The organism is Pseudomonas sp. PS01300, from assembly GCF_029960155.1.
Lineage (GTDB): Bacteria > Pseudomonadota > Gammaproteobacteria > Pseudomonadales > Pseudomonadaceae > Aquipseudomonas > Aquipseudomonas palmensis.
The window spans coordinates 1-113,399 of record NZ_JASCPN010000002.1 but is presented as its reverse complement, the minus strand read 5'-3'; the positions used below and the strand labels follow the sequence as shown (position 1 = coordinate 113,399).

Here is a 113,399-nt window from a genome sequence, read left to right as displayed (position 1 = left end):
GCACTGCACACAGGTCGCGTATCGCACCTGGCGGCTGTGCCTGCGTGCGCGGCACTGTCTGCCAGCGGCTTTTATTTTGGGTATTGGTTTAGCCACAGGCGCCGCTGATACCCACACCGGCGCCCACTCCCAGGGCCGCCGAACACGAGAATACTCAACCCCCGGTCGGCCCTGCCCACCGGGGGTTTTGTTTTGGGCGCCGTACACCACCGACATCGATGAGGATTGCAGCATGAACCACAGCACCTATTACCGTTACCAAAGCCTTGCCTGGCGATTTAGCCACTGCCGTTCGGGCCAGCCAGCCGCCTCCGACCGGTCCAGTACAGGTGGCACGCAAACACCGACACGAAATCGAACATCTCGCTAGGGCCGAAGGCGCGGGACCGAACCCGCCTTCCGCCCAAGGAAACCCGACCATGCAAGCGTCCACCCAAGCCCTGAACCTGTCCCAACCCCAGGCTGTCGCAGCCAACAGTAGCCTCAACCTGCGCCTGCCCAGCCCGTTTCAGCTCAAGCAGCAACTGCCCTTGTCCAGCGCCCTTGGCGGCCAGGTCGAGCGCCATCGCCAGGCGGTGAAGGCGATTCTCGACGGCGAGGATGATCGCCTGCTGGTGATTGTCGGCCCCTGCTCGCTGCACGACCCCCACGCCGCCCTTGAATACGCCGAACGCCTGGCTGCCCTCTCCCGCCAGGTTGATGACCAGTTGTTGCTGGTGATGCGTGCCTATGTCGAAAAGCCCCGCACCACGGTGGGCTGGAAAGGCCTGGCATACGACCCGCACCTGGATGGCAGCGATGACATGCAGGGTGGCCTTGCACTGTCTCGCCAGCTGATGCTGGGCATGCTCGAACGGGGCCTGCCGGTGGCTACCGAACTGCTGCAGCCGATGGCAGCAGGCTACTTCGATGACCTGCTGAGCTGGGCGGCCATCGGGGCACGCACCACCGAATCGCAGATTCACCGCGAGATGGTCAGCGGCCTGGGGCTCCCGGTCGGATTCAAGAATGGCACCGACGGCGGCGTGGGCATCGCCTGCGACGCCATCCGCAGTGCCGCGCATGCCCACCGCCACTTCGGGCTGGATGCCCAGGGGCATCCGGCGATCGTCGAGACCCTCGGCAATCCCGACACCCACCTGGTGCTGCGCGGCGGCCACCAGGGCCCCAACTACGATGCCGCCAGCCTGGAGCAGGCGCGCCAGGGCCTGCACAAGGCCGGCATCCGCCCACGTCTGATGGTGGACTGCAGCCATGCCAACAGCGGCAAGGACCCACTGCGCCAACCTCAAGTGTTCAATCAGGTGCTGCAGCAACGCTTGCAGGGTGACCGCTCGATCATCGGCATGATGCTCGAAAGCCATTTGTTCGAGGGTTGCCAGGCACTGGGCAAGGCCCCCCTGCGCTACGGTGTATCGATCACCGATGGCTGCCTGGGCTGGGGGGCCACAGAAGCCTTGTTGAGCGAAGCGGCCACTAGCCAACGCGGGTAGACACCTGTCGCCCCGACGAGGGCGCCTCGGCGCCCCTCACATAGGCAGAATGTTAAGGGGCAGGCAGGTCAGACGTTCTGGTCCTGCCGTTCCAGCTTGCCCAGGGGCAGTGGGTTGGCCGCTGTCGCGTCGATTACCGAAGGGCCTGATCGTTCGGGTCGTAGATGAATAGGCGTCCATCTGTGGGCATCGGGCGCAACTGAAGCAACGGCAAGGTACGGCCCGTATCGGCGAAGTAGTCGGTCTGGAACCGCTTGCCACCTGCCAGGCCATCGCCCGCAAAGTAACTGGCCCTGCTGTAGAGCAGCGCCTCAAGCGGCAATCCAAGCGGCGCACCGGCGGGCCAGGCCGCTACAACCATTTCATTCCAGCCAAGGCCATCGTTGAGCTGTTGGCGGATCTCGTTGGCCACCCGAAATTGTTGCGCCGCCGGGGAGAACCAACAACCTGAGTATGGGCTGCCACGGAAGCGCGCCAACCATGCCGCTGCCGAATCGATCCCCGCTGAGGCGCAAGAAAGCCGGAAGTCGCACATATCGGCCCGCCCGCCAGTGCTACCATCGAAGGGGTACACGCACCGTAGAGACAAGGGTCTGGTCGCCGGTGCCGCTTCTTCACGTATCACCAGCCCCTGCGCCTTGTAGGTACGCAGCACCTTGCTGTCGGCGCGAAAATAACTGAAGGACACGCCATTGCCGCGTACCGAATTGGAGCTCGGGTTCCACGCACGGAAGTTGCCGACATCGGTCGTGCGCAGCAGTACACCACGGCAGTAGAAGGCGCCCCGATTGCCCCGGCAGGTGTCGTCGCCATTGCCGGTGTCGAGGTAGCGTGTGTTGAGCCGTGCCGCCACCCGGTAGCCATTGTCCAGTTGGTCTTGCTGACTGAAACCGAAGACCTGCCCCTGCGGTTCGCCAAGCTGCAAGCGCAGTAGCGGCAGCCATGTACCGGTGGCCTGGAAGTAATCGCGCTGGCTGCTCTGGGCGCGCAACAGACTGCCGGCTTGCCCGGGGTCATAGAACACGCCCTGGATCGCGAGTTGCCCCGGCGCCTGCGCATTCCAGCCGTTCACCACCACCTCGCCCAGGTTGGCCGCTGGCTGGGTGGCCTGGTACGGCTTGCCGTGGGCCAGCGCCGTAAAGCGATCAAACAGCAAGAACCCCGCGCCCGAGCCCAATGTCGTCGGCACATGGTCTTTGCCCACAAAGATGAAGCGCATGTCGGTGCCTTCGGCGGCGTCAGGCACCCAGAACTTCTCGGCCTGGTTGGGCATCAGCGTGCGCAGCACGATGCCGCTGCAGGCAAAGGCAGGTGCGCGCCCCACGCACTGGGACGCGGTACTGGCGTAGCGCGCATTCAGCAGCGCGGCGGTTTGTGCACCCCCAAGGGCGTACGCTGCACTCTGTACAAGGCACAAGGTGCAGCCCAGGCACAGTGAACGCATCAGGTTCCTCATCGTCGACTCCTTGGCAGCGTGGCTGCGATCAGTGGATACCGGCTTGGATAGCCTGGTTCGTACTCGCCCGCCCCGAGAAGGCAGTGCCAGCAGAGGGTTTCAGGTACGATTGCTCACCTTCACTCCGTAGCTCACCGTGCTGCGGCGCTTGTCGGTCGCAGTGAAGCCCCCTGGTTACCTCCATGCCCTATGCCTTGCGTTGTCACAGGTTCTGGTCCAGGGGGTCGAAGGTGAACACCTGGCCGTTGGCCGCCGTCAGATCGACCCGTAGCACAGGAATGACCTTGCCGGCCTGTTGGTAGTAATCGCGCTGGATGTACCGGGCACCGTTCAGCCCGCCACTGCCACGGATAAGGAATGCAGCCTCGAGTGTGAGCTGCGGGCCGATGTTCTGCGGCCAGGACGCGATGATGATTTCGTTCCAGGCGCCGCCATGGGCACGCACTTCGATACTCAACTCGAAGGCCGCAGCACTGGGGTCGAAGGCGCAACTGCTGAAGGGGTTGGCGCCATAGCGGCTGCGCCAGGCGCTGACACTGTTGATGTTCTGCGAGGCGCAGCTGGCCCGGCAGCTGTTGGGGATGACACTGCTACTGGCATTGGCCGGGTAGGCACAGCGCATTACCAGTGTATGGCGTGCGGGTGCTGCAAGCTCGCGGTAGATGAGCCCTTCGGTACCGGCCAGGCGCTGCGTACCGACATCGCTACGTATGTAGGAGAACGACACGCCGTTGCGTGTCACGGAGTTGCTGCTGGGGTTCCATGCGTGAAAACCGGAGGCGCCATTCACTGCACGGATCAGCACCCCGCGACAGTAGGCGGCTGCCTGCCCGTCGCGGCATCCGCCCAATGCATCCCGATAGCGGTGCTCAAGGCGCTCGGCCACGCGCCTGCCATTGTAGAGCTGCTCTTGCTGCGCGAAGCCGAACACCTGTGCCTGCGGATCGCCAGGCGCAATCCGCAGGATCGGCAGCCAGAGGCCGGTGGCCTGGTAATAGGCCAACTGATTGCGCTGAGCGCAGCGCAGGCCCCCGGCCTGCGCGCTGTCATGGAACAGTGCCTGGATGGCAAGCTGCGCCGGCGCCTGTGCCTGCCAGCCAGACACCAGGACCGCCCCGGGCGATACCGGGTCTTGCACAGCCTGAAAAGCCTTGCCAAGCGCTGCTGCGCTCAGACCATCGAACAGCAGGTAGCCGCACCCGAGCGCCAGGCCCGCCATGCTGCGGTCGTTGCGCAGGAAGACAAAGCGCAGGTCGCTGCCGGCAACGTCCTTGAGCGCCCAGAAATCTGCGTTCGCACTCTGCGGTACGCTGCGCACCAGTACGCCGCTGCAGGCGAAGGCAGGACTTCTGCCCACGCACTGTTCGGGCGTGCTGGTGAAGCGTGCATTGAGCCACTGCGCCGTGCGGGTGCCTTCCTGCGCGTGCACCGGCGCAAGGCAGGCGCACAGTGCCAGCACACCGCACAGTCTCAAGATGCCCATGTGTGCGCGCCTCATTTGAGCTGCTGCACAGCGGGGTCATAGGTGAAGGGCTGCCGATTGGCGGCCTGCACGTCCAGTTTGACCAGCGGTAGCCAGCGGCTGGTCTCCTTGAAGTAGTCCTGCTGGAACGACTGCCCCCCGGCCAGGCCGTTGGTACCCCCCACCTGCCCCAGGTAATGCGCAGTGGCGCTGAAGAAGAACGCTTCGATCGGCAATTGCGCTGCAATGTCCTGCGGCCAGGTAGGGACCATGATTTCATTCCAACCGGTTAGCCCCGGGACTTTCTGGCGAATCTCGACCATCAGTTGCAAGGCCGTGGCGTCGGCGCGGAACGCACAGCTTCTGAACCGATTCCCAGCAGTGGAGGCGGACCAGGTGGCGACGCTGTTCACCGGCGGTTGTTTTTCGTCGCACCAGCCACGAAAGGTGCAGGTGTTGGTTGATACCGCATCGTGCGTGGCGCCGTCGGCGACGTACAGGCATGCGGCAGGCAGAGTGTGTACTACAGGGGCGGCGGTTTCGCGAATCAGATAGCCTTGCGGCCACACCACCACCTTGATGGCCATGTCACTGCGCAGGTAGCTGAAGGACACGCCGCCGTTCTTCAGCGCACGGGGGGCCGGATTCCAGGCCTTGAAGTTGCCCGTGCCTGTCGAGCGCAACAGCACCCCGTTGCAATCGAACCCGGAGCGGCCGCTGATACAGCCAGGCCGGGTGTCGGCGTAACGCTGGTTGAGGCGCCGGGTGACCCTGTAGCCATTGTCCAGTTGGTCCTGCTGGCTGAAACCGAACACCAGACCATTGCCATCGCCCAGGTGCAGGCGCACCACAGGCAACCACTGGGCCGTGGCGTCGAAGTAGGCGCGCTGGCTGCGTTGGGCTGCCGCCAGGGCACCGGCCCGGGTGACGTCGTAGAAGATGGCCTGGATGGGCAATTGCGCGGGCACCTGGGCATTCCAGGTACTGACCACCACGCCACCGGCACTGCTGTCGGCCTGATACGGCTTGCCCAGGCCCACGGCCGTCAGCCGGTCGAACAGCACGAACCCCGAAGGTGCTGCCAGCCCGTCAAGGGCGCGGTCCTTGCGCAGAAAAACCAGTTGCGCGGCATCGTCTTTCTTCCAGAACGTTTCGACGTCACTGGCTGGCACTGCGCGCAGCAACACGCCGCTGCAGGCAAAGGCCGGTGCGCGTCCTACGCACTGTGCCGGTGTGCTGCTGTAGCGCGCATTCAACTGCATCGCTACCTGCGGGCTCCCGACGGCATGGGCGCTGCCCAGCAAAACGCACAATGCGATGCCACAAATCAGTTTGCTCGCAACGTTCATCCAGGTCGCCTCCCATGGCGCGCCGCTGTTCAACGAATGCCGGCCGGGTAGCCCAGCTCATACTCTGTCGTGACTTCGGAACTGACCAGGTTGTCGTAGAGGTCCAGGTACACGGCCGTCTGTGCGCCCAACCCTTTGCCCCACACCCGGTACGGAGCCAGGTTCAGTGCCTCGGCGAGGCTGTTGGCCGGCGATGGGTAGAGCCGTGCCAGCGCCTCGAAATCCTCGTCGCTCGGCAAGGTGTAGCCCTCGTCGCGGGCCTTGGCCTGCGCCTGTGCCCAGGTGGATCGATATGCCGAGCTGAGCAGGCGCAGCTCACGCACGCCGCGCACACTGAGCACGTAGCTGGAACTGGCCCCTGCCGCGTTCTGCGCAGTGACGGTGATGTCGCCATTGCCCCATACCGAGACCTGTCCATCGGGATCGACCCTGGCAATGCCCGTGTTGTCCACGCGATAGGCGGTGGCCCCTGGCTGTGCACGGGTGTAGCGGGCATAGTCGGGGATGGTCGGTGGCGTCCTGGCCAGGTTGTGCTCGTCGAAGAACACGACATAGCGTCGGCTGGCCAGGTTGAGTGCCTGTGCAGCAGTGAAGCCTTCCTTGATCAGCAGGGTGACCACGCCCGATCTGCGCGGCGCCGAGCGCGGCGCCTGCGCGGTGTAGTAGACCTGCAGGGTCTTGCCGACATTGGCCTCGACATAGCGCTTTTCGATCGGCAAGGTGACGGGTTTGCCGGCATTGCGCGCCGAGATCGGCCAACTGATCGTGGTGATCGCCTGGCCTTGCGCATCGGCAAGGTAGATCGTCAAGGTGGTCTGGAACGCCAGTACTACCGCGTTATCGTTATCAACCCCCTGGACGGTGATGTTCAGCCCCGTGGCCGGTACCTTTTCAGGGTCCAGCTCGGCGCCCTGCAAGGCTGCCACTTCGGGCAGGCGAAGGGTTGGGTCCGAAGGTTGGGTAGTGTCTGCATGCGCATTGAACATGCTCGCGCAAACGCATAACACCAGTGCCGCATAGGTACGTCTGATTGCGTCCATCAACGGTTGCTCCTGCCATGGAGTCAGTGGGGCTGGCTGATGCCTATCGCGTAGCCTTTCTGGCTTGGGCTGGCGCTGCTTACCTGCAGCGTTGCCAGGTCCAGGTAGGTGGGCGAGCCGCTCGTATCAGTAACAACACCCAGAAAGCCTTTTTCCGTCATGTCCGGCAGGCCCAGGTTCTGCGCGTTCAGATAGCCCGCGAGGTCGTCTTTTGCCGCCGCGTACACAGCGCTGAAGCGACTGAAGTCGTCGGCTGTCGGCACGTCCAGGCCATAGCTGGTGGCGGCTAGTGCGGCGCCTGGGGCCTGCAGCTCGTGGTCGTAGCTCAACAGGTACAACCCCCTGACCCCTCGGACCGTCAGTGTGTAGCTGCCGACCGAGGCACCGGCAGCGTCCAGTGCGGTAATGGTGACCGGCGGATCCTCTGCATTGCCCAGCAGGCTGACCTTGCCGCTGCTGTCGACACGGGCAACCTTGGTGTCGCTGCTTTCGTAGTTGACGGCCTGTGCGGTGGTGCGGGTGAACTGTGCGTAGTCGGGCACTTCTGGCGGCGGGCTGGGCTCCTCGGCGGCGGTGCGGAACACGATGTAGTTGCGGCCGCTGAGGTCGACTGTCAGGGGCGCAGCGAAGTTCGCCTTGATGGTGAATGTCAGTACCTGCGACTTCACCCCGTCGACCTCGTAATACACGCGCAGTTGTTGGCCCTCACGGCCAAGCAATATGCTTTTCGCAATATTTTCCCACACCGCCAGTCGGTCGTTGTTCGGGGTGGGCCTTACCTCGTCGTAGAGCACCTTGTTCTGCTCGTCGAGCACAAACAGCTTCAGCACTTTGTTGTGCCAGCTGGCACTTCTTTGTACCTCTGCACGGGTGAATTCACCCACTGTACCGAGGTCGAGTGCCCCTTCGCTGACGTCGTTCATCTTTGGCACGGTGTAGTCGGTCATGTCGTCAAACTCCCGCAGGTAGGCAACCGGCGCCAGGCAGCGCCGATTGCAGGGTCATATCGCTCAAAGGCCTCAGGCGCCTGGCGCGCCAGCCCATTCGCCGTCGGCCTCGGCATTGACATCTACCCGGTGGCCGGTGGTCACCTTGTTGCGCAGCGCCGCCTGCACCGCCGCACTGTCGCCACCGCCCTGCGGTTGGCCCCACGTCACCACGCGCCCGTCTGACGTCAATGCGGCGAAGCCGTTGGAGTTGGCGTACACCGCACGCACATGTTTCAGTTGGTCGGACACCCGGCTGATATCGCCGCCGGCTTCAGAACGCCCCCAGACCGCCACGGTGCCGTCGCTGCACAGGGCGGCGAACGCCCATGCGCTGCCGGTGACCTGAATGACATTGCGCAGGTTGGCCACAGGCTGTGGCACGTTGCCGCCGTTGTTCGCGTTGCCCCAGGCCACCACCGAACCGTTCCTGCGCCGGGCACAGAAGGCATGCCAGGTGCTGGTGACCTCCACGATGTCAGTCAGACCTGCAATTTCTTGCGGCACCGAGCCGCCATGGCTGCCAGCCCCCCAGGCCACTACCTGGCCGGTGGCACGCAAGGCGCTGAATGCCTGGGCCGTAGCCCCCTCAAGGGTGACGATATCGGTCAACTGGGCGATTGCATCCGGTACCGTGCCGCCATATCCGGCATTGCCCCAGGCAACGACACGATTGTTGGTGCGCCGTGCGGCAAAGGCGGCAAAGTTGCCCTTGACGTAGTAGATGTCCTTGAGGTCGGCGATATCGTTGGGCAAGCTGCCGCCGTTGGCGGCACTGCCCCAGGCTACCAGCGAACCGTCGGCACGCTGCGCTGCAAAAGCGCTGCCGGCACCGTAGACAGCGGTGAAATCCGTCAGGTTGAGGATCCCCGGCGGAATGGTCGCGCCCTCGGGCCCCACACCCCAGGCAATGAGGCGGCCGTCGGCTTTGCGTCCGACAAACGCCCTGGCATTGCTGCGCACTTCGACGAAATTTCCGGTTTCACCTTTAGGCATGGAACCGCCCTCGCCCGCCTGGCCCCAGCACTGCACAGTGCCATTGGTCATGCGTGCGGCATACGCGCTGCGCGTGCAACTGACTTCAGCGATGTCGTCGCGGGTCTGCAATGTCGGCGGAATAGCTGCCCCGTAGGCAATACTGCCCCAGCCGACGATATCGCGCTCCCCCCCTGAGCGTTCGTTGCGCAGGGCGACAAACGCTGCACTGCCATTGACCGCGGCGTCGATTCCGTTGCCGATGATGTTGGCCGGGTTGAGCTGCACCTCATCGGTTTGCGTGCGCACGCGCAGCGCCTTCCAGGGCTGCTTGTCCATCCAGGTAGTGCCTGCGGTCCAGGTGGGCTCGTCCAGGTAACGCCATTCGGCGAGGATCGGCTGCAGGCTTTGCGCATTGAATGCGCTCAGAATTCGCGAGGTACTGGAGGCGCGGTAGGTGCTCGCGCCGTAGCGGGCGCCGAAAATACGCAGGTTGCCGCTGCCTATCACACGGTTTACGAAATAGCTGTTGGACGGCGAGCGTTCCTCCGGGCCGCCGCTGCTACGCTGCAGCGTGTATTCGAGCTTGATCGTGGTGCGATTGCTGGCGTTGATCGTGGCATAGGGTACCGACACGTCGAGGGCCTTGCCCTCGTCGCCCGCCGTTACCACGATCGTGCGGTTGAAGTTGCCTGCCGGCAGCTCGCTGTACACCCGTACGGTCACCCTGTCACCGCGCAGCAATCTGGCCACGGTGTCGATCCGATACGTTGCACCATTGCGTACATCGTCCGGGTTCAGCTGGTTGTTGGCGGTCGCCTGCACGAATATCGGCAGCGGCAGCGCCGCACGCTGTACCCGCAGCGTGACGGTGCCGGACGTCTGCTCGCGGCCATCGAAGCGGTACACCACGTACTTGACCCGTACATTGGCATCGATGTTGGCCAGTACGAACCGTGCATCGATAGACTGCTTAAGCTCACGTGTCTGATCTTCCAGTATGTACAGGGTGACGCTCGTCGAGCCTTGGGGGGCATCGCCATCCCAGAGCAGTTCCACTTCATCGCCAAGTTTGAGCTGGGCCTCGGCTGGGATCGTGACCACTGCATCGCCCACAGGGCGCAGCGTGCCATTGACCGCGCCCTCCACCACCGGGTCGGGCAGCAGTAACTGGCGCTCTTTGCGACGCAACGAAAGCATGGCAGACACGCGAGTCGGCTGGCGGTCTTCGATGACCTGGTAGTACACATCGGCTGCCACTGTCAGGTAGTTGCTCCATTTGGCGTGCTCGAAGGTGAACGTCACTTGCTTGTCGAGATTGTTCTTGGTCACCTTCATCAGATCGTCGAAGAAGGTACCGCCCGCGTCGGACCACACCACCCTGATGGTCTGGTCGAGTTTCATTCCGGTGTACGGCTCGATGATCACATCGACGCTGGCGAGGACATCAGGATCCAGTTCACCGTCTTGTGCCTGCGGGCAACGGGGTGCCGGCAGTTCCAACTGCGCCACGCCCACTTGCAGCGTGAGAGCCTGTGATTCCAGAGGGCGCCCCAGGCCCTGCCGGCTTACGGTGTAGCTGACTTCGAGCGAACCGCCGCTGAGCGGCTGAATGTTCTGCGGCCCGTTCACGGCAAACGAGATGTCTTTTCCTGCGCTGGCGCTGGTGACCGTTTTGGCGTCCTTGTAGAGCAACGTGCTGCCATCGGAACCGGTGCCTCGCCAGGTGATCTCGATGAAGTCGTCCTTCTCCAGCTGGGCCGCTGCCGGTACCACCACGGTCGCCGTTGCCAGTGTGGCCTCCAGCACGCCGTCGACCGCTTCGGTCACTTGCGGGCTTGGCAGCTTGACGGCAGCGCCGATAAAGTTTGCGCCCACACGCCGGGAGGTCTGTACTACGTTGCTTTTATCAGGCTTTCTGGTGAACCAGGTTCTGCCAAAACCCCGCGCCAGCATCTGCACGTGGGCATAGGGAATCTTGAATACCAATATCCGGGGGCTGCTCAACTTTTGCGAGTAATTCAGGGCAATGATCTGGCCTTGCGCCGTGGTGCCTACCCAGTACAGGGTAATCTCATCCCTTGCCTTGAAGCCGAACACCGACAGCGCCGCCACTTGTACTTCCAGGCCATCTTGCGCCACCAGCGCCACATCGATCGGGTCGCCCTCCACGGCTTGCGAGTCTGGGTTGACGATGATGGGCGGCAACAGTTTGTTGGGGTCGATCGATACCTCGATGTAACCGCGCAATGACCAGTCGCTTGCGGGATTGAACACTTCGTCCCAGATCCAGTACACAAGCACCAGCTTTTCGCTGTCGCCGGCCTCGTAGATGAGCTCGGCATCCACCTCGATGACGAGGTCGTTGCCCACCTCGTCAGGTTGCACGATGTACTCGACGATCGAGCCGCCCCAACTCAGGCGAATGGTGTCGTACTCGCGCATGTTCGGGTACGCCGGTACGGTGACTTCCACGCCATACAGCTCGCCATCAAGGAAGTCCTTGATGTCTTCTTCACCCACCACGCCACCGATTGGAGGGCTGGTCAGAAACGGTGGCAGCAGCTTGTAGTGCCCGGCGCGATCGGGTTCAGGGTCGTTTCCGCCGGGGTACTTGAGGCGTGCCAGTACCTTGAGCACCAGCGAAGACTCCTTGTTGGTGGAGCCTGCACGCGTGATCACGTAGTAGAGGTCGTGCACGCCCTCCAGCACCTTTTTGGCCGGGATGTAGGTTTCGATGTTCTGGCCGAGCTGCTCCTCGCGGACACTGACCTTCACCGCCGCGATGTTGCTGGTGCCATAGAACACCTCGATCAGATCCCCCGCCAGCATGTTCGGATACGGCTGCACGAATACCTGCATTCCGCGCACCGAATTGACCATCCCCTTGTTCACGCCAACCTGGGCGCCTTCGGTGTATACCGGGGTGATGTAACCTGGAATGTAGATGCGTCGCAGGGCCAGGGTGCCGGCTGCAAATCCTCCGAATGCCGGCGGCCCTCCCACTATGGCATTGAACAGGTCGATCATCGTTTGCAAGCCCGATTGGGTCCCGGGGACAATCAAGTTGTTCGTCATGAAGTTTTCTCCAATCCAGGAAGCCCGAAAGGTTTGAACGGGGGAATGGGCTGGAAATGATTCAAAGGCAAAATGTACGAGGCGCACAACTGACACAAATACCAGGTGCCCGGCCAAGGCACGTGCACACCGGGGGAGGAAATCGCGCGCCGATTGCGCTAGGCTGCACCTTTACTCACCAGGAGCATTCTCCATGGCAAAAGCCACCGCCCGTCACATCCTTGTCGCCAGCGAAGACAAGTGCAACGAACTCAAGGCACAGATCGAAGCCGGCGCCGACTTCGCCGAAATCGCCAAGGCCAACTCCACCTGCCCCTCCAGCCGCCAGGGCGGTGACCTGGGCTCGTTCGGCCCCGGCCAGATGGTCAAGGAGTTCGACACCGTCGTGTTCAGCGCACCGGTGAACACTGTTCAAGGCCCGGTGAAGACCCAGTTCGGCTATCACCTGCTGGAAGTGACCAGCCGCCAGGACTGATCGGCCTTGGCCGCATCTGCCGGCCGTGTCGAGGGTCGGCCCGCTCCTGTGAGAGCGGGCTTGACCCGCATTGTGCTGTTCGCCCTTGCCCCGCTGCTGTTTCTGCTGCCTCCCTGGCAAACCCTGATCGCCGCCCCCAGCCACGCCCTCACCGTCTATGGTGAAGCCCCCCGCTACCGCGCCTCGTTCAGCCATTTCGACTACGTCAACCCGCAAGCCCCGAAAGGTGGAAGCCTGCGTCGCTCGGCGCTGGAAATCGGCGGCTTCGACCATGTGCTGCCCTACATCGACAAGGGCACCGGGGTCAGCGAGGTGGACGGCTGGCTGTATGCACCGCTGGCCATTCGGTCACTGGACGAGCCCTATACCGTGTACGGCCTGATCGCGCAAAAGCTCGAGCGCAGCGCCGATGGGCTGTGGCTGCGCTTCTACATCGACCCGCGTGCGCGTTTTGCCGATGGCCGGCCAGTGCGTGCCGAGGATGTGCGCTTCACCTACCAACTGCTGCTGCGTGAAGGCAATCTCAAGTACCGCACGCAGTTTGCCGACGTGGCTGCTGTGGTGGTCGAGACGCCCCTGCAGGTACGCTTCGACTTCAAGAACAATCAGAACCGTACCCTGGCCCTGGACCTGGCGTCGCTGCCGGTATTGCCCGAGCACGCGCTCGACCAGGATGCATTCACCAACGGCGGCGGCTTCCAGGCGCTGGTGGGTAGCGGCCCGTACCGCATCGCACGGGTCGACAACGGGCGCAGCATCACCTTCGAGCGCAACCGCGACTGGTGGGCACGGGACCTGCCGGTCAATCGTGGGCGCTACAACTTCGACCAGCTGAAGATCGAGTATTTCGGCGACACCGACGTGGCACGCCAGGTGCTGCGCGGTGGCGGTTACGATTACAACCGCGAGTTCTCCGCCACCGGCTATTCGATCGGCTACAACGGCCCGGCCCTGGACGACGGGCGCCTGCAACGTGCGCACCTGGCCCGAGGGGCGCCGCAGAATGCCCAGGGCTATGTGTTCAACCTGCAGCGCCCGGTGTTCCAGGACCGGCGCGTGCGCCAGGCACTGGGCCTGCTGTGGGATTTCGAATGGAGCAACCGGCAGATGATGCGCAACCTGTACATCCGCCAGCAGAGCTTTTTCGCCAACAGTGCGCTGGCCGCCCGCGCCCTGCCCGACCGCGCAGAGCTCGCCCTGCTCGAACCCCTGCGTGCCCAGGTGCCGGCCGAGGTATTCGACCGGGTGTTCGAGGCGCCGCGCAACGACGGCTCGGGGCTGATCCGTGACAAGCAGCTGCAAGCCCTCGCTCTGCTGCAGCAGGCCGGCTGGCGCCCGCAGGGCGATCAACTGGTCAATGCCCGGGGCGAACCGCTGAGCTTTACCTTCCTCAATGGCCAGTCGGGCCTGGAGCGCCTGCTGCTGCCGTGGAAACGCAACCTGGCGCAGATCGGCATCACCCTGGACATACGCCGCATCGACGCGGCCCAGTACGTCAACCGGCTGATGGCCCGTGACTACGACATGATCGTCACTGGCTACCCGGTGTCGCCCTCGCCGGGGCTGGAGCTTTACAGCTACTTCGGCTCGGCGGCGGCTACCGACCCTGGCTCGAGCAACTACATGGCCCTGCAGGACCCGGCGGTGGACAGCCTGATCGACGGCCTGGTCAAGGCCGCGAGCCCGGCCGACATGCTGCGCCATGCCCATGCGCTGGACCGGGTGCTGCAATGGAACTACTACTGGATCCCCAATTACTACCCGCCCGGCGCCTCCACGGTGTGGTGGAACCGCTTCGGCATCCCCAGGGTGCAAGCCAGCAATGACCCGGCGCTGGACACCTGGTGGGAGGTCAGCCCCACCCCGCTGACCACGGCGCAGATGGCCGAGCGGCTGGAGGCTGCGCCATGACTGCGTACATCCTGCGCCGGATGCTGCTGATACTGCCCACCCTGCTGATCATTCTGCTGGTGAACTTCGTGATCATCCAGGCGGCACCGGGCGGCCCGGTAGAACAGGCCGTGGCGCGCCTGCAGGGTATCGGCGGCGGTGCGCCGGGGGCCGGCAGCGACACGCTGCACAGCGACTCGCGGGCCAGCCGCGGGCTGGACCCCAAACTGCTGGAGACCATCAGACGCCAGTACGGCTTCGACAAGCCGGCCCACGAGCGGCTGTGGCTGATGCTCACTCGCTACGCCCAGCTGGATTTCGGCAGCAGCTTCTTTCGCGGTGCCAAGGTCACCGACCTGATCCTGGACAAGTTGCCGGTCACCCTCTCACTGGGCCTATGGGCCACCCTGATCACCTACCTGGTGTCGATCCCGCTGGGCATCCGCAAGGCCATCCGCCACGGCAGCGCTTTCGATGCCTGGAGCAGTGCGCTGATCGTGATCGGCTATGCGCTGCCAGCGTTTCTGTTCGCACTGTTGCTGATCGTGCTGTTTGCCGGTGGGACCTCGCTCAACTGGTTTCCGGTGCGCGGGCTGGTGTCGGAAAACTTTGCCGAGCTGAGCCTGGCCGGCAAGCTGGCCGACTATTTCTGGCACCTGGTGCTGCCGGTGGGCTCGCTGGTGATAGGCGGTTTCGCCACCCTCACCCTGCTGACCAAGAACGCCTTCCTCAACGAGATCACCCGCCAGTACGTGGTCACCGCGCGGGCCAAGGGCCTGAGCGAGCGTCGGGTGCTGTACGGGCATGTGTTTCGCAACGCGATGCTGCTGGTGGTGGCGGGCATTCCCCAGGCGCTGATCACGGTGTTCTTCGCAGGCTCGCTGCTGATCGAAGTGATCTTCTCGCTCGACGGCCTGGGCCGCATGAGCTACGAGGCGGCGGTGTCGCGGGATTACCCGGTGGTGTTCGGTTCGCTGTTCATCTTCACCCTGTTCGGCCTGTTGATCCGCCTGCTGGGCGACCTGTGCTACACCCTGGTCGACCCGCGTATCGACTTTGCCACGAGGCAGCACTGATGCGGCGCCTGTCGCCGTTGTCCAGGCGCCGGCTGGCGAATTTTCGGCGCAATCGCCGCGGCTGGTTCTCGCTGTGGGCGTTCGGGCTGCTGTTGCTGCTCAGCCTGGGGGCGGAGCTGGTGGCCAACGACAAGCCGCTGCTGCTGGGCTACCAGGGCAGCCTGTACTTCCCCGCCTTCAAGCGTTACACCGAACAGCAGTTCGGCGGCCAGTTGCCGTTCCAGCCCGACTACCGCAGCCAGTACGTGCGCCAGCTGATCGAGGGCCAGGGTGGCTGGATGCTGTTTGCCCCGATCCCCTTCAGCGCCGACACCCCCAACTACGACCTGCAGGTACCCACCCCCAGCCCACCCACCGCCACCAACTGGCTGGGCACCGACGACCAGGCGCGCGACGTGCTGGCGCGGGTGCTGTACGGCACCCGTGTGTCGATACTGTTCGCCCTGCTGCTGACCGCCATCAGCACCGTGATCGGCGTGGCCGCCGGCGCCCTGCAGGGCTACCACGGCGGCTGGGTGGACCTGATCGGCCAGCGCCTGCTGGAAGTGTGGTCGGGGCTGCCGGTGCTGTACCTGCTGATCATTCTCAGTGGTTTTGTGGAACCCGGCTTCTGGTGGCTGCTGGGAATCATGGCGCTGTTTTCATGGCTGGCGCTGGTGGACGTGGTGCGCGCGGAGTTCCTGCGCGGGCGCAACCTGGAATACGTGCAGGCCGCCAGGGCGCTGGGCCTGCCCGATCGGCTGGTGATCGTGCGGCACATTCTGCCCAATGCGATGAACGCCACCCTCACCTACCTTCCGTTCATTCTCACCGGGGCCATCTCGACCCTCACTGCACTGGATTTTCTCGGTTTCGGCATGCCCGCCGGCAGCGCCTCCCTGGGCGAGCTGGTGAACCAGGGCAAACAGAACCTGCAGGCGCCATGGCTGGGGTTTACCGCATTCTTCACCCTGGCGTTGATCCTTTCGCTGCTGGTGTTCATCGGCGACGCATTGCGCGAGGCGTTCGATCCACGGGCATAATCGCAGCCTCATTACGGCGGAGCGGCCCATGCAAGACAGTGACAGCCTCAAGGACTACCAGCGCGTGCGCCAACTGGCGATCCGCTCGCTGTTCGAGATCATCGAGCAATCCAGCGAGGGCACGATCATCGTCGATCGCGATGCACGAATCGTGTGGATGAACCAGCGCTACGCACGGCGCTTTGGCCTGGAGGACGCCAGTGCTGCGATTGGTCAGCCGTGTGAAAGCGTGATCCCCGGCAGCCAGATGCGCGACGTGATCACCCAGGGCCGGCCGATTCTGCTGGACATGCTCGACACGCCCAAGGAGCCGCTGGTGGTGATGCGCCTGCCGATCCACGATGCCGAGGGCGCGGTGATGGGCGCCATCGGCTTTGCCCTGTTCGATGAGTTGCACAGCCTTTCGCCGCTGCTCAAGCGCTATGCCAGCATGCAGCAGGAACTGGCCTCGACCCGCTCGCTGCTGCGTGCGCGCCAGGCCAAGTACAGCTTTGCGCAGTTCATCGGTACCAGCGCCGCAAGCCTTGAGGTCAAACGCCGCGCGCGGCGTGGGGCCAGCAGCGATTCGCCGGTGCTGCTACTGGGTGAGACCGGCACGGGCAAGGAGTTGCTCGCCCATGCCATCCACGCCGCCTCGCCCCGCGCCCACAAGCCGTTTGTCAGCATCAACAGCGCCGCTATCCCGCACGATCTGCTGGAGGCCGAATTCTTCGGCACCGCGCCGGGTGCGTTCACTGGCGCCGACCGCAAGGGCCGGCCGGGCAAGCTGCAGGTGGCCGAAGGCGGCACGCTGTTTCTCGATGAGATCGGCGACATGCCGCTGGCGCTGCAGAGCAAACTGCTGCGCGTGCTGCAGGAAAAGGAATACGAGCCGGTGGGTTCCAACCAGATGCTGCAGAGCGATGTGCGGGTGATTGCTGCCACTTCGCGCGACCTTTCGGCAGCGATGGCCCGCGGGGAGTTTCGCGCCGACCTGTATTACCGCCTGAACGTGCTACCGATCGAGGTGCCGCCATTGCGTGCCCGGCTCGATGACCTGCCGGCGTTGAGCGAGGCGATTCTGGAGGAGCTGGGCAGCCGCCATGAGCTGCAGGCACCGGCACAGGCGCTGCTGGCCCGACATGCCTGGCCGGGCAACATTCGTGAGCTGCGCAACGTGTTGGAGCGGGCCACGCTGATGGCCGACCAGCAGCAACTGACTGCCGCCCAGGTGCAATCGGCATTGGGACCGTTGACGCCCCTTACAGTCGACACCGACCCCGTAACCGACTACAGGCAGGCGTGCGAAGCATTCGAGCGCCAGTTGCTGGAAAACGCCCTTGCCCGCTGCGCCGGGAATGTGCCGCAAGCCGCGCGTGAGCTGGGGTTGGGGCGTTCGACGCTGTACAAGAAGCTGGCGGCTCTGGGGATCAAGTCTCAATAGAGAGACTGGCATCTCAACCTGGAGACGGCCTTGCTGATGAATCGGCACAACGCGGTCATAGACCTGTTTGCGCGGTGTACCAGGCAGATCGCATGTGCAGGTTTTGCTGGCGCTGCGCACCAGATCGCGGGCAAGGCCCGCTCCTACGGCCTGCCGGCCCGAGGCGTAGGAGCCGGCCTTGCCGGCGAACGAGCGCGAAGCGGTCGTAAACCCTGACTGCGCGATGTATCAGGCGGACCGCATGTGCAGGTTTTACTGGCGCTGCGCACCAGATCGCGGGGCAAGGCCCGCTCCTACGGCCTGCCGGCCCGAGGCGTAGGAGCCGGCCTTGCCGGCGAACGGGCGCGAAGCGGTCGTAGACCCTGACTGCGCGATGTATCAGGCGGACCGCATGTACAGGTTTTACTGGCGCTGCGCACCAGATCGCGGGGCAAGGCCCTCTCCTACGGCCTGCCGGCCAGAGGCGTAGGAGCCGGCCTTGCCGGCGAACGAGCGCGAAGCGGTCGCAAAACCAGAGTGCACGGTGTGTCAGGCATACCCCGTGTGCAGATCCTCCTGCGCTGCAAGCGCACGCACGGCACAGCCAGTCTCAAACCAGAGACAATCATTCGATAAATTCCACTGGAATTAGTATTTATCCATATAAATCAATAGCTTATTAACATGGCACGGTCTTCGCTAAGGGCTGCATCCCAACAAAAACAAGATGCACCCAAGGAGACACTCAATGAGTGTGATCATTGCCCTGGCAGCCCTGGCGCTGCTGATGCTGGCGGCCTACCGTGGCTACAGCGTGATTCTTTTTGCCCCCATCGCCGCCCTCGGCGCGGTGCTGCTTACCGACCCTTCCGCCGTCGCGCCCGCCTTCACCGGGGTGTTCATGGAAAAGATGGTCGGGTTCATCAAGCTCTATTTCCCGGTGTTCCTGCTCGGCGCCGTGTTCGGCAAGCTGATCGAACTCTCGGGTTTCTCGCGCTCGATCGTGGCTGCCGCCATTCGCCTGCTGGGCACACGCCAGGCCATGCTGGTGATCGTACTGGTGTGCGCGCTGCTCACCTATGGCGGCGTGTCGCTGTTCGTGGTGGTGTTCGCGGTGTACCCGTTCGCCGCCGAGATGTTTCGCCAGAGCGACATCCCCAAACGTCTGATACCAGCCACCATTGCCCTGGGTGCGTTCTCGTTCACCATGGACGCCCTGCCGGGCACCCCGCAGATCCAGAACATCATCCCCAGCACCTTCTTCAACACCACCGCCTGGGCCGCGCCTTGGCTTGGCGTGATCGGTACGCTGTTCGTGTTCTGCACCGGGATGCTGTACCTGCAGCGCCAGCGCAACAAGGCGCAGCGCGCCGGTGAAGGCTACGGCAGCGACTTGCGCAACGAGCCCGAAACCGCCGCCGACCTGACCCTGCCGCACCCGCTGCTGGCGTTGTCGCCACTGCTGCTGGTGGGGGTGATGAACCTGCTGTTCACCCACTGGATCCCGGCGTGGTACGGCAAGACCCACAGCCTGAGCCTGCCCGGCATGAGCGCCCCGGTACAGACCGAAATCGCCAAGCTGACGGCCATCTGGGCGGTCGAGGCCGCCCTGCTGCTGGGCATCCTGCTGGTGCTGGTCAGCGCCTTCGGCGCCATCCGCACGCGCCTGGCAGAGGGCAGCAAGAGCGCGGTCAATGGTGCCCTGCTGGCGGCGATGAACACGGCGTCGGAATACGGTTTCGGCGCGGTGATCGCGTCGCTGCCAGGCTTTCTGGTATTGGCCGATGCGCTGCGCAACATTCCCAACCCGCTGGTCAACGAAGCCATCACCGTGACCCTGCTGGCCGGCATCACCGGTTCGGCATCCGGCGGCATGAGCATTGCGCTGGCGGCCATGGCCGACAGCTTCATCAGTGCGGCGCACGCGGCGAACATTCCGCTGGAGGTGCTGCACCGAGTGGCCGCGATGGCCAGCGGCGGCATGGACACCCTGCCGCACAACGGCGCAGTGATCACCCTGCTGGCGGTGACCGGCCTGACCCACCGCGAAGCCTACAAGGACATCTTCGGCATCACCCTGATCAAGACCCTGGCAGTCTTCGTGGTGATCGCTACCTTCTACGCTACAGGCATTGTCTAAGGAGACTTCCATGAGCCTTGCAGGAAAAGTCGCACTGGTTACCGGTTCCACCAGTGGCATCGGCCTGGGTATCGCCCAGGCATTGGCCGGCGCTGGCGCCGATGTGATTCTCAACGGCTTCGGCGACGCCAGTGCAGCGCTTGCCGAGGTGGGCCGGCATGGCACCCGGGTGGGGCACCACGCGGCAGACCTTGGCAGCGTGGAACAGCTGAGCGACCTGTTTGCCTATGCCGAACGCGAGTTCGGCGGGGTCGATATCCTGGTCAACAACGCCGGCATCCAGCATGTCGCCCCGGTGGAGGCGTTCCCGGTGGAACGCTGGGACGCGATCATCGCGCTCAACCTTTCGGCGGTGTTTCACAGCACCCGCCTGGCACTGCCCGGCATGCGCCAGCGCAACTGGGGGCGGGTGATCAACATCGCCTCGGTGCACGGGCAGGTCGGCTCGGTAGGCAAGGCCGCCTATGTGGCGGCCAAGCACGGGGTGGTCGGGCTGACCAAGGTGGTGGGCCTGGAGACCGCCACCAGCAACGTGACCTGCAACGCCATCTGCCCCGGCTGGGTGCTCACCCCGCTGGTACAGAAGCAGATCGACGATCGCATCGCCAGCGGGGTCGACCCGCAGCAGGCCCAGCAGGACCTGCTGGCCGAAAAGCAGCCCTCGCACGCCTTCGTCACACCGCAACACCTGGGCGAGCTGGTATTGTTTCTATGTAGCGAAGCCGGCAGCCAGGTACGCGGCGCCGCCTGGAACATCGATGGCGGCTGGCTGGCCCAGTAGCCATCGGCCTGGGGCGCAGGTACCGCTGGCCGGCTACGACTGTCATTTTCAAACCGCAAGGAGCTTTTATGCGACCGCTTTCCCTGACCGCCCTGGTCATGCTGCCCCTGGCTTTCAGCGCCCCTGTTCTCGCAGCCAGCCTCAAGGATGTGGCCCCTTATCCCGAAGCCGAAAACGGTTTTGTGCGCCAGGTGATCCACCTGCCCGAGCAGAAAGACGAGTCGGCATTCAAGGTCGAGGTACTGGCCGGCAAGACCCTCAAGGTGGACTGCAACCTGCAGCGCCTGGGTGGCAACCTCGAAGAAAAGACCCTCGAAGGCTGGGGCTATAGTTACTACCGGCTGGACAAGGTGATGGGCCCTGTCTCTACCCTGATGGGCTGCCCCGACAACAAGAAGATCGACGCCTTCGTGCCGGTGGTCGGCGATGGTTTCCTGCTGCGCTACAACAGCAAGTTGCCGGTGGTGGTCTACACCCCCAAGGACGTGGAAGTGCGCTATCGCATCTGGTCGGCTTCCAGCGACGTGAAACGCGCCACGGTGGAGTAACCCGCCAAGGCGTGGGTTCGGGGCACGGCGCGCCAAGCCGCCCTGCCCCGAATCAGGCATAATCGCCGGTTTTACCCGTAACAGAGGCAACATGAAAGCACAGGCCCGTCACATCCTGGTCAAGACCGCCGAAGAGGCCGAACAGCTCAAGCAGCGCATCGCCAAGGGCGAAGCCTTCGATGTGCTGGCGAAAAAGTACTCCACCTGCCCGTCGGGCAAACGCGGCGGCGACCTGGGCGAAGTACGCCCGGGACAGATGGTGGGCGCCATCGACCAGGTGATTTTCAAGAAGCCGTTGCGGGTGGTACACGGCCCGATCAAGAGCAAATTCGGTTACCACCTGGTGCAGGTGTTCTACCGCGATTGAGCCCTCTGCCCTGATCGACAGGCGTGCCATCGGTCAGGCGTTTTTGCGCCAATGTGCACATTTCCGATGACCACCTATCATTTCTGCCAGTTGCGACCGCCGTCGCAGCCCTGTATCGCTTGGGCCGATCGCTAGCCCAAGGAGGACGAAATGAGCCCGCCCAGCCGCGTTGCCCTGGCGTGCCTGCCGTTGCTGGGCCCGTGGGCCCTGACAAGTCAGGCGGACTGCACCTTCGCCCCTACCGGCGGCAACGATCGTTATGTCTGCGACAGCGGCATTGGCACCTCCCTTGTCGACCCTGGCGGTGACAACACGCTGATACTGCCGGCCGGGGGCAGCGGCACCCTCGCCGGCAGCGTGACCTTCGGCCCCGGCGCCGACCGCGTCGAAATGGCGTCGGGTATCATCACCGGCGTGCTCGATCAGGGCGCGGGCATCGACACCTTCATCATGACCGGCGGGCAGTTGCAGGCCTTGCAGCAGGGCAACGGCCGCGACCTGTTCCAGATGAGCGGCGGACGCATCATCGGCGCCTTCGAAGATGGCGATGTGGCCTACATGAGCGGCGGGCGCATCGGGCGCGTCGACATGAAGCTGGACCGCAACCTGTTCGACATGTCCGGCGGCATCATCGACGCCAACCTGGTCACAGGCTTTGACCGCGACACGGTCATCGTCAGTGGCGGACGCATCGGCGGCAACATCAGCGTCAGCGGCGGCGACGACAGTGTGACCATCAGCGGTGGCGAGGTGGTGGGCAATGTACTGCTCAGCTTCGGCGACGACAGCTTCACCTGGCGCGACGACGGCATCGTGCGCGGTGCGGTGCTGATGGGCGACGGCAGCGACCAGGCGCTGCTGGCCAACCTCGACGAAAGCCGCCTGGGGCTGGTGCGCCAGGTGGACGGCGGCCTGGGCAGCGACAGCCTGGTACTGGACCATACCCGCAGCAGCCTGGGCGCGCGCTATACCGGTTGGGAGCGCATGGCCCTGACCAACGCCTCGGTCTTCAACCTGGATGACCACCTGGTTCTTGGAGACCAGGGCACGGGTACCGGCACCTTGCTGATCGATGCCACCAGCCAGCTGGTGGCGCGCACCGGCCAGGTGACGGCGTTTGCCGGCGGCACATCGGTGAGCGTGAACAACGCCGGGCTCATCGACCTCAGCAGCGGCGCCAATGCACTGGGCCGCCTGACCCTCGACGGCAACTACGCAGGCAGCAACGGCGTGCTCAAGGTCGACAGCGTGCTCGAAGGCGACGGCGCCGCCTCCGACCGGCTGGTGGTCAACCAGGGCTCGCTGGCCGGCAGCACTGCCCTTCAGGTGAACAACCTGGGCGGCAGCGGCGCGCTGACAGCGGCCGATGGCATCCAGGTGGTCGAGGCCGGCCCTGGCACCACCAGCACCAGCACGGCGTTCAGCCTTGGCCAGCCCTTGTCGGCCGGGGCCTACCAGTACTACCTGTTCAAGGGCGGGGTCAGCGCTGGCAGCGAGAACAGCTGGTACCTGCGCTCGAGCGTGGTCGCGCCCCCGGTATCGGCGCCGCCCCTGCCCGGCCAGCCACCGCCACCGGTGGTGCCGGCGCCCGTGGCCGCCCCGGGTACCCCGCCACTGCCCACCCCGGTCGCCGGGCAGGCCATCGTGCTGTACCGCGCCGAAGTGCCGGTGTACGCGGTGGCCAGCCGCGCCGCGGCCATCATCAGCCTGTCGACCCTGGGCACCTTCCACCAGCGCCAGGGCGAGCAACGCCTGCTCGACGAACAAGGCCCGGTGGCAGCCGGGTGGGCCCGCACCTTTGGCGAGCACCTGCGCCAGCAGTGGTCCGGCACGGTGTCGCCAAGCCTGGACGGCAACCTGAGCGGTTTCGAGGTGGGTCATGACCTGTATGCGATGCACACCGACGGCGGTTATCGCCAGCACGCCGGGGTGTATGTCAGCCATAGCCGGCTCGATGGCGATGTCAAAGGCTTCGCGCTGGGTTTCGAAGACAATGCGGTGGGCGATGTTCGCCTCGATGGCGACAGTGTCGGCGCCTACTGGACGCTGATCGGTCCCGGGCAGTGGTACGTGGACACGGTGCTGCAGTACACCGATCTGGACGGCCGCGCCCGTTCCGATCGCGGCGTGAAGCTCGATCTGGATGGGCATGCCCTGGCGGCCTCGGTGGAGGCCGGCTATCCGCTGGCATTGAGCGCGCGCTGGGTGGTCGAGCCCCAGGTGCAGGTGATCGCCCGCAAGGTCGACTTCGATACACGCAGCGATGGCATTTCAACGGTCACCCAGGACAGTCAGACCAACTGGACCGGTCGCGTTGGCGCACGAATCAAGGGCAGCTACCTGGCCGGCAGCGTGCCACTGGAGCCCTACCTGCGCAGCAATGTATGGCGCAGCAGTGGCGGGCGCGACACCCTGCGGTTCGACGGGGCGAGCCGATCAGGACTGATCAGGCCGCCACCTGGATGGACGTGGGCGCCGGCCTGAGCGCCCGGCTGAGCCCCGCCGTGGCGGTGTACGGCGCAATGATCTACAGCGCCAACCTTGACAGCCGCCAGCAGGAATCGATTGGCGGCACCCTGGGGCTGCGCATCCGCTGGTAGGGCTCAGGCCCGGCGTGCGGCGAGCAGGCCGAACCCCGCCAGGCCCAGCAACGATGCGCTGACCCGGTTGAACAGCCGACGCGGTGCAGGCTGGTTGAACCAGCGCTGCATGTACGCCCCCAGCCAGCCGTAGATGGCGATGGCCAGCCACTCCAGTACCAGGAACATCGCCCCCAGCACGGCGAACTGCTCGGCCACCGGCGTGGCGCTTGTCACACTGACGAACTGGGGCAGGAACGCGGTGAAGATCAGGATGGCCTTGGGGTTGCCGGCTGCCACCAGGAACTCCTGACGCGCCAGGCGCAGGGTACCCACGCCGCGTGCACCGACCTGCGCGGCCTCGCCGACCGGTGCGCGCCACAACTGCCAGGCGATGTAGAACAGGTAGCCGGCGCCCAGCACCTTGACCAGCAGGAACAGGTATTCACTGGTATGCAGCACCACCGCCAGGCCCATGGCGGCCAGTACGATCATCCCGGCAAACGCCAGCAGGCGGCCGGCGCCAGCCAGGCAGGCCGTGCGCAGGCCGTAGCGGCTGGCGTTGTTCAGCGACAGCAGGTTGTTGGGGCCAGGGGCCATGTTCAGGGCGAAACAGGCCGGGATGAATAACGCGAGGGTGGTCAGGTCCATGAGGGGCTCCGGTGGCTGGGGCAACGAGTTTCAAATGCCCTGCCGGCCAGCGTCAAGTCATGTATGATCGCGCGCTTCTCGAAATCTGCCAGGAGGCGACCATGCGCCCGAACAGGGTAGGCAGCGGCAATATGATGGTCTTGCTGATGGCTGGCTTCCTGTTGATTCTGGGTGCCCTGGCGATGGCCCTGCTGAACCTGCAAGACCTGCAGGCGGGCAGCGTGACCAGTATGGTCAGCAACCGTATCCGGCCAGTCCACCACGTGACCCATACGCTGCGTGACAACCCCGACGCGTTTCATGCCGCGATCCTGTTCAAGATGGTGTTCAGTGGCCTGATGCTGCTGGTTGGCATCGCGTTGTCATGGGTATCGATACGCCAGCTCAGGCGAACCCCCACCAAGCCCAACGGTGACCCGTGGTGGTTCATCTAGGCGTCTGCAGTAACTCAAGGCTGGCAAGATCAAGCAGGCTGAAGTGTCCGCTTGCCCAGCCGCCGGTATCGAGGTGCCAGACATTGCCCAGCACCTTCACCTCGCGCAGCGTGGTGTGCCCGACGATCAGCGCACGCAAGCCCTTAACCTCGCCAGTGTCGCCCTGCTGCAAGCGTCGCCGCGACCATTGGCACACTTCCTGAACATCGGCTGAAGGTTCGCCTGCCAGGTGCTCGCACAGTGTCTGCCAATGCGCGAACGGGCAGTCGGCGTGCAGCAGGCCAACCAGGCCTTCAGGGGTTTGCAGCTCCAGCGCCAGGGGCATCTGTTCGAAGGCGGCCACAAAGCGGGCCTGGGCCTGCGCATCCAGGTCGAGAAACCAGCCGCCACCACTGGCGCGGTACATCGCCTGGTCCAGCCAGTGGCCCCGCACGTGGGCAATGGCCAACGCTTCATGATTGCCTTGCACCGCGTGAAACCAGGGTTGATCGAGCCATGCCAGCGCCTGTTCGCTGTCGGGCCCACGGTCGACCAGGTCGCCCACGCTGAAAAGCCGATCGATGGCCGGATCGAACCCGACGGCATCCAGTGCCTGCTGCAGGCGCTGGAAGTGCCCATGGACATCGCCCACCGCGATATCGCGGCCACGACGGTTGGCCCGTACCTGCACCCTGGCGCTCATGCTGTGCCTCCCCTCTTCTGTTGCCGATGGTGTCGCCTGCTAGAATGCACCCATTTGAACGCAATCAGCCCATCCGAGGTATCCATGGGTATCAAGAAGTCCTCCGCAGAACTCAAACGTGACCTGAAGCTGGTCGCCACCGACCTTGAGCGTACCGCCGGTGAAATCAGCAAGCTGGCCGAGCGCATCAAGGACGTCGACGTGGTGGCGGTGCTGCACCTGATGAACCGCCTGTACCGGGACTCGGACAAGCTCAAGGCCTATGCCGACGAGGTCAAGGACGGGCGCATCGTGCGCGGCAAACCCGATTGAGGCTGGGGGGGCCAACTGCCGGCGCACTGCTACACTTAATTCGCCGAAGGGAGGAATGCGCCATGTCCGACAAAGAGATCACCACCCTGCTGACCCTGATCAACCACCGTCAGGACCGCCTGGCCGTGGCCTGCAAGGAGATCGCCGACTGGATCGACCGCCAGGGCGATGTACCGGTGGCGGGCAAGATCCGCGACACCCTCAAGGCCGTCGAAGCCGACGAGGTGCTGGTGAAGAAGACCCTGACCTCCCTCACCCTGGACCGACCGCTGCCGCGCTTTCGCTAGCCGCTGACAGGCAGGCGCATCGCCCGTTCCGATGGAATTGTTGTCGCAATATCAATATGATAGCGGCCTGTCGCACGCCGTTCGTGCGACAGTGGACAATGACTCGGGAAGGATTACTCGTGAAAGATTTTGTTATCAGCGTCAACAACGTGGTGCTGTACGTGGCACTGGCCGTCATCTGGATTTCCGGCCTGTTCATGTTCAGCCAGAGCTTCCTGGCTGGCCTGGGCACATTGATTGTCGGTACGCTGACCTGGTGCATCGTTTCCGGCTTCTGGTTCGTCCAGTCGGCCACCTACGAAGAACTGCGCAAGCTCAACAACAAGCCCTGACGCCCCGGCGTAGCGCTTGACCCACTGCCCCGCGGCGTTGCCCGGGGCAGTTCTGTTTCAGGGCCCTGCTGCCCGCCCCCGCCCCGCAACCTGCTGTAACGCAACCGGTCGCCCCCTCGCGACATCCGGTGGAATCCCTGCCGCCCTGGCCTGTCGGAAGCTGTGCAACGCCCTTCATACCCATGAACACTGCGAGGCAGGCAATGACCAATCAAACACTGCAAAACGAAGTACTCACCCGGCTGTACCACGCCCACCCGAACGGGTTGGGCAAGGAAGTGCTGGACAACTTCGAAGGCGAAAAGGCGGTGGCCGAGACGCTCAAGCAACTGCAGGACAAGGGGTTGATCCAGGACGGTGCGGTCACCGTTGGGGCCGACGATGAACCGTCAGTGCGTTACCCGATCAAGCTCAGTGCGGCGGGTGTGACCGCGGCCAAGGCAGCCGGCGGCTGATTGCACGGCTGATTGCAAAAAGGCCCGGCATTGCGCCGGGCCCTTGTTTGCGGCTACTCGCCAAGAAGCGGTGGCTTGCGTGGTTCTGGCCCGCCCTTGGGCGCCTTGGCCGGGCCTACCGGATCGACCTGCGGGTCATCCAGGTCTGGCGAATCGGGATCAAAGTCCAGCGTGTCCCGTTCAGAGGCGTGCTCGGATGAATGCGGTCCTTCTGGTTTGTGCTGATTACCGGTCATCAATACCTCCACGTCGTCGAATGGGGCCAGGCATCCGGGTGTCTGCCAGCGATCCCCCCAGCCCCCTGGCAGACGCCCCTGCGCTCAATCATTGGGCAGCGGCATGTCTTCGTCATCGGGCACGCCATCACCGCTGGCCGGGTCTTTCCAGTCCTCGGGACGATCTGGCGTGAACACCGGTGGGCGTGCCAGCGGATCGACGTCTTCGGGAGCCGTCGTCGGTTGGGTGGGGTCTTGGGCTTGGGCAGTCACTTGGTCAGTCATGGAACACCTCGCCAGCAAAGGCCCGGAACATCCGGGCCCTGTCAGTTGGAGGTCAGGCCGGGGCCAGGGTGCAGCACACGCGACGAATGGTGAAGCCGGCAGGGCTATGGGTCTTCCGGCTGGTCATCGTCATCGTCGAGCAGACCCCAGGCATCATCGTCCTCGTCATCCTCATCCATACCGCCCGCCTCTGGCTCGGGGGCAATGTATTGATCGTGAAATTCGTGGTCGAGCAGGTGGTCGTGCTCGGGTTCGTGGATATCGTCGTCATCGTGCATGGAACGGGCTCGCCGGCGGTTCTGGTAAGCGCGTATTTAACCAGACTTTGAAGGGGCGCCGCGCGCCCCTTCACAGCTGAGCCCGCTCTTGCAGAACGGTGCAGGAGACGGGCTGCAACGACTACTTGGTAGCCCAGGCGTTGAAGCGCTCCTCCAGTTCGTCACCATGATCGACCCAGAACTCGACATTCATCGACAGCGCCCCTTGAAGGTTCTGCGGCGAGGTCGGCACCCAGCTGGCCAGCGACGGGTCCAGCTTTGCCGCGGCCTGGGTGTTGGTCGGGCCGTAGGGAATCTGCTTTACATAGCGCACCTGCGCTGCCGGGTCGTTGGTGTAGGCGATCAGCCGCTTGGCCTGGTCGACATGTTTGGAGCCCTTGATGATGGCCCAGTAGTCCATGCCGTACAGGCTGCCGGGCCATACCACCGCCAACGGCGCACCGGCCTGCGCGGCACTGGCGATGCGCCCGCTGTAGGTGGAGGTCATCACCACGTCACCCGCCGTCAGCCACTGCGCCGGCTGCGCGCCAGCCTCCCACCACTGGATGTTGGGCTTGAGCTCGCTCAGCTTGGCAAAGGCGCGGTCCACGCCCTCGGGGGTGGCCAGTACCTTGTAGACGTCCTCGACCTTGACGCCGTCGGCCAGCAGTGCGAACTCCAGGTTGTACACCGCACGCTTCCTCAGGCCGCGCTTGCCCGGGTATTTGTTCACGTCCCAGAAGTCGGCCCAGGAGGTGGGCGCCTGGGCCAGTTTGTCTCGGTCATAGGCGATCGCCACGCTCCACACCAGCGCCGCCGAGCCGCACGCCTGGGCAGCGTCCGGGATCAGCTCGTCGGCATGCCCCAGCTGCTTCCAGTCGAGGGGTTCGTACATGCCTTCGTCGCACCCGCGCATCAAGTCGGGCCCTTCGATCTGCACCACATCCCAGTCCACATTGCCAGTGTCGACCATGACCTTGATGCGGGCCATTTCACCGTTGTACTCGCTCTGTATCAGCTTGCTCTTGTCATGGGCACTGAACGGCTGGAAGAACGCCACGTCCTGGGCCTTCTGCCCGGCACCGCCATAACCCACCACTACCATCTGCGGAGCTGCCTGGGCACTGCCCAGGCCCAGGGCAAGCAGCACTGCATACAGGCCTGGTTTACGCGGGAACGCTTTCATCGATGGATCCTCCTGCGGGTACCACTCGGCCTGGCGCCGGTGTGGTCCACTTTCTTGTTTTTGTGAGGTAAGCCCCTGCACTGGGGTGACTCGACGCTAATCAAACCCAAGTAAAAAAACAAGTTGATTTTTTACTGTCGGTACACTTTCATAGAAAAATAATAACAACGCCCCCGCTGGAGCCTGACCACCATGTCGACCGCCTTCGCGCACCTGTTCACCCCGTTGCAGATCCGTGGCAAGCGCCTCAAGAACCGCATCATGTCCAGCGGCCACGACACCTCGATGCCCACCGACAACCTGGTCAACGAACAGCTGATTGCCTATCACCAGGCCCGGGCCGAAGGTGGTGTGGGGCTGATCGTGCTGCAGGTGGCCGGCGTACACGACAGCGCCCGCTACACCTCCCACGTGCTGATGGCCACCGATGACGCCTGCATCGAGGGGTATCGCCGGCTGGCCGAGACCTGCCATGCCCACGGCACCGTGGTGCTGTCGCAGATCTTTCACCCGGGCCGCGAGATCATGGAGTCCAGCGACGGCTTGCTGGCGGTGGCCTACTCGGCCTCGGCGGTGCCCAACGAACGGTTCCGGGTGATGCCGCGCGAGCTTGACCAAGGCATGATCGACGAGATAGTGGCCGGCTATGCTGCGGCGGCGCGGCGCCTGCATCAGGCGGGCGTGGACGGCGTGGAGGTGGTGGCCAGCCACGGGTACCTGCCCGCCCAGTTCATCAACCCACGGGTCAACCGGCGTAGCGACGGCTACAACGGCGACCTTGAACATCGTTTGCGCTTTGTGCGCGAGGTCATCGCCGCGGTGCGTGCCAGCACCGACGAACACTTCATTATCGGCCTGCGCATCAGCGCCGATGAACGCGACGCCGAGGGCCTGAGCGAAGATGAATCGCTCGGCGCGGTGAAGGCCCTGCAAGGGCAACTGGACTATGTGCATATCGTGGCCGGCACCTCGGCGTCCCTGGGCGGCGCGGTGCATATCGTGCCGCCGATGGCCATCGAGGCCGCCTATCTGGCCCGCGAGGCGGGCACCTTCAAGGCCAGCCTGGACATTCCGCTGTTCGTTACCGGGCGCATCAACCAGCCCCAGGAGGCCGAGCTGATACTTGCCCGCGGCCAGGCCGACGTGTGTGGCATGACCCGCGCGCTGATCTGCGACCCGCAGATGCCGAACAAGACCGACAGCGGCCGGGCCGAAGACGTGCGTGCCTGCATCGCCTGCAACCAGGCCTGTATCGGGCACTTCCACAAGGGCCTGCCGATTTCGTGCATCCAGCATCCGGAGACCGGGCGCGAGCGGCAGTTCGGCCAACTGCAGCCTGCCACACTGCGCAAGAAGGTGATGGTGGTGGGCGGCGGCCCGGCCGGCATGAAGGCTGCCGCGGTAGCGGCGGCCCGTGGTCATCAGGTCACCCTGTATGAGGCGGCCGCCCAACTGGGTGGCCAGGTGCTGCTGGCGCAACTGCTGCCACGGCGCAGCGAATTCGGCGGTGCCAGCACCAACCTGCAACGCGAGATGCAGTTGGCCGGCGTGGAGGTGGTGCGCAATACCCGGGTCGACCGCGCGCTGGTCGAGCGCGAGCAGCCGGATGCCGTGATCGTTGCCACCGGTGCCGCGCCCTACTGGCCGGCTTTCGAGCGCGGCGGCGAGTTGCAGGTGGTCGACGCCTGGCAGGTGCTGCGCGAGCAGGTACAGGTCGGTCGCTCGGTGATGGTGATGGACTGGCGCTGCGACTGGATCGGGCCGGGCATCGCCGAACGCCTGACCCGCGCCGGGCATCAGGTGCAACTGGCGGTCAACGGTACCCACTGTGGCGAGAGCCTGCCGCTGTATGTGCGTGACCAGATGGCCGGCGAGCTGCACAAGCTGGGCATCCCGATCACGCCCTATGCGCGGCTGTATGGCTGCGACGACAGCAGCGTCTACTTGCAGCACACCGCCAGCGGCGAGGCGATGATCTTCGAAGGCATCGACACCCTGGTGCTGTGCCACGGCCATCACCCGGTCGACACCCTGGCCGGCGAGATCCAGGACCTGGCCCCAGTACACCGCATTGGCGATTGCCTGGCGGCGCGTACCGCCGAGGAAGCCATCTATGAGGGTCTTAAAGTCGCCGCGAGCCTGTGAGGCTGTTTATACTCCGGGCCTTTGCAGGGCTGATCGGATAACGCCATGAGCAACAACAGCAAGCTGCCGCCCACCGCCGAGGACGGCAGCGCCGCGCCGCACTTTCTGGGCACGCGCATTCGCGGGCTTCGCAAGCGTCGCGGCATGACCCTGACCGAGCTTGCGCAACAGAGCGAGCTGACCGCCGGCTATATCAGCCAGCTGGAACGCAACCTGTCGTACCCCTCGATACCGGCACTGTTCAATATCGCCCGCAGCCTGGGCGTGACCATCCAGTGGTTCTTCGCCAGCGAGGCGGTCACCGCCCCCGAGGACAGCGGCTACGTGGTGCGCCGGCAGAGCCGACTGAGCGTGCATTACGAAGACGGCATCGTCGACCAGTTGCTCACCCCGCAACCCAACCGCGAACTGGAGATGCTCCATTCGCGCTTTCCGCCAGGCACCTACAGCCAGCAGAGCTACAGCCATGAGGGCGAAGAAGCCGGGTACGTGCTGTCCGGCCGCTTCGAACTGTGGGTGGGGGATCGCCATTTCGAACTCGGTGAAGGCGACAGCTTCAGCTTCTCCAGCCAGGAGCCGCACAAGTACGGCAACCCGGGTGAAGTGGATGCGGTGGTGATCTGGGTGATCACCCCGCCCACCTTCTGAGCCCTGCGCCCCAAGCCTCGGCTGACTGGGGCGCACGTTCGCTCAAGCTAGTTGTTGGGGGGTTGCCGAGGCGCCGGCTCCGCAGGGGGCGTGTCGGGCTTTTGCATCTGCAGGGAAGACTTGCTGCGATCGGTATCCTTGTCGACATGCTCGGGCTCGTTGAAGCACCCTTGCAGCATCGACAGGCTGGCGACCAGCAACGCCAACGCGGTCAGTTTCATGACGTTAACCTCCAGGCACTGCCGGCATTGGCAACGCCCCTCAGTGGAAGATAAAGGCATTGGCTTCCTTCACCAGCTCGCGCCACTCGCGACTGCTGATGATGCCCGCCACCTCGAGTGCATCGGCGGCCATCAACGCCTTGTCGTAACGCTGCTCGGCGTCCAGTGACGCATGCTCGTGGACCAACGCCTGTCGCCAGTTCTGCAACGCCTGCCTTTTGTCCGTGTCGTTCATCGTCACCTCTCCTCTACGACTGGAACGGTGCGTACTGCATTGCCAATGGCCAGCGCCTGCGCACTGGCCAGCGGGCATTGACTCAGGGTTGGGCTGCATCACCGCCGTGTGCGCTGGCAAGTGCCCTGGCCTTGGTCAGATGCTCTTTCAGCGTGGGCAGGGTTTTCTCGGCGAACGCCTTGAGCTCGGCATCGGTGCCGTCCTTCACATAGTTCTCGAACAGCTCGATGGTGGCCTCGTGCGCCTTGACCTGGTTGTTGGCATAGGCCTGGTCGAACGACTTGGCGCTACGCAGCTCCAGAATCATCGCCTTGGCCTTGTCCATCAGCATGGCATCATCCGAGACTTCCAGCTTTTTGCTGGCAGCGATGGCCTTGAGCTTCTCGTTGGCTGCGGTGTGGTCCTTGACCATCATGTCGGCAAAGGCCTTCACGTCGCTGGCGCTGCCCTTCTCCTGGGCCAGCTTGCCGGCTTCCACTTCGGCAATGCCTTTGGCCGAGGCGTCTTCCACGAAATCGTCGGCGTCCTGGGCCGCGTGTACCGCGCCTGCCAGGGTAAACGCCAGCGCAAAAGCGCTGCTTCGCAACAGGGTATTCATCATGAAATCCTCGTTCTGTTTTTCGGGAACTGCGTTTGAGGTACCGCTGTTCATGTGAGCGCGTGGCGGCGTGGGTGGTTCATCTTTTTTGCCTGGCCTGTTTGCGGTCGTCGATACACGGGCAAAAAAATTGAATTAGCCCGACACCCGCCCGGTCCAGACCTATGAACGCAGTAAATCTGACGAGGTAACAGCAATGACTATCGAAGCAGAGACACTCGTACAACTGACCGACGCCCTGCGCAAACGCGGCCTGACCCGCGTCTCGGACATCACCTTCATGCGCGCGCCCTACCGGCACAATCACCGCTGGACCTGCACGGTGAAATAGCAATCATTCAGACCAATCCCGTAATTTTCACAAGCCTTTCACATTCGAAGGCTTATGGTTGACCCAGCTCCTAGTAGAAACCTTTAAGCCCGCTCCCCCCCATCGCGGGCTTTTCTTTGTCTGGGATTTAGGTTGCCACAGGCAGGCTGATGACCGAGCCGCCTTTTGTTCAACGCACACAAAAGCGCTCGACCTCATGATTGCCGAGGCGAGCGCTGTTGCGTCCTGAGTGTAAATGTCAGGGATCAAGTCGCTGGTGCAATTCAAATCCCCTCGAATTTGAACGGTGCGGACTCTTCGAAGCGGGCGGACACTTCGCCGGCATACACGTTTGCCTGGTTCGGCCCCAGGTCCAGCTTCTTCACCTTGCCGGTTTTCTGGCTGAGGTCCACCTTCTTCAGGTCAACCCAGAACGTATTGGGCGTGACTGCGGACTCGAAAAAATACTGCTTGTGTTTATGGTCCGCCACGGTGCGCCAGCGCGTGGATGAGATATTGGGCTGATCTGGCGTTGTAATGCCGTACGGCACCGAGACGTTGCGAATCACACTGAACACACTGGCCAGTGACAGCCGCGCATCCTCATGCTTGGGCACGGCATTTACGTAGAAGGACGCACGCGCAAAGCGATCAGGCGAGCGGTTGGTGCCAGGCAACATCTGTGTTCCGTCAATGCCTTGCCAATAAGCATACATTTCCAACTGCTCGTCGAACTTCGGCGAGTTCGTCATCACTTGATATTTTCTGTCGTGGTGAATGACTTGCTTGCCATCGATATATTCAACGATTGCGCTATCACCCGACGCATCGGACATTGAAAGGTGCAGCGTTGCCAGGCGGGTTTCGTTCGGAACCTTGGATGTCACCACATGAAACGGTTCGGCCTTGAGCGCCTCGACCGCTTCAGCCACGGTCTTGAAGTTATCCAATACGTACTGAGCCCATGCCGAGATACTGAGCCCTGGCTTGCCCTGTTCGAGTGCTGGATATTCTGATTCCACCAGCCACAGCAGGTTTGCAGACAACCCGGCTTCGTTGATGCCGTCGGTGGTGGAAATATCGTAGCCGGACGCAATGACACTGCCGTACTTCGACGTCCAGGTAACCGAATTGGGGCCTGCCTCACCGTGGCGCTTCATGCCCTGGGGGAACACCCACAGGTTGGTTTCCACATCCTTCGCCCAGTCCATTGAGCGTGCCGTTATGATCTGTTGGTTGTCTCCAAGAAAAACCAGCCGCGTGCAGGCGTGCACCACGGGTATCGATGAACAGAAACCGACCAGGGCCAGTGCAATTCCTTTTGCTGCGGGTGAAAGTTTCATTCCTTTGATTTCCTTGACCAAACTGATTATCAACACGCGCGAGCCCAGGCCTTCAAGCGAACGTGCAAGCACCTGGCTCGGTAATGACAAATAGTGTTTGATCGTCAATGACGACAAACATCAGCCAATAAAGCACGGACATATCAGAAATCAAGATTTGAGGGGACAAACAGCGTTCGCTTACAAGTACCGCAGCCTTGGCTTACCCCACTTGGGTCGATTCGGTGTTTTTCCATTTTGTGGTTGCACGGGGCGCGGATGCGCCAGCCGAGCTGGTCCAGGTCGGTCATACCCGTCAGATCGGCGAAGGCTTTGTCGATATAAAGGAAAGATGTCAACCCATGGAGATCAGTTTGAATGAACAGTTGGCGGGGTTTAGAGCAAGTTTCCGGCGTCCATAGACCACACGCATTTTCACAGAAATGGATCACGTGGTGTCCATGGTAAATACGCGAATTGTGGCGACGATCAGATGGCGGATTTTAGCAAGGGCAGCCTTTCCAAACCGGCACGACAGAGCGTGCCGGTAGTTCTCATCGCTACAGTCTTATTTTTTAATGGAAACGATTGCGGCTTTGCCATCCTTTACCCTAAAGGAAAACGATACATGGTCTCCGACCTTCAGACCTGCCAGCTGATCCTCCGTCACTGAAAAGGCCATAGTCATTGGGGGCCATTGCACCGCTGGCACAGCTCCGTGGGAGATGGTCACCGTATGCTTCGAAGTATCCATAGCCTTGATGGTTCCCTCAGCGTCAGCAACTGGAGCCTGTTTTGTTTCCTGCTCCATCTTCATGCCCTCCATACCATCCATTTTCATACCCGGCATGTCCTGCGAGTAGGCAGAAAGTGAAAACATAAACGCGGTACTGGCAGCTGCGATCAGGGTCAGTTTCATACGAATTTTCCTTGTGGTTTGATCGGTTCAACGATGAGGTGCCGGCGACGCATCAGGCGATAGGCTGCCGGAATGACAAACAGGGAAAGCAAGGGGGCCGTGACCATGCCGCCGACCATGGGCGCGGCAATGCGGCTCATCACTTCGCTACCAGTGCCACTGCCCAACAGGATCGGCAGCAAACCGGCAATAATGACCGCCACGGTCATGGCCTTGGGTCGAACGCGCTGCACAGCGCCTTCACGAATCGCTGCCACCAGCCCGCGCTCAGTGCTGTCGCCGAGGTCTTCCCGTTCGGCCCAGGCATTCTTCAGGTAGAGCAGCATGATCACACCAAACTCGGCGGACACACCGGCCAAGGCGATAAAGCCGACCCCGGTGGCGACCGATAGGTTGAATCCCAGCAGATAGAGGAACCATGCTCCGCCCGTAAGTGCGAATGGCAGCGTGGCCATGATCAGCAAAGCCTCATCGAAGCGGGCGAACGTCAGATAGAGCAGCACGAAGATGATCAGCAGCGTGGCAGGCACCACCAGCTTGAGTCGTGCGTTGGCCCTTTCGAGAAATTCAAACTGTCCTGAATAGCTCAGGCTCATTCCGGGCTGCAACTTGACCTGCTCACTGACGATTCGGCGCAGATCGGCGACCACCGAGGCAATGTCTCGACCACGCACATCGATGTACACCCAACCCGAAGGTCGTGCGTTTTCGCTCTTGAGCATCGGTGGGCCATCCGTGACCTTGACCTTCGCCACTATGCCGAGGGTGATCTGGCTCCCTAGCGGGGTATAGATCGGCAATTGCTCCAAGGCGCCGACCGAATCACGCCACTCCCGTGGGTAGCGCACGCTGATCGGAAAACGGGCGAGCCCTTCAATGGTCTCCCCGACGTTTTCACCACCGATAGCACCGGCCACGATGGACTGCACATCGGCAATATTCAGCCCGTAGCGCGCGGCGGCTTTGCGGTCGATATCCACGTCGATGTAACGGCCACCGGTCAGGCGCTCAGCCAGAGCTGAACTGACACCAGGCACACCCTTGGCAACGCGCTCTACCGCCTGAGTAGCGGCGTCGATCTCCGTCAGGTTGGTGCCGGCAACTTTCACCCCGATGGGACTCTTGATCCCAGTGGCCAGCATGTCGATACGGTTGCGAATCGGTGGTATCCAGATATTCGTCAGTCCAGGGACTCGCACCACTCGATCCAGTTCTTCCACCAGTTTTTCCTGGGTCATGCCTGCACGCCATAGCTCGTGCGGTTTGAATTGAATGGTGGTTTCGAACATCTCTAGCGGCGCGGGGTCGGTGGCAGTTTCCGCGCGTCCCGCTTTACCGAAGACATGTTCGACTTCGGGCACGGTTTTGATCAGGCGGTCGGTCTGTTGCAGCAATTGCGCTGCTTTCTGTGCCGACAAGCCCGGCAAAGCCGAAGGCATATAGAGCAGATCACCCTCGTCCAGCGGCGGAAGAAACTCACCACCCAAGCGCGACATTGGCCATAGCGCACTGACAAAAATCAGTAGCGCCAACAGCAATGTGATCTTAGGTCGACGCAAGACCATATCCAAAGCCGGCTGATAGATTCGGATCAGCCAACGGTTTAACGGGTTCTGCTGCTCATTGGGTATTCGCCCTCGAATCCAGTAGCCCATCAGCACGGGCACCAGAGTCACAGACAATCCCGCCGCTGCGGCCATGGCGTAGGTCTTGGTGAACGCCAATGGGCCAAACAGCCGTCCTTCCTGAGCCTCAAGGGTGAATACCGGAATGAACGACAAGGTGATGATCAATAGGCAGAAGAAAAGTGCCGGGCCTACCTCTGCCGCTGCTTCAGTCATCACATGCCAATGACGCTCCCCCGTTAGCTCCTCATCCGGATTGGCTGCGTGCCAGGCCTCGATTTTCTTGTGGGCGTTTTCGATCATCACTACGGCAGCATCGACCATGGCACCAATGGCGATGGCTATTCCGCCCAAGGACATGATGTTGGCGTTGATACCTTGGTAACGCATGACGATGAAGGCAATCAATACACCAACCGGTAAGGAGATAATCGCCACCAGGGATGAGCGCAGGTGCCAGAGGAAGATCCCACACACCAAGGCGACGACGATGAACTCCTCGATCAGCTTGTGACTGAGATTATCGACAGCGCGGTCGATCAGCTTGCTGCGGTCGTAGGTGGTGACGATTTCCACACCAGCCGGCAGACTGCTTTTCAGTTCATCGAGCTTGGTCTTGACCGCTGCAATGGTTTCGCGAGCATTCTTGCCGCTACGCAAAATCACCACACCACCGACGGTCTCACCTTCGCCGTCGAGTTCGGAGATGCCCCTGCGCATTTCCGGCCCTAACTGAATCGTGGCGACATCACCCAGGCTCACCGGCACACCGCCTGAACCCAACTTAAGCGGGATCGCTCGAAAGTCATTAAGTGTCTTTAAATAGCCCGACGCCCGCACGATGAACTCGGTCTCTGCCATCTCCAACACGGCACCACCGGTTTCCTGGTTAGCTTTGCCGAGAGCCTCGCTCACCTCGACTTGCGTGATGCCGAGGCTGGCCAGTTTGAGCGGATCGAGCTGCACCTGGTACTGCTTTACCATGCCTCCCACGGTAGCCACTTCCGCAACGTTGGGCAAAGTCTTGAGTTCGAACTTGAGGAACCAGTCCTGAAGAGCGCGAAGCTGTGCCAGGTCGTGTCCGCCACTGCGATCTACCAGTGCATATTGATAGATCCACCCCACCCCTGTCGCATCCGGCCCCAACGCCGGCTTGGCACTGGCAGGCAATCGACTTTGTATTTGGCTCAGGTATTCCAGCACCCGCGAACGGGCCCAATACAAGTCAGTGCCGTCTTCGAACAACACGTAAACGAAGCTATCACCAAAGAAGGAGTAACCACGTACCGTCTTGGCACCCGGCACCGAGAGCGTGGTGGTGGCTAACGGATAGGTGACCTGGTTCTCGACAATCTGCGGCGCCTGGCCTGCGTAAGGTGTACGGATGATTACCTGTACATCAGAGAGATCGGGCAGCGCGTCTATAGGGGTGCTCTGCACCGACCAAATGCCCCAAGCCGTAACGAACAATGTCGCCAGTAGCACTAGGATACGGTTGGCCACTGACCAACGAATCAGGGCCGCGATCATGGCTGGCTCCCCGATTTATCCAAGCGATCCACACGCAAACCATCATCGGTTTGAGTAACTCCGATACGAACCTTGTCACCCGTTTCAAGTCCCTGCATCAGTGCCGGTTTGGCAAGCGGGAAAGTCATCGTCATACCAGGCATGCCCAACGTCTTGAAAGGGCCATGGGCAAGAGTGACCTCTTTGTCGTTGATCTCAACAATCTGCCCATCCGCTTCATGTAAGCTGGAGCCTGCTGCACCTGGTGGTGACTCGTCCTCCGCCCCTATGACAACGCCCTTAAGGCTGGCCTCCGAGTCGAGCAGGAATTGGCCAGACGTAACCACCTTCTGACCTTCTTCCAAGCCCTTCAGGATCGCCGTTCTACCATCGCTTTCCTGCCCAAGTTGGATCTCCACAGGACGGTAGCGACCCGCGCCTGCGGCGAGCATCACCAGAGCACGTCGACCAGTGCGAATGACGGCCTCGCTTGGCACCCACAGGACACTCTGCTCGGTCGAGCGGTTCAGACGTACCTCCGCCGACAGACCTGGTCTCAGGTGACCGTCAGGATTGGGCAGCTCCACCCGCACACGAATTGTGCGACTGTCCGAGTTGGTCTCGGGCAAAATCGCGCTGACCTTGCCATTGAGTGTTGTTCCCGGAAAGGCAGGCAAGCGCGCTTCGACAGTCTGTCCTAAGGTGAGAGTTCCGGCTTCCGATTCTGGAATGGCCACGGCCAGCCAGATACTGCTCAAGCCGTTCACACGTGCCAGAGTATCGCCAATCGCCACGGTCATGCCTGCACGAACATTCAATTCTTGCAGCACACCACCTATAGGGCTGGTGAGCGTCAAGTAAGGCTGAACCTTGCCACTACGCCCGACCTGAGTGATCAGTGCCGCTGGCATTCCCGTGAGCAGTAATCGTTGGCGGGCCGCAGCCAGTAGCTCAGCATCCCCGCTGCGTTTCAGGGCAAGGAACTCCGTCTGGGCGGCTGCCCACTCTGGCACTAGGATATCCGCCAATGCCGCGTTGGCCTTGAGCACGTCACCGGGAGCATGGGCGTAGACCCGCTCCACAAAACCACTGGTGCGAGCCTGAATCACCGCGACATCACGCTCGTTGAACGCCAGGATGCCTGTCACATTGAGGCTGGAATCCAGGACACCACGGGTGACGGTCGCAAAACGCAGCCCGAGATTTTGAGTCAAGCTCGGATCAATACTCACAGTTGCCCGATCCCCTGCACCGCTGGCGTACTGGGGAACCAACTGCATGTCCATGAAGGGGGATTTACCCGGCTTGTCGAATTTTTGTTGCGGGTACATGGGATCGTACCAATACAGGGCTTTCCGCTCGTTTGGAGAATTGAGGCTCTGCTCTGGAACGGTACTTGGCACTTCGCTCATGCGCAGATGAGCGAACCAGTACCCACCGGCTACACCCAATGCCAACGAGATGCCTATCACCAATGACCCACTCCATTTTTTTAGGCTCATTGGCTGGTCTCCCCATAAGCGAAATACAGGCGCGCACTGGTCAGCGCTCGTTGCTCCTCCACGTCGATCTGTTTGAGGCGCGCTTCGACGAGTTCACGTCGGGCGGCAACCACGGCGCTCAAATCGCCTTTGCCCGACCGATAACTCGCCATACTGAGTTCGACCTTTTCCTTGGCCAGAGGCAACAGGCTTTCCTGATTTCGACGCACCGCACGATTCAGGCGCTCATAGTCGGCCAGTTCGCTCTCCAATTGCTGAGTGTGCTCGCGTGACAGGGCTTCGCGCTCGGCCTCGAGCTGGCTGAGTTCAGCCTGCTTGGCAGCGATTTTGGGGGTTTGGCGCGAGTCAGGAAACAGAGGTAAATCCCAAGAAAATTGCACGCTGACCATATCGCCGAACTCACGGCCACGATGCTGGTAATCCACTTCCCAGCTCCAGTCCGACTGCTTCTCTGATACGGCTTCCCGAACCTTGGCCTGCGCTTCGCGGGTCATCGGTGCAAACGCAGCCAACTCGGGATGGTGTTGCAGCCTATGGGAGTAGCCTGAGGTGTCGACCGGCCATTCAGGAAAACTACCCACAGGCTTGTCGTTAGCGGCAGAACCAATCCAGCGTTTGAGAGCCGCTTGTGCTTGCGCTCTTTGGAGAGTCAGATCGTCCTGTTGTTCTGCCAGTTTGGCTGCTTCTTGTTTGGGTGTCACCGCGTCAGCAGGTTGAGCGCGGCCACCGGCAATCTGAGCCCGTACAGTATCGGCTAGCAGGAGATTTTCTTTGTAAAAGTCCTGAAACAGTGCATCTTTGCGCTCAACCGAGTAACTACTGATCCAGGCCAATGCCGTGGACTGGCGTACCTTCAGACGTTCGACTCGACGCTCCGCAGAGGCGCGATCAATAGCTGCATCGGCGACCTCAATCCGCGCTTTGCGCTTGTCGCTGTTGGGCATCTCCTGTCTGACCCCGACCATTTGCATGGTCATGAAGTCTTGGTCGATGCTCCAGCGATCCGGGCCCCCAATGGGGTAGTTCTGCACGCCCATCAGCAGCTTGGGATCAGGTAATTCACCGGCTGGAATAGCTGCACTGCTGGCAGCTTGAATTTTGGCATCTTGTGCGGTCAGCGACGGCGCATTGTTTTCGGCCAGACGCAGAGCTTCATCGAGCGTCAATGGCGCAGCGAAGCTCGGCAATGCCAGCACGCTTGCCGCCAAGCCGGCCATAAGAGACCAGCCTGTGCAATTGCACTTGGAGTTCATGTTTACGATTCCTGTGATCATCCACTGCACGCGAAAAAATGGAACGCGCGCAGCTAGTCCATCCCGCTAATGCGGAATGAGGCTCAATGTTGGAAAGGAATCAAACGCGTGGCGGTCGCCATACCCCGGACGGGGTCTGTACAGGCAGAGAATCGCTGATGAGGGAAAGCACTACGGGGCTGAACACGGTCACAGGAGGCTTGAAGATTGAGACTTGCAACATACCGCCCGACTTGCACTCCTGGCCCGGCTTGCAAGGTTTGCCGTGTTCGACAGGGCTTTTCATGTCGTTGCAACAATCCATGCCCATGTCGTCCATCATAGCCATACCCATGGTCTTCATCGGGCAAGGTTCTGTCGGTGCCTGAACCCCCGCCATCCCACTGAGGGGAAGCGCCAGGCTGATCAAGAAGATGAGACAAAACCGCAGGTAGCGTTTCATGGTCTGGAGTGTATTCGCTGAAAATGGCTCTTACAATTGGGCACTGATCATCAAAAAAATGTCGTCAACCTCCAAAGCAGGCAATCAAGCCTTTTAAAAATTAAGCCAGTATTACGCGAAAAAAATTAACAATTTGGCCGAGACAGGCATTGCGAGGCAGTTCCGTAAGGGCTCTCTTGGAATCACGCCCCCCTATTGTCTGGGGTAGATGCCTGGAACAAGAGTTTTCGCTTCAGGCAGGGCCTCCCTATTCAAGGCTCGCTCGATAGTCCGCGTTGAGTATTTTCACTCAGGCACCTATTTGTATGCCTGTGCCTGCAGCTTGACCCCACCGCACACGTCAAGCCCGCTGGCGATATCCGGTAATGAGCAGCACTACACCAGGCACCAGAAAGCCGACCGCGGTGTAGCCAAAAGCAGCTTGCCCAGAGGCGCCGACTGCGGCGAACGCAGCGCCGATTGCAATCAGTGGCGCCGCAGCGTAGTAGAACGGTTTGGCTTTATTGGCCATATCTAACCTCCTGTTTGACATACTTTTTTATAACACATCAGTCCGCCGAAAGGCGCGGGCCTGGAGAGCTGTTGCCGTGGCAAACGAAGAACTGGCCGGGCCGCTGTGGCGGCGTTCAAGGACGACGGCAGTAGCGGCCCGCAGATAAACATGCGGGCAAAAAGGAAGAAACGCCGGGATGAGCACGCTGAGGAGCAACAGGCCGTGGTACCGGGTTTGCGCAAAATGGCATCGAAATCAGCCACTCCCACCAGTCCTTTTGTGTTCCAGCCGGGTAAAGGCGGGATGTAGATCAGGCAGGCAGGTGTTACAATCAGGCACTTCAAGCTCGCGCTCAAGGCGCTGGGCATCCGTGAACGTCGGCAGTACGACACGCGCCACACCTACGCAACCATGTGCCTAATGGCTGGGATGAACCCCACGTTCATCGCGAACCAACTCGGCCACAGCGTCGAGATGTTGCTCTCTACCTACGCAAAATGGATCAGCTCCTCCTCGGATTGGAAGGAGCTGGAGAAGCTGCCGTCCCGTATCTGACGGGCCCAAAATCGGCCCCAAAAGGTCGGCGGCACCTAAACACACCTCTGGACACCCCGCAGGATAAGCACTTGATTTCTACCGCTAACATCACCATGCAGTTTGGCGCCAAGCCCTTGTTCGAGAACGTCTCGGTCAAGTTCAACAATGGCAACCGCTACGGCCTGATCGGCGCCAACGGCTGTGGCAAGTCGACCTTCATGAAAATCCTCGGCGGCGACCTGGAGCCGTCGGCCGGCCAGGTGATGCTCGAGCCGAACGTGCGCCTGGGCAAGCTGCGCCAGGACCAGTTCGCCTACGAAGAATTCACCGTGATCGACACCGTGATCATGGGCCACGAGGAACTGTGGCGGGTCAAGGCCGAGCGTGATCGCATCTACTCGCTGCCGGAAATGACCGAAGACGACGGCATGGCCGTCGCCGAGCTGGAAACCGAATTCGCCGAGATGGACGGCTACACCGCCGAATCCCGCGCCGGTGAACTGCTGCTGGGCCTGGGTATCCCCCTCGAACAGCATTTCGGCCCCATGACCGAAGTCGCCCCAGGCTGGAAACTGCGTGTGCTGCTGGCCCAGGCACTGTTCTCCGACCCTGAAGTGCTGCTGCTCGACGAGCCGACCAACCACCTGGACATCAACACCATCCGCTGGCTGGAAAGCATCCTCACGGCGCGTAACAGCACCATGATCATCATTTCCCACGACCGTCACTTCCTCAACAGCGTGTGCACCCACATGGCTGACCTGGACTACGGTGAGCTGCGTCTGTTCCCGGGCAACTACGACGAGTACATGACCGCCGCCACCCAGTCGCGCGAGCAACTGCTGTCGGACAACGCCAAGAAGAAGGCCCAGATCGCCGAGCTGCAGACCTTCGTCAGCCGCTTCTCGGCCAACGCCTCCAAGGCCAAGCAGGCCACCTCGCGTGCCAAGCAGATCGACAAGATCCAGCTGGCCGAGGTCAAGCCATCGAGCCGCGTCAGCCCGTTCATCCGCTTCGAGCAGACCAAGAAGCTGCACCGCCAGGCCGTGACCATCGAGAAGATGTCCAAGGGCTTCGACGGCAAGACCCTGTTCAAGAACTTCAGCTTCACCGTCGAAGCCGGCGAGCGCGTGGCGATCATCGGCCCCAACGGTATCGGCAAGACCACCCTGCTGCGCACCCTGGTCGGCGAGCTGACCCCGGATGCCGGCGAGGTGAAATGGACCGAAAGCGCCGAAGTGGGCTACTACGCCCAGGACCACGCCCACGATTTCGAAGAGGACCTGAGCCTGTTCGACTGGATGGGCCAGTGGACGCAGGGCGAGCAGATCATCCGCGGCACCCTGGGGCGCATGCTGTTCTCCAACGACGAGATCCTCAAGTCGGTGAAGGTGATCTCCGGTGGCGAGCAAGGCCGCATGCTGTTCGGCAAGCTGATTCTGCAAAAGCCCAACGTACTGGTGATGGACGAACCGACCAACCACCTGGACATGGAATCGATCGAGGCGCTCAACCTGGCGCTGGAAAACTACCCGGGCACGCTGCTGTTCGTCAGCCACGACCGCGAGTTCGTGTCCTCGCTGGCCACCCGCATCATCGAGCTGAGCCCCAGCGGCGTGATCGACTTCAGCGGTACCTATGACGACTACCTGCGCAGCCAGGGTGTGTTGATCTAAACGTCGTACACAAGCTTCGCCGGCAAGGCCGGCTCCTGCAGGGTGCGTGGTTTTCGCGACCCGGGTGGGGGCCGGCCTTGCTGGCCACAGCTTGTTCGTTAGCCTGCTTTCTTTTCCTGCCCGCTCCCGCCATCATGGTCGCCTCCAACCGCTTGCCTGCGAACGAGCCCCATGTCTGCCCCGCCCCCTTCTGCTGCACTCAGTAACGAGTCGGTTACCCGACAGATACTGTCGATCGTCTTCTACACCTTCATCGCCTTCCTCTGCATCGGCCTGCCGATCGCGGTGCTGCCCAGCCACGTGCATGACACCCTGGGGTTCAGCGCGGTCATCGCCGGCATCACCATCGGCCTGCAATACCTGTCCACCCTGCTCAGCCGCCCCATGGCCGGACGCCTGGCCGACAGCCTGGGGACCAAGCGCGCGATCATCTACGGGCTGCTGGGCATCGCGCTGAGCGGCGTGCTGACCTGGGCATCGGCATTGGCCGTGCACCTGCCAGTGATGAGCCTGGCGGTGCTGCTGGCTGCACGGGTGGCCCTGGGCATCGCGCAGGGCCTGATTGGCGTGGGCACCCTGAGCTGGGGCATCGGCCAGGTGGGCGCCGAACACACCGCGCGGGTGATTTCCTGGAACGGTATCGCCTCCTATGGCGCCATCGCCATCGGAGCACCGCTGGGGGTGATCGTGGCCAGCGAACTGAACTTCGCCACCCTGGGCCTGAGCCTGACCGCGCTGGCAGCAGCGGCGCTACTGGTGATACGCAACAAGCCCTCGGTGCCGGTGGTGCGTGGCGTGCGCCTGCCGTTCTGGGCCGCCTTCGCGCGGGTGGCACCGTGCGGTGTGGGCCTTACCCTGGCCTCCATCGGCTATGGCACGCTGACCACCTTCGTCACGCTCTTCTATATAGAACGCGGCTGGAGCGGCGCCGCCCTGTGCCTGAGCGCCTTTGGCGTGTGCTTCATCCTGTCGCGGCTGCTGTTCGTGAACGCGGTCAACCAGTGGGGCGGCTACCGCGTGGCAATTGCCTGCATGGGCGTCGAGGCCCTGGGGCTAGCATTGTTGTGGCTGGCGCCGTCACCGCTGCTGGCGTTGGTCGGCGCGGGGCTGAGCGGCTTCGGCCTGTCACTGGTGTACCCGGCACTGGGGGTCGAGGCGATCAAGCAGGTGCCCAGTTCCAGCCGCGGCGCCGGGCTGGGGGCCTACGCAGTGTTCTTCGACCTGGCCCTGGCGATTGCCGGCCCGGTGATGGGCGCCATCGCTGCGCACCTGGGCTACGCCTCGATCTTCTGTGTGGCCGCGCTGCTGTCACTGGCCGGCGTGGGCCTGACCCTGGTGCTGTTGCGCCGCGCCACGGCTCAGTGATCGACCGCACTCAGGCCGACACGCTCGGCGCCCCCCAGGGTGCGGGTGAAGAAGCGCGTGGCTTCGGCCTGTAACGACAGGTGTATGCCGGCGCGGTCCACCCCTTCGGCATCGGTGCACAGCGTGGCCATATGCTGCAGTTGGGATGCGTCGCACGGGGCCATGAACACGAAGTGCCCGGCACCCGCCAGCAGGCGGTAGTTGGGGGTGATCGGCAGTTTGTGCGCCAGTGCCTGGGCATTCTTGTCGATGGCCAGCAACTGGTCGCGGTCGCCGCTGTAGATCAGCGCGGGCACCTTCACATCGGCCAGCGCGTGGCGTCCGAACATCAGGCTCAACGGCGCCATCAGCAGCAATGAACGCACCCTGGGGTCGGCGTGGGGCAGCAGGTCGTCACGGTCTGCCACCAGCACCCCATGGGCCTTGCAGGCATCGGCGTCCAGCGGGTTCTGCTGGCAGTAGCGGCGCAGGCGTTGCAGGTCTGGTCGGGCACCGGACAGGATCAACGCCGTCTCGCCACCGGCCGAGTAACCGATCATGCCCACCTGCCTGTCGCTGACGTAAGGTGCAAGCAACGGATCGGCAAGGGTCGCGGTCAAGGCGGCACTGATCTGCAGGGGCCGGCCATAGAGGTTGCTCAGGGTGCCAAGCCGGCTGTGATCGCGGGCGTTGTCTCCCGGGTGCACCACCGCGACCACCACGAAGCCCCGGCGTGCCAGGGCGCTGGCCAGGTCATGCAGCGCCAGTGGCGTGCCGGTATTGCCATGGGACAGCATCAGCAACGGGAAGCGGCCCATTACCACCGCGCCTTCTTCGGCCACGTGGACCCGATAGCCGTCGACCTGATGCCACCGGGCGATGTCGCTGGATGGGTAGAACGCCAGGGCCTGCATCGGCTGGCCGTCCACCGGGTCGGTCACAGCCATGCGATGCAGGCCGACACTCCAGTGCTGCGCGGGCTCGGCCTGCACCAGCAGGCAGCAGCTCCACAGCACCAGCATCAAAAATGTTCGAACCCACCGCATCGTTGCTCACCCTGCCCGGCCCGCACCTGTGACCGGTACTGGCAAGCATAGAGCGGGCCAGGCCGGGCTGGATGAAAGGTGCATGAAAAAGCCGACTTGCGGGGTGACCGCAAGTCGGCTTTTCGACAGGGGCTCAGGCAGCCGCGAACAGCTCGCTGTCGATCTGCGCCTGGGCGGCCTGCATGGCATTGCTGCGGTGCTCGTCACCGTAGGCCAGGCCATGGGCGCGCACGAACTCGACGTCGGTGATGCCGATAAAGCCCAGGAACACCTTGAGGAATTCCTCGTGGGCCACACCGGTCGGCTGGCCGACGTGCAGGCCGCCGGAGGTCGACACCACGATCACCTTCTTGTTGCCGCACAGGCCTTCAGGCCCGGCTTCGGTGTAGCGGAAGGTCTGGCCGGCGACGGCAATGCGGTCGATCCAGGCCTTGAGCTGGGTCGGCACGGTGAAGTTGTACATGGGCGCCGCGATCACCACCGCATCGGCCGCCAGAAACTCCTGGAGGGTTTCACTGCTGAGCCTGGCTTCATGTTGCTGCGCCGCATCGCGCAGTTCGTCAGGCGTGCCGGCGGCAACCAGGGTCGCGGCCGAGAAATGGCTGATGGCATCGGCGGCCAGGTCCCGGTAGACCACCTGCGCCGAAGGTTCTGCCGCTTGCCAGGCGGCGACCACGCGCTGGCTGAGCTGGCGAGAAGCGGAGTTGTCGCCGAGGATGCTGGAATCGATGTGCAACAGTTTCATGGGGCTCTCCTGAATGAGGATCGGCTGGCGATCACGATGGGGAGGATGCTACCGGGATAGCCAATAGCTGATAAGATCGCAAATTCGCACTTCTTCGTCCCACTGGCAGGACAATGCCCATGACCGGCATGCAAGACCTCAACGATCTGTTCTATTTCGCCCGCGTGGTGGAGGCCGGCGGCTTCGCGGCGGCCGGGCGTCTGCTCGGTGTGCCCAAATCCAGGCTGTCGCGGCGCATTGCCGAACTGGAGGAGCGCCTGGGCACGCGTCTGCTGCAGCGCACCACCCGGCAACTCAAGCTCACCGCCGTGGGCGAGCGCTACCTGCGCCATTGCCAGGCCATGCTGCTGGAGGCCGAGATGGCCGACGAGGCGGTGGCCAGCATGACCAGCGAACCGCGCGGGCGCTTGCGGGTGTCGTGCCCGGTGGGCCTGGCCCATGAGTTCCTGCCCGGCGTGATCAGCGCATTTTTGCAACAGTACCCGCAGGTGCAGCTGGACATGGTGCTGCTCAACCGCCGGGTCGACCTGATCACCGAGGGCATCGACGTGGCCCTGCGTGTGCGCGACCTGGGCGACGAAGACCCGGCGCTGGTCACCCGCCGCCTGCGCCAGGCGCAGATGCTGCTGGTGGCCGCACCTGAGTTTGCCGCCCGGCACCCTGTCAGCTCCCCTGCCGACCTGGCCAGGGTGCCGGTACTGGGCGCGGTCGAGGCCGACCGCCTGGTGCACCTGCGCCTGCTCGACGAGCAGGGCCACAAGCAGGACCTGACCCTGGAAGCGCGCCTGGCCATCGACGACTTCGTGGTGCGCAAGGCCGCCACCCTGGCGGGCCTGGGCTTCACCACGCTGCCTATCATGCACTGCGAGGCCGAACTGCAGCGCGGCGAACTGGTACGCCTGCTGCCGGGCTGGTCACTGCCGGGCGGTTACCTGCAGGCGGTGTACCCGCACCGGCGCGGCGTGCTGCCGGCGGTCAGGGCGTGGATCGATCACCTGGTAGCCTCGTTCGAGGAATGCGGAGAGCGTTATGTCTGAGCGAAAAATGACCGAGGCACAGGTGGCGGCATTCTGCCTGGGCCTGCCCGGTGTGCAGGAAGATTACAAATGGGGTGGCGTGCGGGTGTTCTCGGTGGCCGGCAACAAGATGTTCGCGGTGATGGACCTGGCGGGTGCAGGCTTGTCGTTCAAGGTCGACACCGAACTGTTCCTGGGCTACGTGGACCGCCCCGGGGTGCGACCGGCGCCGTACCTGGCGCGGGCACACTGGATCAGTGTGGCGCAGCCTTATGCGATGGGGCGTGGGGAACTGGAAGAGTTGCTGCGCCGCTCGCACCAACTGGTGGTGCGGCGATTGCCCAAGCGCGTACAGGTCGGGCTGCTGCTCTGAGGCCGATGGCTTTCGCCGGCAAGGCCGGCCCCTGAAGGCGCAGACCTTGCTGGCGAAAGCGCTCTAGAATCCGAACAATCGCCCGGCAAGAAACAGGTAGTCGGCCCAGAACACCTGATGCCCCAGCACGATCACCCAGAACACCAGCTGATAGGACAACTTGCGTGTCTTGTGCCGGAACACCTGCTGCGCCAGCAGCGCGCCTGGCCAGCCACCGACCAGTTCGCAGGCATGCAGCACCTTCTCGGGGGTACGCTGCCCCTGGCCGCGCGCCTGACGCTTGTCGTAGCCATACAGCCCGAAACAGCCAAGGCTCGCCAGCCCATAGGCCGCCAGCCACAACCAGTTGCCTGTGCCCACACCCAGCTTCAGTGCGCCCAGCACCGGCAGCAGGCACAGGGCCACGAATGCCAGCAACTTGAGGCGCAGGTGGCGCATGGGCGGGCGCGTTTCGATGCGGGCCATCTCAGCCGTGCGCCACGGCCCAGTCGACCCAGCCGAACTGCCAGGTCGCCAGGATCACCAGGCCAAATGCGATACGGTACCAGGCAAACACCGCGTAGCTGTGGCTGGCGATGAACTTGAGCAAGCCGCGCACCGCAATCATCGCGAAGATGAACGACACCACAAAGCCGATGGCGAACACCGGGAAGTCATCCGGCTGGAACAGGTCACGGTACTTGTAGCCCGAGAACACCGCCGCCCCGACCATGGTCGGCATCGCCAGAAAGAACGAGAACTCGGTGGCGGCCTTGCGCGACAGGCCGAACAACAGCCCGCCGATGATCGTCGAGCCCGACCGCGAAGTCCCTGGAATCATTGCCAGGCACTGCGCGCAGCCGATCTTCAGCGCATCGGTCCAGCGCATGTCATCGACCTCCTCGGCGCGCACCACGTGCTGGCGGCGCTCGGCCCACAGCATGATCACCCCGCCCACCACCAGGGCCACCGCCACCGTGATCGGGTTGAACAGGTACTCATGGATCAGGTCGGCGAACAGCACGCCCAGCACCACGGCGGGCATGAAGGCGATCAGCAGGTTGAGGGTAAAGCGCTGGGCCCGGGCCTGGCGGGGCAGGCCCACCACCACGTCCAGGATCTTGCGGCGAAATTCCCACACCACCGCCAGGATCGCGCCCAGCTGGATGATGATGTTGAACGCCATCGCGCGTTCGCCGCCAAAGTCGATCAGGTCGGCGACCACGATCTGGTGACCGGTACTCGAAATGGGCAAAAATTCCGTCAGACCCTCGACGATGCCGAGAATCACAGCCTGCATGGCGGTCCAAAAATCCATCATTCCCCCGTAAGACATTGCCGCTGGCAGGTCTCATCATTCGTTATTTGATTGCCCGAAACCGGGCATATTACGGCGACACTCCGTCGCAAAACCGAAGGAAATGCTACCCCGGCCTTCAGAACTGCCCCGTGAAGGCCGAAATCCTAACAGAGCGCTCGTGCAAACGCTGCCGCTCGACGCGACAGCGCTCTACTAATCAATCACTTAGCCCTTGGTCGAGTAGGTTGTTTCGGTAAAGCGTGGTTGGATGCGGACAATAACAAGAACATAGGGTGACCTTCATGAAGACTTTACGCAGTATGTCGATCAGCCGTCGGCTGTGGCTCATCCTGGTGGTGGCGGTACTGATGCTGGTGACCCTGGGGCTGCTGATGCTGCGTCAGATCCACGGTGACCTGTACCAGGCAAAGGCCGAAAAGACCCGGCACGTGGTCGAAACCGCAGCCGGCGTACTGGCCTATTACCAGGGGCTGGAAGCCAGCGGTACCCTTACCCGCGAGGCCGCCCAGCAACAGGCGCTGAGTGCGGTGCGCGGGTTGCGTTATGACCAGGACGACTACTTCTGGATCAACGACCTGGGCCCGAAGATGATCATGCACCCCATGAACCTCAAGCTCGAAGGCCAGGACCTTTCCGGCATTCGCGACCCGGACGGCTATGCGCTGTTCAACGAAATGGTCGCGTTGGCCAAGGCCCAGGGCGCCGGCAGCATCGACTACCGCTGGCCCAAGCCCGGTGCCAGCGAGCCGGTGGAAAAAACCTCGTACATCCAGCTGTTCAAACCCTGGGGCTGGGTGATCGGCTCTGGCGTGTACATCGACGACATGCACGCCGAGTTCGTGCGCCAGCTTCGCGACGCATCGCTGCTGGGGGTGGTCATCGCGCTGATAATGGCACTGGTGGTCATGCTGATCGCCCGCAGCATCACCCGCCCCTTGCAGGAAGCCGTGGATGCCATGGGCAACATCGCCAGCGGCGAAAGCGACCTGACCCGTCGCCTCGACACCCATGGGCAGGATGAAGTCACCCAGCTGGGCCTGCACTTCAACACCTTCACCGCCAAGTTGCAGCAGGTGGTGACCCAGTTGCAGGGCGCCGCCCAGGCCCTGGGCCATTCGGCCGGGGACGTAGGCAGCAACGCCGGCCAGGCGCACCAGCGCAGCGAACAGCAGTCGCAGCAGATGGAACAGGTGGCCACCGCAATCAACGAGGTCAGTTATGCGGTGCAGGACGTGGCCAGGAACGCCGAGCACGCCTCCAGCGAGATGCAGGACGCCCAGCAGCGGGCCGAACAGGGCCGGCAAAGCATTCATGGCAGCCTGCTGAAAATCGACGAGCTGTCGGGCACCATCGACCAGGCGGTGCAGGTGATCCAGGCCCTGGCGGGCCAGAGCACGCGTATCGGCAGCGTGCTGGAGGTGATCCGTTCGATTGCCGAGCAGACCAACCTGCTGGCACTCAACGCCGCCATCGAGGCCGCGCGGGCGGGTGAACAGGGGCGCGGGTTCGCCGTGGTGGCCGACGAAGTGCGCCTGCTGGCGCAACGCACCCAGCAGTCGACGGCCGAGATCCAGCAGATGATCGAGCACCTTCAGGGCCAGTCCGAGGCTGCGGTCAAGGCGATCGATGCCAGCAGCCTGGCCTCGCGCGAGACGGTCGAACAGGCCAGCGAGGCCGGTGCCAGCCTGGATGCCATCAGCCAGGCACTGCACAACCTCAGCGCGCTGAATGCCTCGATTGCCAGTGCCACGCTGCAGCAGTCGCATGTGGTCGAAGAGATCAACCACAACGTCACCCAGACGGCCGAGCTGTCGCGTCAGACGGCCGTGGCGGCGCACCAGTCGAGCAGTGCCGGGGCCGCATTGAACCAGTTGAGCGAACAGCTGGGGCAGTTGCTGAGGCAGTTCCGGGTCTGACCGCAGCCTGCACCTCGCCGGCGGCCGGCTTCTGCAAGGCTCGACATTGCCTCAGCAGGAGCCGGCCTTGGCGGCGAAGTGCTCACCCAAGGCTGGCACCTGACGTGCCACAAGGTACAATCGCCGCCCTGCCCCCCTTCAAGGAACGCCGATGTCCGGCCTGGAACTGTACGCTGCCGTGCTGGGCGTCATCGCTGTATGGCTCACGACCCGCCAGAACCCCTGGTGCTGGCCCATCGGCCTGCTGGTGGTGCTGCTCTACAGCTGGATCTTCTTCGACTTCAAGCTGTATTCGAACATGCTGCTGCAACTGGCGTTTGCCGTGTTCCAGCTCTATGGGTGGTGGCAGTGGACACGCCCCGGCGAGGATCGCCCGATCCGGCAGGTGACCTACCTGGGTACCGCGCCGCTGCTGTCGGGCCTGGGCGTGGGCCTGCTGGCCAGCCTGGCCCTCGGTGCGGCCATGGCCACCTGGACCGATGCTGCAGAGCCCTGGCTGGACGCCACCCTCACCGCCTTCAGCCTGGTGGCGCAGTTCTGGATGGCGCAAAAGCGCGTGCAATGCTGGCCGTTGTGGATCGTGCTGGACGTGATCTTCGTCGGCCTGTTCCTTTACAAAGGCATGTACATCACCGCCGCGCTGTATGCGCTGTTCACCCTGATCGCCCTGCAGGGCTGGCATAGCTGGCGACGTGACCCGGCATTGGCCAGCCCATGAAGGTCCTGGTACTGGCGGGCCCGGAATCCAGTGGCAAGAGCTGGCTGGGCGGCGAAATCCAGGCACATTTCGGTGGCGAACTGGTGGGCGAGTACGTACGCCACTTCATCGACGAGCAGCGACGCGACACCTGCTACGCCGACATCGACCCCATCGCCCGCGGGCAGCTGGTGTGGGAGGATGCGGCCCGCGCGCGCCAGCCCGAGCTGCTGATACTCGATACGCACCTGCTGAGCAACATGCTGTGGAGCCGCGTACTGTTCAACGACTGCCCGGCGTGGCTGGAACAGGCGCTGCTGGCACGGCGCTACGACCTGCACCTGTTGCTCAGCCCCGCAGGCGTGCCCTGGGTAGGCGACGGCCAGCGCTGTCAACCACGGCTGGAGGAGCGCCAGGCGTTCTTCGAGGCCAGCCGCCAATGGCTGCAACGGCATGGCCAACCCATGCAGGTCATCGAGGGCGACTGGGCATACCGCCAATCGACGGTACTGGCGGCCGTACAGGCACTGCTGGAAGGCAAGCCCCCGGCCTGCGCCACCGAGTGTTAACCCGGCGTTACACACCTGGCCACCTCAACCGCCGATCCAGAGCACTTGCGACCAACACGCGGTGACGTGTTAAGCCGGTGATACACCCACCCTCGGGGCACGCCGGGCATCTGCGCTGCTCCAAGGCCTGTAAAAAGGACCAGCGGTTGTATCACCAGTGATACAGATTGTCCGACCGGCCCCTGCCCCGTGCGCTATGCCCTTGATTCGCTGGCACAAAGCAAAAGCGGCACAGCTTCTGCTCTCCTTCTCGCAACGCTGATAGGGCCAGCGCACCGAAGAAGGAATCGCTGCCGTGGGGAATCACACCAACAAGCTGCTGAGTCTTTTCGTCATGGGCTGTGCGCTGGGCGCCAGCACCCTGAGCCTGCCGATACTGGCCGCCGGCGACGGCACCATCATCATCCAGCGCCAGGTTCAGCCGCGTTCGGCCGTTCGCCCGACCGGCACCCCCGACCCCCGCCCCATGACCGTCAATGCCAATCAGTCGCCACGCATCCTGAGCCAGACCAACGAGCTCAGCGATGGCGACTTTGCCGGTGTGGCCAGCGGTGCCAGTGTAAACCGGGTGTTGATGCCCGACGCGTCCGGCAACATCCGCGGCATGGGGGCCGTGCCCACCAGCCTGCCGGGCCTGCGTGGCGGCGCCGGCCCTGGCGCAGGGGGCGCCAACAGCATCTCCAATTCGGTCAACCAGAACGTGCAGCGTGGCCTTGCGCCGCTGCAGATCCTGACCGGGGGCCGTTGAGATGAACCACTCACTGCTGTTTCTGGCGCTGGCCTGCAGCGCGTCGGCCCTGGCCGCCCAACCGGTCAATGACAACGCCACCATCAACGCCAGCGGCCAGGGCTACAAGGGCAACGTGACCATCAACCAGGCGGCTGGCGACCAGCAGCAACAGATCAACAGCCGCGCCATCGCCATCAACCCCGATGCCACCGCCACCACCCAGGTGCGCCAGCGCATCGACACCCCTGCCAGCAGCGCGATCAATGCCCGCGCCAGCATCGGTGGCAACGCCTTCACCAACGGTAACGGGATGATTGGGATCAACCAGTCGGCCGGTGCCAACACACAACAAGTCAATGCCGTGCGGGTAAGCATCAGTGCCACCGCGCAGAGCATCGACGACAGCGTCCTCGACCAGCAGAACGTGGCGCTGTCAAACGGCTCAGGCTCGACAGGTCAAACCCCCGGCAGTCGCCAGGTCGCTACCAGCGATCAGGCCTTCACCGGCAGCCGTGGGGTGATCCAGTTGAACCAGAGCGCCGGGGTCGGGAACCGAATGGCCAACACCCTGAGCGTACGGGTTGCAGATTGACCCGAGCAGTTCACAACGCAGCACAACACAACACTTAACAACTAAAAACAATGCGGAGAAACACCATGAAACCCACAATGGCACTCAAGCCTCTGGTATTCGCACTCGCAGCGGTCATGGCAGTTGCTGCACAAGCGGGCGGAAACAACGGTGGTCACAACGGCGGACACAATGGCGGCAATAACGGCGGCAACAACAATTCCAGCGCGCTGCTCGCCCTGCTGGTAAACGCCGGCGCTGGCGCCACCGTGATCGATACCCAGGGCAATGGTGGTAACGGTGTGCTCAACGAGAACACCCGCAACAACGGCACCATGGACAACTCGGCAAACGGCTCTCAAGGCAACCTGGGCGCCAACGTGGCAGCCGGTGACGGCAACCAGCAAGACAACGTTGCCGCCATCGCCACCGCCGACGAACGCTTCATCTTCGGCAGTGCGGTTGCTGTTTCCAGCGCCACCCAGACCAACACCAGCAACATCGTCAACAACTTCTCTACCCAGAACAACGCCAATCTCACCAATTCGGCGAACAACAGCTCCGGCAACATCGGTGTCAACGTGACCGCCGGCGACTTCAACCAACAGAAAAACAACCTGGCAATCGCCGTGTCCGGCGGCCGTGTGGCCGTGGCCAGCGCAGCCGCCAACCAGTCCACCTCCGGCCTGAGCGTCAACAACAAGGCCGACCGTACCTACACCAAGGAAACCCTCGGTGGCGCCTTTGCCGCCTATGGCCAGTACGAAGGCGAAGGCCACGGCTACGTGGAACGCAAAGACGACAAACCCGGGCACAACGGTGGCTGGGATGATCGTGGCGGCAACAAACCACAGAAAGACAAGCTTACCTTCACCGAAGAAGGCAGCTTCGTACTCGGTGGCGTCTACACCTACCAGGTGCTCAAACCTACCGGCTGGGCCAACCCTGTGGTCAACAACGCCAACATGAGCAACTCGCTCAATGGCGTGTCGGGCAACGTGGGCGCCAACGTGTCGGCCGGCTCGGGCAACCAGCAGAGCAACTCGCTGTCCATCGCAGCAGGCTGCCGCGCCTGCCTGTAAGCTGAAAAAGGACGGGGCCCCCAGGGGCCCCTTTCCTGCCATCTACACGGTGCGAAGACCATGCGCATTGCCCTGCTTGCCGCATTGCTGTTTCTGGCCAGCCTGGCCGAGGCCGCACAGATGCCCATCGCTGCCCTGCCGGGCGGCAATGTCATTTACAAGCCCATCCAGAGCATTCGCGAACGACGCTTCGCCGACCTTGTACAACAGAAAACCGATTTCAGTTGCGGCGCCGCCGCCCTGGCCACCGTCCTCAAGCAGGCCTACTGGCTGGACGTCGACGAAGAACACATCATCGACGGCATGCTCGCCCACGCCGACCAGCAAGTGGTCAAGACCCAGGGCTTCTCCATGCTGGACATGAAGAAATACGTGGAAAGCATCGGCATGCGTGCCCGGGGCTATCGGATCCCGCCCGAGAGCCTGCAAAGCGTCACCATTCCAGTGGTGGTGCTGATGGACATTCGCGGCTACAAGCACTTCGTGGTGCTGCAACGCACCGAAAAGGACTGGGTGTACATCGGTGACCCGGTTCTGGGCCACAAACGCTACAAGTTCGATGATTTCGTCAAAGGCTGGAACGGCATCATCTTTGCCGTCATCGGCCCTGGCTATGACAAGGCCAACGCATTGCTCGACCCGCCACAACCCTTGACTGCAAAAAACAAGATCAACGGGTTCAGCCCGGTAGACGATGCGCAGTTGATGGATTTTGGTTTCATACAAAGTGATTTCTTCTAATCAGAAGGGGCATGAAGCTCCGGGGAGCACCCGATGAAGACTTCAACCTGGCTGGTTGCCGCCTGCCTGGCCGCCAGCTTGCCTGCCCATGCGCAGTTCAAGCCCATCGAGATCAAGGACCAGGAACTGTCCGAACTGCGCGGACGCTATGTGATGCCAGGGCGCATCATCAGCTTTGGCGTGGTGATGAGCAGCACCTGGCAGAACGCCCGCGGCGACAGCATCGGCGCCACCGCCAGCATGCAAGTGCAGCAGTCCTCGTTCAAGCCGCAGTTCTATGTCTCGCTCGACACGCGCGATGGCAACGGCGCCCCGGTAACCCAGGGCAACGGTACCGTCACCGGCGGGGCCGGCCTTGGCACGACCCAGGGCGTTACCCAGTCGGTACGCGCGGCGGGCGACTACAACACGGCCTACAACAATGTCTCGATCAACGTGAAGGAAGCCAACAGTGCCCCGGCGGCGGGCCAGCCACAGGGTCAGTTGCTGGGTAGCGGGCAGACCATCACCGGCAGCAATGGCGCCGGCACGCTGAGCGTTTCCGCCACCGGCAAGGGCATCCAGCTGGGTATCCAGGCCAACAACAACCAGGGCAATACGGTGCAGCGCCTGGCCCAGGGCGGGCTGCTGCAGGCCACCACGCTCCTGGGCGGCAACAACGCCGTCAACAACATCACCCAGCTCAATGTGGTACTGCGCAACAACCTGCCTACTGCCGGGGCCTTGAACTGCAACCTGGATCAACTCAAGGGCCTTCGTATTTCCGGATATTGATCTACGCTCTGTCTCAATTCACCGCAGTTGGAAGGGACGGCTAACCCATGCATCGATCGTTTTCGTTGAAGGCAGTGGTCTGTGTGAGCACTCTGGCGTCTTCAGCGCTGCTGCAAGCGGCGCCAGATCCGCAAGTTGAGGCCCTGAAACAGGAGTTGCAGGCACTCAAGCAACGTTATGAATCCCAGCAGCAGGCACTGATGGTGCTCGAGCAGCGGGTCCGCCAGGTTGAAGAGCAACCCGCGGCACCCCCTCAGCGCCTGACCCGCTCGCCAGCGGCCTCCACCCGGTCAGGCCAGGTGGCTACTGCATCCGGGGCGGCCCCCGGCACCGGCAGTTCCTACGGCGAAGCGCTCAAGGGCGATTCGGAACCTGCGCAGAGCGTGTCCAACCTGTACGACGAGGCCAGCGGCTTCTTCGGTGGCGGCAAGTTCAGCGTCGAGACCGGCATCACCTACGCCCGCTACGACACCCGCCAACTGATCCTCAACGGTTTCCTCGCGCTGGACTCGATTTTCCTGGGCAACATCAACCTGGACCGCATCAAGGCCGACAACTGGACCCTGGACCTGACTGCCCGATACAACCTCGACCAGCGTTGGCAGTTCGATATCAACGCCCCCATCGTCTACCGCGAGTCCACCTACCAGTCCGGGGGCGCCGGCAACAACGCCCAGGGCGTGACCGAACAGACCGTCACCCGCGACCCGACCCTGGGGGATGTCAACTTCGGGGTGGCCTACAAGTTCCTCGACGAATCGGAAAACAGCCCCGATGCGGTGCTCACCCTGCGGGTCAAGGCGCCCACCGGCAAGGACCCGTTCGGCATCAAGCTGATCCAGGACCCGAATAACGACAGCCTCGCCTACCCCGAAGACCTGCCCACCGGCAACGGCGTATGGTCCATCAGCCCGGGCATCTCGCTGGTCAAGACGTTCGACCCGGCAGTACTGTTCGGCAGCCTGTCCTATACCCATACCCTGGAAGAGTCGTTCAGTGACGTCAGCTCCACGTCCGGGGTCAAGGTGCCGGGCAAGGTCAAGCTGGGCGACAGCTTCCAGATCGGCGCCGGTATCGCCTTTGCGCTGAACGAGAAGATGAGCATGTCGTTCTCGGTGTCCGACCTGATCGCGCGCAAATCCAAGATCAAGTCGGCCGAAACCGGCGACAGCTGGACCTCGGTGCCCAGCAGTGATGCCAACGCCGCCTATTTCAACGTGGGCATGACCCTGGCCGCCACCGACAACCTGACCATAGTGCCCAACCTGTCGATCGGCCTGACCGACGATGCGCCGGACTTCACCTTCAGCCTCAAATTCCCTTACTACTTCTGATCTGCGCCGACGCCATTCGCCAGCAAGGCTGGCTCCTACCTTCGGGTAGGAGCCAGCCTTGCTGGCGAATGGACGTAGCGTGGGATCTTCAGCGAATCTGATGCTTGTGCAGCAACCGGTAGAACGTAGGCCGCGACACCCCAAGCACCTTGGCCGCAATGCTGAGGTTGTCACTGTGACGATTGAGCACGTCACACAGCGCCTGGCGCTCGGCGCGGTGCTTGTAGTCTTCCAGGGTACCCATCGGCGTCATCTCGACCTGTGCCCCCTGCAACCCGAGGTCCTGGGCCTCGATCTGCCGCCCTTCGGCCAGCACCAGGCCGCGACGCACGCGGTTGGCCAGTTCGCGCACATTACCCGGCCAATCATGCTTGCCCATCGCCATCAGCGCATCTTCGCTGAAGGTGCGCGGGCGCCGGCCGGTTTCCTGGCTGTAGAAACGCGAAAAGTGGCTGGCCAGCATCGACAGGTCGCCATGCCGGTCACGCAGCGGTGCCGTCACCACCTGCAGCACGTTGAGCCGGTAATACAGGTCTTCGCGAAAACGCCCGCTGGTGATCGCGCTCTCCAGGTCGACATGGGTGGCAGCCAGCACGCGCACGTCCACCGCAATCGGCTGGCTGCCGCCCACCCGTTCGATATGCTTTTCCTGCAGAAAGCGCAGCAGGTTGGCCTGCAGTTCCAGCGGCAGGTCGCCGATCTCGTCGAGAAACAGCGTGCCGCCGTTGGCAGCCTCGATGCGCCCGACCTTGCGCTGGTGCGCGCCGGTGAAGGCGCCCTTTTCGTGGCCGAACAACTCGGACTGGATCAGGTGTTCGGGAATCGCCCCGCAGTTGATCGCCACGAACGGTTTGTCGTGGCGTTGCGACTGCCGGTGCAGGGTGCGCGCCACCAGCTCCTTGCCGGTACCGCTCTCGCCTCGAATCAGCACCGGTGACTCGGTGGGCGCCAGCTTGCTCAGCAACTTGCGCAGTTCGCGGATCGGGCGGCTGTCACCCAGCAGTTCGTGCTCGGGCTCATCCACATGCAGGTTGCCCTTGCCGCGCAGGCGTGCCATGCCGAATGCGCGACCCAGGGTCACCTGCACGCGGGAGACATCGAATGGCAACGTATGGAAGTCAAAAAACCACTCGCACACAAAATCACCCACGTTCTGCGCGCGCAGCTCCTCGGCGCTGAGCACCGCGATCCACTCGGTACCGCTGCGGCTGATCAGGTCCTTGACCGCATCGGGGTGCTGCAGGTGGCTGGCGTGCAGGCGCAGCAACCCCACATCGCAAGGGTGCTCCAGGGCAGTGGCAAGGGTGCAGGTGCGCACGTCCCAACCTACGCTGCGCAGGCCTGGCAACAAGCGGTGGCAATCGTCACAAGGGTCAACGATCAGCAAGCGGCGGTTCGGTACCGGTTCCAGCATGACCTTTCCTTGGCGCCAATTATTGGAAATGTTAGTAGAAACAGCATGTTGTATGGCCCGTCTGTAACAGTAGCAACCAACGTCAGAATGCCCACTACCGTCCGTCTGCAAATACGGCCTTGTTTTCGACTCGGTAGAATTTTCCTGTTAATTCAACGTCCCAGATGTTGCCAATGAATGCAGATTGTCAGCACCGATTAAAAAAACATTACTTGCAGTGTGACCTGACCCACTACTGCGTGCATCAGTACAAGTAACCTGCCGCAGGGAAAACACCTTGCCGCAACTTTTTCAATGTTTGGGACCACAGAGAGACCGAACCCATGAACGCCCCGCTCCGTGTCAACGAAGCACTGCTGATTGCCGACCACGCCTTCGAACCCTTCCAGTGCGTCGCCTGGGATGTGCCTAACGGCACTGGCGAACTCAGCCTGGCGGTAATCGACCGGACCAGCACCCGTATCGGCAGCAAGCAAGTTCCAAGCAGCACCTATTCCGACCCGCAGCAATTGGCACACCTGATCGAGGAAGTGCGCGCCGAGTTGAGCCAGAAAGGTTATGACTTGCAGCCGTGGAGCATGCCGAAGTAACTTTCCGGTCTGCCCCGTTCATGCAAAAGTGCACCCACTGGGTGCACTTTTTTTGTTTGTGAAGTGTGCGCCGGCGGCTGCGGCAGTTGGCCGCAGTTTACGGCCCAAGTACTTGTTTCAACGCAAGTTGAACTGTTCCAGGTGTTGGTATTGCGCACCCAGTTCCAGCGCCATTTGCCTGGCGCGGCCCAGGCGAACCGGTGCGCTTTCCATGTCCACCAGCAGGCTGCTGCACGGCAGTGCCTCCAGCGCCGACCAGGCCTTGAGCCGGCCATCGGTGAGGATCAGGCAGTGCTGCACCTCATTGGGGTAGCGCCGCTGGCGTTGGGTCAGCCATTGCCGGGCCTGCTGCAGTGCCTCGAGCAGTGGCGTGCCTCCGCCGGCGCCGAGCTCCGCCAGCCAGGGCTGCAGCGCAGCAGAGGCCTTCAGGCCGTGGCGCTGCCAGCGCGGTTCGCGGCCGCTGGCCGTGAGCAGGGCGAGCCTGGCGCGGGCCCGGTACGCCTGGTCGAACAGTTCGGCCAGCAAACCCTTGGCCTTGCTCAGTGCCTGGTAACGCCGGGTAGACGCCGACGCATCCACAATCACCAGCCAGAGCTGCGTCGGCGCAGCGGTGCGCTGCGCCCAGCACAGCTCGTCGCGCTGGCGCGGGCGGCCCTTGAGCAGGGTGGCAGGCCAGGCCACGCTGCCCTGCCCGGCTGCCCGGGCACGCCCGCGCGGGCCCCGGTCGAGCTTGCCTGCACGGGGCCTGGCATCCGCCGCCGGGTGCGAGCGCGGGCGGATGCTCAAGGCTTTTTTGGCCAGCGCGGTACCTCGCGCCGAGCGCCCACAGCCACCGGCTGGCCTGGCAGCTCACCCCACTGGCCACTGCCCTGAGGCTCGCTCGACGGGCTCGATTGCCCCTGGGGCTGAGCTTCGGGGCGAGGCGGTTGCTCGGCGGGCCGGTCATGGCGCCGATGGCGCAAGGCAAACTCTGCCACCGCCTCGATATCCTCGGCCTCGATGCCCGGTGCACTGCGCCAGGCCGCATGGGCACGGGCGGCACGCAACCAGACCAGGTCGGCGCGCAGGCCGTCGACCCCGGCCTCGAAGCAGCGCTGGGTGATCTGCGCCAGGGCCTGGTCATCCAGGGCAATCTGTTCCAGGCGCTCGCGTGCCTGCTGGCAGCGCTGGCGCAGCTCGGCCTGGGCATCGGCCCACTGCGCGCAGAACGCCTGCGGGTCGCTGTCGAAGTCCAGCCGGCGGCGGATGATCTGGCCTCGCGCCTCGGGCAGCGGCTGGCCCTGCAGGGCCACATTCAGGCCGAAACGGTCGAGCAACTGCGGACGCAGCTCGCCCTCCTCCGGGTTCATGGTGCCGATCAGCACGAAGCGCGCACTGTGCCGATGGGAAATGCCATCGCGCTCTACCCGGTTGGTGCCGCTGGCAGCCACATCCAGCAGCAGGTCGACCAGATGATCGGGCAGCAGGTTGACCTCGTCGACGTACAGCACGCCGCCATCAGCCCTGGCCAGCACACCCGGCGAGAACTGCGCGCGGCCCTGCCCAAGCGCAGCATCCAGGTCCAGGGTGCCGACCAGGCGCTCCTCGGTGGCGCCCAGCGGCAAGGTCACGAAGGGCCCCTCGCCCAGCAGGTCGGCCAGGCCCCGGGCCAGGGTGCTCTTGGCCATGCCGCGCGGGCCTTCGATCAGCACGCCGCCGATCCTGGGGTCGATGGCCGTCAGGCACAGCGCCAGCTTCAGGTCTTGGGCGCCGACCACGGCGGCCAGCGGAAAATGTACGGGTTCGCTCATGTCTGGCTTATTCCTCTGCGTCCAGCAGTTGCTCTTCCAGGGCCTGGCGGTACTCGCCCGGAGCCTGCCACAGCCCGCGCTGCTGGGCCTCCAGCAAACGTTCGGTGATGTCGCGCAGGGCCTCGGGGTTGTGCTGGCGGATAAACTCGCGGGTCGCGGCATCGAGCACATAGGCCTCGGCCAGCGACTGGTAATGATGATCGTCGATCAGGTGCGTGGTGGCATCGAAGGCGAACAGGTTGTCGACCGTCGCGGCCATCTCGAACGCGCCCTTGTAGCCATGGCGCTTGACCCCGTCGATCCACTTGGGGTTGAGCGCACGCGCACGGATCACCCGGTTCAGTTCTTCCTTGAGGGTGCGAATGCGCGGGCGATCCGGCTGGCTGTGATCGCCGTGGTAACTGGCAACGCCGGCACCGGCCAGGCTTTCTGCCGCCGCGAGCATGCCGCCCTGGAACTGGTAGTAGTCGTTGGAATCGAGCAGGTCGTGCTCATGGTTGTCCTGGTTCTGCAGCACCGCCTGCACCTGGCTCAGGCGCCGGGCAAAGGGTTCGCGCGCGGCGGTGCCGTCGTCCGAGGCGCCATAGGCATACGCGCCATGGTTGAGGTAGACCTCGGCAAGGTCTTCACGGCTGTGCCACAGACGGCCGTCAATGGCGTTCTGCACCCCGGCGCCGTAGGCACCGGGCTTGGAGCCGAACACCCGCCAGCCCGCCTGGCGCTCGGCCTGCTCGGGGCTCAGGCCAGCGGCCAGCAGTTCGGCACGCTCGCTGCGCACCTTGGCCGCCAGGGGGTTGAGGTCATCCGGCTCATCCAGTGCCGCCACGGCCTGCACCGCCGCGTCGAACAGCTTGATCAGGTTGCCGAACGCATCGCGGAAGAACCCCGAAACGCGCAGGGTCACGTCTACCCGTGGGCGATCCAGCAGGCTCACCGGCAGGATCTCGAAGTCGTCCACCCGCTGGCTGCCGCTGGCCCATACCGGGCGTACGCCGAGCAGGGCCATGGCCTGGGCGATGTCGTCGCCGCCGGTGCGCATGGTGGCCGTGCCCCATACCGACAGGCCGAGCTGGCGCAGGTGGTCGCCGTGGTCCTGCAGGTGGCGTTCCAGAATCAGGTTGGCCGAGGCGAAACCGATGCGCCATGCCGTGGCGGTGGGCAGGTTGCGCACGTCCACGGTGTAGAAGTTGCGGCCGGTGGGCAGCACGTCCAGGCGCCCGCGGCTGGGCGCCCCGCTCGGCCCCGCCGGCACGAAACGCCCGTCCAGCGCCGCCAGCAGGCCCTGCATTTCGGCCGGGCCGCAGGCATCCAGCTGCGGCGCCACCTGGGCCCGCAGCGCCTGCAGCACGGCCTCGACGTCGGCGCTGTGCTGGTGGCTGGCCGGCGCCCCGTCGAGGGTCTGCTCGATCAGGCGGGCGGCATACAGTTCAAGCCGCTCGCGGGTGTCGCCGTTGGTCCGCCAGGCCTCGCTGCTCACCTGTGCCAGGCTGGGCGGCCGTGGCCCTTCCCAGGCAAGGCCCAGGTCGCAGTCCAGCGGGTCGAAGCCCAGCCCCAGGCCGCGGGCCAGGGCGCGCAGCAGGCTGGCATTGGGGCCGCGCCCATCACCACGTTCCACCCGCAGCAGGGCCAGCAGCGTGTCGATCCGCAGGCGACCGTCCGGCGATTGGCCGAACACATGCAGGCCGTCGCGAATCTGCGACTCCTTGAGGTCGCACAGGTAGGTGTCCAGGCGCGGCAGCCACACCGCCGCATCGTCCAGCGCGCCTTCCAGTTGCAGCTCGCGGTCGATGTGGTTGTCGCGCACCAGGTTGAGGATGTCGCGCTGCAGTTCACGGGCCCGGCGCGGGTCCAGCAGTTGCGCCTCGTAGTACTCGTCGGCCAGCAGTTCCAGGTCGCGCAACGGCCCGTAGGTTTCGGCGCGGGTCAACGGCGGCATCAGGTGGTCGATGATCACCGCCTGGGTGCGGCGCTTGGCCTGGGCGCCCTCGCCCGGGTCGTTGACGATGAACGGGTAGATGTTCGGCAGCGGCCCCAGCAACGCGTCCGGCCAGCACCCGGCCGACAGGCCGACGCCCTTGCCCGGCAGCCACTCCAGGTTGCCGTGCTTGCCCACGTGGATCAGCGCATCGGCGGCATAGGCGTGGCGCAGCCAGAAGTAGAACGCCAGGTAGCCATGCGGCGGCACCAGGTCGGGGTCGTGGTACACCGCACTGGGGTCGACCTGATAACCGCGCGCCGGCTGGATACCGACGAAGGTCAGGCCAAGGCGCAGGCCGGCGACCATCATGCGCCCGCTGCGGAACATCGGGTCCTGCTCCGGCTCGCCCCAGCGCTCGCGCACCGCCTGCTGGTTGGCCTGGGGCAACAGGGCGAAGGCGGCGCGGTAATCGTCCAGCGCCATGCTCTGGGCACAAGGGCGCTGGTCGAGCGTGTCGAGGTCGTTGCTGACCCCGCCGAGCAGGGCCTGGATCAGCGCCGTGCCACTGTCTGGCAACGGCCCCACCGGGTAGCCCTGGGCCTGCATGGCGCGCAGGATGTTGAGCGCCGCCGCCGGGGTGTCCAGCCCCACACCGTTGCCGATGCGCCCGTCGCGGGTCGGGTAGTTGGCCAGAATCAGCGCCACGCGTTTTTGCGGGTTGTCCAGGCGCGCCAGCTCGCACCAGCGCCGGGCCAGTTCCGCAACAAAATCCATGCGTTCCAGGTGCGGCTTGTAGCACACCACGTCCGACTGGCTGCGTTCGCTTCGCCAGGCCAGGTCCTTGAAGCTGATCGGCCGGCTGATGATGCGCCCGTCCAGTTCCGGCAGGGCAATGTGCATGGCCAGGTCGCGGGCCCCCAGGCCCTGTTCGCTGGCCTCCCAGGCCGGCTGGTTGTCCTGTGCGCAGATGGCCTGCAGCACCGGGATGTCGCGCCGGAACGGGCGCAAATGCGGCTGCTGCGGGCTGGACTGGGCGAAGCCTGTGGTATTGATGATCAGGGCCGCGTCGACCTGGTCCAGCCATTGCTCGACCTGGTCCAGGCAGGCTGCCTCCTTGAGGCTGGCCACGGCAATCGGCAGCGGGTTGAGCCCCGCGCCTTGCAGACGCTCGCAGAACGCATCGATGAACCCCGTGTTGGCGGCCTGCAGGTGCGAGCGGTAGAAGATGATCGGCGTCACGGGCTGGCCGGGCTGCCACAGGGCACGCCAGCTGTCCACGCTCGCCTGGGGGTGTTGCGGGTGATAGACACTGGTGCGCGGCAACTGCTGCGGCTCGTCCCACTGGTAGTCGCGGCCCAGCCATTGGCTGGCCAGGCACTGGAACAGGTTCAGCGCATTGGCCTTGCCGCCCTGGCGCAGGTAGTGCCACAACCGTTCGGCCTGGGCAGCGGGCACCGTGCTCAGGCTGGTCAGCTCAGGGTCCGGGCGGTCGTCGCCCGGTACCAGGATCAGTTGCACGCCCCGCCCCGCCAGCGCCACCAGTTGCTCCACGCCATAGCGCCAGTAACCGATGCCGCCGTGCAGCGACACCAGGATGACCTTGGCATGGCGCAGCACTTCGTCCACATACAGGTCGACCGAAGCATGGTTCTGCACCTGCATCGGGTTGGCCAGGCGCAGGCTGGGGTAGTCGTCCGGCAACTGCTGGGCGGTTTCGGCCAGCAGTGCCAGGTGCGAATCACCGCTGCAGAGAATCACCAGGTCGGCGGGGGTCTGGCCGAGGTCGGCGATGCTGTCGTCCGGCACAAAGCCGCCGGGCTGGGTCCGCAGCAGGTGCATGGGTCAGGCGCCCAGTGCGGCGCGCAGGCTGGCTTCGAGTTGCACGGCGTCTAGGTCCTGGCCGATCAGCACCAGGCGCGTGGTACGTGGCTCGTCGCTGCGCCAGGCGCGGTCGAAGTGCTTGTCGAAGCGCGTACCCACGCCCTGCACCAGCAGACGCATCGGCTTGCCCGGAATGGCCGCGAAGCCCTTCACCCGCAGGATGCCGTGCTGCACCACCAGTTGGGTCAGGGCATCGAGCAGCAGGCTTTCGTCGGCCTGGGGCAACTCGATGGAGATGGAGTCGAAGGCATCATGGTCGTGATCGTCGTGGTCGTCATCGCCGTCATGGTGCGAATCGTGGTGGGTACGACGCGCGTCGATGTGCTGCTCGGACTCGGCGCCCAGGCCCAGCAATACGTCCAACGGCAGGCGGCCGCTGCTGGCCTCCACCACCTTGACCGCAGGCGGCAGTTCCTCGGCCACCTCGGCGCGCACCCTGGCCAGGTCGTCGGCAGCGATCAGGTCAGCCTTGTTCAGCACCACCAGGTCGGCGCTGGCCAGCTGGTCGGCAAACAGTTCGTGCAGTGGGGACTCGTGGTCCAGGTTCGGGTCGAGCTTGCGCTGGGCGTCCACCTGGTCGGGGTAGGCAGCGAAGGTGCCGGCGGCCACGGCTGGGCTGTCGACCACGGTGATCACCGCATCCACCGTGCAGGCGTTGCGGATTTCCGGCCACTGGAAGGCTTGCACCAGTGGCTTGGGCAGCGCCAGGCCGCTGGTTTCGATGAGGATATGGTCCAGGTCGCCACGGCGCGCCACCAGCTCGCGCATCACCGGGAAGAACTCTTCCTGAACGGTGCAGCACAGGCAGCCGTTGGCCAGCTCGTAGACGCGCCCGCTGGCTTCTTCCTCGGTGCAGCCGATGCTGCACTGCTTGAGGATCTCGCCATCGATGCCCAGCTCGCCGAACTCGTTGACGATCACCGCGATGCGGCGGCCCTGGGCGTTGTCGAGCATGTGCCGCAGCAAGGTGGTCTTGCCCGAGCCGAGGAAGCCGGTAACGATGGTGACGGGGAGTTTGGCCAGTGTTTTCATGGGGGTGCCCTTGGCAGGATGGCGGGCATGCAGGACGAGAGCCGCAGGAGCCTTGCTGCCTGAGCGCATTCGCCACCGGATCACCCCGCCCGGTTGAAAGTCGGAAACTGTTCGAGGCAGGTCTCCTGGCTCGCGCTGTGCCGGCACGCCTGCCGGCAGCATCGACGCCTTCCCGCCCGGGGCAGTGGCACGGCCGATGCCGTTAACGCTTACAGTTGCGGGGGCAGCCACGGCTTGAACCGTATTCCCGTCTTAGCTGCAGCCAGGGCCGCAGAACCTCGAAGCGGCTAGGCTACGCAGTGGTCCGGGGCAGGTCAACCGCTGTATTGACGGATGCCGGCGCGCATGATTTGCTAGCCGCATTCGTTCGGGTGCCTTTTTACAAGGTGAAACGGGAAACCGGTGCGTCAGCCGCTTCTGCAAAGAAGCAGCGACAAATCCGGTGCTGCCCCCGCAACGGTAAGCGAGGAAAGCGTCTTTACCACTGTGCCAGCTGTGCGGCATGGGAAGGTGACGCCCTCAGGCTGAGCATGCTGCCAGCCCTCGCAAGCCCGGAGACCGGCCCGATACAGTCATGACAAACCCGCGGTGGGCGGGCGCTGTTGAACCCCTGGGCGAGCCTCGCGCAGGGGTTGGCCGCGCTTGCCTGTTGCCGATAGCCCCCACGACACGACAACAGCAAAAAGGAACGCGCCATGCCCATCAGTACCGCCAGCCAGCCCCTCGTCACCCCCACTACCCTCAGCCAGCGCCTGGCCGTCGCCATCGGTGCATCGCTGCTGGGCCTTTGCCTGGTCTACTTCGCCGGCTTCTCGCACATCGAGGCGGTGCACAACGCTGCCCACGATACCCGCCACAGCGCCGCGTTCCCTTGCCACTGAGACCTGCCCCGATGATCAAGCGCATTGCCCGCACCGCAGGTTTTACCGGCCTGCTCGCCGCCCTGCTGCTGACCCTGCTGCAAAGCTTCTGGGTCGCACCGCTGATTCTGCAGGCCGAAACCTACGAGAACCCGGCACCGGCCGCCCAAACCCATGAGCATGCCGACGCCGCGGGTGAAGGCCACCACCACGATGCCGAGGCCTGGTCGCCTGAAGACGGCTGGCAGCGCGTGCTGTCGACCACCGGTGGCAACCTGGTGGTGGCCGTCGGCTTTGCCCTGATCCTGGCTGCGCTGTACACCCTGCGTGCGCCGGGCCGTACCGCCACCGGCGCAGCCTGGGGGCTTGCCGGGTTCGCGGTATTCTGCCTGGCGCCCACCCTCGGGCTGCCGCCAGAGCTGCCGGGCACTGCCGCCGCCGACCTGGCGCAGCGTCAACTGTGGTGGGTGGGCGCCGCGGCTGCCACTGCTGCCGGCCTGGCCCTGATCGTGTTTGCCCACAACTGGCTGCTCAAGGCACTGGGTGTGGCATTGCTGGTTGTTCCGCACGTGATCGGTGCGCCGCAGCCGGAGGTGCACGAGAGCCTGGCGCCGCAAGCACTGGAGGCGCAGTTCAAGGTGGCGTCGCTGTTGACCAATGCCGCGTTCTGGCTGGCCTTGGGCCTGCTCAGTGCCTGGCTGTACCGTCGCCAGCCAGCCTGATGCAGTTGTATGCCGGGCTGGGCTGTCGTCGCGGCTGCCCGGCCCGCGAACTGGCCGCCCTGCTCCAGCAGACCCTGTTCGCCCATCACCTGCCCGCCTCTGCCCTCGCCGGGCTGGCCAGCATCGACCTCAAGGCCGACGAACCCGGCCTGCATGAACTGGCCAGGCAACTGGGGTTGCCGCTGGTGTTCTTTTCGGCCGCGCAACTGGCCCCCTTCGAAAGCCGCCTGAGCCACCGTTCGCCCACGGCGTTCGCCCTCAGCGGCTGCCATGGGGTGGCCGAAAGCGCCGCGCTGGCCCTGGCCGAGCAACGCGGCGGCGCCAATGCCGCACTGCGCCTGCCACGCACCGTGCAAGGCGCCGCCACCCTGGCATTGGCCTGGGCCCCGCCGTTTGACGGATAATGCCGCGCAATCTTTCCAAGGATTCATCATGACCGTCTATTTCATCGGTGCCGGCCCGGGCGACCCCGAGCTGATCACCGTCAAGGGCCAGCGCCTGATCCACAGCTGCCCGGTGATCATCTATGCCGGCTCACTGGTGCCCGCCGCCGTGCTCGAAGGCCACCGCGCCGAAACCGTGATCAACAGCGCCGAACTGCACCTGGGGCAGATCATCGAGCTGATGCGCACGGCCCACGCCAACGGCCAGGATGTGGCCCGCGTACACAGCGGCGACCCTGGGCTGTACGGTGCGATCGGCGAACAGATCCGCCACCTGCGTGAACTGGGTATCCCGTTCCAGATCATCCCCGGCGTGACCGCCGTGGCTGCCAGTGCCGCCCTGCTCGAATGCGAGCTGACCCTGCCGGACATCGCCCAGAGCGTGATCCTGACGCGCTACGGCGATACCTCGCCGATGCCGCCGGGCGAATCGCTGGGGAGCCTGGCCAGCCACCAGGCAACCCTGGCCATTCACCTGGGGGTCAAGCACCTGGCCAGAATCGTCGAGGAACTGCGCCCGCATTACGGCAGCGACTGCCCGATCGCCGTGGTGCACCGCGCCACCTGGCCAGATCAGGACTGGGTGCTGGGCAGCCTGGACGACATCGTGCAACGGGTGCAGGCCAAGGGCTTTCGACGCACCGCACTGATCCTGGTGGGCCGGGTGTTGGGCAGCGATACCTTCAGCGAGTCGGCGCTCTACCGCGCCGGGCATGCGCACCTGTACCGACCTTGACGGCCCAGGCGATAGGAAATCGGCTACAGAACTTTCGAGCGCCTTGTAAGAAAAATCCTCTAATCGAACTGATTTCTTCCTCACTTCTATACTGGACGTACTCCTGCTGAGCGTTTCCACGTATCTTGGCCGCCTTGCCAGAGCCTGGGCAGGCGTCGCCCCGAACGGTTCGGGGCCTGGATCACCTCTCTGACAAGGAGTTGCGCGATGCCCAAAGTCTTGATCGTTGATGACCACACCACCATCCTCTTCGCCATCCGCACCCTGCTGGAGCGCGATGGCTACAACATCGTCGGTGAAGCCCGAGACGGCGCCAGTGCCGTCGAACTGGCGCGCAAGCTGCAGCCTGACGTGGTGATCCTCGATCTGGGGCTGCCACGCCTGGATGGCCTGAGCGTGCTGGAGCGGCTCAGCCAGTTGACCAACCCGCCACGTATCCTGGTACTGACCGGCCGCCCACCCCGGCTGTTCGCCCGCCGTTGCATCGAGTCCGGTGCCTCGGCATTCGTGCGCAAGGACGAAGACCTCGATATCCTGAGCGCCGCCCTCAAGGCCGTGCTCAACGGCTACTCCTACCTGCCCGATGCGTCACGCTTCAATGACCGGTCAAGCTCGGAACTCCAGCGCCTGGACAAGCTGTCCAACCGTGAGTTCGAGGTGCTGCGCCAGTTGGCCAAGGGCGCCAGCAATGGCGAAATCGCCACGGCGATGATCCTCAGCGCCAAGACCATCAGCACCTACAAGACCCGCATCATGGAAAAGCTCGGGGTGGTATCGCTGGTTGAGTTGATCGATGTGGCCAACCGCAACGCACTGACCTGAGCCGCCCATGACCAAGCGTTGCCTGCCTGCCCTGCTGCTCGCCTGCCTGGTGCAGTGGCTGGCGATAAGCGCCATGGCACAGGAGCCGGGGGTTGCCCGCCAACTGCTCGGGCGCTCGGTCAGCAGCAGTGCGCCACCCCCGCTGACCCTCGCCGAACGTCGGTGGCTCAAGCACAAGCAGGTGCTGCGCCTGGGCACCTCGGCGCCGGACTACCCGCCCTTCGACATCAATGTGAGCCAGCACGACTATGAAGGGGTCAGCGCCGACTTCGCCGGCCTGATCGGCGAGCAGTTGAAGATCCCGGTGCAGGTGCTGCAGTTCTCGAACCGTATCCAGGCCATCGCCGCCCTGCACAGTGGCCAGATCGATCTGCTGGGCAGCGCCAACGGCTACGAAGCCGCCGACAGCGCACTGGTGATGAGCCAGCCCTACGCCGACGACCAGCCGATCATCGCGACCCCCGTCGGCGTGACCCATGACCCAGACGACCCGCTCGACGGGCTGACGCTGTCGATGGTCGAACACTACCTGCCACCGTCGCTGGTACGCCAGCTCTACCCCCGGGCGAACCTGCAACTGTACGCCTCGACCATGTCGGCCCTGTCGGCGGTGGCCCTGGGCCAGGCCGATGCATTCATCGGCGACGCGATCAGTTCCGACTACCTGATCGGCAAGAACTACCGCGAAAGCCTGCAGATCTCCCACTACGTCAAACCCCAGCGCTCTTCCTTCGGCTTTGCCCTGGTGCGCGAGAACACCGCGTTGCTGGACCTGGTGAACAAGGCATTGGGCAGCATCACCGACAGCGACCGGCTGAACGTGATGCGCCGCTGGACCAGCGGCGTGAGCAGCATCCTGCTCAACCGGGCGGACATCGCGCTGACCGACGAAGAGCGACACTGGATCGCGCAGCATCCCAGCGTGCGCGTGGTCATCAACAAGTACTTCGCGCCCCTGAGCTTCTTCGACGAAAACCAGCACTTTCGCGGCATCACCGCCGACGTGCTGGCGCAGATCAGCCTGCGCAGCGGGCTGAAGTTCCAGATCATCGAGACCGACTCGGTGCCCACCATGATCAGCATGGTCGAACAGGGCGAAGCCGAGGTCGTCGGCGCGCTCAACTATGGTGAGCAGCGCGCCAGAACCCTGGCCTTCACCCGGCCCTACCTGGCCAACCCGAGGGTGCTGGTGACCAGCGTGCGCGATACATCGATCCGCCACCCCGACCAGCTCGACGGCAAGCGCCTGGCGATCATTCGCGGTACACCGGTGAGCGCCGAACTGCGCCAGCGCTATCCCGCCATCAGCCTGATCGAAGTCGACGACCCGCTGGCACTGATGGAGTACGTGGCCCAGGGCCGCGCGGACGCGGCGCTCAGTTCGCAGATCAACGCCGCCTACTTCATCAGCCGCATGTTCAAGGACCGCCTGCGCATCGCCACCCTGCTGGACGACACCCCTGCCCTCGCCGCCTTCGCCACCGAACGTTCTTCGCCACTGCATGCGATATTGGAAAAATCCCTGCTCAGCATCCCGCCCGAGCAGATGACCCAGCTGGTCAATCGCTGGCGCATCAACGCCCTGATCAGCGACACGCCCTGGCGCAACTACCGCTCGCTGGTGCTGCAGATTCTGGGCATCGCGGTGGCGCTGGTGCTTGCCATAGCGTTGTGGAACCGTTACCTGCGCAAGCTGATGCAGCAACGCGCCGAGGCCGAGCAGGCCCTGCAACTGCAGCTGCGCATCAGCGAACACCTGCTCGAAGAGCTGCATGTGGCCAAGGAACAGGCCGACAGCGCCAACCACGCCAAGAGCACCTTCCTGACCACCATGAGCCACGAGATCCGCACCCCCATGAACGCGGTGATCGGCCTGCTCGAGCTTGCCCTGAAGGATGCCGCACAGGGCCGCACCGACGAGCACTCCCTGCAGGTGGCATTCGATTCGGCCAGCAGCCTGCTGGAGCTGATCGGCGACGTGCTGGACATCGCCCGCATCGAATCCGGACACATGAGCCTGGCGCCACAACCCACCGACCTGGGTGCGCTGGTACGCAGCACCGTGCAGGTGTTCGAAAGCAGCGCCCGTCTCAAGGACATCAGCCTGACCCAGGACCTGCAGCCCCCCGCCGCCCTGGTGGAGATCGACCCGCTGCGTTTTCGCCAGATCCTGTCCAACCTGCTGGGCAATGCCATCAAGTTCACCGAGCGCGGCGGCGTCAACGTGCGCCTGCAGTGCCAGCCCACACCGTGCGGCAAGCAGGTGCACATGCACCTGGCCGTCGAGGACAGCGGCATCGGCATCAGCCAGCCGGACCAGCAGCGCCTGTTCCACCCCTTCATCCAGGCCGGCAGCCAGCCGGCTCGCCAGGGCACCGGCCTGGGCCTGGTGATCAGCCGGACCCTGTGCGAACTGATGCAGGGCAGCCTGGAGCTGCACAGCACCCCGGGCCATGGCACCCAGGTCACGGTCAGCCTGCCGCTGATGCTGGCCAGCACTGCCAGTCAACCCGAGGAACCGGCCCAGGAGCCAACGGCGCAGGCCAGCCAGCGGCTGAACATCCTGGTGGTCGACGACTACCCCGCCAACCTCATGCTGCTGGAAAAGCAGCTGAGCGTGCTGGGCCATCGGGTGACCCAGGCCAGCGACGGCGCGGGCGGCCTGCAGGCCTGGCAGGCCGGGCGCTTCGACGCCGTGATCACCGACTGCAACATGCCCGGCATGGACGGCCACCAGCTGGCGCGCGAGATTCGTGCCCAGGAAGCCCAGGCGAATCGCCCGCCCTGCCTGATCCTGGGCCTGACCGCCAACGCCCAGGCCGACGAACGCGAGCGCTGCCTGGCGTCGGGCATGGATGACTGCCTGTTCAAGCCGATCGGCCTGGGCGCCTTGAGCCGTCACCTGTCGGGGGTGGATACCCCCGAGCCGCAGGCGCCACCCGAGCCCCGCGCCGAGGACAACAGCGGTTTCAACATCGACAACCTCAAGCACCTGACCCTGGGTGACCCACGGCTGATCAAGCGTCTGCTGACGGAGCTGGAGCGCAGCAGCGCCGAAGACCTCGAGGCGTTGCGTGCACTGGGCTCAGGCGCGAGTCGACAGCAACTGCGCAGCCTGTCGCACCGCATCAAGGGCGGCGCCAAGATGCTCAAGGCCCATGGCCTGGTGGGGCACTGCGATGCGCTGGAGCAGGCCTGTACCGGCAAGGCCCCGGACAAGGCCATCGAGGCGTTGCTGGCGGCACTGGAACAGAGCCTGAAGGATCTGCATGAACACCTGCAGCGATCCATTGCCGCCGGCTGAGATGAGGCTCAGTGCAGTTGCAGGGTCGAGTTGATCTGGCTGATGGCGTCCACCACGTGCTGCGAACCCTGCTGGATTTCCAGGATCACTTCCCCCGCCTCATTGGCCAGTTCCACCCCCAGCCCGGTGCGGCTGAGGCTCGACTGCATGCTGGCCACCGCATTGAGTGAAAGGTCGTGGTTCTGGCGCACCACATCGACGATCTCCAGGGTCGCCTTGCTGGTGCGTGCCGCCAGGCTGCGCACCTCGTCGGCCACCACGGCAAAGCCGCGGCCGTGCTCACCTGCCCGCGCCGCCTCGATGGCGGCGTTCAGGGCCAGCAGGTTGGTCTGGTCGGCAATGCTGCGGATGGTCTGCACGATCTGCCCGATCAGTTCCGACTGCTTGCTCACCGCATCGATGCTGCGGGCTGCAGCATTGAGCTCGCGGGAGATCTCCTCGATCACCTGCACCGTATGCTGCACCACCTCCGAGCCCTTGCGCGCACAGGCATCGTTCTGCACCGAGGTGGCGTGGGCCGCTTCGGCCGCCGTCTGCTGGGTACACACCTGGTGGGTGATGTCGCTGGCGAACTTGACCACCTTGTACAGGCGGCCACGGGTATCGAAGATCGGGTTGTAGGAAGCTTCCAGGTACACCATCTGCCCGAGTTTGTTCTTGCGCTCGAAACGATGGGAATGGTACTCGCCGCGATTGAGCGAGGCCCAGAATGCCTTGTAGGCGCTCGACTCGCTTTCGCTGCGGTGGCAGAACAGGCTGTGGTGCTGGCCAATGACCTCCTCGGCCCGGTAATGCATGGTCTTGAGGAAGTTCTCGTTGGCACGGATCACATTGCCTTCGGGGGTGAACTCGACCATCGCCATGGAACGGCTGATGGCATTGATCAGGCTGTCGCTCTCATGCTCCTCGACCACCCGCCGGGTGATGTCGGAGGCGACCTTGATCACGCTGGTGACCTGCTGGTTGGCGCCGAACACCGGCATGTAGCTGGCCTCCAGCCACACATCGTGCCCGGCCTTGTCGCGCCGCAGAAAGGTACCGCTGTGGGCCTCGCCCCGCGCCAGGTCGCGCCACAGGGTGCGGTACTCATCGCTCTTGACGTAGTCGGGCTCGCAGAAAATGCGGTGGTGCTTGCCGATGATCTCCTCGGCGGCATAGCCCAGGGTGGAGCAGAAACGCTCGTTGGCTTCGAGAATCACCCCGTCGGGGCTGAACTCGATCATGGCCATCGAGCGGCCTATGGCCGCAAGCTTGGCATTGGAGTGGTGTAACGCTTGGGTGCAACGCTCGATTTCAGCCAGGTCAGACTTGCGATGGGCGTTAAACATTGGTTACCACTCCATTGGCGGTTTTTGCTCAGCATAGATGCACTTCTGTACCCTGCAAGCCAACTGCCATCACCGTTTATCACCCCACGTCAACTGCTTTCGCGCACCATCAGTTCGAAGCCCAGGTCCTGGGTGCGCGGCTGCCCGCCCTTGCCGTCGAGCAACGCCAGCAGCGCCTGCGCAGCCTGCCGCCCAACGGCAGCGCGCGGGGTGCGAATGGAGGTCAGGCGCGGTACCAGGTGAGCCGATGCCGGCAGGTCGTTGAAGCCCACCATCGCCACCTGCCCCGGCACCTCGATGCCCTGGCGCAAGGCCTGCAGAATCGCGCCCTGGGCCAGGTCGTCGTTGCAGAAGAACAGCCCGTCCACCTCCGGGTGACGCTCGAGCAACTGGCTGAACAGCTCGCCGCCCAGGCCGATGGATGACGGCTGCGGTGCGAGCATTTCCAGCGCCGGGTCATACAGCCCTGCTTCGTCCAGCGCCTGGCGGAACCCGTCGGCGCGTTGCATCACCCGCGGATCGAGCTGCGCGGCAATGAAGCCCAGGCGCCGCCGCCCGCGTTCGATCAGGTGTCGGGCGGCCGCGCGCCCGGCCTGCTGCTGGGAAAACCCGACCGAAGTGGCCGTGTCCGGCCCACCCAGCTCCATCATGTGCACGCAGGGCACACCACTGGCGGCCAGCATCTGCTGCGACGCCTCGGTGCGGTCAAAACCGGTGAGCAGCATGCCGCACGGCTGGTAGGCCAGGTAGTTGCGAATCAGGTTCTCCTCTTCGGCCACGTCGTAGTGGAAGTTGCCGATCAGCACTTCAAGGCCGCGCGGGCGCATCACGTCGTGGATGGCTTCGAGGGTTTCGATGAACAGCTGGTTGGACAGCGACGGAATCAGCACCACCACCGACTGGCTCTGTGCCGACGCCAACGCGCGGGCTGCCGGGTTGGCGACATAGCCCAGCGCTGCGGCAGCATCCTTGACCTTCTGCACCAGTTCCGGGGCAACCGTGCTGATGCCGCGCAGGGCGCGCGATGCGGTGATCGGGGAAACCCCGGAAAGCCTGGCCACTTCAGCCAGGGTGGGACGACCGGTAGTACGGGAGCCAATGCGGGTCATGGGGGCTTTTATTTTTCGGCTTGCAAAGAGAAGGGAACGGGCACTAAGGTAGCGCTGTCTCAGACGTCAGGCAATGCATAACTGCAGGTGCACGGCGATGAGCGCCCAGACTGCTTTTACAAAACCAATAACAACCGGGTGGGAAGCCGCCGAGGCGTTGTCAGCCTCGGTCAAAGATAGCGCTATCTCACCCCGCAGGAGGTACCGATGAACTCTCCCCTGTCCGCTATTGTGGTGATGGGCGTGGCTGGCTGCGGCAAGAGCTGCGTCGGTTCTGCCATCGCCGATTGCAGCGGCGGCCGCCTGATCGAAGGCGATGCCTTTCACCCTGCCGCCAACATCCAGAAGATGAGCGCCGGCATTCCCCTTGACGATGACGACCGCGCTGGCTGGCTGATCCGCCTGGGCGAAGAGCTGCAGGCCACCCTCAAGGCCGGCGAACGGCCGATCCTCACCTGCTCGGCGCTGAAAAAGCGCTACCGCGACGCCCTGCGCCACGCCGTACCCGACCTGGGCTTCGTGTTCCTCGAACTGACGCCCCAGGAAGCCGAACGCCGCGTGCTGGCACGCCCCGGCCACTTCATGCCGGCAAGCCTGATCGACAGCCAGTTCGCCGCCCTGGAGTCACCGCGCGGCGAAACCCTGACCCTGACCCTGGACGCCACCCAACCCATCGCCCAGCTGGCCCGTCAGGTAGACACCTGGCTAAAGCCCTGCGGTGAGTCGGCACTGGCGCGAACTGCCTGATTTCCCGGCAGTTTTCCGGCTCACCAAAGATAGCGCTGTCTCGACTGCTGCACGCTGTAAAAGTTCCGCCCACAACAATGACAATACGAGGCACTGAACCATGTTCGGTCTGGCAACTGATACCTACCTCTTGCTTGATGCACTGGTGACCATCATCGGCCTGGTGCTGCTGATCACCCACTTCAAGGTGCACCCTTTCGTGGCGCTGACCCTGGCCGCGGGCTTTCTGGGCCTGACCTCCGGCATGCCGGTAGCCAAAGTGATGAAGTCGTTCCAGGACGGTTTCGGGGGCGTACTCGGCTTTGTCGGGATCGTGCTGGCACTGGGCACCATGCTCGGCAAGCTGATGGCCGATTCCGGCGGCGCCGACCAGATCGCGCAAACCCTGATTCGCGCCTTCGGCAAGCAGAAGGTGCACTGGGCCATGATGTTCGCCGCCTTCCTGGTGGGCATCCCGCTGTTCTTCGAAATCGGCTTCGTGCTGCTGATACCCCTGGTGTTCATCGTGGCCCGGCGCACCGGCGTATCGCTGATCAAGATCGGCATTCCGCTGCTGGCCGGGCTGTCGGTGGTGCACGGGCTGGTGCCGCCGCACCCGGGCCCGCTGCTGGCCATCGGCGTGTTCGGCGCCGACATCGGCAAGACCATCTTCTACGGGCTGATCGTGGCGCTGCCCACGGCGATCATCGCCGGGCCGCTGTACGGCACGTTCATTTCGCGGTACATCCCCGGCTCGCCGTCCCAGGAGCTGATGGACCAGATCGCCCGCGAAGCCGAGCGCACGCAACTGCCCAGCTTCGCCATCACGCTGGTGACCATCCTGCTGCCGGTGTTCCTGATGCTGCTCAAGACCTTCGCCGACGTGGTACTGCCGGCCGAGCACATCTTTCGCCAGTGGATGGACCTGATCGGGCACCCGATCACGGCGCTGCTGGCAGCCCTGCTGCTGGCCTTCTACACCTTCGGCTCGGCCCAGGGCTTCAGTCGCCAGCAGATCATGAAGATGCTCGACCAGAGCCTGGCGCCTACGGCGGCAATCGTGCTGATCGTGGGGGCTGGGGGCGGCTTCAAGCAGATGCTGGTGGATACCGGTGTGGGCAACGTGATCGGTCAGATGGCGGTGCAGGCGCAGATCTCGCCGATCATGCTGGCCTGGCTGGTGGCGGCGGTGATTCGCATCGCCACGGGCTCGGCGACGGTAGCGACCATTACCGGTGCGGGTATCGTGGCCCCGGTGATCGGCATGATACCGGGCGTGAACCGCGAGCTGCTGGTGCTGGCCACGGGGGCCGGCTCGCTGATCCTGTCGCATGTCAACGATGCGGGTTTCTGGCTGGTCAAGCAGTACTTCAACATGACCGTGGCCGAAACCTTCAAGACCTGGAGCATGATGGAAACCATCCTGTCGGTGGTGGGCATCATCTTCATCATGCTGTTGTCGCTGGTGGTCTGACGGCATCGCCGCAAAGCCAGCCCACAGGTTCTGGCTGTACCGCAGAACCCTGTGGAAGCTGGCTTGCCAGCGAAGATGCGCTAGAAGGCTGCCTTGAAGATCGCCTCGATCTCGGCCTGGCTGGCCCGCCGCGGGTTGGTCAGGCCGCAGGCATCCTTGAGCGCGTTGGCCGCCAGGGTCGGCACATCCGCCACCCGCGCACCCAGCACCTCCAGCCCCGGCGGGATCTCGATATCGTCGCTCAGTTGCACGATGGCCTGGATCGCCGCATCGGCACCCTGCGCCGCGTTCAGCCCCTCCACCGCCACGCCCATCGCCTGTGCCACATCACGCAGGCGCGCCGCGCTCACCGCCGCATTGAAGCGCTGCACATGGGGCAGCAGCACCGCGTTGCACACCCCGTGCGGCAGATCGTAGAAGCCACCGAGCTGATGCGCCATCGCATGCACGAACCCCAGCGAAGCATTGTTGAACGCCATGCCGGCGAGGAACTGCGCATAGGCCATGTTCTCCCGCGCGGTCAGGTCCTGCCCGTCGATCACCGCCTGGCGCAGGTTGCGGCTGATCAGCTCGATGGCCTTGAGTGCGCAGGCGTCGGTGATCGGCGTGGCCGCCGTGGATACATAGGCCTCGATGGCGTGGGTCAGTGCATCCATACCGGTGGCCGCCGTCAGCGACCTGGGCATGCCGACCATCAGCGCCGGGTCGTTCACCGACAGCAACGGGGTGACGTTGCGGTCGACGATGGCCATTTTCACGTGGCGCGCCTCGTCGGTGATGATGCAGAAGCGCGTCATCTCGCTGGCCGTACCGGCCGTGGTATTGATCGCGATCAGCGGCAATTGCGGCTTGGCGGAGCGGTCGACCCCTTCGTAGTCGCCGATGTGCCCGCCATTGGTGGCACACAGGGCAATGCCCTTGGCGCAGTCGTGGGGTGAACCGCCGCCCAGCGAAATCACGCAGTCGCAGTGCTCGCGCTTGAGCATCGCCAGGCCCTGCTCCACGTTGGCGATGCTCGGGTTGGGCTTGGCGCCGTCGAACACCACCGAGTCGATGTCACGCATCGCCAGCTGCTCGGCGATTCGCTGTGCCACGCCGGCCTTGGCCAACCCGGTATCGGTGACGATCAACGCCTTGGCAAAGCCATAGCCGACAATGGCGGTCATGGCTTCGTCCAGGCAGTCGATGCCCATGATGTTGACGGCTGGGATGAAAAACGTGCTGCTCATGGCGGTATTCCTCAGGCTTTATATCTCTGCCTCAAGGATCCGCCCGTGGGCCACAGGGCATGTTGATCCAGCGCAAAGTCAGCCAAGAAACAGCCGATAGGCTGGGTTGTCGGTCTCGTCCCAGTAGCGATAGCCCATGCCGTCGAGGGTGCCTGGCAACTGCGCCAGCTCATCGTCCGGCACCTGCAGCGCCACGAACACCCGCGCCTCGGCAGCCCCGTGGTTGCGGTAGTGGAACAGGCTGATGTTCCAGCGCTTGCCCAGGCGCTCCAGAAAACCCAGCAAGGCGCCAGGACGCTCCGGGAACTCGAAGCGCAGCACCCGCTCGTCGAGCGAGGGGGCCGAGTGGCCGCCCACGGTGTGGCGGATATGCAACTTGGCCAGCTCGTTCTCGGTCAGGTCCAGCACCTCGTAGCCCTGCCCGGCCAGGCTGGCCAGCAACTGCGCGCGCGGGTCGGTGTGCGGGTGGGTCTGCACGCCGACGAACAGGCGGGCCTCCTTGCCGGGCTGGTAGCGGTAGTTGAACTCGGTGATCTGGCGCTGGCCCAGGGCCTGGCAAAAGGCGCGGAAGCTGCCCGGCTGCTCGGGGATGGTCACCGCGATGACCGCCTCGCGCTGCTCGCCCAGTTCGGCGCGTTCGGCCACATGGCGCAGGCGGTCGAAGTTGACGTTGGCACCGGAGTCGATTGCCACCAGGGTCTGGCCCGTCACGCCGCGGCTGGCCACGTACTTCTTGATCCCGGCCACCGCCAGCGCACCGGAAGGCTCGGTGATCGAGCGGGTGTCGTCGTAGATGTCCTTGATGGCCGCGCACAGCTCGTCGCTGCTGACCGTGACCACTTCGTCCACGTAATGCCGGCACACCTCGAAGCAATGCGCGCCGATCTGCGCAACCGCCACGCCGTCGGCGAAGGTGCCGACCTGGGGCAGCACCACCCTCTCGCCAGCGGCCAGCGCGGCCTGCAGGCAGTTAGAGTCATGCGGCTCGACGCCGATCACCTTTACCTGCGGGCGCAGGTACTTGACGTAGGCGGCGATGCCGGCGATCAGGCCGCCGCCGCCCACCGGCACGAAGATCGCGTCCAGCTCGCCCGGTTGCTGACGCAGGATCTCCATGGCCACGGTGCCCTGCCCTGCAATCACGTCCGGGTCGTCGAACGGTGGCACGAACGTGGCGCCTTCGCTCTGGGCCAGTTGCAGCGCATGGGCCAGCGCCCGCGGGAAGCTGTCACCGTGCAGCACCACATTGCCGCCACGCGAGCGCACCCCTTCGATCTTCAGCGCCGGAGTGGTGGTGGGCATCACGATGGTGGCGCGCATGCCCAGTTCACGGGCGGCCAGCGCCACGCCCTGGGCATGGTTGCCGGCGGACGCGGTGATCACCCCGCGCTCGCGCTGCTCGGTGCTCAGGCGACTGAGGCGGGTGTAGGCCCCGCGGATCTTGAAGGAAAAGGTCGGCTGCAGGTCTTCGCGCTTGAGCAGCACGTTGTTGCCCAGGGCCTCGGACAGCGCCCGGGCGGGCTGCAGGGGCGTCTCGATGGCCAGGTCATATACCGGTGCGGCAAGAATCCTTCGCACGTAGTCCGACAGCAGGCTGGTGGCGCTGGTCGAGGTGCTGGGGCAGACGGTAAGGCTGGTCATCGGTGACTCCTGGTTTTTTTTGAAGTGCCCAGGAGTCAGAAAGGAAAAACCCGCCTCCAGGGCGGGTTAGGTGCAAGGTGCTCGCTAGCCCGCCAATCTGATAATGGCGGTAATAATGCTGTGCGAAGGCAACGCTGCGAATAAGGTCATGGCAGCGAAACTAGCCCAGGGCCTTTTTCAAGTCAATCATTCATTTTGCGCTCGTGCAGGCTTGCACGCCGCGTTCGTGCGCCGATTCGGGCACGCCGAACACCCGGTCGAAGCCCCACTGGAACACGAAGGCGTACACGAAGAAGAACACGAACAGCGCAAGGTTGGTGCCCAGTGCCGCCCACAGGCTGATGTCCAGCCACCAGGCCACCACCGGCAGCAGGATCAGCACCAGCCCGCCCTCGAAGCCGATGGCATGCAGCAGGCGCCGCACGAAGGTTCGGCTGCGTCGGGCCTGACGTGCCTCCCAGAACTCGAACAGGTAGTTGTAGAGCATGTTCCAGCCCAGGGCCATGCCCGACATGATCACCGACAGCACGGTGGAATGGGCCATGCCCTCATCGAAGGCCAACGCCAGGGCCGGTGCGACACAGGCCACCGCGATGACTTCGTACAGAATGGCCTGGGTGATCTTGCGGGTAACGCCTTGCATGACGGGCTCCTTTCAACGGTATGCCGCGCAGGCTAGGCTGATTGAAGCCGGGTTTCAATGGTGAAGCGGTCAACTGTCGTCGGCCGCAGGGGCCGGCAGACCGGCCAACACGCTGCCAGGCCATTGCGGGGTTCCCCGAATGGCCTGGCACAGGGCTCAATGGCCCTTGAGCTTGAGGTAGGACTGGTGCAGGTCGGACGCCCAGCCATCGAGCACTGCCTTCACATCGTCGGCCTTCATCACCTGGCTGTCGTTTTCCAGCGGCTTGCCACTGCCCTTGCGCACCACCTGGGCGAGCACCTTGTTGTTGCCGCCATCCAGAAACTGCGCCTCGGTGGCGATATCGGTTTCCTGGTCGCGGATGCCCGAGGCCGTGCTCACCGCTGCCGCCACCAGCGCCACCGGAATCACTTCGTATGCCTTCAGGCCCTCGGTCTTGCTGCTGACGGCCGTGATCGCCGGGCGTACCACGATCACCCCCGGGCCAGGGCCGGTGGCCAGCGGCAACGACTTGCCCAGCTCGCGCTTGAGCGCCTGGTCGTAGTAGTGGGTGATGCCTTGCAGGGTGCTCTGCGGAATCCGCGCGGTAGGTTGCGGCTTGGGATACAGCTGGCTGGGCTCGATGTATACGCTGGTGTAGCGGTCGAGCTTGAGGTTCGGGTCGATCCAGCGCATCACCGTGGCACCGGAGGGCGAGGTGGTCTGCTTGAGACGGCTGTAGTCCTTGAGGAACCCGGAGTACTCGTCGGGCTGCACGGTGCTGCTCGAACAACCGGCCAGGCCCAGCCCGGCCAGGCACAAGGTGCCGATGATCAATGCGTGTTTCATGCGGTCGCTCCAGTGGCGCCTGAAGAAAGGCTTCCTAGGTATAGGCTACAGTTGGCGGTGCATCCATCGACGTGAGGCAACATGGCATTCCACAAACTGGCCCATACCCACCCGCGCCTGAGCGCCGCCGCACTGGTCGGCTGCCTGGGCGGCGTGTTCATCCCGGCAGACAACCTGGTGCAACACATCCTGGCGGGCTGGAACCTCGGGGTCTGGCTGTACCTGCTGCTGGTGTTCTGGCTGACCCTGCGGGCAAAACCGGGCCAGGTGCGCAAGGTGGCCTGCATCGAGGACGAAAATGCCGGGCTGGTGCTGTTTACCGTGAGTATCGCTGCCATCGCCAGCCTTGCCGCAGTCACCCTGCAACTGGCCAGCAGCAAGGGCCTGACCGGCAGCACCCAGGCCCTGCACTACCTGTACACCGGCCTCACCGTGGCCGGCTCGTGGCTGCTGATCGGCACCATCTTCAGCCTGCACTATGCGCGCCTGTTCTACACCAGCACCGCCAAGCAGCCGCTGCTGCGCTTTCCAGACGAGGAGCGCAACCCCGATTACTGGGACTTCCACTACTTCTCGTTCACCCTCAGCGTCGCGGTGCAAACCTCCGATGTGGGCGTGGCCGGGCGTGAACTGCGCCGCGTGGTGCTGGCCCACTCGGTGATCGGTTTCGTGTTCAACACCGCGATTCTGGGTTTCACCATCAACATCGCCGCCGGCCTGCTCAGCTGAGCCCGCCGCTGGTCTGAAATACCCGTGGCGCCACCCTGCCCGCTTCAGCGGCCATGACAGCCTCACCCGCCGCAATGCGGACCACGCAAACGCTTGCGCAACCCACACATAGCAAAAAGCCATTGTGACGCAGGTCAAACATCCTGCAACGGGGCGCAAACAAGCGGCGGACAGCGGCCGCATCGGTGCTATGGTTAGGGTCTTGGCCTTCCCTGGGCAGCGTGTCCCGGGTACAGGCATGCTCAGCGAATCGGGGTCAGCTGTAAAAGGAGGCCGGCATGAACAAGCTCACGTTTCCCAACGCCTGCCAGATGATGCGCTGGCACTTCCATCCGCTGGGCTTTGAAGCCAGCATGGATGCACCGCGCAGCATGGTGGCGCGCGTGTTCGATCGCGCCACCGGCGAAACCCTGCTGGCGATTGCCGGCATTCCGTGCGCCACACTGATGGCGGCGTCGGATGTGGAGCGCATCATCGAAGCGGTGGAAGACGAGCTTGAAGCGTTCCAGCCCTCGTGTGCGCTGCGCTCGGCCTGACGCTGGCGCTCAGGCCTGCCCCACCGCCAGTCTCTCGATATCAGCCATGAAACGCTCGGCCGGCAGCGGCTGACCGAGCAGGTACCCTTGCAGCGAATCACACCCCAGACGGGTCAGGAAGTCCTGCTGGCGGTCGGTTTCCACCCCTTCGGCAACAATCCTCAACCCCAGTGCCTGCCCCAGCGCCACGATGGCCGACACGATTGCGGCATCGTCGCTGTCCTGCTCCAGGTCGCGCACGAAGCCACGGTCGATCTTCAGCTCGTTGGCCGGCAGGCGCTTCAAGTACATCAGGCTTGAGTAGCCGGTACCGAAATCGTCGATGGACAGGTCCACGCCCATGTCCGACAGGCGCTGCAACACCATCAGGCTCGCATCGGCGTCGTGCATGGCGGTGGTTTCGGTGATCTCCAGGGTCAGGCTGTTGGCCGGCAGGCGATGACGCTGCAAGGCCGACGCCACGCTGTCCACCAGCCCGGCATGGCAGAACTGGATGGCCGACAGGTTCACTGCAACCCGCCAGTTTTCATAGCCCTGGTCCATCCAGCTGCGCATCTGGCGGCAGGCCTCGTCCAGCACCCACTCGCCGATCGGGATGATCAACCCGGTTTTTTCCGCCAGCTGGATGAAGCGATCGGGCAGCAACATGCCGTGCTGCGGGTGCTCCCAGCGCAGCAGGGCCTCGGCACCGATAGGCTGGCGCCCCACCGCATCGAACTTGGGCTGGTAGAACAGGCGCAACTGGCGCTGCTCCAGCGCCATGCGCAGGTCCTGCAGCAACTGCAGCTGCAGACGCGCGTTGCTGTTCATCGACACATCGAAAAAGCTGTAGGCGTTCTTGCCGGCGCTCTTGGCGTGGTACATGGCCGCGTCGGCATTGCGCAGCAGCTCCATCTGGTCGGCGCCGTTGCCGGGGTACAACACGATGCCGACGCTGGCGGAGATCTGCAGGCTCTGCTCGGCCACCCGGAACGGGCGCGACACCAGGTTGACCTGTTTGGCGGCCACCCCCACCGCATCTTCAGGCTCGTCCAGCTCCACCAGCAGCACGAATTCGTCACCGCCGATGCGCGCCAGGGTGTCCTGGCTGTGCAGGTGGCCACGCAGGCGCATCGCCACCTCCTTGAGCAACTGGTCGCCGGTGTGATGACCGAACGCGTCGTTGACCGGCTTGAACCCGTCCAGGTCGATGAACATCAGCGCAAAGCAGCCGCCCTGCTCGGCCACCTTGGCGATGGCCTGCTCGATGCGGTCGGTCAGCAGGCTGCGGTTGGGCAGCCCGGTGAGGGTGTCGTGCAGCGCCAGCTGGGTCAGCTCCTGGTTGGCCAGGGTCAGCGATTGCGCCAGCTCCGCAGTGCGCGCCTCCAGGCGTGCATCCAGCACCGAGGTCAGCAGCGCCACCGCCAGCACCGCCAGGGTGGTGATCAGCACCAGGTAGTCCAGGCCACTGCCGCTGAGCCCACCGTCCAGCGCGCCACAGAAGCTGCCGTCGGCAAAATTGGCCGCTGCCATGCCGGTGTAGTGCATGCCGACGATGGCAATGCCCATCACCACGGCGGCGCCGCCGCGAATCTGGCGTACATACGGGGTATTGCGGCGCAGGCGGAAGGCGATCCACAGTGCGGCCACCGACGCGCCTACTGCAATCAACAGCGAGGCGGCGAACAGCAGCGGGTCGTAGTCGATGCCCGGTTGCATCTGCATGGCAGCCATGCCGGTGTAATGCATGCTGCTGATGCCCGCGCCCATGATCAGCGCCCCCAGCGCCAGCACGCGGCCCGGCAGGCTCGGCTGGCTCACCAGCCACAGTGCGAAGCCCGACGAAAGCACCGAGATCACCAGCGACAGCGCGGTGAGGCTCAGGTCGTAGCCCAGCTCGATGGGCAGGCTGAAGGCAAGCATGCCGATGAAGTGCATCGACCAGATCCCGGTGCCCAGGGCCAGAGCACCGCCGACCATCCACAGGTACGCGGCACGGCCCTTGGCGGTGGCGATGCGCCCGGTCAGGTCCAGCGCCGTGTAGGACGCCAGAATCGCCACGCACAGCGAAATCAGGACCAGCGAGGAGGAATAACTACCGTTGAGCATGAAGGTTCCAAGGCCCGGTTGACGGGCGCTGTCCCGGCCCGGTGAAAAACCGATGATTGTACTCAACCTTTAGCGAAACGCACGGAGTTTCCGAGGGATGGCGGGATGTTTTTGGCGAATGGCCATCAGGCTTTGGAACCGCGTCGCGGCCTTCGCCAGCAAGGCTGGCTCCTACAATCACATCGCGGCCTGTAGGCGCCGGCGTTGCCGGCGAACGCCTCGACGCACACTACCTGTCGGTCGCGGTACGGTCTTCAGCAGCGAGGCTGGCTGCCTCCCAGCCGCCCCCCAACGCCGCAATCAACTGCACGCTGGCCACCAGCCGGCCCTGCAGCAGGTTCAGCACGCTGCGTTCATTGCTCAACGCGGTGGTCTGCACGTTCACCACGTCCAGATAACCGATCAGGCCCGCCTTGTACTGGTTCTCGGTCAGGCGCAGCGACTCGCGCGCCGACGCCAGCGCCTCATCGCGCACCTGCGCCTCATCGGCATACACCTTCAACTGCACCAGGTAGTTTTCCACCTCCTGGAAGCCATCCAGCACGCTCTGACGGTACTGCGCCACGGTCTGGTCGTACACGGCCTTGGTACGGTCGACCTCGGCCGAGCGCTTGCCGGCATCGAACAGGGTCACGGCCAACTGCGGCCCCACCGACCAGAATCGGTTCGGCAAGCTGATCCAGTCGCTGAAGCTGCTACTGCTGTAGCCACCGCTCATGCTCAGGGTCAGGTCCGGGAAGTACGCCGCCCGCGCCACGCCGATATTGGCGTTGGCCGCCATCACCTTGCGCTCGGCCGAGGCAATGTCGGGGCGGCGCTCCAGCAGCTGCGACGGCAGCGCCAGCGGGATCTGCGGCAAGGCCGGTATGGTGGTGCTCGGCGCCAGGGCAAATTCGGCCGGCGCCTTGCCCATCAGCACGGCAATCGCATTCTCGAACTGCGCCCGCTGCCAGATCAGGTCGATCAGGTCGGCCTGGGTGCTCTTGAGCTGGGTCTGTGCCTGGGCCACCGCGTCCTTGCCCGAAACCCCGGCGCGGTACTGGTTCTGGGTCATGGTCAGCGAACGCTGATAGGCCGCCAGCGTGGCCTCGAGCAGGCGCTTCTGCTCGTCGATCACACGCAGCTGCAGGTAGTTTTGCACCAGCTCCGACTGCAGGCTCAGGCGTATCGCCGCCAGGTCCGCCAGGCTCGCCTCGGCACTCGCCTCGTTGGCGTTCAGGCCCTCACGCAGCTTGCCCCACAGGTCGGCTTCCCAGCTCACGCCCAGCTGGGCGCTGTACGTGTCGCGGATACCGCTGCTGTTGTTGCTCAGGCTCGAACTGCTGCTGCCGGTGCCCTGGCTGGAGCGGGTCTTGCCGGCGCTCAGGTCGAGGCTGGGAAACAGCGAAGCCCGGGCGCTGCGCACCAGGGTCTGGGCCTGGCGATATTGCGCCTCGTACTGGGCCACCGTCTGGTTGTTGGCATTGAGCTGCTCGACCAGACCGTTGAGCTGCGCATCGCCGTACAGCTCCCACCAGGCCCCGCGCGCCAGGGCGTCGGACGGGTTGGCCTGGGTCCAGCCCTCGGCGTACTTGAACGCCACCGGTTCCGGCGCCTGCGGCCGGTGGTAGTCGGGGCTCAGGGTACAGGCGCTGAGCATCGCCAGGCACAGGGCCGAGGTCAGCAGGCGCGAACCACGGGCCGCCAGCACGCGCTGCAGGGAAGGTGGACAAACATCGGCAGGTCGGGTCATAGCGGGGTTTCCAAAGCAGCGTCGGTACGCACGCCGCGCCAGTGATTGAAGCGATGGCGCAGGCGGTCCAGATAGAGGTAGACCACGGGGGTGGTGTAAAGCGTGAGGATCTGGCTGAACACCAGCCCGCCAATGATGGTCAGGCCCAGCGGCTGGCGCATCTCGGCGCCCTCGGCGGTGCTCAGCAGCAACGGCAAGGCGCCCAGGATCGCCGCCAGGGTGGTCATCAGGATCGGCCGCAGACGCAGCAGGCAGGCCCGACGAATCGACTCCTGCGGGCTGAGCCCTTCATGGCGCTCCAGCTGCAGGGCCAGGTCGATCATCAGAATCGCGTTCTTCTTCACCACCCCGATCAGCAGGAACAGCCCCAGCAGCGAGATCAGGCTGAATTCGCTGCCGACCACGTACAGCGTCAGCAGCGCCCCTACCCCGGCCGACGGCAGGGTCGAGAGGATGGTCAGCGGGTGAATGTAGCTTTCATACAGAATCCCCAGCACCAAGTACACCGCCAGCAAGGCGCCGAGGATCATCCAGGGCTGGCCCTCCTGGCTCTTGGTGAAGGCATCGCCGGTACCGCCAAGCTTGGCGATCACGTCCTCGGGCAGGCCGACCTTGGCCACCGCGCGCTCCACCGCGGCCAGCGCCACGTCCTGGCTGACGCCTTCTGCGAGGTCGAACGAGATGTCCTCGGAGGCGAACTGCCCCTCGTGGCTGACACGGTCCTCGGCCAGGCTGTTCTCGTAATGGGCAAAGGTCGACAGCGGCACGCGCGCGCCGTCGGCGGTGATCACCTGGACCTGCTCCAGGGTGCGCGGGTCCTGCGCATACTTGGGGTTGACCTCCATCACCACCTGGTACTGGTTGAGGCTGTCGTAGATGGTCGAGATCTGGCGCTGGCTGTAGGCGTTGTTGAGCACGGCGGTGACCATGTTCATGTCGATGCCCAGGCGTTTGGCCTGCTCGCGATCGACCACCAGGGTCACCTGCTGGGTGCCGCTGCCTTCGCGGGCGTCGATGGCCGTCAGCTCCGGCAGCGCCTTGAACGCCGCCACCACCTTCGGGTACCACTCGCGCAACGCCGTCAGCTCGCCACTTTGCAGGGTGTAGAGAAACTGCGAGCTGCTCTGCTCGCGGCCACCGCCAAACTGCAGGTCCTGGTCGGCCATCAGGAACAGCCGCCCGCCGGGTACCTTGGGCATCTCCTTGCGCAGGCGCTCGATGATCTTCTGCGCCGACTCCTTGCGCTCCTTGATCGGCTTGAGGCGCACCAGCACCATGGCGTTGTTGATGCCGCTGTTGCCGCCGATGAAACCGGCCACGCTCTGCACGGCCGGGTCCTTGAGCAAGGCGCGCCGGTAGATTTCCATCTTCGGCTGCATCACCGCGAACGACAGCCCGTCGTCACCCCGCACAAAGCCCATCAGCTGGCCGGTGTCCTGCTGCGGCATCAGGGTCTTGGGCACCACAACGTACAGCGCCACGTTGACCACGATGGTCACCAGCAGGCTCAGCAGGGTCAGGCGGCGATGGCGCAGCGCCCAGCCCAGGCTGCGGTCGTAGCCGGCCATCATGCGCTGGTTGAGACGCTCGCTCCAGCGCTGCAGGCGGGTCTGCTCGCCGGGGGCGTGAGGTTTGAGCCAGCGCGCGCAGAGCATCGGCGTGAGCGTCAGCGACACCACCAGCGACACCAGGATGGCCGCCGCCAGGGTGATGGAGAACTCGCGGAACAACGACTCGACGATGCCGCCCATGAACAGGATCGAGACGAACACCGCCACCAGCGAGGCGTTCATCGCCAGCAGCGTGAAGCCCACCTCCTTGGCGCCGAGGAAGGCCGCGGCCAGCGGCGCGACGCCTTCGTCGATATGCCGCGAGATGTTCTCCAGCACCACGATGGCGTCGTCCACCACCAGCCCGGTGGCGAGAATCAGCGCCATCAGCGACAGGTTGTTGAGCGAGAACCCGCACAGGTACATCACCGCGAAGGTGCCCACCAGCGAAACCGGCACCGCCAGGGTCGGGATCAGCGAGGCGCGCAGGTTGCCCAGGAACAGGAACACCACCAGGATCACCAGCGCCACGGCGATCAGCAGCGTGTGTTCGGCCTCCTTGAGGGTGGCCTTGATCACCGGCGAGCGGTCCATGGCCACGTTCAGTTGCACGCTGGCCGGCATCAGGTCCTGCAACGCCGGCAACTGCTCCTTGATGCTCTCGATGGTCTTGATGATGTTGGCGCCGGTCTGGCGGTTGATCACCAGCAGCACCGCGTCCTTGTCGTTGAAGAAACCGCTGTTGTAGCGGTTCTCCACGCCATCGGTGACCTTGGCCACGTGGCTCAGGCGCAGCACCGAGCCGTCCTGGTAGCGAATCACCAGCGGGCCGTAGTCCTTGGCTTTCTCCAGTTGATCGTTGGCCTGTACCTGCCAGCTGCGCTGGGTGTCCTCGATGAAGCCCTTGGGCCGGCGCACGTTGGCGTTGGCGATGGTCTGACGCACATCGTCCAGGCTCACGCCGTACTGGTTGAGCAGTTGCGGCTCCAGCTCGATGCGCACCGCCGGCAGCGAACTGCCGCCGATCTGCACCTCGCCCACACCCGGCACCTGGGACAGGCTCTGGGACAGGATGGTGGAGGCCAGGTCGTAGAGCTGGCCCTTCTGCAGTACATCGGAGGTCAGCGACAGCACCATGATCGGTGCCTGGGCCGGGTTGAACTTGTTGTAGGTGGGCATGCTCTTCATGCCGCTGGGCAGCAGGTTGCGCGTGGCATTGATGGCCGCCTGCACCTCGCGTGCGGCGCCATCGATGTCGCGCCCCATGTCGAAGCCCAGGATCACCCGCGTGGAGCCCTGGCTGGAGCGGCTGGTCAGGGTGTTGACCCCGGCGATGCTGCCCAGCGAGCGTTCCAGCGGGGTTGCCACGGTGGAGGCCATCACCTCGGGGCTGGCCCCGGGCAGGCTGGCCGACACCACGATCACCGGGAAGTCCATCTGCGGCAGCGGCGCCACCGGCAGCAGGCCGAAGCTGACCCCGCCCAGCAGCATGATGGCCAGGCTCAGCAGCATGGTCGCCACCGGGCGACGGATAAACGGGCCGGAGAGGTTCATGCGTCGGCCTGTTGCGGGTCAGGCTGACGGCGCCAGCGACGCGCCAGGCGGTCGAAGTACAGGTAGATCACCGGCGTGGTGAACAGCGTCAGCACCTGGCTCACCAGCAGCCCGCCCACCATCACCAGGCCCAGCGGCTGGCGCAGCTCGGCACCCGAGCCGGTGGCGAGCATCAGCGGGATGGCCCCGAACAGCGCCGCCAGGGTGGTCATCAGGATCGGCCGGAAGCGCAGCAGCGCCGCCTGGTAGATCGCCGTCTGCGGGTCCATGCCCTGGTTGCGTTCGGCCTCCAGGGCGAAGTCGATCATCATGATCGCGTTCTTCTTGACGATACCGATCAGCAGGATGATGCCGATGATCGCTATCATGCCCAGGTCGTTGCCACTGATCATCAAGGCCAGCAGCGCGCCCACTGCGGCCGAGGGCAGGGTCGAAAGGATGGTCACCGGGTGGATGTAGCTCTCGTAGAGCACACCGAGCACGATGTACATGGTCACCACTGCCGCCAGAATCAGCAGCAGGGTGCTCGACAGCGACGCCTGGAAGGCTTCGGCCGCGCCCTGGAAGCGGGTCTGAACGCCCAGCGGCATGCCGATCTGCTGCTGCACCTGTTCGATGACCTTGACGCCCTCGCCCAGCGACACGCCTTCGGCCAGGTTGAACGACATCATCACCGCCGGGAACTGGCCGATGTGGGCAATGGCCAGTTGCGCCTGGCGCTGCTCCACATGGGCCAGGCTCGACAGGCGCACCTGCGCGCCATCGGTGGTCTTGACGTAGATCTGGTCGAGCACCCTGGGCCCAAGGTCGGCCGCCGCAGCGGCCTGCAGCACCACGCGGTACTGGCTGGCCTGGGTATAGATGGTGGAGATCTGGCGCTGGCCGAAGGCGTCGTACAGCGCGTTGGTGATTTCCGACACGTTGATGCCCAGACGGCTGGCGGCGTCGCGGTCGATCACCAGAAACACCTGCAGGCCCTTGTCCTGCAGGTCGCTGGCCACATCGGTCAGCTCGGGGCGATCATGCAACGCATCCACCAGCTTGCCGCTCCACTGCGCGAGCAGGTCGGCATCCGGCGACGACAGGCTGAACTGGTACTGGGTGCGGCTGACGCGGTCTTCGATGCTCAGGTCCTGCACCGGCTGCATGAACAGGCGAATGCCCACCAGCTTGTCCAGTTGCGGTTGCAAACGGGTGATGACCTGCGAGGCAGTGATGTCGCGCTCGCCGTGGGGCTTGAGGTTGATCAGCAACCGGCCGCTGTTGAGCGTGGCGTTGTCGCCGTCGACGCCGATGTACGACGACAGGCTCTGCACGGCCGGGTCTTGCAGGATCACCGCGCTCAGTTCCTGCTGGCGCTGGCTCATGGCGGCGAACGAGATCGATTGCGGGGCTTCGGAAATACCCTGGATCACCCCGGTGTCCTGCACCGGGAAAAAGCCCTTGGGCACTGCCAGGTACAGCAGCACGGTCAGGCCCAGGGTCGCCACCGCCACCAGCAGAGTCAGCGGCTGGTGGCACAGCACCCACTGCAGGCCGCGACCATAGTGGGCGATCATCCAGTCGATCCAGGCACCGCTGGCGCGGTAGAAGCGCCCCTGTTCCTCTTCCCTGGGCTCGCGCTTGAGCAGGCGCGCGCACATCATCGGCGTGAGGGTCAGCGACACCACCAGCGAGATCAGGATCGCCACCGCCAGGGTGATGGCGAACTCGCGGAACAACCGCCCCACCACGTCGGCCATGAACAGCAGCGGGATCAGTACCGCGATCAGCGAGAAGGTCAGCGAGATCAGGGTGAAGCCGATCTGCCGGGCGCCCTTGAGCGCGGCCTGCATCGGCGTCTCGCCCTCCTCGATATGCCGCGAGATGTTCTCCAGCATCACGATGGCATCGTCCACCACGAAACCGGTGGCAATGGTCAGGGCCATCAGCGTGAGGTTGTTGATCGAGAACCCGGCCAGGTACATCACGCCGAAGGTGCCGATCAGCGACAGTGGCACGGCGATCGACGGGATGAGGGTGGCGCTGGCCCGGCGCAGGAACAGGAAGGTCACCAGCACCACCAGCACGATGGCGATCAGCAGCTCGTGCTGCACATCCTTGACCGAAGCACGGATGGTCTGGGTGCGGTCGGTGAGCACCACCACGTCCAGCCCCGCCGGCAGGTTGTCGGTGATCGACGGCAGCAGCGCCTTGATCCGGTCGACCACCTCGATGACGTTGGCCCCAGGCTGGCGCTGGATGTTCAGCAGCACTGCCTGGCTCTGGTTGGCCCAGGCCGCCAGGCGCTCGTTCTCGGCGCCGTCGACGATCTCGGCAACGTCCTTCAGGCGCAGCGGCGCACCGTTCTTGTAGGCCAGGATCAGGTTGGCGTATTCCTCGGGGGAGCGCAGCTGGTCGTTGGCGTCGAGCATCGAGACCCGCGTGGGGCCGTCGAAGTTGCCCTTGGGCTGGTTGACGTTGGAGGCGCCGATCAGGGTGCGCACGTCGGCCAGGTTCAGCCCGGCCGAGGCCAGCGCGTCCGGGTTGACCTTGATGCGTACCGCCTGGCGCTGGCCACCGGCGATGCTGACCATGCCCACACCGCTGATCTGTGCGATCTTCTGCGCCATGCGCGTGTCGACCAGGTCGTTGAGCTTGGGCAGCAGCATAGTCTTGCTGGTGATGGCCAGGGTCAGTACCGGGGTATCGGCCGGGTTGACCTTGTTGTACACCGGCGGCGCCGGCAGGTCGCTGGGCAACAGGTTGCTGGCCGCGTTGATCGCCGCCTGCACCTGCTGCTCGGCGACGTCCATGTTCATTTCGAGACTGAAGCGCAGGGTCAGTACCGAGGCACCGCCCGAACTGGTCGAGGCCATCTGGGTAAGCCCGGGCATCTGCCCGAACTGGCGCTCCAGCGGCGCGGTGACCGCGCTGGTCATCACCTGCGGGCTGGCACCGGGGTACAGAGTGATGACCCGGATGGTCGGGTAATCGACCTGGGGCAAGGCCGCCACGGGCAGCAACGTGTAGGCGATCAGGCCGGCCAGCACGATGGCAAGCATGCTCAGCGTGGTGGCGACCGGGCGCAGGATGAACAGCCGCGAAAGGTTCATGCGCCAGCCTTGCCCTGCTCGCCCGGCGTGGCCGAGAGGTCTTTCTTGTCCTGGCCCTGCAGGTGCTGGCCTGGGGTGGCGGGCACGTCGCTGCTGTCGTTGACCACTTCCACCTCGCTGCCGTCACGCAGGCGGTCGGTGCCTTCGAGCACCACGCGCTCGCCCTTGGCCAGGCCTTCCTTGACCACCGTGAGGTCGCCGTCGCTGGCGCCGAGCTTGAGGCTGCGGATGGTCACCTTGTTGTCGCCATCCATCACGTAGGCGAAGGTGCCGTTGGTGCCGAACTGCATCGCGGCCGATGGCGCCAGCACCACGTCCTTCAAGGTATCGGCCAGCAGGCGCACGTTGACGAACTGGTTGGGGAACAGCATTTCATCCTGGTTTTCGAACCCGGCCTTGAACTTCAGGGTGCCGGTGGTGGTGTCGATCTGGTTGTCCAGGCTGCTCAGCACGCCCACCGAGAGCTGCTGGGTGTCGCCGCGGTCCCACGCCTGCACCGGCAGCTGGGCCCCGCTGCGGTAGCGCGACAGCACGGTGCTCAGCTCGGTTTCCGGCAGGGTGAAGACCACGGTGATCGGCTGGGTCTGGGTGATCACCACCAGTGCCGTGGTGTCGTTGGCCGCCACCAGGTTGCCGACGTCCAGCTGGCGCAGGCCCAGGCGCCCGCTGATGGGGGCGCGAATCCTGGTGAAGTCGAGGTTGAGCCTGGCATCGCCCACCGCCGCCTGGTTGGTCTTGATGGTGCCCTGGTACTGGGCCACCAGCGCGGCCTGGGTATCGAGGGTCTGCTTGGCGATGCTGTCTTCGGCGAACAGGCCCTTGTAGCGCTCAAGGTCGATCTGGGCGTTTTTCAGCTGCGCCTGGTTCTGTGCCAGGGTGCCTTCGGCCTGCTGCAGGGCGATCTGGTAGCTGCGCGGGTCGATCTCTGCCAGCAGGTCGCCGGCCTTGACCCGCTGGCCTTCCTTGAAGTTGATCTTGACCAGCTCGCCGCCCACGCGGCTGCGCACGTTGACCGTGTTGGTCGCGGTCACGGTGCCCAGGGCCTTGTAGTACAGCGGGAAGTCGCCCACGGTGGCCGGTGCCACACGCACCGGTACCGGCCCGCCGAACGCGCCGAAACCTGGCCGCCCGCCCCCCGGCTTGCCTGCGCCCGGAGCCTTGGTCGCCGGCGATGAGGGCCAGAATACCCAGCACAGGCCGGCAATCAGCAGCAGGACCAGCAGGCTCAGCAGCCAGCGACGGGAGTGACGAGGACGGGCGGTTTGCATCGGTTGATCGGCCATTGTGCGGAAAGACTTCTCTTGAGGAGGCTGAACGATAAGCAGTAGAGCGGTTTTAGCAAAGCGCCTTTACCGGCTATTTACCTAGAGCTGACGTTGGCAAAGTGCTGAACTATAAATAAAAACGGCCTGGGCTAAGGCCAGGCCGTTACAACTTTTTTCAAATAACCTTTCTATTTCAACACCGCCCCCCTGTGGGAGCTGGCTTGCCAGCGAAGGCATCCATGCGGTGCATGAAAACTCGCGGTGCCTGAATGCGTTACTTCAGTACCGCCAGCGCCGCGTCGTAGTTCGGCTCTTCGGCGATTTCCTTGACCAGTTCGGCGTGCAGCACCTTGTCGTTTTCGTCCAGTACCACGACTGCACGGGCAGTCAGGCCCTTGAGCGGGCCGTCGGCGATGGCCACGCCGTAGTTCTGGATGAATTCGGCACCACGCAGGGTGGACAGGTTCTTGACGTTTTCCAGGCCTTCGGCGCCGCAGAAGCGTGCCTGGGCGAACGGCAGGTCGGCCGAGATGCACAGTACCACGGTGTTGGCCAGTTCGTTGGCCTTGGCGTTGAACTGGCGCACCGAGGTGGCGCAGGTCGGGGTGTCGACGCTGGGGAAGATGTTCAGCACTTTACGCTTGCCGGCGAAGGAAGCCAGGGTCACGTCGGACAGGTCGCCCGCCACCAGGGAAAACGCAGGTGCCTGGGCACCGACTTTCGGCAGTTCGCCGTTGACCTGAACCGGGTTGCCTTTGAGAGTCACTTGAGCCATGAAAGAAGTCCTTATGCGGGGGTGAGTAAAGGACCAGAGTTAAGCATGAAAGTGCCCCGACACCTATGGGGCAGCGATAAATTGTTGAATATCCAGAGAGTTTTTGTGGACAAAGAGCGAGCAAGGGTGTGCACCCCTGCCCGCCCCCGGCCTCAGCCGACCAGCGAGTAGACGATGGCGCTGATGGCCACCAGGCCCACCACGACCACGAACACGTTGGACAGCGCGCCACTGTACTTGCGCATCGCCGGCACGCGGCGGATGGCGTACATCGGCATCAGGAACAGGATCGCCGCGATCACCGGGCCGCCGAACGACTCGATCATGCTCAGGATGCTGGGGTTGAGCGTGGCCACCACCCAGCAGATCACCAGCATGAAGGCTGCGGTGAACCGGTCCAGGGCCTTGGCGCCCGGCCGCTTGCCCGTCTTGAGCACCAGGCCCTTGAGGCCTTCGCTGGCACCGATGTAATGGCCCAGGAACGACTTGGCGATGGCGATGAAGGCAATCAGCGGTGCAGCGAACTCGATGGTCGGGTTGCTGAAGTGGTTGGCCAGGTACGACAGGATCGACAGGTTCTGCGCCTTGGCCTCGGCCAGTTGCGCCGGGTTCAGGGTGAGCACGCAGCTGAACACGAAGAACATCACCATCGCCACCATCAGCAGGTGCGCGCGCCGCAGGATCTGCCCGCTGCGCTCGTCGGCGTGCTCGCCGTAGCGGCGCTTCTGGTCCACGGCAAAGGCCGAAATGATCGGCGAGTGGTTGAACGAGAACACCATCACCGGAATCGCCAGCCACAGGGTGTGCACGAATGCCGACCCCGATGGCAGCTCGGTGGCGGTCGTGAGGATGCCGCCGTTCCAGTGCGGTATCAGGAACACCGCCAGCAATGCCAGGGCCACGATGAAGGGGTACACCAGCAGGCTCATGACCTTGACGGTGGCCTGCTCGCCGCAGCGCACGATGACCAGCAGGCCCAGGATCAGCACGAACGACAGCAGCACCCGCGGCGGCGGCGCCATGTGCAGTTGATGCTCCATGAAGCTGCTGACCGTGTTGGTCAGGGCCACGCTGTAGATCAGCAGGATGGGGAAGATGGCCAGGAAGTACAGCAAGGTGATGCAGGCGCCGGCGCTGAGGCCGAAATGCTCCTCCACCACTTCGGTGATGTCGGCACCGTCACGCCCCGAGAGCACGAAGCGGGTCAGGCCACGGTGTGCGTAGTAGGTCATCGGGAAGGCCAGCAGCGCGAGGATCAGCAGCGGCCAGAAGCCGCCGAGGCCGGCGTTGATTGGCAGGAACAGCGTGCCGGCACCGATGGCGGTACCGAACAGGCCCAGCATCCAGGTGGTGTCCTGCCGGGCCCAGCTACCTAGGGCGGCGGGGGTCGATTCGAAGCGTTGATCAACGCTCGGGGCCTGCTCATTCATCCGGGTGCAACTCCGCTCGCAAGACTGCAACATCGCTGGGAGTGGCCAAACAGACGCATCGGCGCACCCCAGCTGTAAAAGAGGGGCGCGATTGTGCGCGCTTTGGTTGCACTTGCAAAGCCCTTGCCGAGGAGTGGTTGCACCTGCCGGCAACGCAGCGCCGGTCAAGGCCGCCCCCACAAGGCCATCACTGTACGTGTGGGAGCGGGCTTGAGCCGCGACTGGTCGTTATGCGGTCTTGTGCACCGCCGCGAACGCTTCGGCCACCTGCTGCAGGTTGTCCGGGCGCACGCCCGACATGCACACCCGGCCGCTGTCGATCAGGTACACGCCGAACTCGTCACGCAGCCGGCGTACCTGCTCCACGCTGAAGCCGGTGTAGCTGAACATGCCGCGCTGGCTCAGGAAGAAGTCGAAGTTCTGACCCGGCAGCAGCACCGCCAGTGCATCCACCAGCGCCTGGCGCATGTCCAGGATACGCAGGCGCATCCCCTCCACTTCAGCCTGCCACTGGGCATTCAGGCCGGCATCGCCAAGCACCGTCGCAACCAGTTGCGCACCGAAGTTGGGCGGGCTGGAGTAGTTGCGGCGCACGGTCGCCTTGAGCTGGCCCAGCACGCTCTGCGCGGTGGCGCTGTCGTCACAGACCACCGACAGGCCGCCAACCCGCTCGCCATACAGCGAGAAGATCTTGGAGAACGAGTTGCTGACCAGGCACGGCACGCCGGCGCGGGCAAACTCGCGAATGGCGTAGGCGTCGGCGTCCAGGCCTTCACCGAAGCCCTGGTAGGCGATGTCGAGGAACGGAATCAGCTCGCGCGCCTTGACCACCTCGATCACCTGCTGCCATTGCGCCTGGTTCAGGTCGACCCCGGTCGGGTTGTGGCAGCACGGGTGCAGCAGCACGATGCTGTTGGCCGGCAGGGTCTGCAGGGTGGCGAGCATGCCGTCGAAGTCCAGGCCACGGGTGGCCGGGTCGAAGTACGGGTAGGTGTTGACCTTGAACCCGGCGCCTTCGAAGATCGCGCGGTGGTTGTCCCAGGTCGGGTCGCTGACCCATACCTGCGAGTCGGCGAAATAGCGCTTGAGGAAGTCGGCACCGACCTTCAGCGCACCCGAGCCGCCCACGGTCTGCACGGTGGCCACACGTGCGCCACCCACGGCCGGGTGATCGGCGCCGAACAGCAGCGCCTGGATCGCCTGGCGGTAGCTGCCCAGGCCTTCCATCGGCAGGTACAGCGAGGCTTCATGGGGCTGGTCGGCCAGGCGTTTTTCCGCCTCGCCCACTGCCGCCAGCTGTGGCACCACACCGGCGGCGTCGTAATACAGGCCGATGCTCAGGTTGACCTTGTTGGCACGCGGATCGGCCTTGAAGGTCTCCATCAGGGAGAGAATCGGATCGCCGGCATAGGCATCGACATGTTTGAACACAGCGTGCAGCTCCTTGGGTCTGGGCAAATCGTGAAAGACGCTGCCGAGGATACCTGTAGCCGCCGATTTGTGACATGACCCTGGATGCAACTGATCAGTGCAGCTGCGCATGCATCCGCCGGCGAAAAGGCCGCGGGTCACCCCTTGGCCAACACCTGCAACTGCTCGAACTCCTGCGCCGTCACGCTCACCCCGTCCCGCGCCGACGCCTCGCGCTCACGCAAGCGCCGCTCGCCGGGCATGCGGGTCAGGCCTACCGCCTGCATCTGTTCCACCAGTTCACGGCTGCGCTCGGCAAAACGGCTGCCTTCGGCCTTGGTCGGGTCGATCACGATCACCAGTTGCCCGGTCCACGGGGTCTTGGCGCCCGGGTGCTGCGACCAGTCGAACTCGAACGAGAAGTTGCCGCCGGTCAGCGCCGCGGCCAGCAACTCGACCATCATCGACAGCGCCGAGCCCTTGTGCCCGCCAAAGGGCAGCAAGGCACCGCCGTCGAGAATCGCCTGCGGATCGCAGGTCGGCTGCCCGTCGCGGTCCACGCCCATGCCTTCGGGCAACTGCTCGCCCTTGCGCGCGGCAATCTGCACGTCACCATGGGCCATGGCGCTGGTGGCCATGTCGAACACGATCGGCGCATGCCCGGCACAGGGTGCGGCGAACGCGATGGGGTTGGTACCGAACAGTGGCTTGCGCGCGCCGTGCGGCACCACGCAGGTCATGCTGTTGACCACGCTCAGGGCCACCAGGCCTTCTTCGGCAAAGGGCTCGACATCCGGCCACAGGGCCGCGAAGTGATGCGAGTTGTGTATCGCCAGCACAGCAATGCCGGCACTGCGGGCCTTTTCCACCAGCAGCGCCCGCGCCGCCTCAAGCGCCGGCTGGGCAAAACCGCCCCCGGCATCGACCCGTACGTAGCCGCTGGCCACGTCCTGCACCTGGGGCACCGCCGTGCCGTTGACCCAGCCACTGGCCAGGGTCGACACATAGGCGGGAATCCGGAATACCCCGTGGCTATGGGCGCCGTCGCGCTGGGCGCTGGCGCAGTTGGCGGCCAGCGTGCGGGCAACCGATTCGCTGGTGCCGTGGCGCACGAAAATCTGCTGCAACAGGCGCTCGAGGTCGGCCTGGGGCAAGTGGTGAACAGCTGCGGACATCTGAAGCTCCCTTGTTGGAATTGGTATGGGCGACAGCAGTGAGCGATAGCGGACTTTCCTCCGATTGACAGCAAACTGTCAAATGTTGACTTGATGACAGAAAACATTCATTTTCTATTCCCAGCGCAACCGCCGTCGAGAATCGTCCGTGAGCCAACCGATCAAGCAACGCCTGGAAAACAGCCTGCAACATGCGGCGGCCTCGGGTCGCAAGATCGCCACGTACATGCTCGCCCATTTCACCGACCTGCCCTTCGAGACCTCGGCCAGCCTGGCGGCAAAAATCGGCGTCAGCGAATCGAGTGTCGGGCGTTTCTGCCGCTCGCTCGGCTACGAGCACCTCAAGGCCCTCAAGCACGATCTCAAGGACGACTTGGGCGATGGCCCATGGCTGGTCGGTGATCGGTTGCAAGAATTTCGCCAACAACAGGGCAAGGACGACATCGACCGCGCGCGCAGCCTCGAGCTGGAGGTCGCCGCCCTGGTGCGGGTCTACGAGTACAGCCGCACCGAGGCCTGGCACACCGTGGCCCGGCGCCTGGCCGAACGGCGCCGGGTATTCATTGCCGGGTTCCAGACCGAGCGCGGTATCGCCCAGTGCATGAGCCACCTGCTGCAATACCTGCGCGATGGCGTGCAGGTGGTGGACGGCAGCGCCGGGCACTTCGGCGAAGTGCTGCTCAGCGCCTCGCACGACTGCGCGCTGGTGGTGTTCGAGGCGCGCCGCTACTCGCGCCACGCCCTGGTGCTGTGTCGCAAGGCACGCGAAGCGGGCATCCCGGTAACACTGGTTACCGACACCTTCTGTGACTGGGCCGATGCCAACGCCGACGAGGTGTTTCGCATCCCCACCGAATTCAATCTGTTCTGGGAGTCCACCGCGACGATGCTGTCGTGGGTACACCTGATGGTCAACGAGGTCTGCAAGAAGCTCGGGCCGGATGTTGAAAAACGCTTGGAAGCAACTGCCGCTCTACACAACGAATTCGTTGGCTACACGTCAACGAGCAAACAATAGCAAGAGTGCAATCAACCACGAGGTGTTTCATGAAACCCGTCCTCCGCTTTGCAGGCGCATGCGCGCTGCTGTTCGCCGGCATCACCTCGGCCCAGGCCGAAACCCTGAAGATCGCCACCGAAGGCGCCTACCCGCCGTTCAACTACGTCGACTCCAAGAACCAGCTGCACGGCTTTGACGTGGACATCGCCAAGGCCCTGTGCGAACAGATGAAGGTCGAGTGCACCGTGGTGGCCCAGGACTGGGAAGGCATCATCCCGGCGCTGATGGCCAAGAAGTACGACGCCGTGGTGGCCTCGATGATCAACACCGAAGAACGCCGCAAGAAAATCGCCTTCACCAACCACTACTACAAGACGCCGCTGTCGGTCGCAGTGCCCAAGGACAGCGAGATCACCGACGCGCAGACCGACTTCAAGGGCTACACGGTGGGCGCGCAGTCCTCCTCCACCCAGGCGATCTACGCCGAAGACGTGTATGGCAAGGCCGGTGCCGACGTCAAGCTGTACCCGACCCTGGACGAAGCCAACGCGGACCTCGCCGCCGGGCGCCTGGACGGGGTGATTGCCGACAAGTTCCCGCTGCTCGAATGGCTGGGCAAGGCAGGCAAGGACTGCTGCAAGATCCTGGGTGACGTCAAGGGCACCACTGCCGATGCCTCGATCGCCGTGCGCAAGGAAGACGAGGCGCTGCGCGAGCGCCTGAACAAGGCCCTGGACGAGATCGTCGCCAACGGGACTTACCAGAAGATCTCCAGCAAATACTTCGACTTCGATATCTACCAGTAAGACCGCATTCGCTGGCAAGCCAGCTCCCACAGGGTTTTGCGTCAACCGCGACCCTGTGGGAGCCGGCTTGCCGGCGAAGAGGCCCTGTTGTCTTGCCGAGGGTTCGCGCATGATCGAACAACTGTCCCTGTTATCCTTTGCCAGCGGTGGCTGGGGCCAGGCCCTGCTGGCCGGCGCCCTGGTGACCATTTCCCTGGCCCTGGCCTGCCTGCCCATCGGCCTGCCGCTGGGCCTGGGCGTGGCGCTGGCCGCCCGCTCGAAAAAACGCTTTCCGCGCGCCTGGGCCACCGTGTTCTCCACGGTATTTCGCGGCCTGCCCGAACTGCTCACGCTACTGATCATCTATTACGGCTGCCAGATCGCCGCGCAGAAGATCCTCACCGCCATGGGCTACGAGGGCGAGGTGATGATCAATACCTTCCTCGCCGCCATGATCGCCTTCAGCCTGGTGTTCGCCGCGTTTTCCAGTGAAATCTGGCTGGGCGCGTTCAAGACCATTCCCAAGGGCCAGTACGAGGCCTCGGCCGCGCTGGGCCTGAGCAAAACCACCACCTTCCGCAAGGTGGTGTTCCCGCAGCTGGTGCGCATCGCCCTGCCGGGCCTGTCGAACAACTGGCTGTCGCTGCTCAAGGACACCTCGCTGGTGTCGACCATCTCGCTGGTCGACCTGATGCGCCAGACCAACCTGGCCGTCAGCGTGACCAAGGAGCCGATGTTCTTCTACACCGTCGCCTGCCTGGGCTACCTGCTGTTCTCGGCGCTGTCGGGCCGGGTCTTCGCCTATATCGAACGCCACACCAGCCGTCACCTGCGGAGTGCACGCACATGAATCTCGATGCCCTGCTGGCGTTCTTCGTCGACCCCGACCTGCTCGAACGCTACGGCCCGCGCTTTATCGACGGGCTGCTGGTCACCGGCAAACTGGTGGCCATCTCCTTCACCCTGGGCGCCCTGCTGGGCCTGCTGCTGGCGCTGGCGCGGCTGTCGAACAACGTGCTGCTGCAACGCCTGAGCGCCGGCTACATCTACTTCTTCCGGGGCTCGCCGCTGCTGGCGCAGCTGTTTCTGCTGTACTACGGGCTGGGCTCGCTCAAGAGCTTCTGGCAGGACGTCGGCATGTGGTGGTTCTTCCGCGAAGCCTGGTACTGCACCCTGCTGGCCTTCACCCTGAACACCGCCGCCTACCAGGCCGAGATCTTTCGCGGCAGCCTGATGGCCGTGGCCCCCGGGCAATACGAGGCGGCCAGGGCACTGAGCCTGAAGCGTTCGACCACCTTCTTCAAGGTGATCCTGCCGCAGTCGCTGATCGTGGCCATCGGCCCGCTGGGCAACGAGCTGATTCTGATGATCAAGGCCAGTGCAATCGCCTCGCTGGTGACCATCTACGACCTGATGGGCGTGACCAAGCTGGCCTTCTCGCGCAGTTTCGACTTCCAGATCTACCTGTGGGCCGCGGTGCTCTACCTGCTGATCGTGGAGATCGTGCGCCGCAGCCTCAAACACATAGAAGCCCGACTGGGCCGCCACCTGCGCTGAACCGTAGCCGTAGAGGATTTTTTCATGCATTGCCAAACCATCGTTCTGGGCGCCGGTATCGTCGGTGTTTCCACGGCCCTGCACCTGCAAGCACGCGGGCGCAAGGTGATCCTGATCGACCGTGACGAACCGGGCAGCGGCACCAGCCACGGCAATGCCGGCCTGATCGAGCGCTCCAGCGTGATCCCCTATGCCTTCCCGCGCGAGCTGTCCAAGCTGCTGCGCTACGGCCTCAACCGCCAGCCCGACGTGCGCTACAGCTTCAGCTACCTGCCCAAGGCCGCGCCCTGGTTGCTGCAGTACTGGAAGAACTCTGCCCCGGCGCCCCTGGCCGAGGCCACCCGCGCCATGCTGCCGCTGGTGCAGCGCTGCGTCGAGGAACACGACGCACTGATCGAGGCCGCCGAACTGGGCGCCATGGTGCAGGCCAAGGGCTGGATCGAGGTGTACCGCACCCAGCCTGCCCTGGCCCAGGCCGTGGCCGATGCCCAGGCGCTCAAGCCCTACGGCCTGCAGTTCGAGATTCTCGACAAGCAGCAGTTGCACGATCGCGAACCGGACCTGAGCGCCAACGCCGTGGGCGGCATCCACTGGCTCGACCCCAAGACCGTGAGCAACCCCGGCGGCCTCACCCGCGGCTACGCGGCGCTGTTCGTCAAGCGCGGCGGGCAGTTCATCCAGGGCGATGCGCGCACCCTGCGCCAGGTGGCCAGCGAATGGCAGGTCGACACCCGCCAGGGCCCGGTCACTGCACCGGAGGCAGTGATCGCGCTGGGCCCGCAGGCCGGCGAGCTGTTCCGCCCGCTGGGCTACGACATCCCGCTGGAGGTCAAGCGCGGCTATCACGTACATTTCCATGCCAAGGCCGGTGCTGCACTCAAGCATTCACTGTGCGACGTGCAGGGCGGCTTCGTGCTGGCACCGATGGCCCAGGGCATTCGCCTGACCACCGGCATCGAGTTCGCCGCCAGCGACGATGCGGCCAACGAGGTCCAGTTGCAGCGCTGCGAAGCCATCGCCCGCCAGCTGTTCCCGCTGGGCGAGCGCACCCAGGACGCGCCGTGGCTGGGCCGACGCCCCTGCCTGCCGGACATGCGCCCGGTGATCGGCCCGGCGCCGCGGCACAAGGGCCTGTGGTTCAACTTCGGCCACGCCCACCACGGCCTCACCCTGGGCCCGGTATGCGGGCGCCTGCTGGCAGAAATGATTACCGGCGAGAACACCTTTACCGACCCGACGCCCTATGGCGCCGACCGCTTCGAACACTGAGATCGCGGAGAACAACAACATGACCGCACCACTGAGCCTTGCCGCTGCACGCCCCGACACGCACCCCGACCCGCGCAAGGTCGTGGTGAGCATCGACGGGCTGAACAAGTTCTATGGCGACTTTCACGTACTGCGCGACGTCGACCTCAAGGTGCGTGAAGGTGAGCGCATCGTGCTGTGCGGGCCGTCCGGCTCGGGCAAGTCGACGCTGATCCGCTGCATCAACCGCCTGGAGATCGCCGAAAAAGGCACCCTGCTGGTCAACGACACCGACCTGGCGCTGACCACGCGCCAGGCCGCCGAGGTGCGCAGCGAGATCGGCATGGTGTTCCAGCACTTCAACCTGTTCCCGCACATGAGCGTGCTCGACAACTGCACCCTGGCGCCGATGAGCGTGCGCGGCCTGTCGCGCAAGGAGGCCGAGGAGCGGGCACGGTTCTACCTGAACAAGGTGGGCATCGAGAGCCAGGCGGGCAAGTACCCCAGCCAGCTGTCGGGCGGGCAGCAGCAGCGCGTGGCAATCGCCCGGGCGCTGTGCATGAAGCCAAAGATCATGCTGTTCGACGAGCCGACCTCGGCACTGGACCCGGAGATGGTCGCCGAAGTGCTGGATGTGCTGGTCAAGCTTGCCGACACCGGCATGACCATGCTGTGCGTGACCCACGAAATGGGCTTTGCGCGACAGGTGGCCGAGCGCGTGCTGTTTCTGGACGGCGGGCAGATCATCGAGGATGCCCCGCCCGAGGCGTTCTTCAACAACCCGCAGAGTGATCGGGCCAAGGGCTTCCTGGCGCAGATTCTGCACTGAAGCCGCTGGCCTTTCGCGGGTCACGCCCGCTCCCACAGGGGCTCACGCCGGCCTTGTGGGAGCGGGTTTGCCTCGCGAAAGGCCCACCACGTACTACGCCTAGCGCGCCTGCATCTTCGACTTGATGAACCCGGCCACGAACGTCAGCACCGCGCCGCCGGCACCACCGCCGACGATGCTGCTGATGATCGCCGCCATGTCCAGCGACCCGCCAGCCCCCATGGCGGCCCCGGGCTCACCGGTGATCGCGGCCAGTATCTGGCCCACGATCACCCCGCCCACCCCGCCGAAGATCGAATTGAGCAACGGCCCCATGCTCTGCTTGCTCATGCCGGCGGCATTGCCGCCTACCACACCACTGATGACCTGAATGACCAGACTCACGATATCCATGGCTATACCCCTGCGCAGCGCTGATTGAGTGACGGCTCAGCTGCGACTACGACTACAGGCACTACCGGCGGCATCGAGACGTCTCGATCCGGTCAACGACAGCCAGCTGTTGCGGATACGCGAAGTATAGGACAGGTACACGCCCTGCCCTTGCCCCCTCACACGTCGAAGTTCATGCGCCGCAGCCGCGCATCGATGGCCGGCGCGTTGAGCGCGCGGTTGAACACCAGGGCCAGCAGCAGCGAAAGCGGCACCAGCGTGGGCAAGGCCCCCAGCATGCCGACCAGCGCATTGGGCAGCATGTGCTGCAGGCGTGGCCCGTCCCGCAGCAGGGCGATCGGCGTGTCCGGGAACAACGCCAGCAGCGGCATCAGGCAGAAGGCCAGCAGCACGGCGGCCAGCAGCCGATTGCCCGGGCCCTTGCCCATGAAGCGGTTCATGCGGTGCCACAGCATGTCCTTGAACAGCCAGGTGCACAGCAGCCCCACGCCCACCAGCATCACCCCGTTGATCGGGCTGGTGAACGGCAGCACCAGGTAATGCTTGAACATGGCCCACACCGTGGCCGGGCCATCGGCCCTGAACAGCACCTGCGGCCCGCCGAACTTCACCTCCAGAAGCTTGCCCGCGCTGAAAAAGAACAGCACCAGCATCAGCAGGCTCAGCCGCCAGAAGTAACCCAGCGCGCGGCGCAGCACCAGCCTGGGCTCCAATTTGCTGCGCAGGGCCGTCTGCTGGTCCGAGGCGTTCTTGCGCAGCGCGAAGAAGCGATTGGCCTGCTCGGGGCTGACCGTGCCGTTTTTCACGTCCGACAGCTGGCTGACGTAATTCACGTGTCCAGACTCCTCGATCATGCGCCGGGCCACCGAACGCTCGCTGGCCAGGGCCACCTGTTCGATGTCTGCCGGGTTTTCCAACTGCTCGATCACCCTGTCGAAGTAGCTGGCGGCCAGCCCGTCATCGAACACCACATGCCGGTAGCGGCCAAGCATGTTGCAACGGATGCTGCGCCGTCCGGCACGCACCTGGGCCTGGCTGTAATAGCAGGTGCCGTCCACGCTCAGTACCAGGTCGCCCTTCTCGGGTGTGTTGTCCGGGTAATAAGGCGCGGCGAACCCTTCGGCAGCCCGCTCGATGGTTTCGGGCTCATCCCCCCACTCGTCGACGTAAGGCTTGAGCCAGGTATCGTTGGACTTCAGGTGCACCGAATTGCCGACCGCCTTGGCCGACACCTCCAGGGTGTAGCGGGTGCAGATGAACTTGTCGCCCAAACAGCCGCCGCAGGTCACCTGCCCCCCCATGCAGCCGCACGCCACAGAGCCGCCCACACAACTGGGGCAGTTGTCGCCGCCTGCGCCCATGCAGTAGGCACAACTGCCACTGCCGGTGCGGCCGGAGCCGCCACAGCCCCAGCACTGCGTGCGGCCCTTGCCGCTGCAACTGCTGCATCTTAGCTTGCAACTGCCGTTGCACGCGGTGCAGCGCTGCTTGCCGTAACCGCTGCAGGTGCCGCAGGTATGGCTGGTGTAGAGCGGGTCCAGGGCAAACAGCTTCACCTGCTGGCTGCGTAGAAAATGCGCGGGATTGCTGCCCAGCCCCTTGAGCACACGGTTCTTGTAATGCGCCGCGCCCCTGCCCAGCAGCACTTGACGCTGCTCGGCCATCGACTGCTCGAGCTGGTGTTCGCTCACCGAATTGATCCGCAGCCCCACCGAAGCCGACTCGCGGCGCACTTCGGTCACCAGGCTCCAGCGCCGGCTCACGCTCACCGCGCGCCCCTTGTCCTCGCCCTGCTGCACGGTCAGCTCGAGATCGGAGGTGTCATAGCCGCACCCCTGCAGGCGGCTGCGCAGTGCTTGCTCCACGGTGCGGGTGAATGCCTGGGTCATCGTCTACTCCGTCTCAATGCGCGCGTCCTGTTTTCGCCTGCTGGCGTAACGCCACAGAATGCCACGCCGCCCCTGGCGTGCGCTACGCGTCACGTTTCGGTTGTCAGCAATTCTTGTAGGAAACTGCCCAATATGTAGCCCTGTGCTACCATCCCGCGCAGCGGGTCACGCGCGCCATCAGTACAGGGAAGCACTCTTTGAAACACCACACCCCCTCACGTTTCAGCGCACTCGCCCTGGCCTGCTGGCTAATGGCCGGGCTCGCCTTCCAGGCATCCGGCGCGCTGGCCGACCAGTTGATCGGCACCCACCCCTCGGCTGCCGGCCCGATCAACCACATGGAAACCCCGCAGGGGCACGCCTACCTCACGCTGCCCCAGCGCAAGCTGCAATTGCAGCTGCCAGCGCAGTGGCGCGAAACCAATGTGGAGGGCACCTACGACCTGCAGGGCGAAACCGCCGTGGTGCTCAGCTACCGCACGCCGCAATGCGACTCGCAAAGCGCGCTGGTGGTGTTGTCCGGCACCTCGGCGTGGGGGCCTTACCGCCTGGGCGGCTGTTCCGACATGCTGGCCTTGCAGCGCGCCGAAGACGGCAAAAGCCTGGTGGCGATGCAGCTCAACGGCACGCAGTCGGCGGCCTGGACCTACTCGTCGCTCGACCGGCAGTTCCGCGGCCCACTGCGGGTCGACCTGCCGAACCTGCTCAAGGGCCTGGCCAAGGCGACGCCAGCCCCTGCCAGGGCCGCAGCGCCACGCCCTGCACCCGTCCAGCACGCCGTGGCCCCGACGCCCCCGCCGCAACCCAGGCCCGCGCCCGCGGTGGCCAGGGTCGAAGCCAAACCGCCAACGCCTGCCCCGGCAGCAGCGCCATCGGCCGCGCCGCAGGTCACGCCCCAGGTCGCCACTGAAGTGGTAGACCGCGCCAAAACCGCGGCGCCGGCCCAGCGCCGGGTGACGCTCGACCTGACCTCCGAGCTGGAACACTAGCCGTGAACAGCCGCCTGTCGCCCGACCTGACGGGCCGGCCATGGCGGGGGTGGCTGCGCCGGCCTGTCGTGGCACGTGCATCAACGCCCCGCCAGCAGCAACGCTTCGTGGCCCGCCTGATGCTGGGGCTGACGCTGTGTTACCTGCTCGTCGAGATGGGCTTCAACGCACGCCTGCTGGATGTGGTGGGCGGGCTGGCCAGCCCCGCGCAGGTCGAGTCGATCGAAGTCTACGGACGCCTGATCGCCGGCACCGCCGTGGCCCTGCTGGGCCTGGGCTGGGTACTGAAAAAGGCCTGCAGCCAGTACTGGAGCCTGGGCCGCACGCTGGCCTGGTCTGCGCTGACGGTGGGCAGCTGCCTGCTGGTGGTGTTTTATGCGCAGCTGGCCCTGATCAACCACCTGGTCGCCACCTCCACCCCGCAGGAGCGTGCCCGCGCCGTGCTGGGCGTGCCCATCAGCTACCTGTTGGTGCATCGCGAGTTCGGCCTGAAGGGGCTGGAGCTGGGCACCGACGACTACAAGCGCCCCGAGGGCAAGACCCTGCTGGCCACCCTGCCGATCCTGCTGCAGTCGGTCGATCGCCTCGAAGAGCGGGTGCGCCAGCAGGGCCTGGCCTTCTTCGAACTGTTCGCCGAAACCCGCCGCGGCCCGCTGGCCGACAACTACCAGCGTTACCGCGAGGCCCTGGCCGAGCTGGACGAGCTGTACGGCAACTACCGCCAGGGCAGCCAGCGCTACCTGGACGCCACCAGCCCGGCCGCCATCGCCCGGCATCAGCAACAGGCCTGGGACGATTACGTACAGACCCTCAAGCAACGCAATCGCCGCCTGACCCCAGGCAACGTGCCGCGCCGACACTGGCCGCAGGTGCGCCGCATGCTGGATGACAAGGGCATTCAGGTGAGTGACAACTGGCAACCCGGCGACCGCGCCGGCTTCAACCTGGCCGTGGCCAAGCGCGTGCAGGGCCATGCCAGCGGCGCCTACGGCACCGAGCTGTTCAAGCATATCCAGGGCGACTGGATCAAACCCGGCCTGTCGCGCCAGGGGTTCTTCGCCGACCCGGCGATCCAGCAGCGCTGGCGTAGCGCGCTGTACCTGCCCGACAGCCTGTCACTCAAGCCCGACTGGTCGCTCGACGCCTATGAACAGGCGATCTACCGCCCGACCCTGCGCCTGGATGCCCAGCAACTGCTCGACGAACGCCTGGTCGAGCCGGCCCGCTATGGCGAGCGCAACGACAAGGCCGACATCGGCCGCGACAGCTACCGCGCCCTGATCGTGCCGATGATCGCCCTGCTGTTCTCGTTGCTGGGGGCCTTCACCCACCTGTTCAAATGCACCCTGTTCGCCCTGCGCGCCGTACGCCCGGTGCCGCGCCGCGCCTACTGGGGTGCGCTGGCGGTGTACGCGGTGGTGGTGCTGGCGCTGCCGATGCCGTTCAGCAACAAGGTCACCGAACAGCCGCTGTTTCTCACCCTCAAGCAGCGAGGCGCCAGCACCCTGGGCGCCATGGGCTGGGTGATCGCCCACGGTGCGCAGTGGACCGCCCAGGTGCAGCCGCTGTTCTACCCGCTCAACGAAGCGATACGCCTGCACCTGCTGCAAGGCCTGAGCTACGGCTACCACGACAACGACTGATGACAGCGCCCCGCCACGGCCTGAAAGGAGCCCCACCTTGACCCGCTCGACCACCCTTACCCTTGTACTACTGGCTGGCAGCGTGCTGCTCGGCGGCTGCCAGAACTCGCAGATGGGCAGCACCGCACTGGGCGGTGCTGCCGGCTGCCTGGGCGGCGCGATCATTGCGGTCGGCACCGGCGGCAAGCCCGGTGTGGGCTGCGCCATTGGTGCCGCGCTGGGCGCCCCCAGTGGCTACTACATCGGCCGCCAGAAAGACCTGCAGCAGGCCCGGCAGGTGCAGGCCGACATCGAGCGCCAGTCTGCCGACGTAGCCGCCGTGCAGGTCAGTACCCGCCAGGTCGCGGTGCCGGCCGACGAGCGCAATGCGGTGGGCGCCGCCAGCATCGATGCCGTCGACTCCATGCAGGTGAACGTGCCCCAGGCCCTGGTCAACAAGCGCGACAAGCGCCTCAAGGAGCCCCTGGGCCGTGTCGGCAGCTACGTGTCCGGTGCCCGCAGCAAGGCCAATGTGGTGGTCACCACCCGCAGCAAGGGCGACTTCAACTACATCGTCAGAACCATCAAGAGCGGCTACAGCGGCAAGATCGCCACCGACAAGGTCACCTACCAGTACCGCGAGCAGACCCGCGGCACCCAGTCGGCGATTCAGGTCATGCACGACGCCCAGGCTTAAGCCTTCCAACTCCAGTGGAGAACAGCAAGCATGCAGGATTTCAAGATTCAACGCCCCGACCCGGATGGCCGCGCAAAGCCGCAGAGCAAGCCGCAAAGCCAACCGCAGCAGCCCGACAGCACCGACCACACGGCCTACTACAAGCCCCGCCACCGCCAGGCGCAGCAGAACCAGAGCAACTACACCCGCAGCAGCGACAACGGCCCGATGCTGGTCTACGTGCTGTACCTCATCAGCCTGCTGGTGGTGGTCACCGCGCCTGCCGGGCTGGTCTACGCCTACCAGAGCCGCGCTGGCGCCAATGACCTGGACCGCAGCCACTACACCTTCCAGATCCGCATGTTCTGGATCGGCCTGTTGCTGCTGGGGGTGGGCGTCATCGGCATACCCTTCGTGTTCGGCTGGTTCGTGCTGGTCGGCTGGGCTGTCTGGCTGCTGTACGCAATCACCACCGGCATGCGGCGCTGGCGCAAGGGCCAGCCGGCCAGCTGAGGCCCGGTTGCCTACGCCGAAAGTCGTACGTTAAATATAATGAACTACCAAGCACGCTAACAATTGACATTAATCCTTATAAAACAAGGTATTGGGTTGTATTCCTAGAAACAACATAAGGAAATTAGCCTGCCACAGGGTAAAGCCGTTTGACATATTTAACGGCTCTGGCAAGCTATGTCACAGGTTTCGACCGGGAGTCGTCCTTCCAGGCGCTCTCGGCAGTGCTCGAAACCTCAGGTAGCGTCAGCGGTTCCCGATGCGCCTGCACAACAATGACAGGCCGAGCCTGTCCCAAGGTGACATATGCCCAACAGCAACATTGGCAATAAGAATCAGACCCTGCGCAAGCCTGTCGTACTCATGACCATGGGTGCCCAGGAACGCAAGGGCCATGCCTACCAGGTAATGACCCACAAATACATCCAACCCCTGGTCGACCATGCCGGATGCGTGCCGGTTCTGGTTCCGACCTGCTGCGGTACCGAAGACCTCGAGCAGTACCTGGACATGGCCGACGGCGTGTACCTGACCGGTGCCGGCAGCAACATCGACCCGGCGCTGTATGGCCAGGAGAACGAAACCCCGGGCAAGGCCCAGGACCGCGACCGCGACCTGTTCGACCTGCCGCTGGTGCAACTGGCCATCGCCCGTGGCCTGCCGATCTTCGGTATCTGCCGCGGCATGCAGGAAATCAACGTGGCACTGGGCGGCGACATCTACCAGAAGGTCTATGCCGAGCCAGGCTTCAACGATCACCGGGAGAACCCCGATGATCCGGTTGATGTGCAGTACAGCCAGGTTCACAGCGTGCGCCTGGAAGCCGGCAGCTGGCTGCGCGAACTGCTGCAGAGCGATGAAATCCGCGTCAACTCGCTGCATGGCCAGGGCCTGAAGACCCTGGGTGAAGGCCTCGAGCCGCTGGCACGTGCCGAAGACGGGCTGGTGGAAGCGATCCACGCACCAAGCCTGTCGCCGTTCCTGTTCGCGGTGCAATGGCACCCGGAATGGCAGGCGGCGCAGAACCCGGACTCGGTGAAGATGTTCGAAGCCTTCGGCCAGGCCTGCCGCCAGCAGGCAGCCAAGGGTCAGGCGGCGAAGAAGGTCGGCTCTACGGCCTGATTCGCGCCAACCGTTTCGCCGGCAAGGCCGGCTCCTGCCGCAGGAGCCGGCCTTGCCGG

104 protein-coding genes, 1 pseudogene and 2 riboswitches are annotated in these 113,399 nt (G+C 64.3%); of the genes and pseudogenes, 57 read left to right on the top strand and 48 right to left on the bottom strand.

Annotated elements, in window-relative coordinates:
* The first annotated feature begins 419 nt into the window (after positions 1-419).
* Positions 420-1,493 (top strand): 3-deoxy-7-phosphoheptulonate synthase, encoded by a 1,074-nt coding sequence (locus tag QMX96_RS01930; protein ID WP_043860165.1) that lies wholly within the window; start codon positions 420-422, stop codon positions 1,491-1,493.
* A gap of 133 nt (positions 1,494-1,626) precedes the next feature.
* Here QMX96_RS01930 and QMX96_RS01925 read toward each other — a convergent pair whose 3' ends face one another.
* The 6 genes from QMX96_RS01925 to QMX96_RS01900 form a co-directional block, all read right to left on the bottom strand.
* The gene (locus QMX96_RS01925; protein WP_282360910.1) at positions 1,627-2,781 is read right to left on the bottom strand and encodes a hypothetical protein; all 1,155 of its coding nucleotides are present in this window, start codon (positions 2,779-2,781) and stop codon (positions 1,627-1,629) included.
* Between the two features lie 370 nt (positions 2,782-3,151).
* Positions 3,152-4,432 carry a hypothetical protein gene (locus QMX96_RS01920; protein ID WP_282360908.1) on the bottom strand — a complete coding sequence of 427 codons (1,281 nt, stop codon included), beginning with the start codon at positions 4,430-4,432 and terminating at the stop codon, positions 3,152-3,154.
* Between the two features lie 11 nt (positions 4,433-4,443).
* A complete protein-coding gene (locus QMX96_RS01915; RefSeq protein WP_104572442.1) occupies positions 4,444-5,673 on the bottom strand; it encodes a hypothetical protein in 1,230 nt (409 codons plus the stop codon).
* Positions 5,674-5,789: 116 nt separating this feature from the next.
* Positions 5,790-6,800, bottom strand: a complete 1,011-nt coding sequence (locus tag QMX96_RS01910) for a hypothetical protein (RefSeq protein ID WP_078480423.1) — start codon at positions 6,798-6,800, stop codon at positions 5,790-5,792.
* A gap of 23 nt (positions 6,801-6,823) precedes the next feature.
* Positions 6,824-7,747 (bottom strand): hypothetical protein, encoded by a 924-nt coding sequence (locus tag QMX96_RS01905; protein WP_258658318.1) that lies wholly within the window; start codon positions 7,745-7,747, stop codon positions 6,824-6,826.
* Between the two features lie 72 nt (positions 7,748-7,819).
* Complete coding sequence (locus QMX96_RS01900) at positions 7,820-11,956, bottom strand: hypothetical protein (RefSeq protein WP_282360901.1); 4,137 nt, start codon at positions 11,954-11,956, stop codon at positions 7,820-7,822.
* Between the two features lie 76 nt (positions 11,957-12,032).
* On the opposite strand from QMX96_RS01900, the gene QMX96_RS01895 reads away from it, so the two are divergent.
* From QMX96_RS01895 to QMX96_RS01845, 11 genes are all read left to right on the top strand, one after another.
* Positions 12,033-12,314 (top strand): peptidylprolyl isomerase, encoded by a 282-nt coding sequence (locus QMX96_RS01895; protein WP_043860171.1) that lies wholly within the window; start codon positions 12,033-12,035, stop codon positions 12,312-12,314.
* A gap of 69 nt (positions 12,315-12,383) precedes the next feature.
* Positions 12,384-14,225 (top strand): extracellular solute-binding protein, encoded by a 1,842-nt coding sequence (locus QMX96_RS01890; RefSeq protein ID WP_282361086.1) that lies wholly within the window; start codon positions 12,384-12,386, stop codon positions 14,223-14,225.
* Positions 14,222-15,280: a microcin C ABC transporter permease YejB gene (gene yejB, locus QMX96_RS01885; protein WP_282360895.1), complete on the top strand. Its 1,059-nt coding sequence runs from the start codon at positions 14,222-14,224 to the stop codon at positions 15,278-15,280. The genes QMX96_RS01890 and yejB overlap by 4 nt, the downstream gene beginning before the upstream one ends.
* On the top strand, positions 15,280-16,302 hold the full coding sequence (locus tag QMX96_RS01880; RefSeq protein WP_116054047.1) for an ABC transporter permease: 1,023 nt from the start codon (positions 15,280-15,282) through the stop codon (positions 16,300-16,302). Before yejB ends, QMX96_RS01880 begins: the two co-directional genes overlap by 1 nt.
* Before the next feature lie 28 nt (positions 16,303-16,330).
* The gene (locus tag QMX96_RS01875; protein WP_088514940.1) at positions 16,331-17,725 is read left to right on the top strand and encodes a sigma 54-interacting transcriptional regulator; all 1,395 of its coding nucleotides are present in this window, start codon (positions 16,331-16,333) and stop codon (positions 17,723-17,725) included.
* A 727-nt stretch (positions 17,726-18,452) separates the two neighbouring features.
* A complete protein-coding gene (locus QMX96_RS01870) occupies positions 18,453-19,844 on the top strand; it encodes a GntP family permease (RefSeq protein WP_058540163.1) in 1,392 nt (463 codons plus the stop codon).
* 10 nt (positions 19,845-19,854) lie between these two features.
* Positions 19,855-20,625: a 3-hydroxybutyrate dehydrogenase gene (hbdH, locus tag QMX96_RS01865; RefSeq protein WP_104572437.1), complete on the top strand. Its 771-nt coding sequence runs from the start codon at positions 19,855-19,857 to the stop codon at positions 20,623-20,625.
* A 68-nt stretch (positions 20,626-20,693) separates the two neighbouring features.
* A complete protein-coding gene (eco, locus tag QMX96_RS01860) occupies positions 20,694-21,173 on the top strand; it encodes a serine protease inhibitor ecotin (protein WP_054914544.1) in 480 nt (159 codons plus the stop codon).
* 91 nt (positions 21,174-21,264) lie between these two features.
* On the top strand, positions 21,265-21,540 hold the full coding sequence (locus tag QMX96_RS01855; protein ID WP_038611202.1) for a peptidylprolyl isomerase: 276 nt from the start codon (positions 21,265-21,267) through the stop codon (positions 21,538-21,540).
* A 150-nt stretch (positions 21,541-21,690) separates the two neighbouring features.
* A complete protein-coding gene (locus tag QMX96_RS01850) occupies positions 21,691-24,024 on the top strand; it encodes an autotransporter outer membrane beta-barrel domain-containing protein (protein WP_282360879.1) in 2,334 nt (777 codons plus the stop codon).
* Positions 24,003-24,140 carry a hypothetical protein gene (locus tag QMX96_RS01845; RefSeq protein WP_282360877.1) on the top strand — a complete coding sequence of 46 codons (138 nt, stop codon included), beginning with the start codon at positions 24,003-24,005 and terminating at the stop codon, positions 24,138-24,140. Before QMX96_RS01850 ends, QMX96_RS01845 begins: the two co-directional genes overlap by 22 nt.
* Before the next feature lie 3 nt (positions 24,141-24,143).
* Here QMX96_RS01845 and QMX96_RS01840 read toward each other — a convergent pair whose 3' ends face one another.
* Positions 24,144-24,770 (bottom strand): LysE family translocator, encoded by a 627-nt coding sequence (locus tag QMX96_RS01840; RefSeq protein WP_043861489.1) that lies wholly within the window; start codon positions 24,768-24,770, stop codon positions 24,144-24,146.
* A 101-nt stretch (positions 24,771-24,871) separates the two neighbouring features.
* Between QMX96_RS01840 and QMX96_RS01835 the strand changes: the two genes are divergently transcribed.
* Positions 24,872-25,204, top strand: coding sequence for a hypothetical protein (locus tag QMX96_RS01835; protein WP_058540160.1), 333 nt, complete (start codon positions 24,872-24,874; stop codon positions 25,202-25,204).
* On the opposite strand, the gene QMX96_RS01830 is transcribed toward QMX96_RS01835, so the two are convergent.
* Positions 25,197-25,886, bottom strand: coding sequence for a metallophosphoesterase (locus tag QMX96_RS01830; protein ID WP_282360875.1), 690 nt, complete (start codon positions 25,884-25,886; stop codon positions 25,197-25,199). The two genes, QMX96_RS01835 and QMX96_RS01830, sit on opposite strands and share 8 nt — an antisense overlap.
* An 84-nt stretch (positions 25,887-25,970) precedes the next feature.
* Here QMX96_RS01830 and QMX96_RS01825 point away from each other — a divergent pair, with 84 nt between their 5' ends.
* The 4 genes from QMX96_RS01825 (at position 25,971) to QMX96_RS01810 (ending at position 27,272) form a co-directional block, all read left to right on the top strand.
* The gene (locus tag QMX96_RS01825; protein WP_043861486.1) at positions 25,971-26,198 is read left to right on the top strand and encodes a hypothetical protein; all 228 of its coding nucleotides are present in this window, start codon (positions 25,971-25,973) and stop codon (positions 26,196-26,198) included.
* Positions 26,199-26,260: 62 nt separating this feature from the next.
* The gene (locus QMX96_RS01820) at positions 26,261-26,485 is read left to right on the top strand and encodes a hypothetical protein (RefSeq protein WP_043861485.1); all 225 of its coding nucleotides are present in this window, start codon (positions 26,261-26,263) and stop codon (positions 26,483-26,485) included.
* Positions 26,486-26,604: 119 nt separating this feature from the next.
* Positions 26,605-26,817, top strand: a complete 213-nt coding sequence (locus QMX96_RS01815; RefSeq protein ID WP_043861484.1) for a hypothetical protein — start codon at positions 26,605-26,607, stop codon at positions 26,815-26,817.
* Between the two features lie 203 nt (positions 26,818-27,020).
* Positions 27,021-27,272, top strand: coding sequence for a hypothetical protein (locus QMX96_RS01810; protein WP_043861483.1), 252 nt, complete (start codon positions 27,021-27,023; stop codon positions 27,270-27,272).
* A gap of 53 nt (positions 27,273-27,325) precedes the next feature.
* Here QMX96_RS01810 and QMX96_RS01805 read toward each other — a convergent pair whose 3' ends face one another.
* Together QMX96_RS01805 and QMX96_RS01800 are read right to left on the bottom strand one after the other, a co-directional pair.
* A complete protein-coding gene (locus QMX96_RS01805; RefSeq protein WP_078480403.1) occupies positions 27,326-27,508 on the bottom strand; it encodes a DUF6021 family protein in 183 nt (60 codons plus the stop codon).
* Between the two features lie 84 nt (positions 27,509-27,592).
* Positions 27,593-27,772 (bottom strand): hypothetical protein, encoded by a 180-nt coding sequence (locus tag QMX96_RS01800; protein WP_080922870.1) that lies wholly within the window; start codon positions 27,770-27,772, stop codon positions 27,593-27,595.
* Between the two features lie 86 nt (positions 27,773-27,858).
* Here QMX96_RS01800 and QMX96_RS01795 point away from each other — a divergent pair, with 86 nt between their 5' ends.
* Positions 27,859-28,101, top strand: coding sequence for a hypothetical protein (locus QMX96_RS01795; RefSeq protein ID WP_278929890.1), 243 nt, complete (start codon positions 27,859-27,861; stop codon positions 28,099-28,101).
* A 70-nt stretch (positions 28,102-28,171) separates the two neighbouring features.
* Here QMX96_RS01795 and QMX96_RS01790 read toward each other — a convergent pair whose 3' ends face one another.
* A complete protein-coding gene (locus QMX96_RS01790; protein WP_282360862.1) occupies positions 28,172-29,215 on the bottom strand; it encodes an ABC transporter substrate-binding protein in 1,044 nt (347 codons plus the stop codon).
* Positions 29,216-29,407: 192 nt separating this feature from the next.
* Between QMX96_RS01790 and QMX96_RS01785 the strand changes: the two genes are divergently transcribed.
* Positions 29,408-31,360, top strand: coding sequence for an FAD-dependent oxidoreductase (locus tag QMX96_RS01785; protein ID WP_253086700.1), 1,953 nt, complete (start codon positions 29,408-29,410; stop codon positions 31,358-31,360).
* A 45-nt stretch (positions 31,361-31,405) separates the two neighbouring features.
* Positions 31,406-32,008, top strand: a complete 603-nt coding sequence (locus QMX96_RS01780; protein ID WP_043861479.1) for a cupin domain-containing protein — start codon at positions 31,406-31,408, stop codon at positions 32,006-32,008.
* Between the two features lie 47 nt (positions 32,009-32,055).
* On the opposite strand, the gene QMX96_RS01775 is transcribed toward QMX96_RS01780, so the two are convergent.
* The 3 genes from QMX96_RS01775 to QMX96_RS01765 form a co-directional block, all read right to left on the bottom strand.
* Complete coding sequence (locus QMX96_RS01775; RefSeq protein ID WP_167400191.1) at positions 32,056-32,229, bottom strand: hypothetical protein; 174 nt, start codon at positions 32,227-32,229, stop codon at positions 32,056-32,058.
* A 40-nt stretch (positions 32,230-32,269) separates the two neighbouring features.
* The gene (locus QMX96_RS01770) at positions 32,270-32,464 is read right to left on the bottom strand and encodes a hypothetical protein (protein WP_054914550.1); all 195 of its coding nucleotides are present in this window, start codon (positions 32,462-32,464) and stop codon (positions 32,270-32,272) included.
* 82 nt (positions 32,465-32,546) lie between these two features.
* Positions 32,547-33,062 carry a DUF4142 domain-containing protein gene (locus QMX96_RS01765; RefSeq protein ID WP_043861503.1) on the bottom strand — a complete coding sequence of 172 codons (516 nt, stop codon included), beginning with the start codon at positions 33,060-33,062 and terminating at the stop codon, positions 32,547-32,549.
* Between the two features lie 196 nt (positions 33,063-33,258).
* Here QMX96_RS01765 and QMX96_RS01760 point away from each other — a divergent pair, with 196 nt between their 5' ends.
* Positions 33,259-33,393 (top strand): hypothetical protein, encoded by a 135-nt coding sequence (locus tag QMX96_RS01760; protein WP_255001044.1) that lies wholly within the window; start codon positions 33,259-33,261, stop codon positions 33,391-33,393.
* A 263-nt stretch (positions 33,394-33,656) separates the two neighbouring features.
* Here the strand turns inward: QMX96_RS01760 and QMX96_RS01755 are convergent, their stop codons facing one another.
* From QMX96_RS01755 to QMX96_RS01720, 8 genes are all read right to left on the bottom strand, one after another.
* Positions 33,657-34,715, bottom strand: coding sequence for a linear amide C-N hydrolase (locus tag QMX96_RS01755; protein WP_282360846.1), 1,059 nt, complete (start codon positions 34,713-34,715; stop codon positions 33,657-33,659).
* A gap of 143 nt (positions 34,716-34,858) precedes the next feature.
* Positions 34,859-35,146 (bottom strand): hypothetical protein, encoded by a 288-nt coding sequence (locus QMX96_RS01750; RefSeq protein ID WP_282360844.1) that lies wholly within the window; start codon positions 35,144-35,146, stop codon positions 34,859-34,861.
* 116 nt (positions 35,147-35,262) lie between these two features.
* Complete coding sequence (locus tag QMX96_RS01745) at positions 35,263-35,613, bottom strand: copper-binding protein (RefSeq protein WP_078480399.1); 351 nt, start codon at positions 35,611-35,613, stop codon at positions 35,263-35,265.
* Positions 35,610-38,768: an efflux RND transporter permease subunit gene (locus QMX96_RS01740; RefSeq protein ID WP_282360840.1), complete on the bottom strand. Its 3,159-nt coding sequence runs from the start codon at positions 38,766-38,768 to the stop codon at positions 35,610-35,612. The genes QMX96_RS01745 and QMX96_RS01740 overlap by 4 nt, the downstream gene beginning before the upstream one ends.
* Positions 38,765-40,249, bottom strand: a complete 1,485-nt coding sequence (locus QMX96_RS01735; protein ID WP_229590076.1) for an efflux RND transporter periplasmic adaptor subunit — start codon at positions 40,247-40,249, stop codon at positions 38,765-38,767. Before QMX96_RS01735 ends, QMX96_RS01740 begins: the two co-directional genes overlap by 4 nt.
* Positions 40,246-41,502, bottom strand: a complete 1,257-nt coding sequence (locus QMX96_RS01730) for a TolC family protein (RefSeq protein ID WP_043861473.1) — start codon at positions 41,500-41,502, stop codon at positions 40,246-40,248. The genes QMX96_RS01735 and QMX96_RS01730 overlap by 4 nt, the downstream gene beginning before the upstream one ends.
* A 100-nt stretch (positions 41,503-41,602) precedes the next feature.
* Positions 41,603-41,944 (bottom strand): hypothetical protein, encoded by a 342-nt coding sequence (locus QMX96_RS01725; RefSeq protein ID WP_054914555.1) that lies wholly within the window; start codon positions 41,942-41,944, stop codon positions 41,603-41,605.
* Positions 41,945-42,284: 340 nt separating this feature from the next.
* Positions 42,285-42,455, bottom strand: a complete 171-nt coding sequence (locus QMX96_RS01720; RefSeq protein WP_167400192.1) for a hypothetical protein — start codon at positions 42,453-42,455, stop codon at positions 42,285-42,287.
* Between the two features lie 225 nt (positions 42,456-42,680).
* Here QMX96_RS01720 and QMX96_RS26930 point away from each other — a divergent pair.
* The 3 genes and pseudogenes from QMX96_RS26930 to QMX96_RS01710 all read left to right on the top strand — a co-directional run bounded on the left by QMX96_RS26930 (position 42,681) and on the right by QMX96_RS01710 (position 46,015).
* Positions 42,681-42,992 (top strand): annotated as a pseudogene (locus QMX96_RS26930) (integrase).
* Between the two features lie 71 nt (positions 42,993-43,063).
* Positions 43,064-44,650, top strand: a complete 1,587-nt coding sequence (locus QMX96_RS01715) for an ABC-F family ATPase (protein WP_043861471.1) — start codon at positions 43,064-43,066, stop codon at positions 44,648-44,650.
* A gap of 171 nt (positions 44,651-44,821) precedes the next feature.
* Positions 44,822-46,015: an MFS transporter gene (locus tag QMX96_RS01710; RefSeq protein ID WP_054914556.1), complete on the top strand. Its 1,194-nt coding sequence runs from the start codon at positions 44,822-44,824 to the stop codon at positions 46,013-46,015.
* Here QMX96_RS01710 and QMX96_RS01705 read toward each other — a convergent pair.
* Positions 46,009-47,016 (bottom strand): dienelactone hydrolase, encoded by a 1,008-nt coding sequence (locus QMX96_RS01705; protein WP_104572381.1) that lies wholly within the window; start codon positions 47,014-47,016, stop codon positions 46,009-46,011. The genes QMX96_RS01710 and QMX96_RS01705 overlap by 7 nt on opposite strands.
* Before the next feature lie 157 nt (positions 47,017-47,173).
* A complete protein-coding gene (locus tag QMX96_RS01700) occupies positions 47,174-47,785 on the bottom strand; it encodes an FMN-dependent NADH-azoreductase (RefSeq protein WP_054914558.1) in 612 nt (203 codons plus the stop codon).
* A gap of 128 nt (positions 47,786-47,913) precedes the next feature.
* Here QMX96_RS01700 and QMX96_RS01695 point away from each other — a divergent pair, with 128 nt between their 5' ends.
* Together QMX96_RS01695 and QMX96_RS01690 are read left to right on the top strand one after the other, a co-directional pair.
* Positions 47,914-48,822 carry a LysR substrate-binding domain-containing protein gene (locus QMX96_RS01695; protein WP_043861502.1) on the top strand — a complete coding sequence of 303 codons (909 nt, stop codon included), beginning with the start codon at positions 47,914-47,916 and terminating at the stop codon, positions 48,820-48,822.
* Positions 48,815-49,174: an MmcQ/YjbR family DNA-binding protein gene (locus QMX96_RS01690; RefSeq protein WP_043861467.1), complete on the top strand. Its 360-nt coding sequence runs from the start codon at positions 48,815-48,817 to the stop codon at positions 49,172-49,174. Before QMX96_RS01695 ends, QMX96_RS01690 begins: the two co-directional genes overlap by 8 nt.
* Positions 49,175-49,237: 63 nt before the next feature.
* Here the strand turns inward: QMX96_RS01690 and QMX96_RS01685 are convergent, their stop codons facing one another.
* On the bottom strand, positions 49,238-49,639 hold the full coding sequence (locus QMX96_RS01685) for a DUF1294 domain-containing protein (RefSeq protein WP_236066268.1): 402 nt from the start codon (positions 49,637-49,639) through the stop codon (positions 49,238-49,240).
* A 1-nt stretch (position 49,640) separates the two neighbouring features.
* Entirely contained in the window at positions 49,641-50,471 is an 831-nt protein-coding gene (locus tag QMX96_RS01680) for an undecaprenyl-diphosphate phosphatase (protein WP_054914658.1), read from the bottom strand.
* Between the two features lie 284 nt (positions 50,472-50,755).
* On the opposite strand from QMX96_RS01680, the gene QMX96_RS01675 reads away from it, so the two are divergent.
* The 9 genes from QMX96_RS01675 to QMX96_RS01635 all read left to right on the top strand — a co-directional run bounded on the left by QMX96_RS01675 (position 50,756) and on the right by QMX96_RS01635 (position 58,888).
* Positions 50,756-52,390 (top strand): methyl-accepting chemotaxis protein, encoded by a 1,635-nt coding sequence (locus tag QMX96_RS01675; RefSeq protein ID WP_043861500.1) that lies wholly within the window; start codon positions 50,756-50,758, stop codon positions 52,388-52,390.
* Positions 52,391-52,541: 151 nt separating this feature from the next.
* Positions 52,542-53,108, top strand: coding sequence for a nicotinamide riboside transporter PnuC (pnuC, locus tag QMX96_RS01670; RefSeq protein WP_282360827.1), 567 nt, complete (start codon positions 52,542-52,544; stop codon positions 53,106-53,108).
* Positions 53,105-53,656: an AAA family ATPase gene (locus QMX96_RS01665; protein WP_054914561.1), complete on the top strand. Its 552-nt coding sequence runs from the start codon at positions 53,105-53,107 to the stop codon at positions 53,654-53,656. Before pnuC ends, QMX96_RS01665 begins: the two co-directional genes overlap by 4 nt.
* A 334-nt stretch (positions 53,657-53,990) precedes the next feature.
* Positions 53,991-54,404 carry a hypothetical protein gene (locus QMX96_RS01660; RefSeq protein ID WP_043861499.1) on the top strand — a complete coding sequence of 138 codons (414 nt, stop codon included), beginning with the start codon at positions 53,991-53,993 and terminating at the stop codon, positions 54,402-54,404.
* A gap of 1 nt (position 54,405) precedes the next feature.
* Complete coding sequence (locus QMX96_RS01655; protein WP_282360824.1) at positions 54,406-54,978, top strand: adhesin; 573 nt, start codon at positions 54,406-54,408, stop codon at positions 54,976-54,978.
* Positions 54,979-55,043: 65 nt separating this feature from the next.
* Positions 55,044-56,039 (top strand): hypothetical protein, encoded by a 996-nt coding sequence (locus QMX96_RS01650; protein ID WP_043861462.1) that lies wholly within the window; start codon positions 55,044-55,046, stop codon positions 56,037-56,039.
* A gap of 60 nt (positions 56,040-56,099) precedes the next feature.
* Complete coding sequence (locus tag QMX96_RS01645) at positions 56,100-56,780, top strand: C39 family peptidase (protein WP_043861461.1); 681 nt, start codon at positions 56,100-56,102, stop codon at positions 56,778-56,780.
* A 33-nt stretch (positions 56,781-56,813) separates the two neighbouring features.
* Positions 56,814-57,554: a hypothetical protein gene (locus QMX96_RS01640; protein ID WP_043861460.1), complete on the top strand. Its 741-nt coding sequence runs from the start codon at positions 56,814-56,816 to the stop codon at positions 57,552-57,554.
* 47 nt (positions 57,555-57,601) lie between these two features.
* Positions 57,602-58,888 (top strand): hypothetical protein, encoded by a 1,287-nt coding sequence (locus QMX96_RS01635; RefSeq protein WP_213605664.1) that lies wholly within the window; start codon positions 57,602-57,604, stop codon positions 58,886-58,888.
* 88 nt (positions 58,889-58,976) lie between these two features.
* On the opposite strand, the gene QMX96_RS01630 is transcribed toward QMX96_RS01635, so the two are convergent.
* A complete protein-coding gene (locus QMX96_RS01630; RefSeq protein WP_043861458.1) occupies positions 58,977-60,302 on the bottom strand; it encodes a sigma-54 dependent transcriptional regulator in 1,326 nt (441 codons plus the stop codon).
* Between the two features lie 323 nt (positions 60,303-60,625).
* Between QMX96_RS01630 and QMX96_RS01625 the strand changes: the two genes are divergently transcribed.
* Entirely contained in the window at positions 60,626-60,892 is a 267-nt protein-coding gene (locus QMX96_RS01625; protein ID WP_054914565.1) for a hypothetical protein, read from the top strand.
* Positions 60,893-61,009: 117 nt separating this feature from the next.
* On the opposite strand, the gene QMX96_RS01620 is transcribed toward QMX96_RS01625, so the two are convergent.
* From QMX96_RS01620 to cobW, 4 genes are read right to left on the bottom strand one after another with little or no spacing between them, the layout of a single operon-like run.
* Positions 61,010-61,678 carry a VWA domain-containing protein gene (locus tag QMX96_RS01620; protein ID WP_282360812.1) on the bottom strand — a complete coding sequence of 223 codons (669 nt, stop codon included), beginning with the start codon at positions 61,676-61,678 and terminating at the stop codon, positions 61,010-61,012.
* Positions 61,675-62,682, bottom strand: a complete 1,008-nt coding sequence (locus tag QMX96_RS01615) for an ATP-binding protein (RefSeq protein WP_282360810.1) — start codon at positions 62,680-62,682, stop codon at positions 61,675-61,677. The genes QMX96_RS01620 and QMX96_RS01615 overlap by 4 nt, the downstream gene beginning before the upstream one ends.
* 7 nt (positions 62,683-62,689) lie before the next feature.
* Positions 62,690-66,439, bottom strand: a complete 3,750-nt coding sequence (gene cobN, locus QMX96_RS01610) for a cobaltochelatase subunit CobN (RefSeq protein ID WP_100632794.1) — start codon at positions 66,437-66,439, stop codon at positions 62,690-62,692.
* Between the two features lie 3 nt (positions 66,440-66,442).
* Positions 66,443-67,513, bottom strand: coding sequence for a cobalamin biosynthesis protein CobW (gene cobW, locus QMX96_RS01605; protein ID WP_043861454.1), 1,071 nt, complete (start codon positions 67,511-67,513; stop codon positions 66,443-66,445).
* A 97-nt stretch (positions 67,514-67,610) separates the two neighbouring features.
* Positions 67,611-67,809, bottom strand: a riboswitch (cobalamin riboswitch).
* Positions 67,810-67,865: 56 nt separating this feature from the next.
* Positions 67,866-68,095, top strand: a riboswitch (cobalamin riboswitch).
* A 113-nt stretch (positions 68,096-68,208) separates the two neighbouring features.
* Between cobW and QMX96_RS01600 the strand changes: the two genes are divergently transcribed.
* The 6 genes from QMX96_RS01600 (at position 68,209) to QMX96_RS01575 (ending at position 74,400) form a co-directional block, all read left to right on the top strand.
* Positions 68,209-68,394 carry a CbtB domain-containing protein gene (locus QMX96_RS01600; RefSeq protein WP_043861453.1) on the top strand — a complete coding sequence of 62 codons (186 nt, stop codon included), beginning with the start codon at positions 68,209-68,211 and terminating at the stop codon, positions 68,392-68,394.
* A gap of 11 nt (positions 68,395-68,405) precedes the next feature.
* Entirely contained in the window at positions 68,406-69,095 is a 690-nt protein-coding gene (locus tag QMX96_RS01595) for a CbtA family protein (RefSeq protein WP_054914568.1), read from the top strand.
* The gene (locus QMX96_RS01590) at positions 69,095-69,499 is read left to right on the top strand and encodes a cobalamin biosynthesis protein (protein WP_054914569.1); all 405 of its coding nucleotides are present in this window, start codon (positions 69,095-69,097) and stop codon (positions 69,497-69,499) included. Before QMX96_RS01595 ends, QMX96_RS01590 begins: the two co-directional genes overlap by 1 nt.
* 28 nt (positions 69,500-69,527) lie before the next feature.
* Positions 69,528-70,274 (top strand): precorrin-4 C(11)-methyltransferase, encoded by a 747-nt coding sequence (gene cobM, locus QMX96_RS01585; protein ID WP_043861450.1) that lies wholly within the window; start codon positions 69,528-69,530, stop codon positions 70,272-70,274.
* Between the two features lie 207 nt (positions 70,275-70,481).
* Positions 70,482-71,096, top strand: coding sequence for a response regulator transcription factor (locus tag QMX96_RS01580; RefSeq protein ID WP_043861449.1), 615 nt, complete (start codon positions 70,482-70,484; stop codon positions 71,094-71,096).
* A 7-nt stretch (positions 71,097-71,103) separates the two neighbouring features.
* Positions 71,104-74,400, top strand: coding sequence for a transporter substrate-binding domain-containing protein (locus tag QMX96_RS01575; RefSeq protein ID WP_282360800.1), 3,297 nt, complete (start codon positions 71,104-71,106; stop codon positions 74,398-74,400).
* 8 nt (positions 74,401-74,408) lie between these two features.
* On the opposite strand, the gene QMX96_RS01570 is transcribed toward QMX96_RS01575, so the two are convergent.
* Together QMX96_RS01570 and QMX96_RS01565 are read right to left on the bottom strand one after the other, a co-directional pair.
* Complete coding sequence (locus QMX96_RS01570; RefSeq protein ID WP_100632796.1) at positions 74,409-75,728, bottom strand: PAS domain-containing methyl-accepting chemotaxis protein; 1,320 nt, start codon at positions 75,726-75,728, stop codon at positions 74,409-74,411.
* An 89-nt stretch (positions 75,729-75,817) separates the two neighbouring features.
* Entirely contained in the window at positions 75,818-76,837 is a 1,020-nt protein-coding gene (locus tag QMX96_RS01565; protein WP_282360798.1) for a LacI family DNA-binding transcriptional regulator, read from the bottom strand.
* Positions 76,838-77,044: 207 nt separating this feature from the next.
* Between QMX96_RS01565 and QMX96_RS01560 the strand changes: the two genes are divergently transcribed.
* Positions 77,045-77,584, top strand: coding sequence for a gluconokinase (locus QMX96_RS01560; protein WP_043861445.1), 540 nt, complete (start codon positions 77,045-77,047; stop codon positions 77,582-77,584).
* A 100-nt stretch (positions 77,585-77,684) separates the two neighbouring features.
* Positions 77,685-79,037 (top strand): GntP family permease, encoded by a 1,353-nt coding sequence (locus tag QMX96_RS01555; protein ID WP_043861444.1) that lies wholly within the window; start codon positions 77,685-77,687, stop codon positions 79,035-79,037.
* Positions 79,038-79,117: 80 nt separating this feature from the next.
* Here QMX96_RS01555 and yiaY read toward each other — a convergent pair whose 3' ends face one another.
* From yiaY to QMX96_RS01535, 4 genes are all read right to left on the bottom strand, one after another.
* On the bottom strand, positions 79,118-80,266 hold the full coding sequence (gene yiaY / locus QMX96_RS01550) for an L-threonine dehydrogenase (RefSeq protein WP_054914574.1): 1,149 nt from the start codon (positions 80,264-80,266) through the stop codon (positions 79,118-79,120).
* Positions 80,267-80,344: 78 nt separating this feature from the next.
* Positions 80,345-81,907, bottom strand: a complete 1,563-nt coding sequence (ilvA, locus tag QMX96_RS01545) for a threonine ammonia-lyase, biosynthetic (RefSeq protein WP_043861442.1) — start codon at positions 81,905-81,907, stop codon at positions 80,345-80,347.
* A 190-nt stretch (positions 81,908-82,097) separates the two neighbouring features.
* Positions 82,098-82,550, bottom strand: a complete 453-nt coding sequence (locus QMX96_RS01540; protein ID WP_043861441.1) for a PACE efflux transporter — start codon at positions 82,548-82,550, stop codon at positions 82,098-82,100.
* A gap of 156 nt (positions 82,551-82,706) precedes the next feature.
* Positions 82,707-83,378, bottom strand: coding sequence for a DUF3313 domain-containing protein (locus QMX96_RS01535; protein WP_043861440.1), 672 nt, complete (start codon positions 83,376-83,378; stop codon positions 82,707-82,709).
* An 81-nt stretch (positions 83,379-83,459) separates the two neighbouring features.
* On the opposite strand from QMX96_RS01535, the gene QMX96_RS01530 reads away from it, so the two are divergent.
* Positions 83,460-84,107 carry a DUF1345 domain-containing protein gene (locus tag QMX96_RS01530; protein ID WP_054914577.1) on the top strand — a complete coding sequence of 216 codons (648 nt, stop codon included), beginning with the start codon at positions 83,460-83,462 and terminating at the stop codon, positions 84,105-84,107.
* Positions 84,108-84,385: 278 nt separating this feature from the next.
* Positions 84,386-84,643: a DUF1652 domain-containing protein gene (locus tag QMX96_RS01525; protein ID WP_043861439.1), complete on the top strand. Its 258-nt coding sequence runs from the start codon at positions 84,386-84,388 to the stop codon at positions 84,641-84,643.
* Between the two features lie 9 nt (positions 84,644-84,652).
* On the opposite strand, the gene QMX96_RS01520 is transcribed toward QMX96_RS01525, so the two are convergent.
* The 9 genes from QMX96_RS01520 to QMX96_RS01480 all read right to left on the bottom strand — a co-directional run bounded on the left by QMX96_RS01520 (position 84,653) and on the right by QMX96_RS01480 (position 100,717).
* Entirely contained in the window at positions 84,653-86,731 is a 2,079-nt protein-coding gene (locus QMX96_RS01520; protein WP_058540139.1) for an EAL domain-containing protein, read from the bottom strand.
* 229 nt (positions 86,732-86,960) lie between these two features.
* On the bottom strand, positions 86,961-88,463 hold the full coding sequence (locus QMX96_RS01515) for an efflux transporter outer membrane subunit (RefSeq protein WP_054914580.1): 1,503 nt from the start codon (positions 88,461-88,463) through the stop codon (positions 86,961-86,963).
* The gene (locus QMX96_RS01510; RefSeq protein WP_043861436.1) at positions 88,460-91,567 is read right to left on the bottom strand and encodes an efflux RND transporter permease subunit; all 3,108 of its coding nucleotides are present in this window, start codon (positions 91,565-91,567) and stop codon (positions 88,460-88,462) included. The genes QMX96_RS01515 and QMX96_RS01510 overlap by 4 nt, the downstream gene beginning before the upstream one ends.
* Positions 91,564-94,662, bottom strand: a complete 3,099-nt coding sequence (locus QMX96_RS01505) for an MdtB/MuxB family multidrug efflux RND transporter permease subunit (protein ID WP_258658688.1) — start codon at positions 94,660-94,662, stop codon at positions 91,564-91,566. Before QMX96_RS01505 ends, QMX96_RS01510 begins: the two co-directional genes overlap by 4 nt.
* Positions 94,659-95,945, bottom strand: coding sequence for an MdtA/MuxA family multidrug efflux RND transporter periplasmic adaptor subunit (locus QMX96_RS01500; RefSeq protein ID WP_078480367.1), 1,287 nt, complete (start codon positions 95,943-95,945; stop codon positions 94,659-94,661). Before QMX96_RS01500 ends, QMX96_RS01505 begins: the two co-directional genes overlap by 4 nt.
* Positions 95,946-96,201: 256 nt before the next feature.
* Positions 96,202-96,702, bottom strand: a complete 501-nt coding sequence (gene tpx, locus QMX96_RS01495; RefSeq protein WP_043861433.1) for a thiol peroxidase — start codon at positions 96,700-96,702, stop codon at positions 96,202-96,204.
* A gap of 152 nt (positions 96,703-96,854) precedes the next feature.
* Positions 96,855-98,132 (bottom strand): serine/threonine transporter, encoded by a 1,278-nt coding sequence (locus QMX96_RS01490; RefSeq protein WP_043861432.1) that lies wholly within the window; start codon positions 98,130-98,132, stop codon positions 96,855-96,857.
* A gap of 228 nt (positions 98,133-98,360) precedes the next feature.
* Positions 98,361-99,563 (bottom strand): amino acid aminotransferase, encoded by a 1,203-nt coding sequence (locus QMX96_RS01485; protein WP_043861431.1) that lies wholly within the window; start codon positions 99,561-99,563, stop codon positions 98,361-98,363.
* Between the two features lie 137 nt (positions 99,564-99,700).
* Positions 99,701-100,717 (bottom strand): Ldh family oxidoreductase, encoded by a 1,017-nt coding sequence (locus tag QMX96_RS01480; protein WP_058540136.1) that lies wholly within the window; start codon positions 100,715-100,717, stop codon positions 99,701-99,703.
* A gap of 148 nt (positions 100,718-100,865) precedes the next feature.
* Between QMX96_RS01480 and QMX96_RS01475 the strand changes: the two genes are divergently transcribed.
* The 6 genes from QMX96_RS01475 (at position 100,866) to QMX96_RS01450 (ending at position 106,136) form a co-directional block, all read left to right on the top strand.
* The gene (locus QMX96_RS01475; RefSeq protein ID WP_043861429.1) at positions 100,866-101,735 is read left to right on the top strand and encodes a MurR/RpiR family transcriptional regulator; all 870 of its coding nucleotides are present in this window, start codon (positions 100,866-100,868) and stop codon (positions 101,733-101,735) included.
* Positions 101,736-101,764: 29 nt separating this feature from the next.
* Positions 101,765-102,523: an ABC transporter substrate-binding protein gene (locus QMX96_RS01470; protein ID WP_054914583.1), complete on the top strand. Its 759-nt coding sequence runs from the start codon at positions 101,765-101,767 to the stop codon at positions 102,521-102,523.
* A gap of 109 nt (positions 102,524-102,632) precedes the next feature.
* Positions 102,633-103,352: an ABC transporter permease subunit gene (locus QMX96_RS01465; protein ID WP_043861427.1), complete on the top strand. Its 720-nt coding sequence runs from the start codon at positions 102,633-102,635 to the stop codon at positions 103,350-103,352.
* Positions 103,349-104,059: an ABC transporter permease subunit gene (locus tag QMX96_RS01460; protein ID WP_043861426.1), complete on the top strand. Its 711-nt coding sequence runs from the start codon at positions 103,349-103,351 to the stop codon at positions 104,057-104,059. The genes QMX96_RS01465 and QMX96_RS01460 overlap by 4 nt, the downstream gene beginning before the upstream one ends.
* A gap of 24 nt (positions 104,060-104,083) precedes the next feature.
* Positions 104,084-105,328, top strand: a complete 1,245-nt coding sequence (locus QMX96_RS01455; protein ID WP_054914584.1) for an FAD-binding oxidoreductase — start codon at positions 104,084-104,086, stop codon at positions 105,326-105,328.
* A gap of 19 nt (positions 105,329-105,347) precedes the next feature.
* Complete coding sequence (locus QMX96_RS01450; protein WP_043861496.1) at positions 105,348-106,136, top strand: amino acid ABC transporter ATP-binding protein; 789 nt, start codon at positions 105,348-105,350, stop codon at positions 106,134-106,136.
* Positions 106,137-106,235: 99 nt separating this feature from the next.
* On the opposite strand, the gene QMX96_RS01445 is transcribed toward QMX96_RS01450, so the two are convergent.
* Both QMX96_RS01445 and QMX96_RS01440 read right to left on the bottom strand, forming a co-directional pair.
* Complete coding sequence (locus QMX96_RS01445; protein WP_054914585.1) at positions 106,236-106,529, bottom strand: hypothetical protein; 294 nt, start codon at positions 106,527-106,529, stop codon at positions 106,236-106,238.
* Between the two features lie 158 nt (positions 106,530-106,687).
* The gene (locus tag QMX96_RS01440) at positions 106,688-108,418 is read right to left on the bottom strand and encodes a hypothetical protein (RefSeq protein ID WP_282360765.1); all 1,731 of its coding nucleotides are present in this window, start codon (positions 108,416-108,418) and stop codon (positions 106,688-106,690) included.
* Between the two features lie 197 nt (positions 108,419-108,615).
* Here QMX96_RS01440 and QMX96_RS01435 point away from each other — a divergent pair, with 197 nt between their 5' ends.
* The 5 genes from QMX96_RS01435 (at position 108,616) to QMX96_RS01415 (ending at position 113,340) form a co-directional block, all read left to right on the top strand.
* Positions 108,616-109,407, top strand: coding sequence for a hypothetical protein (locus QMX96_RS01435; RefSeq protein WP_236066300.1), 792 nt, complete (start codon positions 108,616-108,618; stop codon positions 109,405-109,407).
* 2 nt (positions 109,408-109,409) lie between these two features.
* Positions 109,410-111,050, top strand: coding sequence for a hypothetical protein (locus tag QMX96_RS01430; protein ID WP_282360757.1), 1,641 nt, complete (start codon positions 109,410-109,412; stop codon positions 111,048-111,050).
* A gap of 37 nt (positions 111,051-111,087) precedes the next feature.
* Positions 111,088-111,726, top strand: coding sequence for a glycine zipper domain-containing protein (locus QMX96_RS01425; RefSeq protein WP_282360755.1), 639 nt, complete (start codon positions 111,088-111,090; stop codon positions 111,724-111,726).
* Between the two features lie 30 nt (positions 111,727-111,756).
* Positions 111,757-112,218: a hypothetical protein gene (locus tag QMX96_RS01420; protein WP_052504253.1), complete on the top strand. Its 462-nt coding sequence runs from the start codon at positions 111,757-111,759 to the stop codon at positions 112,216-112,218.
* Between the two features lie 306 nt (positions 112,219-112,524).
* On the top strand, positions 112,525-113,340 hold the full coding sequence (locus QMX96_RS01415; protein ID WP_043861344.1) for a type 1 glutamine amidotransferase: 816 nt from the start codon (positions 112,525-112,527) through the stop codon (positions 113,338-113,340).
* Positions 113,341-113,399: the final 59 nt, after the last annotated feature.

Excerpts from the sequence above, each read along its gene's own strand:
- QMX96_RS01930 (WP_043860165.1), top strand. The coding sequence starts at position 420 with ATGCAAGCGTCCACCCAAGCCCTGAACCTGTCCCAACCCCAGGCTGTC.
- QMX96_RS01920 (WP_282360908.1), bottom strand. The coding sequence starts at position 4,432 with ATGGGCATCTTGAGACTGTGCGGTGTGCTGGCACTGTGCGCCTGCCTT.
- QMX96_RS01915 (WP_104572442.1), bottom strand. The coding sequence starts at position 5,673 with ATGCAGTTGAATGCGCGCTACAGCAGCACACCGGCACAGTGCGTAGGA.
- QMX96_RS01910 (WP_078480423.1), bottom strand. The coding sequence starts at position 6,800 with ATGGACGCAATCAGACGTACCTATGCGGCACTGGTGTTATGCGTTTGC.
- QMX96_RS01905 (WP_258658318.1), bottom strand. The coding sequence starts at position 7,747 with ATGACCGACTACACCGTGCCAAAGATGAACGACGTCAGCGAAGGGGCA.
- QMX96_RS01895 (WP_043860171.1), top strand. The coding sequence starts at position 12,033 with ATGGCAAAAGCCACCGCCCGTCACATCCTTGTCGCCAGCGAAGACAAG.
- yejB (WP_282360895.1), top strand. The coding sequence starts at position 14,222 with ATGACTGCGTACATCCTGCGCCGGATGCTGCTGATACTGCCCACCCTG.
- QMX96_RS01880 (WP_116054047.1), top strand. The coding sequence starts at position 15,280 with ATGCGGCGCCTGTCGCCGTTGTCCAGGCGCCGGCTGGCGAATTTTCGG.
- QMX96_RS01875 (WP_088514940.1), top strand. The coding sequence starts at position 16,331 with ATGCAAGACAGTGACAGCCTCAAGGACTACCAGCGCGTGCGCCAACTG.
- QMX96_RS01870 (WP_058540163.1), top strand. The coding sequence starts at position 18,453 with ATGAGTGTGATCATTGCCCTGGCAGCCCTGGCGCTGCTGATGCTGGCG.
- hbdH (WP_104572437.1), top strand. The coding sequence starts at position 19,855 with ATGAGCCTTGCAGGAAAAGTCGCACTGGTTACCGGTTCCACCAGTGGC.
- eco (WP_054914544.1), top strand. The coding sequence starts at position 20,694 with ATGCGACCGCTTTCCCTGACCGCCCTGGTCATGCTGCCCCTGGCTTTC.
- QMX96_RS01855 (WP_038611202.1), top strand. The coding sequence starts at position 21,265 with ATGAAAGCACAGGCCCGTCACATCCTGGTCAAGACCGCCGAAGAGGCC.
- QMX96_RS01850 (WP_282360879.1), top strand. The coding sequence starts at position 21,691 with ATGAGCCCGCCCAGCCGCGTTGCCCTGGCGTGCCTGCCGTTGCTGGGC.
- QMX96_RS01845 (WP_282360877.1), top strand. The coding sequence starts at position 24,003 with ATGGACGTGGGCGCCGGCCTGAGCGCCCGGCTGAGCCCCGCCGTGGCG.
- QMX96_RS01840 (WP_043861489.1), bottom strand. The coding sequence starts at position 24,770 with ATGGACCTGACCACCCTCGCGTTATTCATCCCGGCCTGTTTCGCCCTG.
- QMX96_RS01835 (WP_058540160.1), top strand. The coding sequence starts at position 24,872 with ATGCGCCCGAACAGGGTAGGCAGCGGCAATATGATGGTCTTGCTGATG.
- QMX96_RS01830 (WP_282360875.1), bottom strand. The coding sequence starts at position 25,886 with ATGAGCGCCAGGGTGCAGGTACGGGCCAACCGTCGTGGCCGCGATATC.
- QMX96_RS01825 (WP_043861486.1), top strand. The coding sequence starts at position 25,971 with ATGGGTATCAAGAAGTCCTCCGCAGAACTCAAACGTGACCTGAAGCTG.
- QMX96_RS01820 (WP_043861485.1), top strand. The coding sequence starts at position 26,261 with ATGTCCGACAAAGAGATCACCACCCTGCTGACCCTGATCAACCACCGT.
- QMX96_RS01810 (WP_043861483.1), top strand. The coding sequence starts at position 27,021 with ATGACCAATCAAACACTGCAAAACGAAGTACTCACCCGGCTGTACCAC.
- QMX96_RS01805 (WP_078480403.1), bottom strand. The coding sequence starts at position 27,508 with ATGACCGGTAATCAGCACAAACCAGAAGGACCGCATTCATCCGAGCAC.
- QMX96_RS01800 (WP_080922870.1), bottom strand. The coding sequence starts at position 27,772 with ATGACTGACCAAGTGACTGCCCAAGCCCAAGACCCCACCCAACCGACG.
- QMX96_RS01795 (WP_278929890.1), top strand. The coding sequence starts at position 27,859 with ATGGTGAAGCCGGCAGGGCTATGGGTCTTCCGGCTGGTCATCGTCATC.
- QMX96_RS01790 (WP_282360862.1), bottom strand. The coding sequence starts at position 29,215 with ATGAAAGCGTTCCCGCGTAAACCAGGCCTGTATGCAGTGCTGCTTGCC.
- QMX96_RS01785 (WP_253086700.1), top strand. The coding sequence starts at position 29,408 with ATGTCGACCGCCTTCGCGCACCTGTTCACCCCGTTGCAGATCCGTGGC.
- QMX96_RS01780 (WP_043861479.1), top strand. The coding sequence starts at position 31,406 with ATGAGCAACAACAGCAAGCTGCCGCCCACCGCCGAGGACGGCAGCGCC.
- QMX96_RS01775 (WP_167400191.1), bottom strand. The coding sequence starts at position 32,229 with ATGAAACTGACCGCGTTGGCGTTGCTGGTCGCCAGCCTGTCGATGCTG.
- QMX96_RS01770 (WP_054914550.1), bottom strand. The coding sequence starts at position 32,464 with ATGAACGACACGGACAAAAGGCAGGCGTTGCAGAACTGGCGACAGGCG.
- QMX96_RS01765 (WP_043861503.1), bottom strand. The coding sequence starts at position 33,062 with ATGAATACCCTGTTGCGAAGCAGCGCTTTTGCGCTGGCGTTTACCCTG.
- QMX96_RS01760 (WP_255001044.1), top strand. The coding sequence starts at position 33,259 with ATGACTATCGAAGCAGAGACACTCGTACAACTGACCGACGCCCTGCGC.
- QMX96_RS01755 (WP_282360846.1), bottom strand. The coding sequence starts at position 34,715 with ATGAAACTTTCACCCGCAGCAAAAGGAATTGCACTGGCCCTGGTCGGT.
- QMX96_RS01745 (WP_078480399.1), bottom strand. The coding sequence starts at position 35,613 with ATGAAACTGACCCTGATCGCAGCTGCCAGTACCGCGTTTATGTTTTCA.
- QMX96_RS01740 (WP_282360840.1), bottom strand. The coding sequence starts at position 38,768 with ATGATCGCGGCCCTGATTCGTTGGTCAGTGGCCAACCGTATCCTAGTG.
- QMX96_RS01735 (WP_229590076.1), bottom strand. The coding sequence starts at position 40,249 with ATGAGCCTAAAAAAATGGAGTGGGTCATTGGTGATAGGCATCTCGTTG.
- QMX96_RS01730 (WP_043861473.1), bottom strand. The coding sequence starts at position 41,502 with ATGAACTCCAAGTGCAATTGCACAGGCTGGTCTCTTATGGCCGGCTTG.
- QMX96_RS01725 (WP_054914555.1), bottom strand. The coding sequence starts at position 41,944 with ATGAAACGCTACCTGCGGTTTTGTCTCATCTTCTTGATCAGCCTGGCG.
- QMX96_RS01720 (WP_167400192.1), bottom strand. The coding sequence starts at position 42,455 with ATGGCCAATAAAGCCAAACCGTTCTACTACGCTGCGGCGCCACTGATT.
- QMX96_RS01710 (WP_054914556.1), top strand. The coding sequence starts at position 44,822 with ATGTCTGCCCCGCCCCCTTCTGCTGCACTCAGTAACGAGTCGGTTACC.
- QMX96_RS01705 (WP_104572381.1), bottom strand. The coding sequence starts at position 47,016 with ATGCTGGTGCTGTGGAGCTGCTGCCTGCTGGTGCAGGCCGAGCCCGCG.
- QMX96_RS01700 (WP_054914558.1), bottom strand. The coding sequence starts at position 47,785 with ATGAAACTGTTGCACATCGATTCCAGCATCCTCGGCGACAACTCCGCT.
- QMX96_RS01695 (WP_043861502.1), top strand. The coding sequence starts at position 47,914 with ATGCAAGACCTCAACGATCTGTTCTATTTCGCCCGCGTGGTGGAGGCC.
- QMX96_RS01690 (WP_043861467.1), top strand. The coding sequence starts at position 48,815 with ATGTCTGAGCGAAAAATGACCGAGGCACAGGTGGCGGCATTCTGCCTG.
- QMX96_RS01685 (WP_236066268.1), bottom strand. The coding sequence starts at position 49,639 with ATGGCCCGCATCGAAACGCGCCCGCCCATGCGCCACCTGCGCCTCAAG.
- QMX96_RS01680 (WP_054914658.1), bottom strand. The coding sequence starts at position 50,471 with ATGGATTTTTGGACCGCCATGCAGGCTGTGATTCTCGGCATCGTCGAG.
- QMX96_RS01675 (WP_043861500.1), top strand. The coding sequence starts at position 50,756 with ATGAAGACTTTACGCAGTATGTCGATCAGCCGTCGGCTGTGGCTCATC.
- pnuC (WP_282360827.1), top strand. The coding sequence starts at position 52,542 with ATGTCCGGCCTGGAACTGTACGCTGCCGTGCTGGGCGTCATCGCTGTA.
- QMX96_RS01665 (WP_054914561.1), top strand. The coding sequence starts at position 53,105 with ATGAAGGTCCTGGTACTGGCGGGCCCGGAATCCAGTGGCAAGAGCTGG.
- QMX96_RS01660 (WP_043861499.1), top strand. The coding sequence starts at position 53,991 with ATGGGCTGTGCGCTGGGCGCCAGCACCCTGAGCCTGCCGATACTGGCC.
- QMX96_RS01655 (WP_282360824.1), top strand. The coding sequence starts at position 54,406 with ATGAACCACTCACTGCTGTTTCTGGCGCTGGCCTGCAGCGCGTCGGCC.
- QMX96_RS01650 (WP_043861462.1), top strand. The coding sequence starts at position 55,044 with ATGAAACCCACAATGGCACTCAAGCCTCTGGTATTCGCACTCGCAGCG.
- QMX96_RS01645 (WP_043861461.1), top strand. The coding sequence starts at position 56,100 with ATGCGCATTGCCCTGCTTGCCGCATTGCTGTTTCTGGCCAGCCTGGCC.
- QMX96_RS01640 (WP_043861460.1), top strand. The coding sequence starts at position 56,814 with ATGAAGACTTCAACCTGGCTGGTTGCCGCCTGCCTGGCCGCCAGCTTG.
- QMX96_RS01635 (WP_213605664.1), top strand. The coding sequence starts at position 57,602 with ATGCATCGATCGTTTTCGTTGAAGGCAGTGGTCTGTGTGAGCACTCTG.
- QMX96_RS01630 (WP_043861458.1), bottom strand. The coding sequence starts at position 60,302 with ATGCTGGAACCGGTACCGAACCGCCGCTTGCTGATCGTTGACCCTTGT.
- QMX96_RS01625 (WP_054914565.1), top strand. The coding sequence starts at position 60,626 with ATGAACGCCCCGCTCCGTGTCAACGAAGCACTGCTGATTGCCGACCAC.
- QMX96_RS01615 (WP_282360810.1), bottom strand. The coding sequence starts at position 62,682 with ATGAGCGAACCCGTACATTTTCCGCTGGCCGCCGTGGTCGGCGCCCAA.
- cobN (WP_100632794.1), bottom strand. The coding sequence starts at position 66,439 with ATGCACCTGCTGCGGACCCAGCCCGGCGGCTTTGTGCCGGACGACAGC.
- cobW (WP_043861454.1), bottom strand. The coding sequence starts at position 67,513 with ATGAAAACACTGGCCAAACTCCCCGTCACCATCGTTACCGGCTTCCTC.
- QMX96_RS01600 (WP_043861453.1), top strand. The coding sequence starts at position 68,209 with ATGCCCATCAGTACCGCCAGCCAGCCCCTCGTCACCCCCACTACCCTC.
- QMX96_RS01595 (WP_054914568.1), top strand. The coding sequence starts at position 68,406 with ATGATCAAGCGCATTGCCCGCACCGCAGGTTTTACCGGCCTGCTCGCC.
- QMX96_RS01590 (WP_054914569.1), top strand. The coding sequence starts at position 69,095 with ATGCAGTTGTATGCCGGGCTGGGCTGTCGTCGCGGCTGCCCGGCCCGC.
- cobM (WP_043861450.1), top strand. The coding sequence starts at position 69,528 with ATGACCGTCTATTTCATCGGTGCCGGCCCGGGCGACCCCGAGCTGATC.
- QMX96_RS01580 (WP_043861449.1), top strand. The coding sequence starts at position 70,482 with ATGCCCAAAGTCTTGATCGTTGATGACCACACCACCATCCTCTTCGCC.
- QMX96_RS01575 (WP_282360800.1), top strand. The coding sequence starts at position 71,104 with ATGACCAAGCGTTGCCTGCCTGCCCTGCTGCTCGCCTGCCTGGTGCAG.
- QMX96_RS01570 (WP_100632796.1), bottom strand. The coding sequence starts at position 75,728 with ATGTTTAACGCCCATCGCAAGTCTGACCTGGCTGAAATCGAGCGTTGC.
- QMX96_RS01565 (WP_282360798.1), bottom strand. The coding sequence starts at position 76,837 with ATGACCCGCATTGGCTCCCGTACTACCGGTCGTCCCACCCTGGCTGAA.
- QMX96_RS01560 (WP_043861445.1), top strand. The coding sequence starts at position 77,045 with ATGAACTCTCCCCTGTCCGCTATTGTGGTGATGGGCGTGGCTGGCTGC.
- QMX96_RS01555 (WP_043861444.1), top strand. The coding sequence starts at position 77,685 with ATGTTCGGTCTGGCAACTGATACCTACCTCTTGCTTGATGCACTGGTG.
- yiaY (WP_054914574.1), bottom strand. The coding sequence starts at position 80,266 with ATGAGCAGCACGTTTTTCATCCCAGCCGTCAACATCATGGGCATCGAC.
- ilvA (WP_043861442.1), bottom strand. The coding sequence starts at position 81,907 with ATGACCAGCCTTACCGTCTGCCCCAGCACCTCGACCAGCGCCACCAGC.
- QMX96_RS01540 (WP_043861441.1), bottom strand. The coding sequence starts at position 82,550 with ATGCAAGGCGTTACCCGCAAGATCACCCAGGCCATTCTGTACGAAGTC.
- QMX96_RS01535 (WP_043861440.1), bottom strand. The coding sequence starts at position 83,378 with ATGAAACACGCATTGATCATCGGCACCTTGTGCCTGGCCGGGCTGGGC.
- QMX96_RS01530 (WP_054914577.1), top strand. The coding sequence starts at position 83,460 with ATGGCATTCCACAAACTGGCCCATACCCACCCGCGCCTGAGCGCCGCC.
- QMX96_RS01525 (WP_043861439.1), top strand. The coding sequence starts at position 84,386 with ATGAACAAGCTCACGTTTCCCAACGCCTGCCAGATGATGCGCTGGCAC.
- QMX96_RS01520 (WP_058540139.1), bottom strand. The coding sequence starts at position 86,731 with ATGCTCAACGGTAGTTATTCCTCCTCGCTGGTCCTGATTTCGCTGTGC.
- QMX96_RS01515 (WP_054914580.1), bottom strand. The coding sequence starts at position 88,463 with ATGACCCGACCTGCCGATGTTTGTCCACCTTCCCTGCAGCGCGTGCTG.
- QMX96_RS01510 (WP_043861436.1), bottom strand. The coding sequence starts at position 91,567 with ATGAACCTCTCCGGCCCGTTTATCCGTCGCCCGGTGGCGACCATGCTG.
- QMX96_RS01505 (WP_258658688.1), bottom strand. The coding sequence starts at position 94,662 with ATGAACCTTTCGCGGCTGTTCATCCTGCGCCCGGTCGCCACCACGCTG.
- QMX96_RS01500 (WP_078480367.1), bottom strand. The coding sequence starts at position 95,945 with ATGGCCGATCAACCGATGCAAACCGCCCGTCCTCGTCACTCCCGTCGC.
- tpx (WP_043861433.1), bottom strand. The coding sequence starts at position 96,702 with ATGGCTCAAGTGACTCTCAAAGGCAACCCGGTTCAGGTCAACGGCGAA.
- QMX96_RS01490 (WP_043861432.1), bottom strand. The coding sequence starts at position 98,132 with ATGAATGAGCAGGCCCCGAGCGTTGATCAACGCTTCGAATCGACCCCC.
- QMX96_RS01480 (WP_058540136.1), bottom strand. The coding sequence starts at position 100,717 with ATGTCCGCAGCTGTTCACCACTTGCCCCAGGCCGACCTCGAGCGCCTG.
- QMX96_RS01470 (WP_054914583.1), top strand. The coding sequence starts at position 101,765 with ATGAAACCCGTCCTCCGCTTTGCAGGCGCATGCGCGCTGCTGTTCGCC.
- QMX96_RS01465 (WP_043861427.1), top strand. The coding sequence starts at position 102,633 with ATGATCGAACAACTGTCCCTGTTATCCTTTGCCAGCGGTGGCTGGGGC.
- QMX96_RS01460 (WP_043861426.1), top strand. The coding sequence starts at position 103,349 with ATGAATCTCGATGCCCTGCTGGCGTTCTTCGTCGACCCCGACCTGCTC.
- QMX96_RS01455 (WP_054914584.1), top strand. The coding sequence starts at position 104,084 with ATGCATTGCCAAACCATCGTTCTGGGCGCCGGTATCGTCGGTGTTTCC.
- QMX96_RS01450 (WP_043861496.1), top strand. The coding sequence starts at position 105,348 with ATGACCGCACCACTGAGCCTTGCCGCTGCACGCCCCGACACGCACCCC.
- QMX96_RS01445 (WP_054914585.1), bottom strand. The coding sequence starts at position 106,529 with ATGGATATCGTGAGTCTGGTCATTCAGGTCATCAGTGGTGTGGTAGGC.
- QMX96_RS01440 (WP_282360765.1), bottom strand. The coding sequence starts at position 108,418 with ATGACCCAGGCATTCACCCGCACCGTGGAGCAAGCACTGCGCAGCCGC.
- QMX96_RS01420 (WP_052504253.1), top strand. The coding sequence starts at position 111,757 with ATGCAGGATTTCAAGATTCAACGCCCCGACCCGGATGGCCGCGCAAAG.
- QMX96_RS01415 (WP_043861344.1), top strand. The coding sequence starts at position 112,525 with ATGCCCAACAGCAACATTGGCAATAAGAATCAGACCCTGCGCAAGCCT.